The following is a 115,343-nucleotide window of genomic DNA, read 5'->3' as shown; positions in this document are numbered from 1 at the left end:
TGGCTGGCCTGCAGCGCGCGGGTAGCTGGCTGCAGCAGCGCGGCGGCGCGCTCGGGGCTCAGCGGGCCCTCGTTGCGCACGATGTCGCGCAGGTTGAGGCCCATGACTCGCTCCATGACGATGTAGGGCACGTCCACGCCTGAGGTCTCCACGGACCCGGTGTCGTAGACCGAGACGATGTTCGGGTGGTTGAGGCGGGCGGAGTTCTGGGCTTCTCTGCGGAAGCGTTCGCGGAAGCTTTCGTCCCGCGCCATGTCGAGCTTGAGCATCTTCACAGCCACCTGGCGCCCGAGGGTGACGTCGGTGGCGGCGTAGACGTCCGACATCCCGCCGGTACCGATGACGTCGCCGAGTTCGTACCGGTCCGCGATCAACATTTTTACCTGCCACCTCCGAGCAAGTTCTCAAGATTCGGCAATTCTAGCCCAGGTGCAGGCGCCGGGGTGTCTTGCGGTGCAGGAGCGGGCGCGGGTGTGCTCGGGGCAGGAGCAGGCGTATCGACGACCGAAGGTTCACCCGGCTGCTCCGGGGCAGGCGCGGGCTGGCGCTCGGGCGGCTCGACGAAGCTCACGGTGCCGGGTGCGTGCCGCTCGGTGACGGTTTCGCGCTCGCGGGCCGGCTGCTCCGGCTCAGCGTTCCCCGTCTCCGGCTCGATGACCTCGGTCTCAGTAACGGTGGTCGGGGTCTCCGACGTGGTGGTCGGAGCTGCGCCGCCTCCGCCGAAGCGGTCGAACACGCCGGCGGTGTACGCCCACGCACCGGCCATGGCCAACAACGCGAGGAACAACACCGTCGCGATGATGGGCCCGGCCTTCGCCCCGCCGCGGTCCTCCGGCGCGGGCGCGGGCCGCTCCGCAGGAACCGGGGCGGCGGCGCGTGACGGGATGGGTTGGGGGGCGGGAGCTCGTCGAGAAGCAACTGCCCGTGCGGCAGACGGCGGGTACGCGCCCTCGGGCCGGGAGGTGCGCTCGTCCGCGACTTGGGCGAGCATCTGCGTCGACGCGGTCGGCGAAGGCTCGGTGGCCACCACCTGGGTGTGCCCGCCGGGCTGTGCGGGGCGCAGGCCCTGGCGCACCTGTGCGGTGGCGAGCTGCAGCTCGTTGCCGTCGCGGAAACGGTTGGCCGGGTTCTTGCGCAGCGCGATCTCGATCAGCTCGCGCGCCGGGGCGGACACCGAAATCGGTAGGGCCGGCGGCTCTGCGGACACGTGGGCGAGGGCCACCGACACCGAGGAATCGCCGGTGAAGGGGCGCTTGCCCGAGAGCATCTCGTAGCCCACCACGCCAAGCGAGTACACGTCGGACGCGGCGGTCACCTGGAGGCCCTGCGCTTGTTCGGGGGAGACGTACTGGGCGGTGCCCACCACCATGCCGGTGCGGGTCAGGGGCACCGCGGAGGCGGCCTTCGCGATGCCGAAGTCGGTGATCTTCACCTGCCCGTTCTGCGTGATCATGAGGTTGCCCGGCTTGATGTCGCGGTGCACCAGCCCCATTCGGTGGATCACGGCGAGCCCGTGGGCGGCCTGCTCCAGCACGTCCAGCGCCAGCGGTTCCTCCAGCTGGCCTTCGCGGGCGATGAGGTCGGCGAGCGATTCGCCGCGGATGTACTCCATCACGATGAAGCACACGGTGAAGCCTGCGGGCGATTCCACCTCGCGGTAGTCGTAGGTCGCCACGACGTTGTCGGAGTTAATTCCCTGGGCGCTCAAGGCCTCGTTGCGGAAGCGCTCGAGAAACTCTTGGTTGGAGGAGAACTCGGGGCGCAGCACCTTGATGGCCACTTCGCGTTCGTTGGCCACGTCGTCGGCGAGCCACACGGTGGACATGCCTCCGTGGCCGATGATCCACTGCAGCTGGTAGGTGCCGCCGACTAGCTCCTGCAGGTCGTCGCGGTTTTCGGTGTTCATCACTCGTCTCCTTCCGGTGCGGGTGCGGCCGGGGCTGCGCGAAGGATCGCGCGGCCGATCGGGCCCGAGACTTGGCCGCCTGTTGCGGCGTCGCCCATGTTGCCGCCGTTTTTCACCACGACGGCCACAGCTACGTCTTTGCCAGGGTCGAAGGCGACGTACCAGGTGTGTGGGGCGGCGCCTTCGGCGTGCTCGGCGGTGCCGGTTTTCGAGGCGAAGCCGTTGCCGTCGTAGCCGAAGGTCCAGCGCTCGGAGCCGAACATAAGGTCGCGGATGGTGGCGGCCTCCTCGGGCGAGATCGCCTCATTGAGCTCGGTGGGGTTGGTCTCGCTGACGGTCTTGCCTTCGGCGGTGCGCACGGCGCGCACGATGTAGGGGGCCATGCGTTTCCCGTCGTTGGCCACGATGCCGGCCATCACCGCAGCTTGCAGTGCCGTCATGGTGACGTCGCGCTGGCCGATGGCGGACTGGCCCACCTCGGGCGCGCTGGGCAGCTCGCCCAGGGAACCTGCCGCGGTGGGCAGGCCGAGGTCGTAGCGCGCGCCAACCCCGAACGCGTCGGCCGCTTCGCGTAGGCCGTCTGCCCCGACGTCGAGGCCCATCTGCACGAACGCGGTGTTGCACGACAGGGCGAACGCGGTGCGCAGCGGTACTTCGCCGCCCCCGCCGCAGGCTTGTCCGCCGTAGTTGGTCAACGGGATGTCGGTGCCCGGCAGGATGATCTGCGCGTCGCCGGTGAGCATGCTGTCCGGGGTGTAGCCGGCGCGCAGGCCGGCGGCGGTGGTGATGATTTTGAAGATCGACCCCGGCGGCAGCTGGTCTTGCGCCGCGTGGTTGAGCAGCGGCTTTTGCGGGTTGTTGTTCACGTCTGCCCAGGCGCCCTCGGCGGAGGCGGGGTTGGTGATCAGGTTTGGGTCGTAGGACGGCGCGGAGGCCATCGCGAGCACTTCGCCTGACGACGGGCGCAGCGCCACTACCGCCCCCTCATAGCCCGGGCCTGCGAGCTGGTCGAACGCGAGCGCCTGCAGGTTTGGGTCCAAGGTGAGCTCGACGGTGTTGCCCTTCGGCGATTCCTCGAGCCCCGTGCGCAGGAACCGCGAGGACGTGCCGGTATCGCCGGCGAGCTGACCGTTGTAGCCCGCCTCGAGCTGCCCGGTGCCGTACTGGTCGGACACGTAGCCGAGCACAGGCGCGAACGAAAGCGGCATGTTGGGGTAGCCGCGGTGGTAGAAGCCGTCGTCGTCGCGGAAAGACTCGGCGAGCACAAGGCCACCATCCGGCCCGGCGGTGATGTTGCCGCGGTTGACCTGCTTGAGCTCGATGACGGTACGGGCGTTGCGCGGGTCCTGGGCGTACTCGTCCTCGCGCATGCCTTGGACGATGGAAAAGTTCACAAGCAGCGCCACGATAAGCAAAAGCGCCATCATGGAGCCTTGTCGGAGGGTCTTGTTCATTTACGCTGCCACCTCCGCACGCCGGGAAGGTTTGCGCAAGGCGGTCGCGTCGAACTCGGCGGGTCGGTTCGCGCTGTTGGAGATGCGCAGGAGCAGCCCGAGCAGGATGTAGTTCGCCATCACGGCGGAGCCACCCGCGGACATGAACGGTGTGGTCAGGCCGGTCATGGGCAGCATGGAGGAGATGCCACCTGCGACCACGAAGATCTGGATCGCAATGGTGAGCGCAAGGCCCGAGGCAAGCAGTTTGCCGAAGGTGTCGCGCACCTGCAGCGCGGCGCGGAAGCCGCGGGTGATGAAGATGGCGAACAGGCACAGCACGGCGGCCACGCCGATGAAACCGAGCTCCTCGCCCAGTGCGGCGAGGATGTAGTCGGAGTGCGCCACCGGCACCATCTCCGGGTGGCCGTAGCCCAGGCCTACGCCGGTCATGCCGCCCCAGGACAGGCCGAACAGCGCCTGCGAGGGCTGGTAGCCGAAGGATTCGAAGTTGGCCAACGGGTCGATGACGTTGGCAACCCGGTTCTGGATTTTGTCGCTTACCCGGTACACCCCGTAGCCGCCGACGGCGACGAGGCCGAGCCCGATGAGTAGCCAGGAGGTACGCCCGGTGGCGAAGTACACCATGCCCAGCACGGTGGCGAAGAGCAGCAGCGCGGGGCCGAAGTCGTTGGACACGGCCATGATCACGATGGCGATGCCCCACACCACCAGAATCGGCGCGAGGTCGCGCAGGCGCGGGAACGTCAGCCCCAGGAAGCGCTTACCGGCCACGGTGAACAGGGCGCGCTTCTGCGCGAGGAGCTGCGCAAAGAAGATGAGCAGCAAAATCTTGGAAAACTCGCCGGGCTGAATGGAAAACGGCCCGAGGTAGATCCAGATGCGCGCCTCGGCGTCCGGCGGCTGCGGCCACACCAGCGGCAGCGCGAGCAGCACGAGACCCAGCAGGCCCAGCAGGTACGCGTACCTGGACAGCGCCTTGTGGTCGCGCACGATGATTAGGGTGAGCACCATCAAAACCACGCCCACCAGCGACCACATCATCTGGCGTTCGGCCAGCGGGCCGTACTCGGGGCGCTCGGCCAGGTCAAGGCGGTAAATCACCACCAAGCCCAGCGCGTTGAGCAGCGCGACGACGGGCAACAACACCTGGTCGGCGTAGGGGGCGAGGTAGGCGATTGCCACGTGCGCGATCGCATATACGCCGATGAACCCGCCGACGAGGTAGAGCATTTCAGTGGTCAGGGTGCGCCCTTGGCTCATTTCCAGCCCGAAGAGCATGAGCAGCAGAAGGCCGGTGGCGCACAGCAGCAGGAACAGTTCGCGGGTGCGGGAAGTAAGTCGGCTCATCGCGCCTCCCGGCAGGCGTTTTTGTCGGGCGTTTGCTTATCGACGCACACCGGCAGCGCCTCATCCGCCAACTCGTTGAGCCGACCGAGGACTGCGTCGTACGTGCCGCGGGCGCCGTCGTCAAGCGATTGCTCGATGCTGTTGCGCTCCTCTTTTGGCAAATCCTCCAGCCCGAAGACGTGGCAGTCACCAGGGGTGTCTTCTTTCGCGATGACGCGCAGGTCGCCCTCATCCGTCAGGCATGCGTGCTGCAGCGCCTCGACCTCCGCGTCGGCGAACGGGTTCGGGCGGTGCTCGTGCTCGATGACGAACTCGCCGTCATTATCCACCGTGAGCGCGTAGGAGTCCTCGCCGCGGGATTGCATCCACATCAACCCGGAAAACACCAAGACGATGGCCAGCAGCAACGCGCCGATCACCCAGGGCCACACACCTTTAGCGCCTTTATCGGCCTTGGCGGGAGTGTGAGCCTCCTCGTCGTCGGCGGCCGGTTCCTCGGCCGTGCCTGCCGCGCCCGCGGAAGCACCGGTGTCGCGCCGGGTATTGGGCTGGATGGTCTCGGACTTGCGCAGGAGTGCGGCCGCGCGGGAGGCGGAAGAATCCGGGTGGGTCGGCTCGTAACCGGGGGCGAGCGCGCCAACCTTCGCAGGAGCCGACGATTCAGCGACAGCGCCTTCGGGCACCTCGACCACCTCGGCGATGACCACAGTGACGTTGTCCGGCCCGCCGGAGCGCAGCGCGAGCTCAACCAGGCGCTGCGCCGCGAACTCAGGCGTGCCGTCGCCAAGCGCGAGCGCAATGGTCTCAAACGTCACAGGGTCCGAAAGTCCGTCGGAGCACAGCAGCACGCGGTCGCCCGGGCGCGCCTCGATCAGCTCGAGGTACGGCTCCACCTCGCGGCCCGTGTACGCCTTCAAAATGAGCGATTTCTGCGGGTGGGTGGACACGTCCTCGGCGGCGAGACGGCCCTCGTCCACCAGCGACTGCACGAACGTGTCGTCTTTGGTGATCTGGCGCAGCTCACCGTCGCGTAGCAGGTACCCGCGCGAATCGCCGACGTGGATGAGACCGAACTGCGCGCCGTTGAACATCAGCGCGGTCAGGGTGGTGCCCATCCCGTTTTGCTCGGGGTGCGCCGCCACCGATTCGGCGATGGCGGCGTTGGCATCCTCCGCCCCGGCGCCCAGCAGCGCGAGCATATCCGCGTCGCCGGGGTCGCGGTCGAGGTGTTCGAGGTGCTCCACCATGAGCTGGGACGCGACCTCGCCGGCGGCGTGGCCTCCCATACCGTCGGCAAGCACAAGCAGGTGAGGCCCTGCGTATGCCGAATCCTCGTTGTTGCCGCGCACAAGGCCGCGGTCCGAGGCGGCGACGAAGTTCAAGCCCAACATCACGGCATCAACCTCACAATCGTGCGTCCCATCTTCATATCTGTGCCCACCGACACCCGCTCTGGCTGGTCGATGCGCACGCCGTTGACAAACGTGCCGTTGCGGGAGTCGAGGTCCTCCACGAACCACTCGCTGCCCCTGCGGAACAGGCGCGCGTGGCGCGAGGACGCGAAGTCGTCGCCCAGCTGGAAATCGTTGTCTCCTGCCCTGCCTACAGTGAAGTCCTCCAAGCTGGCAACTTCCATGTGGGAGCCTTTCAACGGCCCCTCAATTACCGCAAGGCTCCGGGCTTTTTCCCTGGCGACGGGGGCAGAAGCACTTGCTTGGCGACGCACGGCTCCCGCCGCCGCCACCACATCCTTACGCTGGGACCACAACACCAGCAGGATGAACACCCACATGAGCGCAAGCAGGCCGAAGCGCGCACTGAGAATAACCGCAGAATCCATCTCGCTCCTTCAAATACCCGGCTGGTGAATGTAGGCCCGCTAGGGGCGGAAGTACTCGGTGCTGGGGTGGGACACCGAGTCGGTGAACTGGGGCTGCGCGTCAGCCTGCGGGGCCGCGGCCTGCGGGGCGACAATACGCACCTCGATGTTGGAATGGCCGAGGGTGATCACGTCACCGTCAGCGAGCATCCAGTTATCCACCGGCTCGTCGTTCACCGTCGTGCCGTTGGTGGACTGTAGATCCACCAGCACGGCCACCTGGCCGTCCCAGGTGATCTCCGCGTGTTGGCGGGAGACCCCAGTGTCCGGCAGACGGAAATCCGAGTCGTTGGAGCGGCCCAGAATGTTGGAGCCCTCGTGCACCAGGTAGCTGCGCGAGGAACCGTCCTGGAGCAGCAGGCTCACCGTGGGCGCGCCTCCAGCCGCCGGCGGTTGTGCCGTGGGTTCGGCTGGTGCGTTCGGTTGTGGTTCGGACATTGCATCCTCCTGTGCTTGCGTGCGTGAGGCGCGGTGCTTGCCCTTGGGGCGTTTCGGCTCTGCCAAGATGGCGTCGAAGCCGCTCACCACGTCCGGCATGGTGTCGATGTAAGACGACACGCGGAGCTGGCCTGTGCGCAGCCCCGACTCTTCCGCGATACGCACTACGGCAGGACCGTCGATAAACCAGTCCTGGTTGCGTACGTAGCGCGTGAGTTGCTCGGCGAGGTCCGCGGGGAGATTCCTGTGTTGGGAGAGGTTTTCCAGGTCCTTGGAGGACACGCCGACCGCGTACACGTTCGGCGCCACGTACTCGTCCTGGTCGGTAACCACCAGCGAATCCTGGGCCTCCTGCTTGATCAATTCCTCGATCTCCGCAGGCACCACTTTGCCGCCGAACACCGCGGCCATGGAGTTATCCAGACCGCGCTGCAGGGAGCTGTCCAGCTTCGCCAGCTTGTCCATGAACGCCATCTTCTCGCGCACCTCCTTTCCTCACATGCAGATTCTATGTAGCTCAGACAGTATAAATGTCTCCCCGACGTGAACCTAGACGGATGCTGTAAAAGTCGTCTTGAACTGCCGGTTTGTGGTCTTCGCAGAGGCGGGCTTATAGTGTTCAAGTCGCCCGCCCGGGTGGCGGAATTGGCAGACGCGCTGGCTTCAGGTGCCAGTGTTCGCAAGAACGTGGGGGTTCAAGTCCCCCCCCGGGCACAACCGGAAGGCCCGTCGCACACTGTGCGGCGGGTCTTTGACTTACGTGTCGTCCCCTCGTGCTAGTTATTACTTGCAGGGTTAAACGACAAAATGTGTGTCTGACTCCGGCGTGTCGCGGGGTTAGATGTGGCCTTTTCGGATGCCGATTGAGTGTGTGTAGTTGGTGTCGATAGCGTTGTCGTAGAGGGCTGGTCGTCGAAGTTTCGTGGTCGGCTTGGTTCTCGTTGTGGGTCAGGGTGGATACTTTGGCGAGTTGGTCCTGGCCCCAGTTGGACTGCCTGGCGATCTCAACAGGATCGTCAGGCAGTTCCGTTTTCAGATACAGCCACCACTCCAGCATCCGACGCTGATGCTCCCCGGATCTGCCGCGGTGGGTGCGGGCCAGCAGTTTCAGTTGGGCGTTGATGCCGCCTTCCAGGCTGTTGGTGGTCGATTTGATCCGGCTGACATCGAGCACACTGTCGGGTGGGTCGAGGTAGACGAACAGCAGTTGGTTGCGCCAGAGGTGGTTGAGACTGTTGTAGGCCTTGCGCACGTTGGCGTGTGTCCACTCGCGTGTCCACGCGCCGGTTTTCGGGTCTTTGGTCAGCGTCTTTTGATCCATCCAGTCGCGGTAGACGTTTCCGAACTCATGTAGTTGCACACCCCATTGAGCTGCTTGATCCAAGGTGGTGATTTTGGTGAGGTTGAGCGCGAGTTGGTAGATCGCTCGTCCTGCTTCGGTGCGCGGTCGTGATGTGGTGTAGCGGCGCACGACGCGTTGGGCGTGAACGAGACAGCGTTGGATTTTGGTTGTGGGCCAACATTTCTTGATGGCGCTGGCTGCGCCTTGTCCGCCGTCGATGACAGCGATTAAGGGTGCGGGGATGCGCTCGAGGAGTTGTTGGTAGGCGTGGGTGGTTTCGTGTTTGCACCAGTGCCAGGCGATGACGTGATCCAATGTGGCGGCCACGATGAGGCACCCGCTGGCGGTGTAGGTGCCGTCGATGAAGATCTGGTCGTAGATACGCCCGTCGTGTCCGATGGTGGGATCAGGCACGTCGATAAGCCAGAACGGTTCAAACCTGCGTTGTAGGGTGCGCGGGCGGTAGCCGAGTTTATCGGCAGTGGTTTCCAAGCTTTCACCACTGGTGACGTGGGCGATGAAGGCATCAAAAGCGGTCTTGTTTGAGATGTCTGGGCGTCGTTTTGTGGTGGAGGCGCCGCCGGTTTTGCAGCGCCACCTCGCCCGGTGTGCTGTGGTGCGTCCGTTACGTTTCATTTCGCCGCCGCACACGCTGCAGCGGGGTCGGTTCTTTGGCATTGGTTAATGCCACCACCGGCCCGTAGCACATCACCGGCACCACACCGAGGATTTACGGCTCAGAGGACAGATATAAGCCCAGCAAGCATATATTTCCAGCAACGCTAGAGGTCAGGACACATAAATCGCTGATTCTAGACACACATTTTGTCGTTTAACCCTACTTGCATGGACACGCATAACGAGGCGCCCGTGCCTGCGCCGCCCGCCCGGCTCTCTCCGGGTTCGCGCAAGGCCCTGTTCGCCGCGGTGACCGGCACGGTCATTGAGTGGTACGACTACGCCCTCTACGGCGCCGCCGCCGGCCTTGTTATCGGACCACTGTTCTTCCAGGGCACCGGCGCCGGCGCGACCATTGCCGCTTTCGCCACCTTCGCCGTCGGCTTCATCGCTCGGCCCCTCGGCGGCCTGCTGGTGGGTTACTTGGGGGATAGGCACGGACGCCGCCCGGCCATGTTCGTCACGCTGGTGCTCATGGGGACCGCCACCGTCGGCATCGGCCTGTTGCCCACCGCGGAATCGGTCGGCGTGCTTGCCCCGATCCTGCTGGTGATGCTCCGACTGATGCAGGGCATGGGAGCCGGCGCGGAACTGGCCGGCGCGATGACAATCGTCGCCGAGTTCGCTCCACCGAATAAACGCGGCATCCTAACCTCCATCGTCATGTCCACCCCGCCGCTGGGCATCAGTTTGGCCACGCTCGCGTTCCTCGCAGTTTCCGCGCTTGGCGACGAAGCCTTGCTCGGCTGGGCCTGGCGCATCCCCTTCCTCCTCTCCGCAGTCCTGTTTGTGCTCGCCATCTGGATCCGCAGCAAGCTGGAGGAAACGCCGGAGTACCTGCAGGCCCAGCGGGAGGCCGAGGCGCGCGGGGAGACCAAGCGCGTGCCCATTGCCACGCTGATGAAGAACCACGGCTGGGCCGTGTTCACCGGCTTCCTCGTCATGACCGGCCACAGCGCAGTGAACTACTCGCTCGCCGTCTTCTCCATCCCGCTGATGTCTTCCGACACGGTCGGCCTGACCCGCACCGAGGCGCTCACCGCAGTCACTCTGGGCACCCTCGTGGCCGTAGTAACCACTCCGTTCGGCGGCTGGCTCTCCGACAAAATCGGCGGCGGGCGCACCATGGCGCTCGGCTGCGCGATCGGCATCATCACCATCTTCCCGATCTTGAACGCGATGACCTCGGGCAGCGCTCTTAAGGGTGGGCTCGCCGTCGCCGCTGGCTACGCCTTCATCATCACGTTTACCTCGGGTTCCCAGGGCGCGTTCTACGCCAGCCTGTTTCCGGCGAGCGAGCGCATGAGTGGCACCGCCATGGCCCGCGAACTCAACGGCGCGGTGGTCGCCGGCTTCACCCCGCTCATCATGACCTACCTGCAGGGTCTTGGCGGGGGCGCCATCACCTACCCGGCCCTGTTCATCATCGCGTGTTGCGCCGTGACCATCGTCGCCGTCGTAATTTCCCCGAAAGAAAGGTTCTAATAATGGCTCGTCTCAATCGCCGCCTGCCCGATGTCGCGGAGCTGCGGTCGCTGATGCATTTCCCGTTGCCGTCGGTGAATCGTCGTGAAGCAAGGCTCGCAAAAGCCGCCGATATCTGGGACTTGAGGGCAATTGCTAAACGACGCACACCCACCCCCGCATTCGACTACGTCGACGGCGCGGCGGGCGACGAGTCCACCGCGCGGCGCACCCGCGATGTGTTCAACCAGGTTGAACTGGTGCCGCGCGTGCTCAGCCCGAACCCGGAGGTGGACCTATCCGTAGAAATCGCCGGGCAGCGCTCCGCGCTACCGGTGGGCATCGCGCCGACCGGGTTCACCCGTTTCATGCACTCCGAGGGTGAGGACGGCGGCGCCGCGGCCGCGAAGAAAGCGGGCGTGCCGTTCGCGCTGTCCACGATGGGCACCCGCTCCGTCGAGGAGGTCGCCGCAACCGGTGCCCGACGCTGGTTCCAGCTGTACCTGTGGAAGGACCGCGACGCCTCCCTCGACCTGGTGCAGCGCGCCTGGGCGAGCGGCTACGACACGCTTTTGGTCACCGTGGACACCCCAATCGGCGGGCAGCGGCTTCGCGACGTTCGCAACGGCATGACCATCCCGCCGAAGCTGAGCCTGAAAACCGTGGTCGATGCGTCCTACCGGCCGGAATGGTGGTTCAACTTCCTCACCACCGACTCGCTGAAGTTCGCCTCGCTTTCGGATTCCGCCACCGACCTGCCCAGCCTTATCAACGGCATGTTCGACCCAAACCTATCGCTTGAGGACCTCGAGTGGATCCGCTCCATATGGCCCGGCAAGCTCTTCGTCAAAGGCGTGCTCACGCCTGACGACGCCTTGCGGATGCTCGACGCCGGCGCCGACGGCCTGGTGGTGTCCAACCACGGCGGCCGCCAGCTGGACAAGGCACCGACCTCGTTGCGAGCCCTGCCCGCGATTCGCTCGGCCGTTGGCGAGGATGTTGAGCTCATCTTGGATTCCGGCATCATGCACGGCTCCGACATCATCGCAGCGCTTGCGCTCGGCGCCGACTTCACCCTCATCGGCCGTGCCTACCTCTACGGCCTGATGGCCGGCGGTGAGGAGGGCGTTTCCCGTGTGCTCGAGCTCTTGGCTGCGGAGATGCGCGTGACCTTGCACCTCATGGGTATCGGCTCCATTGCGGAACTGAAGGCCTCCGGGCAGGTGCGCACGAAATGGGACGACTCGACTGGGTTGCAGCCCGAAGGTTCGTGGCCGCGGTCCTGATCCGCCCATTCCGCTCGGCCGAACTGTAACGCATTTCCATTACGCGTAACGGAAATGCAATGCAATTTCCGTTACGCGTAACGAACTTTCGGTTCAGGGGCCGATTTCCTGGCTTTTCACCACGGTGGCAGCATGCATCGGAGCTAGAGGTCGTCGTTACGCAAACCATGGCGATGGAGCGTAGCCGGTTTCTTGTAGATACGTTTCCATACGCGCGAGGCCGAGTGCCTCAATACGGTTCATGTCACGAGGGCTACCCCCGATTGCCTGCTCGCCCATGGTTAGTTATCGTACATACCGAGCGGGTAGCTTCCTCTTGGAACTGCCCCATCGCCGAGGCGCTGTCGCCGCGAATACCAATCCTCAGGATTGAAGCATCGCGCGGGAGCGCCTCAATTCATTCCGCGATCTACGCACAATCGGGGCATGCTTCTGGAATCGGAGGGCATCACCCTGTATCTCATGGGCATTGGCTCGATTGCGGAACTGAAGGCCTCCGGGCAGGTACGCACAAAATGGGACACGGAAGACGAGCGCAAGGCCGAGTGGTTATAACCTACCCCATACCAGTGTGACCGAGACCACGTTTTACGTGCCGGAAGGGGAACGGCGGGGTAGGACCACGCACAAGGGTCTTCCGCCCTGCCAACCCTCTCGTTTAGTGTGCGAACCAGCAGGTCACAAGGTTAGCCACCGGCACACACTAGCCAGGAGCAGACCAAAACTACCGACCGGCTATGTAAGGACACACCGAGAAGAAGGGAGCATGGATGACAGCAAGTGAAACTGCACATTCCTATCCCGTCTCGGGCGCGGCCGCACCGCGATAACGCGGCATAGCCAGAATCCGACTCCTCAACCGCCAAGTATGCGGGGAGCGGAGCGACGCGGCGCACACCCGCACCCGAGACGCCCCACCCACAACCGAAAGCACGCAACCCCCGCGCACTGATTGTTCTCCACAACACGCGGACGCGGGTACGGGTAAGCACGAACCCGGCCCGACGACACTTTCGCACACCGAACACGCCGGATGAGGTTGCTAAGGCCCAGGGAAGTGGGGGAGGGGACGGAGCACAGCATGACAGAAGCGCTCGCCTTTTCGGAGGCGGGCGCTTTCACGCCGGGAGGACGTCGATAAGCAATGTGCCCCCGATACAGTAGGCAGCCGTGACTGGTACGCAACGCTGGAGTTTCTTCGCGGTCGTGTCGCTGGGGCTGCTGATGATCAGCCTGGACAACTCGATCCTTTACACGGCTATGCCGGCGCTCAACGTCCAGCTGGGGGCAAGCCCGACGGAGTCGCTGTGGATCATCAATGCCTACCCGCTTGTGCTTTCCGGCCTGCTGCTGGGCACGGGCAGTTTGGGTGACAAGGTGGGCCACCGGCTGATGTTCGTCATCGGGCTTTGCATCTTTGGCCTGGCGTCGCTGGGCGCCGCGTATGCGCCGAGCGCTCCCGCCCTGATCGTTGCGCGTGCGTTTCTGGGCGTGGGCGCTGCGGTGATGATGCCTGCCACCCTCGCGCTGATTCGCGTGACGTTCACCAACGAGCGCGAACGCAACACAGCCATCGGCATCTGGGGCTCGGTGGCGATCATCGGTGCCGCTCTCGGGCCCGTGGTGGGCGGCGCGCTGCTTGAGGTGTTTTGGTGGGGGTCGGTGTTTTTGATCAACGTGCCCATCGTCGCCGTCGCGTTGGTGCTCACCGTGGTGTTGGCGCCGGAGAACATGCCGAATTCGCAGAAGCAGTGGGATGCCGTGTCTTCGCTGCACGCGCTGGTGGCGCTGACCGGGCTGACTCTCGCGATCAAGTCGGCGGCTGCTGGTGACACCGCGGTGCTCATCGCCGCCTGCGTGGCGTGTGTGCTTGGCGCGTGGCTGTTCGTGCGCCGACAATACCGCATCCCGGATCCGCTGCTCACCTTCGAAATTTTCCGCTCCCGCATGTTCACCGGCGGCGTCGTCGCCGCAGTGGGCAGCATGTTTCTCGCCGCCGGGGTGGAGTTGATGACAACGCAGAAGCTGCAGCTTGTCGACGATTTCACGCCCCTGCACGCCGGCGCCACCGTCATCGCGATGGCCGCCGCCGCGTTCCCCGTGTCCGCCCTGGGCGGGGCGTATCTGCACAAGGTGGGCTTCTTGCCTTTAGTGGCGGGCGGCTTCGCGGGTGCCGTGGTTGGGCTCGGTGTGCTGGCCGTCGGCGCCGCGGTGGGCAGTCTTCCCTTCGAGGTTCTTGGGCTGGCGCTTGTCGGCGTGTCGGGTGGGTCGGTGATGAGCGTGTCTTCCATCGCCATCCTCGGAGCCGCGCCCATGCACCGCTCCGGCATGGCCGCGGGTGTGGAGGAGGTCTCCTACGAGTTCGGCACGCTCATGGCAGTGGCGTTAACTGGGTCGCTGCTGCCGATGTGGATGGTGCGCAGCCTGCCGAAGGAACTGCAGTCCGTTGGCCTGGAGGCGATGTACGACCCGCAGTTGGCCCCGATCGCCGCGCCTGCGTACGTCGTGGGATACGACAATGTGCTCACGATGCTGGCGGCCATCGCCGCGGTGCTCGCCGCCGCCACTGCGTGGTGTTTCCGCGGCAACCCGAAGTCCGGCGACGCGCACGGCACGGTGGCAGCCTAAAACAACTCCAAACAACTCGAAACAACTATGGTGAGCTGGGGAAATGTATCGATTCTGCGGTCAATCCGCCCCGAGTTGTTCCCAAAGTTGTTTCAAACAACTCCCTGGGGCTTTGCTACGCTCTGATGGCATGAGTGAGCGGGAAATGGAGCTAATCTACGCCGCCCTTGCAGCAATACAGGCGGGTGCGACGGGCGACAGCCAAGAATCCGAAAGGCTCGAGTTCAAAGAAGATCCCGCAGTGCATCAGCGGAGTGGAAACCCGGATGCGCTTCTCACTGAAGTTCTGGCAAACGAGGCTGTGTGCTTGTCTAACGGTGAAGCTGGCGTTTCGTTCATTGTCGTCGGTGTGTCGGACAAGGTTGCAGGCCCCGGCGCGTTCAGTGGTACGGACCGCCAAGAAGAGTGGTTCGAGAAGAAGATCTTCGATAACACGCAACCGAATATCAATGTCGAGGCAACCGAACTGAGCTGGGAAGGGGCCCGCCTTGTCGTGCTGCGCGTGCCCCGGGGGCTGGCGCTTTATAGCCGGCCGAAAGGCCAGTCGAGTCGGCGGGAGGGGACCCGTTGCGTGCCCCTTACAGAAGAGCTGCGTCGTGATATCGCCTTTCGACGGGCGAACCCGGATTTCTCGGCGCACCCCTCCAGGCGGCCTATGTCGGATCTTGATCCGGTGGCGGTTGATCAGGCCCGTCAACTCCTAGCCAATCGGCGCGCGATATCGGGTAACACCGCACCAGTTCCGAACACCACCGAGGAGTTACTTACTGAGCTTGCCCTCCTGACTCCGGATGGGGCGCTCACATTCGCAGGTGAAGTGCTTTTCATGCCCCCACAGCAGGGCCGGGTGACGGTGCAGCATCAACTGCGTACGGTGCCGGGCGGAGAGCCAGAGATTACGCGAATCTCCGCGCCGCTGGTCACATCCTTCTTGCGGCTTACCCCTCTTATTCAGGGCAATGCCAGCAAGGAAGTTGCCAACATTCAACTACCCAGTGGGCAGGAGGTGGCCATTCCAGCTTTCCCAGATGGCGCGGTGGACGAGGTTGTCGCTAATGCGGCTGCTCACCGTGATTGGGATGCAGCAGCTTCGATCGTCGTAGATCAGTCTCCCACGGAGTTGAAGGTCTGGTCGCCTGGAGCCCTCCCGGTCGGAGTCACGGTTGATAATTTGCTCACTACACAGTCCATCCCGCGCAACCCTACTTTGATGGCGGCTTTACGCCTGTTGGGGTTGGCGGAGGAAGCATCGCGGGGGTTCGACCGCATGTGGGCATCGATGCTATCGACGGGGCGTACCCCGCCGAGTGTCACCGCTTCCCGAAACTTCGTGGAAGTGTCGCTCTCTTCCGGACGCGTGGATCGAGACTTCGTCGTAGCGCTTTCGCACCTCATCGACGTTTATGGCCGAGATCTCTTCGCTAGCGTGAACGGCCTGCTTATTGCGCGGCATCTGATGGATAACCCAATTTTGACCACGTCTACCGCAGCCCAACTGATGCAGGTTTCGTTCGATCAAGCGAGCGGCATCCTGGGTTTCTACGCAGACGCAGGGTTCTTGGAGCAGCTCAGAGACGCACCAGAGTGGATCCTGTCTCAAGCGGCACGGAAGACGATGCAACTCCCCGAAGACCGTGTGGTGGCTACCGTGACGGTCCAAGAATGGATTGAGACGCAGCTGCGGGAGGGGAAGTCGCTGTCTTCGCGCGAGGTTGCAGAGGAACTCGGTGTGGAGCGCACCGACGTCACGCGCATTCTCACGCACCTTCGGGATGTCGGCCGCGCGCGGATCGATCCGAAGGGCAAGACACGCGGCCCCGGTGTGCGTTGGATCGGCCTATAAAACAACTCCAAACAACTCGAAACAACTATGGTGAGCTGGGGAAATGTATCGATTCTGCGGTCAATCCGCCCCGAGTTGTTCCCAAAGTTGTTTCAAACAACTCCCGCTCAAGCCGAGATCACACCCGCTAACCTGTCTGCATTATTGAAAATCTGCCGGCGGGCGGTTTAGAATTGCGCGGAGCTTTACCTTGTCCCCGTCCGATTTTCCCTTTTCACGCTGGAAAGGCAGGAGCATGAAGCGCGTGAACGCCCCGCGCCCCACAGCCGAGTTGGTCACTGAGGCCGCCCGGCTGAGCGCGAAGCAGCGTGAGGTGTTCCGCGAGCTGCAGGCCAGGCCGGAGGGGATGCAGGTTTCGGAGCTGTCGGAGCTGCTGGGGATGCACGTGAATACGGTGCGTGGGCACTTAGACGAGCTCATGGGGCTGGGCGTGGTGGCGCGTCACGTGGCGGCTTCGCCGGGTAGGGGGCGCCCGTCGCACGTGTACACGGCTCGTGCCCCGCGCCCGGATCGCGCCGCCACCGCGCTCATCGCTTTGGTGGAGGTGCTCACCAGCACGCTCACGGACGACGACACGGATAAGGCGCGTGAGCTGGGTTCGCAGTGGGCCGAGCGGGCGGAATCGCTATTCGAGCTCCCGGAGGGCGATGACTTGCCCGCCGTGACCCGGGAGGCCATCGAAATGCTGGTGGATTTGGGCTTCGATCCCTGGCTGCGCAGAGAGTCCTCGGGCCCGCGGGTCTCGGAGATTGCGCTGCAAGCCTGCCCCTTCATCACCCAGGAGGGAAAGCGGCCGTCTGCGGTGGTGTGTGCGCTGCATGAAGGGTTGGTCTCCGGCGGCCTCGTGGGACACGAGGTGCAGGTGTTGCCGTTTCACCGCCAGGGCGAGTGTTCCGTACTGATCAGCAAGCGCCGGTAGTCGCGTCGGCGCGGCCGCTACACTTGCGGCCATGCTCTCGCCCGTGACTGAATACCTGCAGACGATCCTCGACACTGTCCGCGACAAGGACGGCGGTGAGGTGGCCGATTACATCGACGTGCTGAAAAACGCGGACCCCGACAAGCTGGGGTTGGCGTTGTGCACCGCCGATGGGCACATGTACTCGGTGGGCGACGACGAGTATGAGTTTTCCATCCAGTCCATCTCCAAACCGTTCGTCTACGCCCTCGCGCTGGACGTGTACGGGCCGGAGAAGGTGCACCAGCACGTCGGGGTGGAGCCCTCGGGCGAGGCGTTCAACGCGCTGTCCCTCGACGAGCGCGGCCGCCCCGCGAACCCGCTGATCAACGCCGGCGCGATCACGGTGAGTCAACTTATCGGCGGGCCCGATTTGCCGCCGAAGCAGCGCGCGGAGGAGATCCGTAAGTATCTGTCCCGCTTGGCGGGGCGCGAGTTGTCGTTCGACGATGAGGTGTACGGCTCCGAGATTGAGACCGGCGACCGCAATCAGGCCTTTGCGCACATGCTCCGCGAGGTGGGAACGGTGACCGACGGGGCACACGATGCGGTTGAGGCCTACACCGCCCAGTGCGCGGTGAAGGTGACGGTGAAGGACCTCGCGCAGATGGCGGCCACGCTGGCGAATGCGGGCGTGCAGCCGGTGACGGGGGAGAAGGTGGTCTCTCCCATGGCTGCGCGTGTTGCGCAGGCGGTGATGGTGTCCGCGGGCATGTACGATGCCTCCGGCCGCTGGATGGTGGAGGTGGGCATCCCCGCCAAGTCCGGCGTGGCCGGCGGTTTGATCGGTACGCTGCCAGGCCAGCTGGGGATTGCGTCGCTCAGCCCGCGCCTGGATAAGCAGGGCAACTCGGTGCGCGGCGTGAAGATCTTTGAGGAGTTGTCCAGCGGCCTCGGTTTGAACCTGATGTCCTCGAACTTCTACGTCGCGCCGGGTGTGAAGAGCATCGAGCGCAAGGAAGACGCCGACATCGTCGAGTTGCAGGGCATGATCAACTTCACGGCCGCGGAGAAGATCCTGCGCGAGCTGCAGCAGCGTCGCGTCGATGGCCCCAACCTCATCCTGGATGTCTCGGGCGTGACCGCGTTCAACAAGCCAGGCCGCGACCTGATCAAGGAAGGCCTGATGAACTACCGGGACGAGGGGGTGAACGTGTCCATCTACGACCCGGAGCACGCGCTGAGCGACTGGGTGTTCTCCGACGGCACGACCGCGCAGGCGATCCGCGACTTCACTGCGTCGTTTTCCGTGGACGCCACGCGCGAGGAGGTCTTCGAGGCGATCACGCGGCCGGATTCCTGGCTCGGCGACGCGGTGGAGGGCGAGGCCCGCGAACAGGGCGGCGAGTTCCACTACGAGACGGACGACCAGTACGTGGAGCTCAGCGTCGAAGAGTCCGACGACGGCAAGCGCGTGGTGTGGCACGTCGAGCCCGGCGACAAGGACAAGCGCCTGAAGGAGGACCCGGAGTGGGAGGACACCTCGCTCATCTTCGACATTGAGGAAGGTGAGGAAGGCGAAACGCAGGTCAGTTTCACCCACCGCGGTATGCGCCCGCACGATAGGGGCTACAACGAGACGGCGAAGAACTGGCGCGAGCGACTCGCGGAGGACTTGCAACCGCTTATCCGCCGCGGAAAGGAGAATAAGTAGATGTTGGATCAGACCATCTGGTGGCACGTCTACCCGCTCGCGGCGACGGGCGCCCCGATCCGCGAGCGTGGTGGCGACGATTCGGACCACCGCCTGCGCGCGCTTGAACCTTGGCTCGACTACCTGGTGGAACTCGGCTGCAACGGGCTTTTGCTCGGCCCCATCTTCGAGTCGGTGACGCATGGGTACGACACGCTGGATCACTTTAGCGTCGATAAGCGCTTGGGCGATGGGGAAGATTTCGCTTGGCTTATCGACGAATGCTCCGCCCGAGGCATCCGCGTCATGCTAGACGGCGTGTTTAACCACGTGGCGCGCACGCACCCGTGGGTGGAAGGCGGGCTCGCCGGTGACACGGATTGGGAGGGCCACGGCGAGCTGGCCACGCTGCATCACGCGGACGAGCGAGTCGTGGACGCCGTAGTGGACATCATGTGCCACTGGCTGCGCAAAGGCATCGCGGGCTGGCGCCTCGATGTGGCGTACGCGGTGCCGCCGGAGTTCTGGCGAAAGGTGCTCGCCCGGGTGCGCGAGGAGTTCCCCAACGCGATGTTTTTGGGTGAGGTGATCCACGGCGACTATGCGGAGATCGCCACCGCGGGCAACCTTGACGCCGTGACACAGTACGAACTGTGGAAGGCCACCTGGTCGTCGCTGGTAGACGTGAATTTCTGGGAGCTGGACCACGCGCTCGGGCGCCACCGCGAGATCGCGGCGCAGGTGCTGCCAAACACATTCATTGGCAACCACGACGTGGACCGCATCGCCTCCAAGGTGGGGCCGGAGAAGCTGGTGCTCGCGCTCGCCGTGCTCATGACGGTGCCCGGCATGCCTTCGATCTACTACGGCGACGAGCAGGGCTTTACCGGCGTGCGCTCCGAGGGTTGGTCCGCCGACGACGCGGTGCGCCCCGCCCTGCCCGCCTCACCCGAGGAGCTGTCCGACCTGGGGCGCTGGGTGTTCACCGAGCACCAGAAACTGATCGGTGTGCGCCGCCGCAACGCGTGGCTCACCCGCGCCGATGTCGAGGTGCTGGACAAGACGAACGAGACCATCTCGTTCCGCGCCTTCGCTGGCGACGAGCAGCTGCAGACGGACCTCTGGCTCACGCCCGCGCCGGGGGTGCGTGTGCACTCCGGCGGCGAGACGCTCTACGAGTGGGGCGGGTAGCTACGCCCCCACGAAGCGGCGGATGAGCGAGCGGTACGCCTTGGTGGTCAGCTCCACGTCCTCGATCTCCACGCACTCGTCGTGGGAGTGCAGCTCCGCGAGCACGCTGCCGAGCGTCTGGCCGTGGCGGTGCAGTGCGAAGCCGTAACCGACGCCGCCGAGGCGGCGGCCGAAGCGCAGGTCAGACCCGCCTGCAGCGATAGTGGGCACGACCGGCACGCCGGGGAAGAACTCCTCGAAGGTGTCCACGATGGCCTCGTACAGTGGGCCGGAGGTGGGGGAGACGGAGCCCGGCTCCGTGATGAGGTGCTCGATCTCAACCTCGCCCGCCAAGTCGCCGAGGCCGTCGCGCAAAACGTCGTCGATCTCTTCCTGCGTCTGGCCGGGCAGGGGGCGGATGTCGCACTCCAGCCACGCCTTCGACGGCAGCACGTTGATCGCCCCGCCGGCGCGCAGCACCGTGGGGGAGATGGTGAGGTGGCTCATGGCGTGCGAGTGCTGCTCGAGCGCACCGAAGTTTTCGTAGCCGGTGCCGGCAAGCAACGCGGCTTCCGTCTCGGAATCAAACTTCCAGGCGCGCACGTAGCCTTCCCAAATGTCGTCGGAGCGCACCGGTGTCTCAATTGCGGCGATGCGTCGCGCCACCTCCGCGATCTTGGCCACCGCGAAGTCGCGCCCGAAGGGTGCGGAGCCGTGGCCCGCGTCCCCGCGCACGGTTAAACGCCTCTGGCCTGCGCCTTTCTCTCCCACGACGACAATCAACGCGTCCGAGCCGTCGGCGGCGGGGATGTGGGAGCCGCCCTGCTCGGACAGGCAGTTGCGCCAGGGGAAGGCGTCCGGCTCATGCTCGGCGAGCCAGCCTGCGCCCAGGCCGCCGCGGGCCTCCTCGTCAGCAACCCCGACGAAGGTGAGGGTGCCGCGGGGGCGCTCCCTGGATTCGGCCACGTCGCGCAGGCACGCCGCCATCGCCGCGGTGACGTAGAGCATGTCGGTGGCGCCGCGGCCGTAGATCTTGCCGTCGCGCTCCTCGGCGCCGAAGGGGTCGACGCTCCACTGCTCCTCGTCCACCGGGACCACGTCGGTGTGGCCGAGCAGGGTGAGCGGCTCGGCGTCGGGGTCGGTGCCTTCGATGGTGAACGCGATGGAGACTCGCCCCGGGTGCGGCTCGAAGCGGCGCACCTGCACCCCGTCTACCCCCGCGAAGAATTGCTCGAGGGTGTCCGCGTTGCGCACTTCCGCGCCGGAGTCGGCGGTGAGGTCATTGACGCAGGCGTTCCTGATCAGGTCTTTCAGTAGCTGGACAGAATTTTCAGTTAGGCTCATACGCGAAGATCATAGACACAGTTAGCGACGCAAACAGCCCGTCGCAAAAGGGATGAACTGGAGACAGGGAACGATGACCCGGCCGGATGAAAGACTCGCACTCCGCTCTGAGAGCCAAGATCCGCGGGCGGTGCGCACGCGCACGCTGTTGGTGGAGGCGGCGAAAGATCATCTGCGTCAGGCTCCGGCGGCCGAGATGAGCGTCTCATCCATCGTGAAGGCGGCTGGCGTGAGCCGCCAGGTGTTTTACCAACACTTCGCAGACCTAGATGCGCTGGTGTACACCACCGGCCAGCAGGTGCTTGGTGGCGCGTACGAGAAATTCGCGGCGCGCTTCGACACGGCGGAGGATTTCGGCGAGGCGGTGAGCGTGCTCGCGCAGAACCTCAGCGGGCAGTACGAAATCCTGATCCACCTCATCGATTCGCCGGTGCACGCCCAACTCGACGCGTACGTCTACGAGATCATGACGCCCACGCTGCGCGACGCGCTCAAGGGCTTCATTGAGCAGCGCGGGCAGGAGCACTCGGAAGAAACAATCGAGCTGCTCGCCCACTTCTTTATCGCCGGCGCTCAGGAGCTGCTGGAAGATGGCGTGCGCAAAGGGTTGAAGGAAGAAGAACTCGCCGCCCGCGTGCAGAAAGTCGCGGAAATTTTGTCCATTCAGTAAGCAGCCAATAACCATTCAACTAGCTGGAGCCATGCACCATGACACAGCCAGAAGATAAGCTCGCCCACCGTGCGGATCGTGTGCACCACGCGCTTGGGCTGATTCCGGAGGTGGGCTGAGGTGGAGAGGGTTGATGGGGTCCGGCAGGCCGTCGATAAGCTGCAATTGCTTTACGACGCTTCGTGCGAACGCGCCCACGACCTCGAACACTACCGCGATGTGCTCTACCCGAAGCTGACCGTGAAGGTGACGGATTGGCACCCGATCGACCGCTCCGAGCCATTCGGCTACGTGGACGAGGCGGGCACGTACTCCGCCACGCTTTCGCGCCCCGACCTCATGGCGCCGTATCTGACCAACCAGCTCGAGGCGCTGTGCACGAATTACCCGTGCGAGCTTTACGTCGGGTACTCGGACGTTGAGATTCCGCCGCAGTACATCCGCGGCATCGGCCCTGTGGAGCAGACCCGCGACCTGCCGCGCCCCACGCTCGACGACGTGCACGACGCGATTGTCGACGGGCACTGGGACGCCTTCCACGGCGAGGAAAAGCCCCTGTTCCACTTCGGGCCGCAGCGTTTCGACCTGGCGCTGGCCCGCCTGGAGCACTACACGGGCATCGAGGTGGATTCGCTGCAGCGCTACATCCTGTTCACCAACTACGCGATGCACGTCACCGAGTTCGTGCGCTTTGGTTTGCGCCAGCTTGCCGACGAGGGCTCCCGCTACACCCGCCTGGTGCTGCCCAGCGGCGAGACCATCTCGGACACGGTGGCGCTGGAAGACCTGGAGCTGGGCTCGAAGTTCCAGATGCCGCGCTACGACCTGGTCACTGAAAACGGCGACGGCATCACCATGATCAACATCGGCGTGGGGCCCTCGAACGCGAAGACCATCACGGATTCGCTGGCGGTGCTGCGCCCGGAGGCGTGGATCATGATCGGGCACTGCGCCGGCCTGGACGCCCGCATGCGCATCGGCGACCTCATCCTGGGTAACGCGTACGAGCGCGACGACCACATCATGGACCCGTACCTGCGCCGCGACACCCCCATCCCGGCGGTGCCGGAGATCCAGCGCACCCTGGAGAAGGCGGTGACCAAGGTCTACGGCTCCGACGCCTCGCTCATGCGCACCGGTACTGTCCTTTCCACTGGCGACCGTAACTGGGAGTGGAAGACGCCGAAGGATCTGTGGGAGTGGCTGCGCGGCTCGACTGCTGCGGCGGTGGACATGGAGTCGTGCACCATCGCCGCGAACGGTTACCGCTATCGCGTGCCCTACGGCACGCTGCTCGCGGTTTCCGACCTGCCGCTGCACGCGGTGCCGAAGCTGCCGGCTGGTGCGCAGGCGTTTTACTCCAACTCGAAGGAGGCGCACGTGATGTGTGCGGTGCGCGCGATGGAGAAGCTGGCGAAGCACCCGGAGCGACTGCGCACCCGCAAGTTGCGCCGCGCGATTGGTGAGGTGCCGTTCAGGTAGGTCCGCGCGCCCCGTGGAAATCGTCGATGTCGATACCTCGATGGGCATACCGCCAGGTCACGACGTTTCAGGACGGGTGTCGCCGAAATTTCCTAAACCGCTCTGACCTGCGACTATCGACATTGAGATATCGACATCGAGGTTTACGGCCCCACTACCACCCCCGCTCGTGCCGCGCCCGCACCTGCGCGATGAACTTCTCCGGCTGGCGCTCCAGGAAGCTCGGCGGGAACCGGAGGATGGGGTAGCCGGCGTTGTTGAGGCGGTCGGCGCGGCGTTTCTCGGCGAGGAGCGCTTTGTCGGCGGGGCCGTAGGTGGTGCCGTCGTATTTGACGAGGCCGTCGATTTCGATGATGAGCCAGCCGTCGATGAGCAGGTCCACCCGGTAGCCGAGGCCGGGGATCTGCACGTTCGCTTCGACGCGGGTGAATCCGGCGGCGATGAGGAGGCCGCGGGCGAAGGATTCGGGGGCGGAGTCGGTTTCGCGGAGGGCGTGGCGGGCGGCTTCCCGGGCGACGGGTTTACCGGGTACGCGGGGGAGCCCTTCGACGGCGCTGCGGAGTGCGGCGGGTGTGTAGCCGCCGTATTTGACTAGCCAGTCGGCGGCGACGAGTGCGTGGGCGAGGCCGTCAAAGCGGGCGATGTCGGTGAAGGTGCGGAATGCGGTTGTAGTGGACATGGCGGCGCCACGGGTGATGGCGGATTCGTCGAGGGTGGCGCGGACGTAGGTGATGCCTGCGGGCCATTGCCGGCGGGGCGGGACGCTGGGGAGTATGAGGTGGGTGGTGTGTAGCGGGGTGTTGGCGGTCCACATGCCGTTGAGGTACGCGGATGCCCGGCCGGTGATTACGGCTGCGCGCACGGAGAGGCCGGCGCAGTAGGCCTGGGCCCAGTGTTGTTGGTGGGTGCGCAGTGCGTGGAAGCTGCGGGCGTCGATGGCGTGGGATGTGGAGAGGCGGTGGAGGTTTGGGCGGGTGGGTTGCCCGCGAACGTCGATGAGCTGCGCGCGAATGTCGTCTTTCCAATCCCCCATAACCGGCTACTGTAGTCAAGCGATGGACCGCACGAGCTTCGAAGACCCCGCGATCGCGATGGCGCACAAAAGCGCCGTCCGCTCGATCGAGCGGGTGGTTCGCGAAACCGCGGCGCCCACCAACCCCGAGGAGGCGAAGGCCCGCATCCTCGAGCAACTGCGCAACCCGAAAACCCTGGTAATCACGGGTGCCGGCGTGTCCACGGATTCGGGCATCCCGGATTACCGCAGCAAGAACGGGCGCCTGACCAAGGGCCGCCCGATGACGTTCCAGGAGTTCGCGCACGCCCCCGAGCAGGTGCGGCGGTATTGGGCGCGCGCGTTTGTGGGCATGCGGTTTATGCGCGCGGCGGCGCCGAACCGGACGCATTTTGCGCTGGTTGAACTCGAGCGGGCCGGGCTGTTGCGCGGCATCGTCACCCAAAACGTCGACGGCCTGCACACGGAGGCCGGCAACGCGAACCTCATCGCGTTGCACGGGGACATGGAGCACGTGGTGTGCCTCGATTGCGGCGCGATGCATGAGCGCATGCTTATCGACGAGCTCTTGGACGCCGCCAACCCCACCTACTTCTCCTCCGTGGAGGTGACGGGCTCCATGATGAACCCTGACGGCGACGTGGAGCTGCGCGATGAAGACGTGGAGCGCTTCCACATGATTTCCTGCCCGGCGTGTGGCGGGCAGCGCCTCAAGCCGAACGTGGTGTACTTCGGGGAGAACGTGCCGCGGGCACGGCGTGAGGAGGCGGACAGGTGGCTGGCGGAATCTTCGGGCGTGCTGGCGATCGGCACCTCGCTCGCGGTGATGAGCGGCTACAAGTTCGCCCTCGACGCGTTGAGGCAGGGCAAGCCGGTCAGCGTGATCAACGGCGGGCCGGGGCGCGCGGACGCGAAGGCGACCACGGTGTGGCGCACACGCGTGGGCGGGGCGATGGACGAGATCCTCGACGGGCTGGGCTTGTGAACCCGCTGATTCTTGCGGTGGTAATCGCGTTTGCGATATGGCGGTATTTCGAAAGCCCGCTCAATCACGCGTTCACCCCCGACATCCCCTCGGATCTGCAGGTGTACTTGCTGGGCGGCCAGCGGGTGGCCAACGACTTGCCGCTCTACGACGGTGACCTGCTTCCCGGCCTGCCCTTTACCTATCCGCCGTTCGCGGGCGTGGTGTTTTCTTGGTTCGGCGAGCCGACGCAGGCGTTGGGTATCGCGTGGACTGTGTTGTCGGTTGCGGTGTTGGGGTGGGTTGTGTGGGCGTCGTCGACAAGCATGCGTGCCCACTTCCTCCTGCTCACCGCCTTCTTTGTGCTGTGCACGGAGCCGGTGCACGCGACGCTGTACTTCGGGCAGGTGAACCTCTTCCTCATGGCGCTGGTGTGCCTGGATTTCCTGCCGAAGCACCGGCTGCCCGGCATCGGCATCGGCCTGGCGGCGGGGTTGAAGCTCACGCCTGCGTATTTCGTGCTGCTGCTGGTGGTGCAGCGCCGCTTCGGCTCGGTGTTCCTCGCGGGTTTTACGTTTCTGTGCACGGTGGCCACGGGGTTCGCGGAGGTGCCGGACGCGCGCCGCTTCTGGACGGAGTCCATGTTCGATTCCTCCCGCGTGGGCCTCGCCGACAACCCCGGCGCGCAGGCGATCCGGCAGGTGTTGCACCGCCTGGGCACCGATTCGACCGCGCTGTGGCTCGCGCTCGCGGTAGCCGTTACGGTGCTTGCGGCGTATGCGGGGCACATTGCTTGTCGACGAAGCCACGTCCCCCTCGCCGTCTCCTTCATCGGCTTGGCCGCGTGTTTGGTCAGCCCGTTTTCGTGGCACCACCACTGGGTGTGGATCGTCCCGTTCGGGGTGGCGGTCTATGAGGCTTTCGGGGCGCTCGCGCTCATTGCCGCGATGGCGCCCTACGCGGCGGTGAACGTGGTGGGGGTGGTGTCCGGCCCTGTGCACGACCTGCTCTTCCTCGGCGTCCCCGTCGTTTCTATGCTTGTGTATGCATTTGTGCTGCCTGAGAGTAGGATCAACGGCTATGAAGCGCACCCGAACCCTCGCCGCCACGCTGGCGGCAACGACAGCACTCGTCCTCGCACCGGCCGCCTCCGCTGATCGGGCCCCTGGAACCGGCGTCGAGCTGAACCAGCCCGCCGACCAGGTAGTCGCAGTGGAAGCGAAGTTCGATTGGGGCAAAGACCAAAGGGAAGGCATGGAGGCGCTGCGCGAACTACGCGGCCGGGTCTGGGACCAGAACGTGCCGTTCCGCCATGAGCGCTACCCGGGTGTGACCACCATCCGTGATGCCGCTGCCGCCGAGGGTTTCCACTCCCGCGAGGCGTACGTCAACGGGGTGGAGAACGACTACGGCTATTCCATGGTCGCGCTGCAGCGCTCGATTGAGGAGCAGCACTTCTACGGCATCGGCATGGACCACACCCGCCCGTACAACTCCACCTGCTACGGAAACTGCGGCGATGCGTTCACTGCGACCATCAATGGGCGCTCCCCGTCGGCGGAGAACATTCACTCGGTAGCTGATATCTCGGTGGCGATGCGCGGCTGGGGTGTGAAGGAACTGCCAGCGCTGCAGCTCGCCCGCGGTGGGTGGAACACCTCGAACGGGCACGTGCACAGCCTGATCAACCCGGCGAACCGCTACGTCGGATTCGCCGCTGCGTTCACCCGCACCGGCGAGTCTTCCGTGGCCATCCTGGGTACCGAATTCTCCGGTGGAGCGGGTAACAAGCTGGACCGTCCCCAGGTTGAAGTGCTCTACCGCCCCGCTGACGGCCGCGAGACCCCGAGTATGGACCCGCAGACACTCGGTGCGATCGGCTCCAGCGACGTCTCCCCGCAGTACGTGCTGAAGATTGTCACCACGATTCTGTCGGTGATCTCGGCGCTCGGCTTCGTGTACAACAACGTCAAGCCGTACCTGCCGTTCTAACCCGTCTTCGTTAGGGCCTCGGCCACGGCGTCGAGGGCGTCCATGGTGTCGTCGTAGCTGCCTGCCTCCGAGCGGGCGCCGACGGCCACCCCGTAGCGCACCCCGCCAATCTCCAGCCAGCCGAATTGGCGGGTGTGCCAGGACCCGTCCGGCTCGAAGTCTGACCAGCCGCCCTTGAACGGCACGCCCTTGATGCGGCCGAGCCCGTAGGACTGGTCTTCGGCGATGTGGTGCATGGCGGCCACTACCGCGTTGTCCTCGTCAACCTGGCTCAGGTAGTGCGCGTAGCGCGCCTGCCCCGCGAACGACCAGCGCGTGGTGCCAAAGGCCCCGCGCACCGCCACCCTCGTTCCGGCCTTGGCCACCTCGGCGGCCACGAGGGCGGAGGCTTCGTCGTCGGTGCCCATGCAGTCCCACAGGGCGCGCGCGGCGTCGTTGTCGCTCCACTCGATCGCGGCTGTCGTGAGCTGCTCGATGGTGTCATCGTCGTACGCCTCGCAGTGTTCAGCGGCGGCCATCGCGATGGGCACCTTCATCGTGGACCAGGCGGGTAGCCATGAAAGGGAGCCGGCTTGGGTGACCGTGAGGCCGTCGTAAAGCGCGATGCCCACCTCGGTATCGGAATCCTGCTCGATTTCGCCCACCGCCGCGTCGAGGCCGTGGAGCGGGCTCACGTCGCGCACCGTGGTCAACTCGGTGACGGTCACGGTGTCGCTTTCGCCGGGCGCGCAGCCGGCCAGCAGCGCCGCCAGCGCGATCGGCCACGCCCGGCGCATCACCGTCCCGCTACCGCCAGGGGTTCGCGCAGCACCTCGTCGAGCGCCACCGCGCGCGCGATGTCGCGCACCACCTCGCGGTGGGTGGGGATCATGCGCAGCTGCGGGGCGTTCTCGGTCTGTCCGCGCACGGTGCGGGCGAAGGGGGCGGGGGCCAAGGGATCGTCGATAAACGCGCTGCCTGCCACCACCACCGTGCTGGGGCTGTGGTCGGCGCACAAGTCCGCCACGAGCGAACCCAACCCGCGCGCGCGGCCGTCCAACGCTGCGCGGGTGCGCTCGCGGAACTGCGTGTCGGTCACCGCGTCGCGCAAGGTGCGGATGCCGGGCTCGCCGATCTGGTCCAGCAGCCCCTGGGTGGTCAGCTCGCCCTGCTCCACCTCGATCGGCTCCACGCCGTCGGGGCCGGAGATGGCGCACGCAATCGAGTCGTCGGCGAACAGCGCCATCACGCTGGGGGTGTCCAGCTCGGCGGTGGACTGCATCTCGGAGCCCACGATCGCGCTGCTAATCGACGTCACCTCCACCGGCACCGCGAACTGCTCGCGCAGCTGCTGGCCCAGGTTTACCTTGTCCCACCCCAGGTTGGGGGCGTAGACATCCCCGGTCTCCGTCACCGTGCCGGAGGTGGTCACGCCCACGGTGCACAGCGGGCGGTTCAACCCCGCGGACAGGCGGTTCAGGCCCGCCATGAGGTGCTGGATGAAATCGTCCTCGCTCACCCGCGCCACCGGAATATCCAAATCCACGCTGCGCAGGCAGCGACCCTTCAGGTCGAACAGGGCGATATAGGTGGACTCGGTACCCACCGACACCCCGGCGTGCAGCCCCTTCGTTTCCGCCAGCTCAAGGGGGATGGTGGGGCGGCCGCGGCCGCTGGATTGCGTGAGGTCGTTGCGCTCGCACACATATCCCGCATCCACGAGCGCGGAGATGGCGCGGGTGACGGTGGGTTGGGACAACCCGGTGGCTTGCACCAGCTCGCTTCGCGACGTCAGCTCCTGCAGGCGGATCAGGTGGAGGCACTTCGCCGCCGGGGTGCGGGGGCGCGAAAACGCCGACCAGGTTGAACTCATGATGAATATATTTACTCCGAGCGCGAACGAATTGTCCATTTGGGCAGCTCGGATAGAATCGCTGCCCATGACAACTGTTCCTGTGAACGATCCTTCCGAAAACCTCGTGCTCGGAGGGATGGGGGGCCGCGTGCCTTCGCTCCTCGACGCGACCTGCGAGGACTTCGTCTACGACATGGCTGCCATCTCGCCGACGCTGGCCACCCAGATTGGCATCGACGGCTACGACGGCGAGCTGCAGGACTTTTCCCCCGAGTACTGGGATGCGCTGGCAGACCGCATGCGCGACCTGGTGGCGGACGTGGACGCGCTGAACGATTCGACCGACCAGTCGGACGACGAGGACGACTTCGACGAGGTGGACCACTTGACCGCCGCGATTCTGCGCGACCGGATGAGCACCCAGCTGGAGTTCCACCACCGCGGCGAGCAGCTGCGCAGCCTGAACAACATCGATTCGCCGATTCAGACCATCCGGGATTCCTTCGCGCTCATGCCGAAGGTGACGGAGGAGGACTTCGACCACATCGCGTCGCGCATGTCGAAGATCCCGGCGGCGCTGGAGGGCTACCGCGAATCCCTCGCTGAGGCCGCCAGCACGGGCGACATCGCGTCCCACCGCCAGATCGATGCGGTGATTAGCCAGTGCGAGATGCTTGGCGACGATAACTCGCAGCTGGACACCCTCGGCCTTTCCCCCGACTCCGAGGTGGTGGCAGAGGCGAAGACCGCGTTTTTGCGCATGGCGGATTGGCTATCGACGGAGCTTTCGCCGAAGGCCTCCCACGAAGACGGGGTGGGCCGGGACCGCTACGAGATGTTCGCGGAGTTTTTCCTCGGCCGCGAAGTGGATTTCGACGCCGGCTACGCCTGGGCGCAGGAGGAGCTGCGGAAAACCGTCGAAGAGCAGCAGAAGGTGGCCGAGGAGCTCTACGGCTCGGACATCGACGTCACCTCCGCGTACCGCCGCCTGAACCAGGACGAGCGCTACATGGTGCACGGCACCGACGCGCTTTTGGAGTGGATGGGCGGCGTCAACGAGCAAGTGATGCGGGAACTGGGCGCCAGCGAGATCCACATCCCGGAGGAGCTGCACGTGCCGGAGTGCGGCATCGACCGCGCGGGCTCCGGCGGCATCTTCTACACCCCGCCCACCGACGACATGATCCGCCCGGGCACCATGTGGTGGTCCGTGCCGGAGGGCCAGGAGACCTTCCACACCTGGCAGGAGCTGGCCACCGTGTTCCACGAGGGCGTGCCGGGCCACCACCTGCAGATGGGCTACGCCATGCTCAACCGCAGCGAGCTGAACATGTGGCGTCGCTCCGTGTGCTGGAACGCCGCGCACGGGGAGGGTTGGGCGCTCTACGCCGAGCACCTCATGGATTCCTGCGGATACTTCGACGACCCGGGGTATCGCATGGGCCTGCTGGATTCCAAGCGCCTGCGCCTCGCGCGCGTGATGGTGGACATCGGCGTGCACCTGCGCAAAACCACCCCGGAGGGCTCAGGCACCTGGGACGCGCAGTACGCGAAGGCCTTCCTGCGCGACAACACCGCGATGCCGGAGGCGAACCTCACCTTCGAGCTGGACCGCTACATGGGATGGCCGGGCCAGGCGCCGTCGTACGCGCTGGGCTACCGTGACTGGGTGCACCTGCGCGAGCAGGCGCTTGCCCAGGGCATGACGCCGGTTCAGTTCCACACGAAGGCGCTGAAGTTGGGATCCATGCCGATGGACATGCTCACCCACGAGGTGCTCAACCACTAGAGCCCACTAGCGTTTGAGCAGCCGCGGCAGGTAGGCGGCGAACAGCAACACACAAATGAGGCGGATGAGCTGCAGCGCAACCACAGCCGGGCCTGCGCCGCCTTCCGCCGACAGCGCCAGCACGGTTTCCAGCGCGCCGGGGCTGGTGGCCAGGTAGCCCTCGTAGTAGGTCACCCCGAGCCACTTCGTAACGACCCAGCCCATCGCGGCGCAGGCGGCCATGAGCCCCGCAATGTAGGTCAGGGTGGCTGGCAGCAACCTCGAGAACTGCTTCAGCGCAGGCACGGACAGGCCGCCGCCGCACATGAAGCCGAGTGCCAGGAACGCTGCGACGGTGAGTGGTGCCGGCGGCACGATGGTGAAGTCCACGAGGCTGCCCACCACCGCGGTGGCGATCATGGGCCCGAACACGCTCGGGTTCGGCAGGTGCAGTAAGCGCCCGGCCGGGATGCCAACACAGATCAGGGCTGGAACGAGCAGCCACATCCACCAGTACGGTTCCAAATGTTGGACTTCGGAAGCAGCCTTTGGCGCGTCGAGAAGCGATGCGACAAGCGGTAACGTGACGGAAACCGCAAGCAGGCGCAGGTACTGCGAAAGCGCGACGTAGCGCATGTCCGCGCCCAAATCCTTCGCGATGGCGGGCATGAGCGACGCCCCGCCCGGCAGCAGCGACAAGATGCCCGTTTCCCGTGAAACACTCGAGCCGCTGTGCCGCGCCAGCCACGTGCCACCGCTGAACGCGAGCGCCAGCACCGCCGCCGCGACGATCAGCCCCGGCACGAGGAACGGCAGCAGCTCGCGCGGCGGGATGCCCACCAGCGGCAGCGCCGCGATCACCCCGATGGTGCCGCGTGCGAAAGTGAAAACGTGCTCGTTGATCGGCAGGTCGCGCCCGGAGATCAGCGCCACGGCCCCGGAGCCGAAGATGCCGGCGAGGATCCACGCGGCCGGCACGTGCGCCCACGCGAACAGGAAGCCGAGCGCCACCGACAGGGGCAGTGCGATCAGCCAACGGTTCATGGGCGGAAAACTTTCTGTCGACTTACTCCAGCACCAGTGATCCGTTGACCAGGCCAACGAGTGCCGCCACGGCGCCGAGGCACACAATCGCCACCACGACCCACTCGAAGGTGTTGAAGAGTTTCTCGTTGTTGCGCTTGCGCGTCCAGATGTACGGGACGAGGCCCGGCACGACCGCGAGCGCGCCGAAGAGCACGTACACCGGGTCGGCGGCGTAGATGAGCCACAGCGAGTACACCGACGCCACCAGCCCCACCACGAGGTGGCGCTGGTTCTCGGCGCGGGGCACGGCGGGCCCGGAGTCGTCGAAACGCGTGCCTGCGTGCGGGTGGGTGAGCCCCTTGCCGCGCACCGCCAACAGCACGAGGTACAGCGAGGAGAAGATGTACGGCAGCAGGTACATGATGGTGGCCAGCTGCACCATGGCGTTGTAGGACGTCTCGTTGAAGAAGAACACCACCACGAAGAACTGGATCACCAGCGTGGACAGCAGCTGTGCGCGTACCGGGGCGCCGTTCGCGTTCGTCTTGCCCATCGCGTGCGGCAGGAGGCCGTCCTGGCTCATCAGCACGATCGGCTCGGCGCACAGCATCTGCCAGGACACGTACGCGCCCAGCACGCTCAGGCACAGCCCGATCGAGATGAGCACGCCGCCCCACGGGCCCACCACGGCCTCGAGCACCGCGCCCATGGAGTTCTCCGGCAGTGCCGCGAGCTCTTCTTGGCCCATCACGCCGTAGGAAAGCGTCGACACCGCGACCAGCAGGAGCAGCACGCTCAAGAACCCGATGATGGTGGCTTTGCCCACGTCGCTACGCGTGCGCGCCTGCTTCGAATACACCGACGCGCCTTCGATGCCGATGAACACCCACACCGTGTACAGCATGATGCCCTTCAGCTGCTCGCCGAACGGGATGCCGGGGTGCACCGCCCCGGTGAAGTCCATGGTGAAGCGGTCCCAGGAGAAGCCCAGGAACGCGACCAGCACTATGAAGCACAAGATGGGCACAAGCTTTGCGACGGTGGTGATCACGTTCATCACCGCCGCCTGCCGCACACCACGGGTGAGCGCATAGAAGATCAGCCAGCTCAGCGCCGACACGCTCAGCGCCAGCACCCAGGGGTTGGAAAACAACGGCACGTAGTAGCCGATGGTGCTGAAGAACAGCGTGGCGTAGCCCACCTGCGCCATCACGGAGCCGAGCCAGTAGCCCAAGCCGCTGGTGAATCCGATGAAGTCGCCCAGGCCCGCGCGCACGTAGGAGTACACTCCGGAATCCAAATTGGGTTTGCGGCGCGCAAGGATCTGGAACACGAACGCGATGGAGAGCATGCCCACGCCCGCAATCGCCCAGCCGACGAGCATCGCGCCGGGGCTGGCCACTGAGCCGATGTTTTGGGGGAGCGCGAAGATGCCGGACCCGATGGTGGAGCCGATGATGAGCGAAACCAGTGTCCACATGGACACGGTGCGTGCGGTAGAGCTCGACATGGCGAGTAACACTACAGCAGGGGTTGTGCACTACAATCATCAATCGAAACAAACAAGCATAGTTCTCAAAACAACTGAGGGAGGCCCGCTGTGGGCAGAAGGATCGTCGCCGCGGCGCTGACCGCCGCTCTAGCTGGCGCGACGCTCCAGCCTGCCTACGCTCAGGAAACGCCCCCTGAGCTGGATGTCGTCACCACCGAGCACGGCTACGAACTCACGGCGGTGCACCCCGGTTTCGACGCCGTCGTCCCGGCCCCGCTGCCGCGCGGCGCGGCATGGTTCGACGCCACCTCGCTCCCAGAGTGGGCGGAGCTGAACACCGCCGACGGCTCTATCCGCCTCAACCCGGGGGCAGACGTTACCCCCGGTACCTACGAGTTCCCGGTGAAGGCCACTTTCAGCGACGAGACCACCGAGATCCTCCCGGCCCGCATCCTCGTGGGCCGCGAGGCAGCCCCGGCGAGCGAGCAGGGCGCCGTGATCGACGCGTTTGTCAATTACGCCCCGGAGGTCTCCGCCCGCTGCACCGCCACCGCCCTCGGCGTGGGGTTGCCGCTTCTGGTGCTGTTGCCTTTGGGGTTTGCGTCGCAGTTGAGCCTGCCTGTCGTCGCTAAGCAAAATGCCCTGAACGTGCAGGTGGAAAACCTCAACATCGACCTGCGCCTGCGCGATTTGAACTCCCGCAATGTGGACATGGGCATCGCGGCCGGGCTCACGCTCGCGGGGGTTGCGGGCGCGGGCCTGATTATTTCGCAGTGCGTGTAGTGCGCAGCGTCGGCTCCGCGCTCAGCGGGTCCTCCGGCCAGGGGTGCTTCGGGTAGCGCCCCCGCATTTCCTTGCGAACCTGCTGGTAGGGGCCGTTCCAGAAGCTTTCCAGGTCCTCGGTAACCGCCAGTTCGCGCCCCGCGGGCGAGAGCAGGTGGTACACCACGTTCACGCCCGCCACCTGCGCGGTCTGCCGCTGCCCGAACAGCCCCTGCAGCTTCACGCGCACCACGGGCCGGCCGCTGGAGTACTCCACCTTCCCCGGCCCAATTTTCTCCGGCGCCAGCTCGTCGAGCCTGCCCACCACGTCCCACGGCAGTTGCCGCAGCATCGCTTGGCGCATGTCGCATTTGCTTATCGACGCCCCACCTGCCACCTGCGCCACCTCCACCGAGTAGTCGCCCTCCTCCACGTCCGGCGTGCCGATGGCGTGGTGGAGGAAGTCGAGCCGCTCCTTTAACCGCTGCTCGTCTTCCGAAAGTTCAAACGCGGTGAAGTCCAACCCTTGCAGCGCCTCCGCCGCCTCTTCGGGGCTGAGCTGCACCGGCGTGGAGTTCAGCTCGATCGCGCCTATCCGCGCCACCTTCCGCCCGCGCACCTTGCCACCCTCAATAAACGCGCGGGTTTCCTCGCGTACGCGCTCGGCCGGAAACGCAATCGGCTCCGCCTCACGGATCACCGCCCGTGACCCGGTGCGCTGCACCTCGGCGGCCGCGATCCACTCTGCCCGTCCCTCGTAGCGCGCCCGGGTGCCGGAGGCCAGCAGGTATTCGCTCTCGCCGACCTTCTTCGCCACCCACTGGGGGAATGCGAACGCGATTACCGAGCCCGGGTTAACCGGCCCCTTGTCCGGCACCATCCGCGCCAGCCTGCGGGCGTCCGTGTCGCCGCCGAGGCGCGCCACCGTCGGCGCCGCCTGCGCACCGTGGCGGATGAGCGCCGCGCCGAGCCGCGGGTCCAGTGGCAGCCGCACGAGCTCCTCGCCGAACTCCGTGATCTTCTCGTCCTTCAGAGCTCCGAGTTCAGTGAGCGTCTCCCTTGCTTGAGCGCGGGTGTGCGCCGGGGGCTCGTCGAGAAGCGGCAAGTCCGGCGAGCCCCACGCGGCGATGGTCAGCTCTGCGCCGGTGAGGTCCGAGGACATGATCTCGGGCGTCGCCTCGGGCGAGAAGTTCGCGTACTCGGCCTGCGAAAACGCCCGCACCACCGTGCCGGGCCCCTCGCGCCCCGCACGTCCGGCGCGCTGGTCGGCGCTGGCCTTCGACTCGGACACCGTGACCAGGCCCTGCATCCCGCGCGCGTCGCGTTTCGGCGTGCGCGACAGCCCCGCGTCCACCACCTTGCGCACCCCGGGCACGGTGATCGAGGATTCCGCCACGCTGGTTGCCACCACTACCCGCGCCGTCCCGTTCAGCGCCTCGTCCTGCTGCTCGCTGCTCAGCCGTCCGTGCAGCGGCGACCCACCCGTCAGGGACGCCACCAGGTCCACCTCGCGTGCCCCCGGCACAAACACCAGCGTGCGTTCCTCGCCGTCCGCCAGCCGGGCCACGTGCGCGTAGAACTCCCGCGTACCTTCAATGCGCCCCGGGTGTGGTGCGTATGTAATATCCAGCGGATAGATATCCGCCTGCGTCGAGAGAATCTCCGCCCCCATGTGCTCGGCGAACTTGCGCGCGTCCAGCGTCGCCGACATCGCCGCGAGGTAGAGGTCGTCGCGAAGGAACGCCACCTCCATGCACATCGCCAGCACCAGATCGGTGTCCAGCTGGCGCTCGTGCACCTCGTCGATCACCACCGCGCCGACCCCCGTCAGCTCCGGGTCGCGCAGCAGACGATTGCGTAACACGCCTGGGGTCACGAACTCCACCTCCGCGCCGTCGAAGTGTTCGCCGCGGATGGAATAGCCGACTTTGGTGCCCAACGCGGAGCCGTCGAGAAGCGCAAGCCTCTTTGCCGCCGCGCGAACCGCAACCCTGCGCGGCGCCACCACCACCGTCTTGCCGGCGATGTTGGCCACCGCCGGCGGCACCAGCGTCGTCTTACCCGTGCCGGGCGGTGCCTCCACCACGAGCGGGCCGCATTGAGGCAGGTCGCCGATCACGCGCGACACGGGAAGGCCTTCGCCGATTCTTGCAAGGTCAAACATCGCATTCCAGGGTAGCGTTACGGCCATGAGACGCCTCTTCGCAGCGATCGTCCCACCGGTCGAAGTTCGCGAGCACCTCATCACCGCCCTGCGGCCCATCCGCGACTTCTCCGGCACCGAAGCCAGATGGTCCGACCCCGACAACTGGCACATCACGGTGGCGTTCTACGGATCGCAGCCCAACGACGCCGCGGCTGTCACCGACCACCTCTCACAAGCCACCGCCTTCACCCGGCCGCTTCGACTTCACCTCCGAGGCGCCGGGTGTTTTGATCGGCGCACCCTCTGGATCGGCGTCGGCGGGGACAAAGCGCCGCTGAAAGACCTCATGGCGGACTGCCAACTCGACCCGGAGACGCGCCGACGCCAGCGCGCGCACCTCACCGTGGCGCGCACCGGCACCCGCACGAGGGATCACATGCTTCTCGACGATCACGCCCACGCCCTCGCCGTCTACACCGGACCCGAATGGGCCGCCGACGAAGTGCTCCTTTTAGAGTCCCACCTTGGCAAAGGGCGCTCCGGCGGCCCGAAGTACGAGGTCGCCGACCGGTTCTACTTGCGGTAATCGATCTGGTCGTACAGCGATGCGTCGTGGCCGTAGAACGCGGCCCAGCGCTGGTCGCCGTAAGAGAAGTGCCACCACTCGCTGGCTAGCGGCGCGAACCCGGCTTCCAACATCGCGTGGCTGAGCAGCCGCCGCAGGTCGCGGTCGAGTTCCTGCTTGGCCGTAAGGTCCACCTTGCGCTCGAGGTACATCGCGCCGGCGGTGGCGTCGAACTGGTCGAAGTCGCTGCCCAGTGGCAGACCCTTGCCCTCAAACGCCAGCGTGAGGTCCACCGCCGCGCCGAGCGTGTGCGGGGCGATGAGCTCCGTGTCGTCCGGGTCGGCGACGAAGGTTGCGTCCAGGTCCGGGTACGTCTCGCGGTAAATCCTGCCGAGTTCGCGCTGCGCCTCCCTCGAGCGCCACGTGTCCAGCACCAGCAGGGTGAACGGCGCGGGGATCAACGTCTGCGCTGTACGGATGCGCTCGATCACCTCGTCGCGGGCCAGCATCTTCTGCGGGAACTTCGGCGACCCGAACTCCAGGTACGCGTGGTAGGTGGCGATGTCGCCAGGTACTTCCACCAGCGGCGCGCCAGTTTCACGCACGGCGGCAGCGCGGGCACCCTCCTCGGTGGGCGGCTCCGGAAGCGGCGGCAGGTCTGTCGGCGTGGCGGCTCGCAGCGCCTCAAATGTTTCTGGGCCGTACGGTTCCAACCAGTGGCGCGGCATTTAAACCTCCTCCTTCAGCTGCTTCGGCAGCGTCTCCTTGTGTTCGCCGAGGAGCTGCTCGAGCGCTACCTCGCGGTTGATCGGTTTGCTGACGAAGTAGAACACCGCACCGATTGCCACCCACGCGATGAGCACCACGTACTCCAGCGGCCACACCAGGCTCATGCTGGTGCCCGGCCACAGCGCCAGGATGATGGTCAGCGCCGCGCCAGCCGCACCGATGACCGGGATGAAGCCGGCCTTCAGCTTCGACTTGGCGTAGAGCTCCGGGTACTTCGTCTTCAGGCGCAGCTGGCACGCCACCACCAGCACCCACACCAGGCCGAGGTAGATGCCGCCGGTGTCCAGGAACGAGGTCATCGCGCCGCGGCCGAGGAGACCGAGCGCGATGGTGATGATGGTGACCAAAATCAGCGCGTTTTTCGGTGTGCCGTACTTCGGGTCAATCTCCGCAAAGCGCGCCGGCAGCAGGTTCACGCGGGCGAGCGCCACCACGATGCGGCTGGTGGCCATGAACAGACCGAGGAAGGACGTGAGCAGGCCCAGGATCGCAATCGAGAACGCCAGCGCACCCAGCACCGGGAAGCCCGCTTCGGTGAACGCGGTAATCGTGCCCTGCTCCATGCCGGCGACTTCCTCCCACGGCATGATGAACGCCGAAGAAGCCAGCACGATGCAGTAGAAGCTTCCCGCGATGAGCACCGTAGCCACCACCAGGCGGCCGATCTTCTTCGCCGGCAGGTTCGCGTCCTCCGCCAGGGTGGCAATCAAGCCGAAGCCAGCCATGTACGTCATGCCGGGCACCACGAAACGCATGATGCTCATCGCGGGGTTCTGGTCCTCGCGGAACGGCGGCCAGAAGTTGTCCCAGCTTCCGGCGCTAAAGCCCACCACGGCGAGGGTCAGGCCGATACCGATCAGCGCGATGAACAAAATCACCTGCAGCTGGCCGCCGAGGCTTGCCCCGCGGACGTTGAGGAAGAAGAACAGCAGGGTGAGCAGCAGGCCGGAGAGCAGCACCGGCAGGGTCACCGTTGAGCCCGCGAGCGAGTAGACGGGAATCTCTGTCATTGCGGGGATGTAGAACTCCAGCAACACGCCAAACGACGTGAAGTAGAACGCCAACGAGGACACATACGCTCCGATGAGCAGCCAGCCGGTAACGAAGCCCCAGGTGCGTCCCAAGATGGTGAAGCTAAACACCACCTCGCCGCCCGCGCGGGGGAACAGCCCGGTCAGTTGCGCGTACGACAGCGCCACGCATGCGGCTAGCAACGTGCCCACGGCCAGGCCGAAGATCATTCCGCCAGCACCGTAGTCGTCGAAAAATGCTCCGTTTGTGTAGATCCAGCTCGATCCCACCACGCCCGAAACGCCGAGCGCGATGAGGGTGAACGTGCCGAGCTCCTTGTTCAATTGTTGATTCGCCATGCCGCTCCTCCGCAGGTACCCAGGACAAGATTGTTATGGGTTATATCACATCGGTGGAACGTTGAGCCATGGGTTACACCGCTTCGTCTTCGTCGTCTTCTTCCCAAACGCGGAATCCGTACAACTTTGACAGGGCCTGCATTCCCTCGGCGAAGTCGTCGAAGCCCAACTGCTCGATCTTTTCCTCGAAGGACATCATTCCGGCGACATCTTCGTCGGTGCCGAAGCCCTCGCTGTAATCCCAGAGCACCTTCGGCTCGTGGAAGGGGTTGTCGCCCGGTGGAAGGTCGTCGTCTTCCGGGAAGGGCGCCTCGACGGGTTCGACCAAGTTCGGCGGGATCTTTTCCGCCCTCTCCGCCTCTTCGTCGAGCCACGGCTCGGGTATCGGCATCTCCGGCATCTCGAACTTGATGGGGAAGAACAGGCCGTACTTCTCTTCGAGCTCCGCGATCTCCCTCCGCGCCCGGTCAAAGTTGAGGTCGATGTCGAACCGGTCCAGAATGGCGTGGCACTTCGCGTTGAAAGCTGCAGTGTCTGCCCGCAGTGCGCGCACGCTTTGCAGGCTCACCTGCCAGCGGGGCGCAGTTGGGGTGAGCTGGCGGTGCAACAGCCCGTCCGATTCCACGACGGTGTACGTGCCGTCGGGGAACAGCCAAATGATGTCTCCGGTGGCCGGGTCGGGGACGTAGAACGCACGACGATCGGTTTTCGCATTGTGATGCCGAGCACACAGGGAAAACAGGTTGCTGGGGGTGGTGGCCCCGCCTTCGTCGTAAGGAATGCGGTGGTCGAGCTGGCAACGGTCGGCGCGGATGCTGCAGCCCGGGTAGACGCATGTGCCGTCGCGCGCGAAAGCGTAGGCGCGCATGGCGGCGGTGGGCTTGTACCCGTCCACCTCGTGTTCCGCGGCAACGTCGAGGTCGATGGTTTTCGCCGCGCCGCCTTTCAGCCATTCCTCCACGGTGGCGGTGGCTTCCGGGTCGGTCCAGCCGCGGCCGGGGATGTACACCGGGTCGCCTTCTACGCGATCTTTCGGGGCGTACAGATGCATAACGACGTTCGCCTGCGGGGAAATCTCGCCCATGAGAAGCTTGCATGCGGCATCCGACATACTCGTGCCGTGCTCTCGCGCGACCGCAAGTACCGATTCGTGGATCAGTTCACCCTTGGCGGTGTCGGTGAGTAGCTGGATAAGGAAGCGTTCGCGCCCGCCGTCCATAAATGCGGCAGAGGTGTAGGTGTCGGCGTCATCTTCACGGCGCTTACGCGCTTTCGGGTCGTACGCGTTGGCAGGGGCGACGCCACGGACCAGGTCGCGGATGCGCCGGGTTACGGCCGAGACCTGCGGTAATTCCTGGTTTGCGCGTTTCGGGGTGAAGGTGCGCACCAAGAGCTCGTCGATAAGCTCAAGCACTTCCTGCTCCACATCGGCGCCAAGCTCCTCCACCGCCTTGTTTACGGCCGTGAGGTGCGCCATGTCCAGCACGCGCGTTTCTGCCTGTAGCGCGCGCAGGAGGGGGAGTTGTTGCAGTTGGGCGTGAGCGAGGATCGCCTTGCGCACGAACGCGGGTTGAAAGCCGGTGAGGGTGCGGAGGCGGGTAACGGTGGCGTCGAAATCTTCCTCCTCGTGCCCCGGCACCGAAAAGAGGCCGAAGAGATTCCAATGCGCGTCGCGGATGGCTTGCGCGTTGATGCAGTCCGGGTCGCCGGGGCGCTGGCTGGCGAAGAACTTTGGGCGGGGTGGGGCGGCAGTGGTCATGGGCACCTCCTTTCGGGTTCTCAATGGCCTAAATTATAGTCGAACACAAAGACGTATGGCAAGAGCTAAACCAGCAAAAACAAGAAAATGTCCACTAAAGTGTACGAACCATAAATCGCGCGCCATGTGAAGTTTCTAAAAACCTTATATGACGCCAAGACGCGAACCCCCGCTACATTGAGCACATGCTTATCGACGCCAACCTCATCCCACGCGAACCCTCCCGCGTGATGGAAGGCATCGTCCACCTACCCGCGTTTCTCACGCTGGAGGAACAGCACGCGCTCGTGGATCAAGCGCGTGAGCTCGCGCGCGGGGTAGCCGGAACCCCGGTGGCCATGCGCAGGCCCATGGTCGGCGCGGGACAGATGAAAGCGTGGCTGCTCTCGCTCGGCTGGTTCTGGGCGACGAACCCGTACCGTCTGGTGCAGGAGGTCGACGGGGTGAAGGTTCCTTCAGTGCCTGCGAACTATCAAGGGATCGCGGAGCGCGTGATGGACGCGGCGCGCGCCGTCGACCCGCTCGTGGGGCCAACCCCGCACATCGAGACGGCGCTGGTGAACTTCTACCCGCCCGGCGCCGGAATGGGCGCACACGTGGACAAGGAAGAGGCGTCGGAGGCCGCCGTGGTGAGCCTTTCCGTGGGGGAGGAGACAGTCTTTCGCATCGAAGGCCGGGACGTGCTGCTCATGTCGGGCGATGCGGTAGTGTTCGGCGGACCGGCGCGCCGCGCGAGCCACGGGGTCCTCGGAGCGAAGCCCGGCACGGGGCCGGAAGGTACCGGGTTGGCTGAGGGGCGCATCAACATCACGATGAGGCAGGTGCACCCATGACGACGTTGCTCGTCGCCTGGATCGCGGCGATCGCAAGCCCCGGCCCAGACCTGTTCCAGATCATCCGCATCGGCACGAAGGACCGCCGCGCCGGGGTGCTGTGTGCGCTCGGCATCATGGTGGGAAACACGGTGTGGATCACGGCGTCCATACTCGGCCTTTCCGCACTCATGCAGGCGCAGCCCGGAATCCTCGCAGTGCTGCAGATCGTCGGCGGGGCGTACCTGCTGTACATGGGCATCGGCGCGATCCGGGCAGGGCTCAACGCCCGCACCACCGAAGTGGGAGAGGCGCAAAGGGTGAAAAACCCGTTCCTCACCGGGGTGCTAACTAACCTGTCCAACCCCAAAGCCGTGCTGTTCTTCGGCGCCATCTTCGCGCAGTTCCTCACCCCCGGCGCGGGACTGGGCACGGCGGTGATGCTGGTGGTCACTGGGGTGGTGTGGTTCGTGGGGTTCGCGGTAGCCGTCGATAAGCTCAAAGCCCCTGTGCAGCGCTATGGGCACGTGGTGGATTTGATTACGGGCTGCATCTTCGCCGCGATCGCCGTGTGGATGATCGCGCAGGGGCTAGCATCGGCGCTATGAGCAAGAAAGTAGCGGTAATCACGGGCGGATCTGCGGGCATCGGGGAGGCGAGCGCGCGGGCGCTGGCGCGCGACGGGTGGCACGTGGTCGTCGCGGCGCGGCGGCTGGAGAAGTGCCAGGCTATTGCCAGCGAGATCGGCGGCGACGCGGTGGAGTTGGACGTGACGGACGCGGGGAGCGTCGAGAAGCTTGCGTCCAAGCTTGAACGCTGCGACCTGCTGGTAAACAACGCCGGCGGCGCCAAGGGACTCGATTACCTGCGCGACGCCTCCGACGCGGACTGGGAGTGGATGTTCGCCACCAACGTGATGGGCACCATGCGCGTCACCCGCGCCCTATACCCGCAGCTCAAGGCGGCAAACGGGCTGGTGATAAACATCGGTTCCGTCGCCGCCACCGACGCCTACAAGGGCGGCTCCGGGTACAACGCATCGAAGTACGGCCTGCGGGGCATCACACGCGCGTTCCGACGCGAGGAGGCCGAAAATCAGATCCGCGTCACCGAAATCGACCCCGGGCGCGTGAAAACCGACTTCTCCCTCAACCGCTTCGAAGGCGACACCCAGCGCGCGGACGCGGTGTACGAGGGCAAAGTGAACCTCACCGCCGAGGACATCGCGGAGGCGGTGCGGTGGGTGGCCAGCCTGCCGCCGCACGTGAACATCGACACCATGAGCGTGATGCCCGTCGACCAGGCGGAACGCTAACTAGAGGTAGTTCACAACCTCCACGTTCAAGCGGGCGTTGAGTTCGTCCATCCACCCGGCGACATCGAGGTAGTCCTGCGCCTGCACCAGCGGGATCACGTGATGGTCGTAGGAAATCGGCGGGCCCACCGTGTACGTCGGCATGTAGCGCACCCGGTCCACGTGCAGCGAGCCGTCGCCGCGCCGGGTGAACGTGAACTCGCCCACGCCCCCGACCTTGGTCTCCTCCTCCCACTGGCCGTGGAGGAAGTTGCCGTGCGACCACCACACGGCGTGGTCGTCCGCCACTTCAAACGGCTGCACCACGTGCGGGTGTCCGCCGAGGATGAGGTCGGCGCCGGCGTCGATAGCAACCTGCGCCGTCTCACGCTGAAAGTCAACGGGAAGCGGCGCGTACTCCTCACCCATGTGCAGCATGGTCACCACGATGTCCACCTGTTTTTCCAGCGCGGAGATCTCCTCGCGCATCACGTCGTGGTCGATGAGGGAAACCAGGTGCTCCTGCGGGATCGGCAGCCCGTTCGTGCCGTAGGTGTAGGCGAGGAAACCCACTTTCAGGCCGTTTTCCTCGATGATGCGCGGCGTCGCCTTATCCTCCGGCGAGGCGTACCCGCCCACATACGGCATGCCGCGGGAGCGCATATTGCTTGTCGACGCCTCCATACCCTCCCCGTCACGATCCATCGCGTGGTTGGTCGCGTTGTTCACGATGTCCACTCCCGCCCCCTGCAGCGCATCGATGATCTCGGGCGGAGCGTTGAACATGGGGTAGCCCGACAGTTCGAACTCCGGCCCGGCCACCGGCACCTCCATGTTCGCCGTGGTGATGTCCGCCCCCTCGAGGTAGGGGCGCATCTCGTCGAACATGCCGGAGAAGTCGAAGCCCTCGCCGCTGGAGGCGGTGGTGTACACGTCGGAGTGGATGAGCATGTCGCCGACGGCGCGGATGGTCACCGTGGCGTTGGGTGGCGTTGCCTCGGCCACTTCCACTTCCTCAACCACTTCTGCTTCCGGAGCGCACCCAGCAAGCAGGCCCGCAGCCAGAATCGCTGCGAAGGCGCCTTTTACGCGCCCTGATGTGTGCATAGCCAGGTATTCAACCATAAACTGTCACCCATGCATTTCGACGTGCCCATCACCGGGGACTCCATCAAGCTCGGCCAGTTTGTGAAGCTGGCGAACCTCGCCGAATCCGGCGGCATGGCAAAGGAAGCGATCGCGGGCGGCGAGGTCCGCGTCAACGGGGAGGTGGTCACAGCCAGGGGGCATAAGCTTATCGACGGCGACCGCGTCCAACTCGGCGATTCCACCGCAACCGTCTCCGCAGGCGTGGAGGACGACTTCTTCGACGAGGCAACCGCCAACGACGACTTCGACCCGGAAAAGTGGAGGAACCTGTAAATGCCCGCATTCGAGGCGCAGCCCGGCATGCCCTACTGGCAGGACCTGGGCACCAACCAACCGCTGAAATCCACACGTTTCTACTCCGGCCTGCTCGGCTGGGAGATCTCGGACGAGGCCTACCGCATCGCCCGCAAGGAGGGCCTGCCGGTGGCTGGTTTCCTGCCGGACATGCCGGACATGTGGCTCACCTACTTCCTCGGCGGCGATGGCGATGAGGTGGAGCGCCTCGGCGGGAAGGTATTGAGTTCTGCAGAGCTCACGCTGGGCACCATGACGATTTGCGAGGACCCGGTGGGCGGCCTGTTCGGCCTGCTCGACCCGGCGGGGGGGGACCAGTTCGTCGCGGCCGGCGAGCCGGGCGTACCGGTCTGGTACGAGTACCTGTGCGAGGATGCCTCGGCGATCGACTTCTACGGCGAACTGTTTGACTGGGAGATCCGCGAAGAGGACGGCTACTACGTCGCGCTCGCAGATGGGGCGCCCTTCCTCGGCATGCGCGTCGGCCCGAAGGCGGGCGGCGTGTGGTTCAGCTACTTCGGCGTGGAGGACATTGAGGACGCATGTCGGAAGGCGTTTGAGTTAGGCGGGAACGTGGACATGGGGCCGTCGATAAGCAATTTTGGCCCCCTGGCAGGCATCCGCGACGCGAACGGCGCCCCCCTTTTCCTTGTTGAGGTGCCGAAACCCACCTTCGAGGAGATCAACGAGGCGGACTCGGTGCTATGAAAAAGCGAATCGTAGCGGCGCTCACCGCGTGCGCCGTGCTGGCCGGGGTTGGGGCGCCGAACGCGGCCGCGTACCACGTGGACCCCTCCTACAACCGGGAACGCACCGCTCTGGCAGTGGTGCACCCCGACGGGCGGATCTCCATCTCGCCGCAGGCGGAGGAGGCGCGCCCGGCGCTCAGCCTGGCCAAGCTGTACCTGGGCTACTGGGTGCTGTACCACGGCACCAAACAGGAGAAGGCGCAGGTAAAAGAGATGGTGGCGAAGTCCGACGACGGCATCGCGGGGCGGCTGGACGCGAAGTACCCGCACGCCATCGACGAAATCGCCGACGACTTCGACCTGAAAACCACGAGGCGCGGCAGCCACTGGGGCAACACGCAGACCTCGGCGCGCGACATGGCCACGTTCATCGCCGAAATCATCTGGGACCCCACCGCGAAACCCATGTTCCAGGGCATGGAAGCCCAATCCGCGGTGGCGGCCGACGGGTTCATCCAGGGCTTCGGCACCGCCCGGCTCGGCGACGTGAAGGGATCCAAGATGGGCTGGTCCGACGACCGCTCCGGCGCGACCGGCTCCGTGTCCTACGGCAAGGTTGGCCAAGACACCTTCGCCGTCGCCGCGCTGACCTTAGGCTCGGCGTACCAGAACACCGTCGATACGCGGCTCGGCATCGAGCAGGTGGACGATTCGCCGAAGAAGTCCTCTAAGAAAGAGTCTTAAGGAATTCCGCGGCGTCCTGCACCCGCCGCCGCGCCTCCGCCGGGGTGGAGACGTAGTGGGTGGAGTGGTACAGCTCGCCCTCGAAACGCGGCGCCACCTCGTCTTTCGTGGCTACCTGGATGAGATGAGGGGCGCTTAATTTCGGCAGCTCCGTGGGGAACGTGAGGATGTAGGAGTCCGCCGGTGCGAGCGGCGCGCTGCCGAATACCCACGCCGTGACGTGCTCCGCACCCTGCGCGCGGGCGTACTCGATGGCCCGCGCCATGTTTTCCGGGTTTTCGGGGCTATTGAGGTCAAGGATGGAAACGCCGGACAGGTTCGCCGCCCCTGCCACCTCGGGGCGCCACATGTGCTCGCGGCCCGCCTCCGGGCCGTCGAAGCTGCTCACGCACCAGTGGCTCGAAGGTGCGCCGAAGATCGGGCCCCACTCGCACTGCGAAACCGCGGCATCTTTCGTGAACGCCACGCCCGGCATCGCGTGGTCCACCGCCGAGCCGAGCATGAGCATCGATGCGTGCGTGAGACGGTCCGGCAGGAGCGCGAGGTAGTTTTCGGAAGGCTCGTAGGTTGCCTGAACGTAGCTCAGCAGCTGCTCCAACTGCTCCTCGGGTGGCAGCTCGCGGTCCACGCCGCCGACGTGAAAGTTCGGGTCGCCCTGCTCGTTGAGGGGGAACTGCTCTACCAAATTGTCACCCTGTCTTCCGGCGCAAGCCACATCACGGAGCCCTCTTCAACGTCGAAGACCTCGTGGAACTCGTCGATGTTCGCGGCGATGATGTTGCAGCGGAACTCGTTCGGCGCGTGCGGGTCGATGGCCAAAAGCTGCGCCGCCATCTCCTTGCGCGCCTTGGAGCGCCACACGCGAGCCCACGCGAGGAAGAGACGCTGGAAGCCGGTGAACTCGCCCTCGAGCTCGCCGAAGGGCTGCGCCTTCTGGTCGTCCAGCCCCTTGTCCTCCAGGTACATCTTGTACGCCACGACGGCGATGCCTAGTCCGCCCAGGTCGCCGATATTCTCGCCGAGGGTGAACTCGCCTTTCACGCCCTTCGTGTCGGTGCCCTCGAGCACAGATGGGACCAGGCCGTCGAACTGCTCCACCAATTTCGCAGTGAGGTTTTCGAAGTTCTCCCGGTCTTCGTCGGTCCACCAGGAGTTGAGGTTGCCCAGCCCGTCGTAACGCGAGCCCTGATCGTCGAAGCCGTGCCCGATCTCGTGGCCGATCACCGCGCCGATCGCGCCGAAGTTCTCCGCCGCGTCGGCCTCCGGGTCATAGAACGGCGGCTGCAGGATCGCGGCTGGGAACGTGATGTCGTTGACCACCGGGTTGTAGAACGCGTTGACGGTCTGCGGGCTGGACACCCACTCGGTGCGGTCGGCCGGCTCACCGATCTTGGCCAGCTGGTAGTCGTGCTCGAAGGCCGCGCCCCGGCGCACGTTTTCCACCAGATCCGCGCCGCGCTGCGAAAACTCCAGGCCCTCGAAGCTGCGCCAATTGTCCGGGTAGCCAATCTTCGCCGTGAACTGGGCGAGCTTCTCCTCCGCCTTCTCCTTCGTCGGTTCGCTCATCCAATCCAGCTTCGCAATCCGCGCGCGGTAGGCGCGGAGGAGGTAGTCCACCAGCTCCAGCATTTCGGTTTTGGAGGAGGGCGGGAAGTGCTTATCGACGTAAGCCTTACCGATATCCTCACCCACCAGCGATTCAGCCAACCCCACGCCGCGTTTCCACCTGTCGCGCTGCTGCGTGGCGCCGGAGAGGCGCTTGCCGTAGAACTCGAAGTTGGCCTGCCCAATCTCCTCGGTGAGCACGCCGGCGCGCGAGCGCAGCACGTTCCACGCTGCCCAGAGCTGCCAATCGGCGAGCGTTTCGCGGCGCAGCATCTTCTCCAAGTCGGCGGTGTAGGAGGGCATCATGTCGATGACCTTGCCCTCCGGCAGGCGCGATCCCTGTAGCAGCGTCTGGATCAGCGGGGGGAGGTCTGCCAGCTGCTTCGGGTTGTATGTGGCCATGGCGTCGCGCGACTTCACCACGTCCCAGTGGCTGGCCGCCAGGTGGGTCTCTAGGTTGACGATGCGCTCCGCCGCGATCTCCGGGCTCAAACCGAGCAGGTACTTCGGCTCCAAGAACTCGAGCATGCGGGCGACGTGCTCACGGTACTGCGCGAGCGTTTCGGCGTGCTCCTCATCGCGGTAGTACGCCTCGTCCGGCAGGCCCAGGCCGGACTGCACGAGGTAGGGCACGGCCTCCTCGCCCTGGGAGTCTTTCTCCACCCAGTAGGTCAGCGGGCCGCCGATGCCGTCGCGCTCCAGCTCGCCCAAGTTGCGCACAAACTCCTCGACGCTAGCCACCTCGAGCTTCTGCAGGTCGGGAGCCAGCGCCTCGATGCCGGCGGCGTTGACGCCGTCGGTGTCCATGAAAGAGAGGAAGAGGTCGCCGCCGCGGCCTTCGCCGTCTTCCAGGATGGCGCGCACGTCCGCCTCGGATTTGTCGCGCAGGACGTAAAACGCGCCGTCGATACCGCGGTCAGCGGGGATTTCGTGGGTGCGTGCCCACTCGCCGTTTACCAGTTCAAAGAGGTCATGCATGCCCCAAGGTTACAGGGGCAGTTCCTCCGGGACGGGCGGAACCGGAATCTGCACAGGGGTCTTTGAGCGTTCAATAATCCAGTTGGAAGCCTCGCGCTGCTGCGCCAGCGAGTAGCCGCCGTGTGCGTCGAAGCCGCCCCAGAGTCGGATGAAGGAATCCAGCCCCAGCTGGCGGTACAGCATGCGGAACTCGTTGAGCGGCACCTGGCCGTGGAGCATGTCTGTGCGCATCGCCGGGTCCACCACGCCTCGGTGCTCCGAGCGCATGGAGCACACCATGTCGTCCGGGCGGCAGATCTCAAGCACCCGCGGGCCGAGCACGCCGTAGCCGCCGGGCAGGGAGCCGAGCGAGCCGCGCGAGTGCGGGGAGGTGCCGTACGAAAGCACTGCGCCGTTGCCGCCCTGGTACGGGTTTGCAAACAGCGCAACGCCGGAAACGCGCTCCGGCGGGATGGGGCCGCGGCCAGCGGCGATGTCGCCGGTGAGACGCGCCGCGATATCGGCGCCGAGGGAGTAGCCGGTGAGGGAGAACTTCGCGTTGGGGCAAGAGCGAGCAAGCTTAGCGACGGTTGCCCGCGCCGTATTCAACCCACCCTGCGAAGCCTTCGGGTATTCCATGGTGGCGAACGGGAAAGACGGGTAGGACACGTACACCGGCTTGATGGCGCCGGCGGTGTTCGTGGAGGTGAGGATGCCCGTCATGAACACGTTGCCGCCGTGCGGCACGAAGTCCGGGATGCCCGGGACGGTGTTTCCGCCGCCCGGCATGGCAATCAGGTAGTGCGGGGAGCAGCCCTGCTGCTGCAGGAGAGCCCGCGGGTTCGGCACGACGGGCTGGGCCGAGGCGGCGGGTGCGGCTACGGCGGAGGTGGCAAGCGCGAGGGCGGCCCCGACAGCCGCCGCGATCTTCTTCAGTTTCATGGCAGCTGCCAGACTACTACTATTCGTCTGGATTTCTCACCTTCATGGGGCCGGGGGTGTAGAGGCCCCAGCGCGGCACGACGGTTTCCTCCACCTCGGCGAGCTTCGGAGCCTCGCCCACGGAGTTGGTGCGGCGCTCGTACTTCGCGATGGAACCCCAGTCGCGCTGCCAGTCATCCCGCAGGTAGCCGGGGATTTCATAGGAGTAGTTCACCGCCTCAGCCGGGGCGAGAGCGCCGCCGCCGAGGAAGTCCATGAAGCCGGAAAGCTGCTGCTTGCCCGGGGCATCCGGCATGATGCGGAACTCCGGGATTTCCGTCACACCCGCGTGGTGCAGGAACGGGCGCTGGCAGGGGTACTGGAACGCCACCGTCCAGTCCAGCAGACCCGGGGTGTCGGAGGAGAAGCGTGCGCCCAGCGGAATGAGCGTCGGGTTGCGCAGTGGGGTGACCGCCAGCCAGTCTTCCTCCGCCAGCGAAGTATCCTCCGCCGCGATGCGCACCACATCCGCGTCGTCGGGCAGCTCGGCGAGCGGGTAGCGCAGGTTGCGCCACAGCGGGGTCGGGCCCTGGTCCAGCATCTCTACTGAGCCGAGCTTTTCCACACTGCCGCCTTCGGACTTGCCGTACTCCAGCTTGAGCTCGCCGCCCTCTTGCTCGATGCCGTTGATGTCGTGGTGCGCGATGCGGCCGGCCACCGAAGTGACCAAAAGTGGCGCGTCTTCGCGGCGCTCCGGCAGCTCGAACCACACGGTTTCAAGGCGCGCGGACTGCGTCGGGGAGTCCTCGAACGTGCCCAGTACCGGCACCCGGTTGTAGTCCAGGTTGAACGGCAGGCGCACCGTCGAGCCGTTGACGCCGCGCATGGACGGCGGGCGGTTGCCCTGGGTGTTCACGCGGGAGGTGGACTGCGCTTCATCTGTGGTCGGATCCACCGCGTCCGCCTGCTCGTCGAGCATGTCGGGGGTGGACGAACCGTCGATGTTCAGCGAGTTCTCGGACGCGATGTACGCCGGCACACCGTCCGGGGTGAACCCGGAGTTCTCGCCGGCGTTCAGCGACTTGCCTAGCGGCACTCCGCCGACAGGGGTGAGGAAGGAATCGTTCGTGTCGGACTCCAGCAGAATCTCGCCGCCGAGCGCGCAGCTGTCGCCCTTGAAGGTCTTCACGTTGCCCATCCCCACCGAGTACGCAGGTGCCTGATCCACGAAAGACTTGACGAAGGTCAGGCAGCTAAACGCCACAATCAGCGCGGCGAAAACGGCGATGGGGGCGCTGGTCACGCCGGCCCACCGGGAGGCGTCGATAGGCTTCGGCCCCCGCAAGGACTGCACCACACCCACGAGGAACACCACCAGCGTGATGGCCAGCATGACCGTGTTCGCCTCAACACCGTTGAGCTGCACCGTGCGATCCCACCACGGCACCGCGAAGGAGGACACGTACCACCACGCGTTCCAGCCCGCGAGCGTGAGCGACATGAGGAAGCACACCGCGGCGAGTGCGAAGGTGCGGTTGCGGTTCGAGCGCAGCGCAACCTCCGAGAGCACCACCGAGCCCACGGCTGCGATCGCCGCGCCGAGGCCCGCGTAGATGCCGAAGTGGTGCGTCCACTTCGTCGGCGTGAACATAAGGAACAGCGACGCCAGGCCGAAGATGAGCATCATTCGGCGCAGCGTGCCGGTCGTGCGGCCCTGCTTCGCCATCGCCCACAGAATCAGGCCCACGCACATGAACACCACGAACATGGGGAAGCGGCGCGTCATCGAACCGTCCACCGTTTGCTCGAACAGCGTCGCGTAGCGCGACCACTCTTCGAACCAGTGCAGCGCCGGGCCGACTTCGGAGCGCACCGCGGTAGCTTCCAGAACCGTGGCCAGCGTCTGGTCCTTGAACACAGGAACCATCACGGCCATGCCCGCGCCGAGGAAGGGCGCGATGGAGGCGGCCATAGGGGCAATTGCTTGTCGACGCCGCGCGATCCCTAACACCGCAGGCAACGAGATTAAGAACACACCAACCGCGGCTAGGCCCGTCGGGCCGCACGCCAGGGTGAACGCCGCCGACAGGGTTCCCCACGCGGCAGGAGCAAGGCGGCCGGTGGCGATGGCGCGCTCGAACAGCGCCCAGGTCAGCGTGAGCCCGAGCGCGATGATCGGCTCCGGGCGGGTGCCGTTGTTGTACGGCAGCCAGAACGCCAAAAACACCAGTGCCGCCGTCCAGTACGCCACCCTGCGGCCGGCCACCGCGGGACCCAGCTTCGGCAGGATCTCGCGCGACAGGATCCACCAGGTCAAGATGCCTGCCAGAAGCGCCGGGATACGCATCCACATCGAAGCGGTGGACACGTGCGACAACAACGCCAGCACGTCGTAGAACGGGGAGCCGAAGGGCGCTTCCGGCACGCCGTACCAGCGGTAGTAGTTCGCCATGTAGTCCGTGTCCGCGGCCACGCGTGCCATGGTGAGCAGGAAGCCGTCGTCGGACGTGTTCGCGCCGAAGACGTGCCAGAACCCGAGCGTGACAAGCACCGCGAGATCAACGCCGGTAAAGGTGCGCCAGCGGTCGTTAAACGCCTTGAACTGGCGGCCGTCCAGCCGGTCCATACGCCGCAGCGCCCACAGGGAGATCAGGGCGAATATGAGCCCGGCCACCATCGCCAGCGTCTTCCAGATGGTCGGCGTGGAGGTAAACCGCGAGTTGATGGTGATGTCGGCGTGCAGGCCTTCGTCGATAAGCTCCTGCGATGCTTCCGGCTCAAGCTCGGTGTAGATGCCCGTGACCTGAGGGCGGTAGTCGTCCTCGCTGGTCTCGGAGTGCGAGGAGCCCGGGATAGCCACCGTCGTGCCCTCGTCGGTGAGCTTGATGCGCACCTTCGCCGTGTCGGGCAGCGCGCGCACCTCGGCGGCGGTGAGGTCAAGGAAGACCTCGTTGAGCGAGCTGACCACCAAGCCGCCGTCGGGCGAGGTGACGAACAGGCCGCGGTCCGTCGCCTCCGTCGAGGACTCCGGCAGCGTGGACATGACGAGCGTTTGGCCCTGGCGGACGCTGTCCACCGCGCGCACCGGCACCGTCACGTCGAGCTCCTGCGGCGCCAGGGAAATCAGCGGCGCATTCACTGAGTCCAGCGTGCCGCCCTGCGGCCACTGCACGCGCGATTCAGTCTGGTTCACCGGCAAAAACGGCACCAGCATGAGCAGGATGAAGCTGATAAGGCCCGCCATGATAGCGGTGGCCTGCAAGTTGCTCGGGGCGGTCCGGTTGTTACGTACTGCAGTTGTCACGGGCGATACCTTACTTCCCAGGCTTCCCGGATTCCGCAACGCGAACGGCGACAGCGAACGGGCCGATCTGCTTCACGTCCCACTCGGGGCCTTCGAAACCGGCCGGGTTGAACTCCACCGCTTCGTAGCGCACGTTCGGCTGGCTCGGGTAGATGTCGTGCGCAACGTGGGTCTTGTACATGCCGTCGCCGCCCACTTCGCCGCGGAAGATAAACGCTGCCGGGGCCTCCCACTTCGCCTCGTCCATGGCTCGAGTCATCGCCTTGCCCTTGTCTTTTTCGCCGCTGAGCTGCGCCCAGTGCACCAGTTCGTCGTTGCGCGGCTCGAACTCGCCCAACGGGTTCGCGTAGTGGCTGGTAAACGCGTTGTAGCCGTAGAAGGGGTTGTACGCCATGAAGTTAATCTCGTCGGTGTACACCACCGCCTCACCGCGCAGGTGGCCGTGCGACTCGATGTACTCGGTGACCTCGCCGTAGTACTGCGCCGCGTCCGGCGGGAAGCGGTCCGCGCGCTCGCCCGAGCCGTCTGTGTCACCGTAGGCCTGGTCGATGTACTTCTCGTTTTCCACCGGGATCTGCTGCACCATGTGCAGCGCACCCGCGCCCACAATGACCGCCATGGTCGTGGTCAGGATCTGATTGGTGCGCTCGCTGAAGCGCTCCGGGTAGAGGGACTCGATGCCCGCCAGGCGGAAATCCGCCACCGCAATCACACCGAGGGTGGCAAAGAGCAGCCCCACCAGCACCTCCAGGCGGAAACCGAGCAGCGAGGTGCCCAGCAGCGTTGCCGCCATGGACGCCATCGCCCATAGGTAGCACACCGCAATAGCCACACCCAGGGACGCGATCTCCGGCTCACGGAAGCGGGCGACGAGCTGGATCAAACCGAAGAGGCAGATAAGGCCAAGCAGTGAGAAAGAAAAGAACGGCATTGGCAGGTACGTGCCCTCGATGGGCAGGAAGTGGTTCGCGGCGGAGCTCGCCTCTTCGTCGCCCGTCAGCAGGCGGAAAATGTACGGGCCCCACGACACCGCTGCGATAGCTAGCGAGGTGAACCCAACCACCAACAGGTGGATCAGCGGCGTATGGGAGTGCTCGTGCACGAAGAACAGCACCACGGCGATCACCACTACCGTCAGTGCGGCGATGGCGGTGAACAGCGTGTAAAAACTCGCCGAGACGCCCAGGTACGCAGCGAGCGCCCACGTCGCGGCCCAGGAGCCGTTCAAGGCGTGGTACGCGCCAACTGCGGCCGCCGGAACGAACATGGCCACCACCGCGGCATACGGCTCCTCGGGGCACTCCATGAGCACGATCGTTGTGGTGACCACCGCGATAGCCGCGGCGGTGGGAAGTGAGCCGGTGAGTTTGCGCCAGATCGGAGTGAGCATCGCCGCAGCCGCGGCCAGGGTGACAAGCGCCCACGGCTGGTACACCTCCCAGCCCTGCATGCCCAGCACGTTCGCCATGCGACCGCCGAGCCAGAACCAGCCCATGGGGTAGAAAGTGGGCAGCCCCTTGTAGCTCATGTCCGCGTGGCTGGCCGTCTCCGTCATGCGGGAGAGGAACTGGGTGCGAAAGCCCTGATCCACCTGGATGCCGTCGAGCCACAGCCGGGTTGCGGCCAGTGGGATGCCCAGCGACGTGACCACCAACCCGGCTGGAACAAGGGCGAGCACAGCGGCGTTAAGCCAGCTTCGCCGCCCACGCGTCCACAGCACCGCCACCACCACGGCGAGAACGAGCAGGCCGCAGGAGAAGGCTGTCGCCAAAGCACGCGTGACCATAGAGGTGTTGAAGGCGGGCAGCGACACCGATTTCAGGATGAAGAAAGCCGCGAGCGCAAGAATGCCGCCGGCGAGACCGGCGGCAAGGGTGCGCCCGGCCACCGACGCGGCCGGGAGGTCGTCCGGGCGGTACTCGGTGGAGCGCACATCAACAGCAGTTGTCATGCGTCCTAGTCAAGCACACGCCCCGACGCGGGCGCCTAGAAGTTCAGCTTGCGCATGATCGGAGCCGGGATGCACTGCAACACCAGCGAGATGGGGGCGAACAGCTTGTGCACGAATACGGTGCGGTTGCCGTTCAAGGCGGCGTCGACAGCAGCCTGTGCAACCTCTTCCTTGTCCACCGTCAGCGGCGCCTCGTCGAGGCCCTCGGTCATCTTGGTGCGCACCTGGCCCGGGCGCACCACGGTGACGTGCACGCCGTCTTCTCGCAGCGCCTCGCCGAGCTGGAGGTAGAACCCGTCGATACCCGCCTTCGCGGCGCCGTAGACTAAGTTGGAGCGGCGCACGCGCATACCCGCCACAGAAGACAGGCCGATGATCGTGCCATGGCCCTGGCGCTTCATCTCCTGGCCCACCAGGACGGCAACAGACATCGGGGCGGTGAAGTTCATCTGCGCGGACTCGACCGCGGCGGCCTGGTCCTGCCAGAGCTGCTCCTGGTCGCCGAGGGTGCCGAAGGCGATCACGGCCACGTCGACGTCGCCGTCGGCAAACGCTGCTTCGATCACCGCAGGGTGGTCCGCGAAGTCGGTGGCGTCGAAGTCCACCAACCGCACGTGTCCTGCGCCGGCGCGCTGCACTGCGGCGATGGCGCCGTCGAGACGCGGCGAGTCCCCACGCGCGGCAAGAGTGACGGTGGGGTTGCCGCCGCGGGAGGCGAACTCCTCCACGATTGCCAACCCGATCTCAGAGGTGCCGCCGAGAAGCAGGATGTGCTGTGCTTGGCCTACTGCGTTGAGCATGTCGTTTCCTTAGTTCAGTTCGAGTCGACGGGACAGGTCAGAGGCGAACACCCCGGTGGGGTCGATCGCGCGGCGGGTTTCCAGCCATGCCGGAAGCTCCGGGTACATCTTGTGGAACTTCTCCGCCGACGTACGCGATTCTTTCGCCAGGTAGAGGCGGCCCCCGAACTCCATGACCTGGTCATCGAGGTGGTCGAGGAACTCGTTCAGGCCCGGGCGGATGGGGAAGTCCACGCACACGTTCCAGCCCTTCATCGGGTAGGAAAGCGGCGCGCGGTTGCCCTCGCCGAACAGCTTGAACACGTTCAGGGCGGAGTAGTGGCCGGACGCCTGAATGTCGTAAATGATGTCCTTGAACGGCTCAACGGCGTCGGTGGGCACCACGAACTGGTACTGCAAGAAGCCCTTGGAGCCGTAGCCGCGGTTCCACTCGCCGATGAGGTCCAGCGGCTGGTAGAACTGCGTGAGGTTCTTAATGTCGTTGCGGCTCGGCGCGCCCATCAGGTAGTACGCCTCGCCGATCGCCATGAGCGTGAGCTTGTTCATCGTCCAGGACGGGAAGACGTCCGGCACGGTGAGCAGCTGCGGGGCGTTGAACTTCAGCGGATCCTTCGCCAGCTTCGGCGCGTACTCCTTCAGCTGGTCCAGGGTGGCCAGGGAGCCGCGGGAGATGGTGGATCGCCCCGTCTTCGGGGGGCCGGAGATGGCGTCGAACCAGGCCGAAGAATAGGTGTAGTTCTTCTCGCTGCCGTCGGAGTGCGCCGCGATCGTCTCGTCGAGCGTGTCGGTGCGGTCGGTGTCCGAGATGAAGTAGGCCGTCTCCGTGAACGTCATCTGGATCCGGGCGCGCAGGATGATGCCGGTCAGGCCCATGCCGCCGACGGTGGCCCAGAACAAGGACCCGTCCGGGTCGTCGGAAGAACCATTCGGCTCGAGGTGAAGCACGCGCCCGTCGGCAACAAGCAGCTCCATGGACAACACGTGGTCGCCGAAGGAACCCGCGGAGTGGTGGTTCTTGCCGTGGATGTCGGGGCCGATCGCGCCGCCGATGGTCACCTGGCGCGTGCCGGGTAGCACCGGCACCCACAGGCCGTAGGGCAGCGCGGCCTTCATCAGCTGGTCCAGCGTCACGCCCGCATCAACGTCGACAATGCCCGTGTCCGGGTCGATTGCGTGGATGCGGTTCAGCGGCGTCATGTCGATAACCAGGCCGCCGCCGTTTTGCGCCGGGTCGCCGTAGGAGCGGCCCATGCCGCGGGCGATGACGCCGCGGCCGCCTTCAGCCGCCTGCGCTACGGCCGCGGCGATCTGCTCCACGTCCGGGGTAGAAAGCACGTCTGCAGTGGACGGGGCGGTGCGGCCCCACCCGTAGAGGGATTTCTTTTCAGTGCGTATAGGCATGCCCTCAACCCTAGTCAACCTAAAGGTCCATGATCGTACGAATCTCCGCGGGCAGCTCTTCTTGGCTGGAAATCACAGGACCGTCGTACTCGCGCAGCAGCTCGTAGATGCGCGTGCGGTCTTTGGAGTCCACGAACGGCATTTCCTCGGCCATGACGCGCACCATCCAGTCGGACAGGGGAGCGTCGACACGCTGCGCCGCTTCGTGGATCGCGTGCGGGTCGTCGCCTTTGTAATGCTTCCTCATGGCAATCAAGCCTATATTGGGCGCCATGTCCAGCACCCTTTACCAAGCAGACCACCTCGCGCCGGTGATCCGCCTCGTCGAGCGCCGCGCTGGCGCGACGTTGATGGTGCGCGTGAGCGTGGTCTCGGACGAGGTGGTGTACCGCTGGGTGGGCATCAACGAAACGGCCACCATCGGTGAGTGTTGCGAGGTGGTCGCCGCGGTTTTCGGCATCGACGGAAAGGTCGGGGCAGATGCGGGAAGAGAGCAATTGCTTATCGACGTCCTGACGGCCCCAGGCAGCGCCACCCACTTTTCCTACGGTCTTTGGTCCTTCGAGATGCAGCTGGCGGATACGTACCCGCGCGACGAATCCACCCCGCCTTCCGTCTGCGTCGCCGGCTCCGGGTCGTTTGGCAATACCCCGTTCAACCTGCGCGAAGTGAACGTCCGCCTCATCGGCGCCGACTACGTGGAAGGGGTGCGCGCCATGGTGCGCCCGGAGCTGCGCACGCTGGCGGCACGGGCACGCAACCACGACTTCTTCCCGCTGCTTCGCGCACTGGACATCGGCCGCGTCAGTCGAGTTGAGGGCGTGGATCGCGGCCGCCTGTCCGAACTGCCGGTGGAAACGGAGCTGCGCCAGCGCGACGCGTTCTGGTCCGTGGTGCTCGCCGAATCCTGCTGCGCCTCCGACCCGGAGGAGACAGCGCGCATCGCAGAGAGCATCATGGCGGGCCTGGGCTGGGAGGGTTTACGCGGCGCCGACATCCGCGCCCTTGCGAACACCTCCCTCACCGAGCTCGACGACATCGCAGGTGACCGGCCGCCCCTGGAGATGTTGGATGTCTTCCGGGAGCTCATCCGCGGGTAAGGTATCTGCCCGTGGCTTCTTCCCCTTTGATGAAACAGCTCGTGCCGTTCGTCATGATCGGTGTCGGCTGCGCCATCCTCGACTTCGGCATCACCTACCCGCTGCACGAGTACGCCGGCATGCAGCGCGAGGTATCTAAGGCCGTGGGCTGGGTATTCGGCACCACCGCCGCCTACCTGCTCAACTCGCGCTTCGCCTTCAAAGCACAGGTTGACGCGAAGAAGGCCTCCGCCGTCTTCCTCCTCTACGCGGTCACCTTCGCCGTGCAGATCGGCCTGTACCGCATCACCGACTCACCGCTTGCGGCGATGGGGCTTGAGAATCCGTGGAAGGACGCCGTCTCCTTCGTCATCGCTCAAGGCGTGGCCACGGTGACCAACTTTGAGCTGCAGAGGCATTGGATTTTTAGGCGGGAAACGAAGATCGTCGATAAGCAAATGCCCACTAGGGGCGACGAAAATCCTCCCGCGCCCCCCGCCGCAGTAACCTCAACCAGCGAATAAACTCGCGCGGATCCTTCCGCTCCACCAAGAAAAACCAGCCGAAACGCACCAGCTCCTGGGCCTGCATTTTCTTCATGCCGCGCTGATTAATGATGTAGCCGCGATTGCGGTACGTGAAAAACCGCTTCGACGGATTATCCGGAAACTGCGCGTGCGCGCGGCCGCCCATGATCGGGTGGAACTCCGCACTACCGTCCGGGTGCAGGTAAAACGTGGTCAGCGCCGTGCCGTAGTTCAGGCCGGATTGGGCCAGGCGACGGTGGTACTCCACCTCGTCGCCGCGGATGAACAGGCGGTAATCCGGCACGCCGATACGCTCCATCGCCTGCGCGCTGATCAGCGCCCCGTTGAACAAGCTGGCGTAGCGGGGCAGGAAATCGCCCTCCAACTCGTCCACGCGGCGGTGCCACACCGTGCCCTGGCGCAACGGGAACGCGAGGCGCTCCGGATCGTCGATGTTCGCCACCACCGGCGAGACCTCCGCCAGCTCGTGCTGCGCCGCGGTGCGGTAGAGGGTTTCCAGGACGTGCTCGTCGGCCGGGCGCCCGTCGTCGTCCGCGCACCAAATCGCGTCCGCCCCAAGCGCCAGCGCGTGCAAGAACCCGTACGCGAAACCGCCCGCCCCACCCAGGTTGGTCTTTGACTCCAGGTACACGCCGTTATCCAGCGCCTCGACCATCCCCCGGACCTCGTTCTCAGCGCCGTTATCCACCACAATCACCCAATCCACTGGGTGCGTCTGGCCCACCACTTGGGCCAGCGAATGCTTCAGCAGCTCCGCGCGCTTATGGGTGACAATCACCGCGGCCGTCGTCCCGTTCGGGTCCAGCTTCGTCATGGCTCTCATTGTGCCCTGCCGCGCCTACGAGGATGGAACCGGCGCGGGCCCCGCAGCGTCTAATCAGGCATGAGAGCGAAACCGCGCAACCTTTACAACGGCATGACGGTGGGCCCGGCAAACACCCTCTGGCTCGCCCACGAAATCCCCGCCGGGCTAAGCACCGTCCCCGTCAGCGACGCAGTGCACATGCTGGCCAGGGACACACCTACCGACGCCCAAGTAGCCGCCTGCGCCCGCCACCACCCCCACGGCATCCGCTATCGGGCGTCTGCCTTGTGCCGGGCCGCCGCCTTCGGCATCGAGCACCCCGAGATGGTCGTCCTCGGCTTCGGCGCCCTGGCCCTGTACGGCCTGCCATTCTTCGCCGACGGCACCGACACCGTGCTCATGGACCCCTCCTGCCGCCAGCACCAACCTGCCGGGCCCCGCACACCCGCCATTGTCCGCCGCGGCTGCGAACCGCGCCAAGCGTGGGACCTCACCCACGCCGGGATGCCGCTGCGCGCCGCCGCACCCGCCACCGCTTTGGTGCAGGCCCTGAAACTGGTGCACGCCAACCAGGTGACCTGGCCCGTCATCCAGCTCGACGACTACGACGCCCGCACCATCCGCGGCATCCAGCTCCTCGACAGCGCCCGCCGGTTCCTGGGCGTCGACCTCTCCGAAGTGCTGCGATGCGCCGAACAGGTGCTCAGCGTGCGCTGGATCTCCCACGTCATCGCCCGCTCCAGCCACCTCGCCGACTCACCGCGCGAGACCGAGATGCGCCTCATGCTCGGCTCGGTCGCGGACAAGCACGGCGTTACCCTGCACTGCCAAGTCCCGGTGCGCAAAGGCGACAAGATAATCACCACCTGGGACTTCGCCATTATCGAGGCCCGCATCGGCATCATGTACGACGGCGGCCACCACGGCGACCCGAAGCAGTGGGAGAGCGATAGCGCCATCACCCTGGCGCTCACCTCCATGGACTGGTGCCCTCTGCGGTTCACCCGGCAGACCTACCACACCGCGCCGGGGCTTGTAGACGAGAAGCTCCTGCGGTGGCGGGGTTAGGCTGGCTGGGCGGGCGGCTGGCTGGACAGATTTTGTTTTTGTTGTCACGGTGCTGGGGAAACGCGGCGTTTTGGACAGATTTTGTCCTCGGTGTCCAAACCATCCAAACCAACACCCCTAGAACGCCTGCTCGCTGCCGTCCCCATGGAACCGCTCCACCAAATCCGCGACGTAGGCGCCCGCTTCCGGGCCTTCGTAGGCTTCGACCACCTCGTGCACCAGCCCGGCCTCCCGGATTTCGCCCTTGTCCACCCACAGGGCGGTGTTGCACAGCTGGGCGAGGAAGTCGTTGGAGTGCGAGGCGAACACCAGGATGCCGGAGCGCTCCACCATCTCGGCCAGCCTTACGCGGGCTTTGGCCATGAAGGCGGCGTCGACAGCACCGATGCCCTCGTCCAGCAGCAGGATCTCCGGTTCGATGGAGGTGACCACACCCAGAGCCAAGCGCACGCGCATGCCGGTAGAGTACGTGCGCAGCGGCATGGAGAGGTAGTCGCCCAGCTCGGAGAACTCGGCGATCTCGTCCATTTTCGCCTTCATCTGCTTGCGGGTCTGGCCGAGGAACAGCCCGCGGATGATGATGTTTTCGTAGCCCGAGATCTCCGGGTCCATGCCCACGCCCAGGTCAAACACCGGGGCGACGCGGCCGCGCACGTCGGCGACGCCGCGGGTGGGCTCGTAGATGCCGGACAGCAGCCGCAGCAACGTCGATTTGCCTGCGCCGTTGTGGCCCACCAGGCCGACGCGGTCGCCCTCGCGCAGGTGCAGGTTAATGTCGCGTAGCGCCTCCACCACCACGGTGTTCGCGGCGTTTCTGCCGATGCGCCCGCCGGCGGAGGACATGACGGCCTTCTTCAGCGACCGCGACTTGGCGTCGAAGATGGGGAAGTCGACGCAGGCGTTGTAGGTGTCGATGGAGACCATAAGCCAACCTTAAACCCAGTAGGGAACGCGGAAGCGCATCTGCTTCATGGCGAACAGCGTGACTAGAAGGCCAATCACGGTGCACACGAGGACCACCAGCCAGTGGTAGCCGGCGACCTCTTGGCCGATCAGCGGGGCGCGAACGATTTCCAAATAGTGGTACAGCGGGTTGATCTCGGCCAGCAGGGCGCGCTGGGCCACCTCGCCGCCCTGTTCCTTAAGGGTTTGGGTGGTCCAGACGATGGGGGTGACATAGAACAGCAGCTGCACTAGAGCTTCGAGCAGCGGCGCGACGTCGCGGAAGCGGGTGGCGATGATGCCGAACAGCATGGTCACCCACACCCCGTTCACCACAAGCAGCAGCAGCCCGGGTATCGCCCACAGAACATTGAAGCCCAGGTGGATGCGGAAGATCAGCACAAGTAGCAACCAGATCACCATGTTGTGGGCGAGGAACAGCAGCTGGCGCCACACCAGGCGGTACACGTGCACAGACAACGCGGAGGGCAGTTGTTTGATCAGGCCTTCGTTTTCAATGAATACGTTGGCGCCGTCTTTGATGCACCCGGAGATGAACCCCCACACGATGAAGCCGACGGTGACGTGGGGCAGGAATTCCGCCACGTCGATTTGGAACAGCATGGAGTACAAAAGGCCCAGCGCAAGCGACATGACGCCGGTGGCGATGGTGATCCACAGCGGCCCGAGTGTCGAGCGCCTATAGCGCTGCTTGATGTCTTGCCATCCGAGTTGGAGCCAGAGTTCGTGTTGGCGCCATCCGTTGACAAGGTCGGCGAAGGCCCTCCGCAGCGTCTTGGACTGCGAAGCTGGGGTGTTTTCGCCGGCTTCGGAGGTCATCCGGGCGACGTCGGCGCGCAGCTGTTCCACATTGTGCACGGCCCTTACCCTAGCGCCCGGGGCCTGGTTTTCCGTGATTCGCGCCCGGAGCTGGTGGTGTGCGCGCTTGAGAGGGGCCGTGCATAATTGGGCGGGTAGAGCGGGAAGGAGGTTGGCCGTGGCGTTTGATGTGTGGGGTGTGCGGGGGTTGTACACATCGCTTGGCGACGGTTGGACCTACCTGAACGCCAACGCCCACCCTCAGGTTCCTGAGAAGGTGGTCAGCGCGGTGGCCCGCAGTTTCCGCACCGCGAATGTGGTGGCGCCGCCGGAGCCGGTGGGTAGCCACGTGCGGCAAGCCCCTGGGGAGACGGAGGGCGCGGCCTGTATTACTGCGGCGAGGGCTGCCGTGGCGGATTTGGCTGGTGTGCGCCCGGCGCAGGTGGTGCTGGGCCCGAGCTTAAGTGTGTTGTACGCGGCGTTGGCGCAGGCGATGCGGCCGATGTTGCGCCGTGCGTCGTCGATAGTGTTAAGCCCTCTGGAGCGCCCGGAGCTTGCCGCGCAGCTGGAGCGCATCCCGGCTGAGGCGCGCCGGGTGCACGCAGACTTGGCCACGGGCGATGTGCCGGCGTGGCAGTACCGCGAGGTGGCGGACGGTTCGACGCGCCTGGTGTCGCTGCCTGCAGTACACGCTGAGCTGGGCAATGTGCTTGCGGTAGCTGAGATCGCGGAGGCGGTGCGTGATGTGTCGAGGGCATGGTTGCTTATCGACGCCTCCGGGTACCTCCCTTACCGCTCCCTCGACCTGGAGAAGCTTGGCGCCGATATCGCCGCGGTGGATCTCGCGCAGCTGGGTGGCCCGGACGTCTCCGCCTTGATCTTCCGCGATGAGGCGATGTTCAACCGGCTCGATATGTCCGCACTCGAGCTTGCGGTGTCGCCGGGACTTGCCGGTGGCGTACCGGCCGTGGTGGACCATTATGCGGGGTTGGTGGAATGGGGTGCCGGGAGGGCGTCGAGAAGCAAAAAGCTCAAAGCCTCCATGGGTGAGCTGGAGGCCTACCTCAACGGGCTGCGCGACGACCTGCACTTTTACCTCGGCACCTTGCCGGCCGTGCACATCGTCGGTGTGACCGGCGAGGCGGCGGCGGACGCGAAGGTGGACCGCGTGGCGCGGCTCGCGTTCGGCGTGGTGGGCGTGCCCGCGGACACCGTGCAGCGCCGCCTGCTCGCCAACGGGATCGTGGCCACGCGCACGCCCGAAAGCCCGCTGCTGGAGGAGATGGGCGTGGCCGAAATGGGCGGCGCGGTGACGGTCGCGCTCGCGCCGTTTAATACGCACGGCGACATTGAGCAGCTCGTGCGCACGGTGGCGTCGCTGGCCTAACCCGCGGGCTCGGGCAGGTTAGAACGGTGGCCCGTCTGGGCCGAGGGGAAAGCTCGGGGGAAACAGGGGAGGATCGCTCGCAGCACCCACGGGTGCCTTGCGCTCGCGGTGTCGAAGTTTGTAGCCGGGGGAGTCGGTGTGGCCTTGGGTCATGTTGATGTGGGGGCGCGTGCCTGGGCGATGTTGCACGCCCACTTCCCCGGTGTCGGGGTCGCGCTCGAGGTGGCGGCGGTTGTCGCTGCCGTCGCGGGCGTCATTGTTTGCCCGGTGGTGGGTCCGGCACACCCCGATGAGGTTGTGCAGGTGAGTGTCGCCTCCTTGGGCGTGGGCGAGGATGTGGTGGATCTCCAGCTCTCCCATTGGTTTGGTGCAACCCTCCCAGGCGCACACACCTTGCAGGGCCAAGAGTGCGATGCGCTGGTGCACCGACGCGAGCCGGGTGCGTCCCAGCGAGATGGGCAGTCCCGTGACCCGGTCGAGTTGGAGCACGAAGTCTTCCGCGCCGCCTACCCCGAGACGCATCAGTTCCGTCGCATCGAGGGAGATGCCGGTGTTGGTGAGGAACTTGGTGGTGTGGTCTGCGTCCGCGAGGTCATCCATGGTGAGGGCCAGCACCAGCGATGCGGCACCCCGGCGCTGGCTGGTCTTGTGCTTGTCCCAGTTCTGCAGGATGTTGATCAGCTCGTCGTGGCGACGCTGGCTGGGGCTGCGGTAATCGCGGGCCCCTGCCTCGTCCAGCTCATCCTTGTTCGGGAGGTTGCTGTTCGCGGCGAGGCCGTGGTTAAGAAGGGCGAGCATGAGCGCCCCGAACCCGCTGGTCGTGCGGATGTGGATGTCGCAGGCACCTGTGGATTCGTCGTCCTTGACGGTGACGCCACGCTGGTCCCATGCGGCGTTCGGGTCGGAGGTCTTGTGTTTGCGGTTCGCGTTGGCGACCAACCGGTTGACGTACTTCCGCAGGTCTTCCGGGGTGCGCACCTGTGCTTGCTCGGTGGCTTTCTCCAGGATCTCAGCGCGTTCGCCTTGTGCGCAGGCGAGCAGGTCTTTCAGGGCGCGATCGATGATCTTCATCTTCTCTTCGTTGAGGCGCTTCGCGTGGTTGCGCGCCCGGCGTTGCCTCTCGGCGGCTTCCTCCGCATCTGCGTCGCGGTCATCCTGGTCGAAGTTGAACCCCGGTTCCTCGTCTGCGTTTCCAGGGTCGTCGGGGCGCGGGGGAGGCGGTGGCGCGTACAGGTCGCGGCCCCGCGAGATGCGCGAGTACGCCTCGGCTGCCGAGATTCCGAGGCACTCTCTCAAGTACTCCGATGCGTAGGGGGAACCGACCTCGCGCCCAGCATCGTCGCGCTCGCAAACAAAAGCGAACAATGCGTCCAACATCGACTTCTGGGCGACAATCTTTTCGAGTCGTTCGAAGGCATCCCTCAAGCCGTGGAAGTCGACGAGCGAAGGGTCCTCGCACACCGCAAGCAGTGCGCTGATGCCGGACTCAATCGAGTCGACGTGCGCCGAGACTTCGGTAGCCATGAGAACCCCCCCTTCGCGTGAACTAAATCAAATGATACCCAACGCTTGTTCGACCGTCAAGAGTTTTTTCGAAAAAAGTTCCTACACCGTCAGGACGATCTTCCCGGTGTTGTCGCCGGAGTCCATCAGGTCATGCGCCTTCGCAACCTCGGCCAACGGGAACGTTGCCGTGATATTGGGCGTGATTTGACCGTTTTCGATCAACGGCCACACGTTTTCTACCGTGCTGCGAACAATCGCCGCCTTCATCGGGCGGGGGCGGGCGCGCAGTGTGGTGGCGGTGACGGAGAGACGCCGCGGCATCATGCGGCCGAGCGAAAGCGTGCCCTTCGGCCCGCCCTGCACCGCGATGACGATGAGGCGGCCGTCGGTGTTGAGCGTCTTGATGTTCTGCTCTAGGTACGGCCCGCCGACCACATCCAGGATGATGTCCGCCCATCCCTTGAGCTCCTCCGCGAAGTCCTGCTCCTTGTAGTTGATCAGGATGTCCGCGCCGAGCTCGCGGCAATACTCGAGCTTTTCGACGCTTCCGGCAGTGACCGCAACCTCGCAGCCCAGGGCCTTGCACAGCTGGATGGCGAAGCTGCCGATGCCGCCCGAGCCACCGTGGATAAGCACCTTGTCGCCCGCCTGCATCCCGGCCGTCATGCCCAGGTTCGACCAGACGGTGCAGGCGACCTCTACTACGCCGGCGGTTTCCTCGACGGTGAGGTTCTTCGGGATCGGCGTGAGCTGACCTTCGGGGACCGCGACGTACTCGGCGTAGCCGCCGCCGGCGAGCAGGCAGCCGACCTCTTCGCCTTTCTCCCGACCGGTGGTGCCCGGGTCCTCGATCACGCCCGCGCACTCCAGACCGATGATCTCGGACTCGCCCTTCGGTGGCGGGTACTTCCCCTCCGCCTGCACGAGGTCACCGCGGTTCACACCGGCGGCGGAAATTTTGACGAGCACCTCGCCGTCGTTAATCGTGGGCTCTGGGACTTCAGTGAGCGCGAGCGAGCGGGGGTTGTCTGCATCTGTGACTGTGATTGCCTTCATGCCTGTTTAGGGTAGTGGGGTTTTGGCTTGTACAGTGTGAATGTCGCTGCCAAGCAGTGGCACGGAGACGTGGCAGAGCGGCCGAATGCACCGGTCTTGAAAACCGGCGAGGTTCATCCCTCCGCGGGTTCAAATCCCGCCGTCTCCGCTTTTTCTTTTGGGGGCTTTTGCTTATCGACGACTACCTACGCCTGCACAATGTGAAAGTTCCTTAATACCAGGCCAGCGCCACGACAGCGAGATTCTAAGTAATTCTGCAACACTGGTCAGCTTGAGTTTACGGTGACAGTAATCGCCGCAATTGTTACCGTGTCACCTGTCATTCATAGTGGGCAATTTATATTCCAAGAAGGGAAGGAACTGATTCTTTTTATGTCGTCCCGTCAGACACGCAGGAGCTTCACCGCACTTGTCAGCGCCGTGGCCATCGCCTGCGGCAGCGCCGTCGTAGCGACGCCGTCGGCGAATGCTGTCGAGTTGCCAGAGCAAACCCAGGGGGGAGGTACGGCGCAATCCCAAGGCAACACCGAGGGTTATTTCACTTTCCGTAACGGTGCCTACGAAGTGCAGGCGAAAGTAGTGCCGGCTCCTGGCGTGACTACTGGTAATGGGCTACCCAACCTATACCTGCAGAGTGGGAATGAGAACGCTGACACTGCCCAGCACGCAGGTTCTTCCGCGGAGAACTCAATGTTCGACCCCGGGATGGCAATCGACGATGTGGCCTCGTTCGGATTGCGCGCAGGAGGTGGGGTGTGCGGGGATCTGAACTTCAGCGGTTTATGCGATCAACCGCTTGGCACGCTCACGTTGATCTTCCCGCACACCGTGGCTGATCCCGTTCTGGATATTTCAGCGCTCGGCGGCTACGGGATGTACTACTTCCGTAACCCCCGGTTGGAATACAACAACGAAATTGACGTTCGAGGTAGCTACCTCGCCCAGGTTTGGGACATCACCTCGGATGGGATCACCTTCTCGAAACCATCCGATAAGTCCACCAACCTGGTTGTCTCCGAAGATGGTAAGCGCCTGCAAACTAAGGAAATCCGTGCAACGGGTCAATGCGACCTATCGAACCCTGGGCCGTTTGACACCTCCACGGGCCAAATGATCACCGACAGCCAAGCCCCTGCCGGCTGTGGCTCTGTCAAACTCAATGGCACCTTCAAGGAAGTCACGTTTGAGATCCGGGAGCAGGTCCAACCGATGGTGTTCGCGCACGAGCGCATTCCGGTTCCGTTCAGTGCGGGCTGGAATAGGAACCAGGATTGGCGCCCCGGAACGGTTGAGCGGCCTCAGGATCGAGATCTGATTGATCTCAGCAGGTTCTCCGTGCGCGTGCAGGGGGACATGGGTGACGCCCCATCGACCTACGATGAGGAAGGTGGCCCGATCCATGTTGTGGGAGATCTGAGCATTGGAGCCGGTGTCACTGCAGACGCGACCAGCGAAGTGTCCCCCAAGGTTTCTCCGAACCAAAGCGAAAACGCAGATGGCGACACGGACGACGGTCTCACGCAGGTTCCAACTCTCCAGGTTACGCGGTCGAACGGGGTATCCACTCGCGAGGATTACACGATCTCGTTCCCGGTAACGGGAGTGGGCCAAGGTGCTGCTGTAAGCGCGTGGCTTGATTTGAACGGTGACGGAAAGTTTAATGCCGCCGAGGTTCAGCAAGCCACTGTTTCACAGGATGGGGATGTCAAACTGACATGGCCTGCAGCCACCTCGCAGTTCCCCGACTCGGTGCCTTCGAACACTTTCCTTCGCATCCGAGTAGCGCACGACGCTGATCAGATCGATACCCCGAACAGCTTCGCTGCGTCGGGCGAGGTGGAGGACTACCCGGTTACGGTTTCGGTCAAGGATGCCCCGACCACTCCGCCTGCTCCCCCGACAAGCGACAGCACTCCTACCAGCCCGGCAGGATCCACCACACCTCCCGCAACCCCGTCAGAAACCATCACAGTCACCTCGACCACAACGGAGACAGAGGACTGCGGTTGCATCCCGACGACGGTCACCGAAGAGGCGACCAAAACTCAAACCGTGACCGAAAAGGCCACCGTTACCGAAATCCCAAACCCGGGCACGGTCACGGAGACGGTCACCAAGACCACCACCCTGAAGCCCGCCGAGCCCCCCACCCCCGCCGAGCCCACCAAGACCGTTACTATCGGCGACCGCGTCTGGGAGGACGCCAACAGCGATGGTGAGCAGGGCGAGGATGAAGGCATCTCCAACGCCATCGTCCGCATCACGGATCCGGAGGGCAAGACCTTCACCACTGCCACCGACGAGAACGGCTACTGGACCATCGACCGCCTCACCCCGGGCGTCGAGTACACGGTCGAGTACCTCACTCCTGGCGGATTCAAGCCGGCAGACCTGCCGGAGGGCTGGACTGTCACAAAGGAAGGCAACGTCACCACCAAGGTCACGTTGGAAGAGGACGACTACGATTACGACCTCAAGGTCACCCCGGTCAAGCCCAGCACCGTAGGCGACCGTGTCTTCATCGACACCAACAACAACGGCATCGACGACAACGAGCCGGCTGTGCCGAACGCCGTCGTCCGCATCTCGCGCGAGGGCGAGCCGACTCGCACCACCGCTACGGATGAGAACGGCGTGTGGTCCATCGAGGGCCTCACGCCAGGCGTTGATTACGAGGTCACCTACATCATCCCGGAGGGCTTCGAAGCGTCCACGCTCATCGACGGCTTCACGCACCCCGAGGGCTCCAACCAGGTCAACGCCACCGTCACGCTCAAGGAGGGCGAGACGAACAACGACTACGACCTCGGCCTGAAGCCGGTAACTCCGGTCACCCCACCGGAGCAGCCGGGCTCCATCGGCGGCTACATCTGGATCGATGCAAACGATAACGGCAAACAGGATGAAGGCGAGGAGGGCCGCGAGGGCCTCGTCGTCCGCGTGATCCCGCCAACTGGCGTGGAGGAGCCGGTACGCCGCACAGTTACGGATAACGACGGACGCTGGAACGTCACCGGTCTCACTCCGGGCGTGGAGTACATCGTCGAGTACGTGCTCCCCGGTGAAGAAGAGCCGGCTCGCACCCCAGTAAAGATCGATCCCAAAAACCCGAACTTCGAGTTCGAGAATGGATTCGGGTGGAATGAGGGCTCTTCTCAGCCAACGGTGACCACCACTGTCAAGGAGACGGAAACCAAGGTCGCCCCCACCACCATCGCAACGGAACCTGGCGGGTCGGACTTCCTGGAGAAGTGCGTGGCCAACGCCACCAAATCCCCGTTCCTCTACCTGGTACCGGTGGCATTCCTCGGTGTGATCGGCGGGGAATTCGCCCGCCCGTACTTCGCTGCGATCAACGAGCAGCTCGCGCGCGCAAATGCAGAATTCCAGGCTGCCATCAACCGCAATACCCCGGATTGGGGCCACGGCGGTCGCGGCGTGGACCGCGAGGATCCGTTCGCGGAACTGCGCGCTCAGATCGCTGCCGCCAACCGCGAAATCCAAGGCATCGCCGCGGACCCGAACATCCAGCGCCTCGGTACCGCGGCCGCAGGAATCTTCGGTCTCATCGCTGCTGGCACCATCATCTACGACTGGTGCTCCAACGAACCCGGTGAAGCAAAAACCGCCATCGGCAGCTCCGAGGCAGGCGATAAGCCCGGCACCACCACCGCCACTTCCTCCACTGAGCCGACCGTGGCCAACGCTACGAGGCGCTCCTAACCTTTAGCTCTCCACCCCGCCGCCGCATCCAGCGGTCGGCGGGGTTTCGCTTTGGGCCATTGCTTCTCGACGCCTCCAGCTCCACCCTTTCCCCACGGGGGAACTAACGGGGGTGCTGGTTCTTAAGCTTGCCCAGCATCTTTATTGGTCACATGTAGGCGATTGCCTGGGGGGATTGAGAAGTGCATGGCATAGCTGAGAAAAGGCTGCTCACAGGCTGGATCGCACTTGTGTAGGGGCGCGTTGACGCTGGCAAACGGGACTACCCTCGGGGCCATCCCCGCGGTTGCGGTTTGGCCACGGGACCTCTCTGTCCATCGCTCTGCAAACATCTGGAGGTTCTTCATGAGCGAAAACATGAAATCCCGGCAGAACCGGGTCCGCCGAAGCATCACAGCCCTAGTGAGTGCGGTGGCGCTGGCGTGCGGCACGACGGCGGTTGTGGCGCCGCAGGTCGTCTCAGTGGCAAATGCTGCTGACACGGACCAAATCTGGGACGACATTGACGCTCCGTCTTTCCAGATGGAAGTAACGCTTGATGTTGACAACCCACAACCCACGGATACGTTTAACTTCGTCATTAAAACGAAGACTCAGCCGCCGGCACCTGCAGGAGCTACCCCGGCTCCAGGTGAGTCGAATCTTCGCAATTTAACCTTCTGGTTTAAGACCAATGGTCCCGCGCAACTGACACGTGAGCCAATCGCAGAGGATTTCACTTGGGCAAACGGTGCCACTCGGGAAATTCGAAAAATTGAACGGTTTGGTGATTCAAGCAACCCGGAATGGAAAGTAACTTTCGGAACTGTTGTCGGTCGCGATGGCCAGGGGCAAGAGATTCTTGAAATCCCGCAGGGAGATTATCTAACCGGAGCGAAACTGCCGGGCAAATTGTCCGAAGGGAAGGCCGAGCCGTTCACTGCCTTTTCGGTAGTGACTGCAGAGCTCTCTCCCCGGGTTGGATGGGAACCCGCTAAGGAAAGTCTCCCATGGTGGCACGAGGACGAGGGCTTGCTTTTCCACACGACACCGAACAATTGCCGAGCTGAATACTGGAGCAAATACACTCTCGCAGGCGGAGGGTACGGGCAGTACCTTTTTCAGCTGTTCTTAGGTACCGACGCAGCGGACATCAGACTTGCAGAGGGTTTTGACATCAAGATTACCGATCCCGATGGGAAAGACATCACCCCGGAGGTCATGCGTAAAGGACAGCCTGTCGATGTCAACACCGGCTATCTAGGCAATCAAACTCCCAACTTCTCCGCCACTCCCCACTGGCTTAAGGTTTGGCAGTGGCCGATCGATCAGGGTGAGGACGATAATGTATCGCCGGAAGACCAAGTGTGGCTTCGTTCGGGAACGACGATTGAGATGCATCAATTGGTCGAAACCCCTCGCTGTGACTTTGTGATTTACGGAAATGAGGCGAACCCGAGGCCACAACCCCGGAACCCGCTGCCGCAAGCGCTCACGCACTTTGTCAGTGGCAGGGGCTCTGCGTTTGCTCGGGCTGCAGACGACATCACCTTCATCGGCGACCGTATATGGGTCGACGAGAATGCGAACGGAATCCAAGACCCGGAGGAGTCTACGCCAGTCCCCGGAGTCACCGTGACGGTCTCCCGCGAAGGGGAGGAAGACAGGGTTGTAACCTCTGACGAGGCAGGACGCTGGTTCGCCAACGGTTTGACCCCTGGGGCAACCTACCAAGTTTCCTTCGACCTATCCACTTCGAAGGGATTCGAGGACTATCTTCCGACTCGCGAGAAGGCAAGCGGTCGAGAACAAGATTCCAATGGCCTCGATTTTGTAACTGAAGAGATCCCGTTCGATGGCGACCTAAGCTACGATCTTGGAATCTTTAAGCCAGCTTCGGTCGGCGACTTCGTGTGGGATGACGGCGTCGAAGGTCAAAACGATGGTATCCAGGGTGCCGGTGAAGCAGGTGTCGCAGATGTGACGGTGACCCTGACAGACAAGACTGGCAGCCCAGTTACCGATGTCAACGGGAAACAGGTCGAGCCGAGAAAAACGGACGCAGACGGCAAGTACTTGTTTGAGAACTTGTTCCCAGGCGAGTACAAGGTGGTCTTTTCCGATTTGCCCGTGGGCTTCACTGGGGTTACCAAGTCTGGTGAGGGCAGTGTAGACAAGGATTCGAATGGTCTTGAGTCCGAGGTAACCCTCACTTCGGGCCAGAAGGACCTCACGGTTGATCTTGGACTTGTAAAACCGGAGCCGACGCCGCCGACGACCCCGACTGCCACCATCGGCGATCGCGTGTGGATCGACAAGAACGGCAATGGCATCCAGGATGAGGGCGAGCCGGGTGTTCCAAACGTAAAGGTTTCCGTCAGGGAACAGGGTCGCGGTGCTGGTCCGGCCGTGGAAACTACTACGGACGGTAACGGCAACTGGAAGGTTGAGGGTCTGACCCCCGGCAAGCAATACAACGTTCGTTTTGAGCTGCCGAACGGTTACTACGAAACCGTATCCACCGCAGGTGAGGATCTTGAGAAGGACTCTAATGGGCTGACCTTCTCTACCAAGACCTTGACCGAAGGGTCCGGCGGCTTCAACCTCTCTTACGACCTGGGCTTGGTACAGCCGGCCACCATTGGCGACTTCGTCTGGGACGACGGCGAGTACACCGTCACGAGCGACGGCTCCAAGGCCGGTATAAAGGACACCGACTACAACGGTGTCCAGGACTCCGAGAAGGGAATCGCGAACGTACGCGTGACGCTTACCGACGCCTCCGGTAACTCCGTCAAGGACCTCAACGGCAAGACCGTTGCTGCTGTTACCACCGACGCGGACGGCAAGTACCTCTTCGAGAACCTCCGTCCGGGTACCTACACCGTGAACTTCTCCTACCCGCAGGGCTACGAGGAAACGAAGTCCGGACAGGGCAATGCGGATAAGGATTCCAATGGCTTGACCACTGAGGTCACTCTAGAGTCTGGCCAGTCCGATCTGACCGTTGACCTTGGCTTAGTTCGTCGCAACGCAACCCAGACCACAACCACGATCACCACCCCGCCCAACTGCACAACCTGCACCCCGACCACGGTCACTTCGAACATCCCGACCACGGTGAAGGAGACGGAGACGAAGGTGGTTGTCACCACCGTCGAGGGCGAGCCGACGACACTGACCAGGACCACTGAAGTGGAGGTGACCAAGGAGGTCCCCACCACCGTCGTCAAGACGACCACCAACAAGGTCGTGGTCACCGATGAGAACTCCGCGATCATCGGCGACAAGGTATTCGTCGACACCAACGGCGACGGCGAGCAGGACCCGGACGAAAACGAGGGCGTGCCGGGCGTGTCCGTCATCGTCACGGGTAAGGACGGCCAGGAGCAGCGCACTGTCACGGACAAGGACGGCAACTGGCACGTCGTTGTCCAGCCGGGTGAGTACACCGTCAAGTACGAGACGGACCGCGTGCCCAGCGATCCGGAGCAGCTCGAGCGCACCGTCACCGTCAAGCCGGGTGAGAAGCGCGACGACATCGACCTGCCGGTGCTGCCGGAAGGTTCCGTCGGCGACCGCGTCTGGAACGACGTCAACGGCGACGGCAAGCAGGACGACAACGAGCAGGGTGTGCCGAACGTCGTGGTCAAGGTGTCCCGCGAGGGTGAGCCGGTGCGCTACGCAGTGTCCGACGACAAGGGCAACTGGAGCATTGAGGGCCTGACCCCGAACGCCGACTACACCGTGACCTACATCCAGCCGGAGGGTTGGAACGTCACCGGCAAGGTGCCGAACGCCGACGCCAGTGGCCTGACCACCACGGTCACCCTGGAGCCGGGCCAAGCGAACAACGACATCGACCTCGGCATCCAGCGCGACAACAACGTGCCGGATCCGAAGCCGGGCACCCTCACCGGCACCATCTGGCTGGACGGGAACCGCAACGGTGACAACGACGGTGGCGAGAAGGGCTACGAGGGCATCGAGGTCCGCATCTACGAGCCGGGTAAGAACGAGCCGTTCAAGACCACCTCGACCGACAAGGACGGCGCGTGGTTCTTCACCGGTCTAACCCCGGGTGTGGACTACCGCGTGGAGTACAACATCCCGGAGGGCTACGAGGTCACGACGCAGCCGAATAAGTCCACGGTCGTGAACAACACGATCCAGGTCACGGTCAACCTCGACGGCAACAAGCCGTTCGAGCTGGACCTGGACTACGGCCTGGGTAAATCCTCCACCGTGGTGGTGAAGGAAACCGAGACGGTTAACAACACCGTCACCGAAACCACCACGGTGCAGGCACCTAGGGAGGGCTCGTCGACAGACGTGCTCGGCCGCTGTTGGGCGAACGCGAAGGCGTCGCCGCTGCTGTACCTCACCCCGATCGCGCTGCTCGGCGTTGTCGGCGGCAAGCTGGCGGAGCCGTACCTCGGCGCGGTAAATGAGCAGCTCGCGCAGTTCAACGCTGAGATTCAGGCCACCATCCGCCGCAACACGCCGGACTGGGGTACTGGTGAGCAGAGCCGCCACAACGACCCCTTCGCCGAGTTCCGCGCGCAGATCGACGCGGCCAACCGCGAGGCGGCACGCATCGCGAACGACCCGAACGTGCAGCGTCTCGGCCAGATCGCGGTGGGCATCATCGGCCTCATCGCGGCGGGTGCTGTGGTGTACGACTGGTGCTCGTCGGAGGAGGGGAAGGCGGTGACGGCGTCGTCGATAGGCGATCGCTCCACCACCGCGCCGACCCAACCCACTGAGCCGGCACCGGCGCAGTAACGCTCCCAACTAGGGCCAGGCAGGCGAACCGTCTGCCTGGCCTTTTTGCGTGCATCGAATGGTGTTCGAGGGTCCCAAGGTTTATGCTCAATTGGGTTGATAATTATGGCAAGGGGACTGGTATGGCATTGAGGATGGTTCGGAAAACTTTAGCGTCGATAAGCGTGCTTGCCCTGGGCTGCGTGGCGGTGGTCGTGCCGAGCGCGCAGGCCTACGAACCCTGGACCGCTGGCGAAGTGCGCACCGGCACCCCAGACGGCGCCAAACCGGGCGTCGGGGTCGAGGTGCGCATCAGCGATGTCGAGGTGAAAGCTGGGCAGAAATTCGAGTACAAGGTCACATACCAGGCCAACTCGGAGCAAGGGCTTATCGACGGCACGCGGGCCGTCACATTCACCGCCCAAGAAGGCACCATCATCGACTGGCAGAACATCCGCGTCGAAGGGGCGTCGACGCCGCGGGTAGAGGTGGCCGGGAACGCCTCCGCCGGCCGCACCGGCACCTTCAACCTCCCCGTGGTGGACACGCCGATCACGCTTACCATCCCCGCAACGATGCCGAACCAGGCCTACCTGGACCAGCACCCCGAGTACGTCGCGCGTGGCAGAGCCGATGCTGTTGCCGAGGGGCAACCGCAGGGGAAGATGGAGCGGGTGGACACAGAGAGTTACCGCTACTCCGAGCAGGTTGACCCGTGCACTCTGCGCACAACACACGCTTTCCGCTACGACGGGGGCGGCTACGGCACGTGGCTGGCGGAGCTGGACTTCGGGTTCGGACAGGAGCTCGCCGGCGAGAACCGCACTGTCAAAGAACCGACGTTCCAGTTCTACGACCGTAACCCGATCAACCCAGATCGCAGCCGCAACACCGCGGCGAAGCGTCTCACCGAAATCGAGGACAACGTTCGCGGCTACAACGCGAATTTCGACGTGCCGCTGCAGGTCCGCCAGTCCAACACTTCCCTCAAGCAGTGGAACGCCGACAACAAGATGGTGCTCGACGCCTCCCATGGATGGAACTTCGACGCCAAAGCTGGCGTTGGCGACACCTGGATTCCGGACGGAACCTACATTCTTGCGCAGCACACGGTCGCGAACACCAAGTGCGAATCCAACCCTGCTGCATATGAGGACGGCAACGTTTCAATCCAGTCCCGTGTGCACATCGGCCACCAGACCCCGGTGCGCACCGCGAAAGCCATGGGTTCCGACGAGCTGGTTCGCGCGTCGCAACCCGCGCCCCAGCCGCCGCGCCAGGACCCGGCCCGGACCGGCAACGCGTGGCTCAGCGGCACCGCCCGGTACGACAAGGACCTCGACGGAACGCTTAGCGAAGGCGATCCCGGCGTGCCGAACCTCGTCGTGCTGGTCTCCCACCCGGGCGAGTTGACCCGCATGACCACCACGGACGAGAAGGGCAATTGGCGTGTCGACGGTCTGAGCCCGTATGCGAACTACCAGGTCCGCTACGTTGTGCCGGATGGCTGGTTTGCTTCCTCCAAGGTGGACGGTGCAACGGATGAGGCTGGACTCACCGCACGCGTTACCGCGACTCCGGAGGGCACCACCGGCAATCTGGACGTGGGTCTCGTCTCAGCGGGCGAGATCTCTGAGCGCGTCGGCGCCACTGGCGGTAACGTTTGGGCGCCGTCGGCTGACGGTAAGCGCGTGGGCATCCCCGGCGTGACGGTCACGGTGATGGCCTTCGAGGGCCTCGGTGAGGAGGACCGCGTGACCACCACCGACGCGAACGGCGCCTGGTACGTCACCGGCCTGACCCCGGGCGTTGATTACCGCGTGGAGTTCGAGCTGCCGGACGGCTACTACGCCACGTCGCTGCCCCAGGGCGCCACGCTTGACGACGGCAAAGTCTCCCGCACCGTCCCCATCCGCAACGAAGCACCTGCGGTGCTCGACGGCGACCTCGGCGTGGTGCAGCCCGGCGGTGTGAACCAGGGCGGGGGCGATGGCGCTGATGCGTCTGCGTCATCTCAGTCTTCTGGCTCTTCTGATAAGGCTCGAGGGGATGTTGGCCGCTGCTGGGAGAACGCGAAGCGCTCGCCGTTGTTCTACCTGCTCCCGGTTGGCCTGCTCGGTGTCGTGGCCGCGCCGTTCGCGCAGCCGTACATCGACGACGCGCTGGCGCAGCTGGCGGCGACCAACCCGCAGGCGCACCGCACACTGACGGACCCGAACACGCAGATGGCTGCCGGTGCCGTGGCTGCGGTCGCGGCCCTGGGCATCGCAGGTGGGCTGCTCTACGACTGATGCTCCAACGAGCCCGGTGAAGCAGTGACCGCGTCCTCCGTGCGGTAGGACCCGCGGCGCCGCAGCAGCCCCAGCGGAGCGTGAGTCAGGCGAGCGTTACGCCAGCTCGTCCGGGAACAGCTCCGGCATGGTGTGGAACTGGCGCTCGCCGTCAAAGTCGCTCTCCACGCCCTTGAAGATCTCGATGGCACGCTTCGTCGCCGGGCGGTTCTGGCCCGCGACCACCTGCACCTGCTCGATGGGGAATTCGCCGCGCAGCTGCACCACCGCAGAACCGTCGCTGCGGTACGCGAAGTTGTTGTCCAGAAGGCCAGCGATGTCTTCGACCTTTTCGGCGGAGCGGCCGTCGGTGGTGGCGCCGGCGCGGTCGTCGAAGCGCCAGGAACCGGTGAGGTCGCCAAGCGGGACGCCGAGGAGTACCACGTTCTCCGCGGCGTCGCGCAGCGCGGAGGTCTTCGGGGTGAGGTAGAACGGCACCGATTCGCTGTCGCCCACCAGCGGGCCAGCGGTCAGCGTGTCCACGTCGGCGGGGAACCAAACGAGGTAGTCAGCGGGGTTGTTGGAGTTGTCGCGGGCGGCGAGGCCGGAGGTGAGCCAGGTGTGGATTTTCATACGCCCCACTATACGGACACCTGGGCGTCAAGTGCGGCGATGATTTCAGGGTTCCCGAACGCGTAGTGCACGTGGACGCCGCTTAGCCCGTACGTTTTCTCGTAGGTGCGGAGCGTGACCAAGTTCGGGAAGCGTCGGATGGCTTCCAGGCTGACTACCGCGGTGGAGTCGGCGGTGTCGGGGTACTCGAGGTATGCCTCGTCCAGCACGACTGTCACCGCCTGCGGTACGGCGCCCATGAAATCCGCGAACACGCTGCCCGCCAGGGGGACGCCCGAAGGGGTTTCGGGGGAGGGGACGAGGATGAGGGACGTGGAGGCGTCGATAAGCAATGCAAGCTCCTGCAACGTTGGCGCAGACGTTGCGCGCAACCCCTCCAGAATGCGCGGTCGGGGCTCGCTTTGCTTTGCGACGAACAACACGCCGCCGGGCGCAAGCGCCAAAATACGGCGGAACAGTGACGGCGTGCTGTCGCCCACCGTCACCTCCTCCGGTGCAACACCGAGGTGGGCGGCGAGCGTTTCGCGGAGTTCCTGGGTGAACTCGTCAGGGCTGGCCATGCGCAACAGTGTATTTGGTTCGGCTGGGTGGTACCGGGTAGGGTGTAACGAGCGCTGGAGATGTGCCAGAGTGGCCGAATGGGGCTCCCTGCTAAGGAGTTGCCCCCTCGCAGGGGCCGCAGGTTCAAATCCTGTCATCTCCGCCACGCGCCCGTAGCTCAACGGATAGAGCATCTGACTACGGATCAGAAGGTTGGGGGTTCGAATCCCTCCGGGCGCACCAATTGTTGTGAACCCCCAAGTGTTTCGGTGTGAAGCTTGGGGGTTTCGCGGGAGGGGGCCTTGGGGCGGGCGGATTTTGGGTGGTGTGCCGCGATTTTGAAAGCCGAATATAGTTTCGCGATTGTGGTTGCGTGCCCTAAATAGTGCGATTGAGCTGCGTTTTTGTGGTGTGGTGCTGCTAGGGGGAATCGGAAAATAATTTCGTAGCTGTTTGAGGGCATGAAGAATGCCCCCGCCGAGGCCTGGTATGAACTAGGCGGCGGGGGCAGTGTGTGGCTGTTAGCTACGGGCGACTGGCTCGCTGTTGTTAGACGGGGCCACTACCGTCGAGAGGCGGGAGGTGTCTCGCGTCGAGGAGGGGCGAGAGGTGGCACCGGCGGTCGTAGTAACCGTGGTGCGGCCGCCGATATTCACATCAATCGAGGTTGGGCGGGGTATACAGGTCGCTGCAGCCGCAACCGCAATGAGCGCGATCGTCGCACCAACCACGCCGCCGCCGAGTGCTGTCAGTTCGGCGGGCTCCATGCCGACTCGCCGAGCGGCGTCGTCAAAGACCTTTGCCGCCTGAACCGACACGCGGTTGAGCTCTGGGACGTTGGTTGCCTGGGCTAGAGCAATCGGGATGAGGGAGAGCAACGGAACGCCCAGGCCTACGAGGGAGGCGATGCAGCGGGGATCCTCGATACCTCCGCGGGTTTTGATGTCGCCACCGATAAGGCGGGAACCGTCCTTGCTGTCCTTACCTTCTTCGCCCTTCTTATCGTTGTCCTTACCACCGCGGCGCGAGGAGCCGCCGGAGCTTCCGACCTGGGGGTTCGCGTTATCGGAGACAATCGGGTTGGCGTTGTCTTTGACCTCGACGTTCGGGTTGGCGTTGCCGGTGACCACGATGGACGGGTTGCCGATGTTGGATGGGTTGGCGTTGCCGGTGACGACCGGGTTGGCGTTGTCCTTGACCTCAACGTTCGGGTTGGCGTTGCCGGTGATCATCGGGTTGGCGTTGTCCTTGACCTCGACGTTCGGGTTCGCGTTGCCCGTGACGACCACGGTCGGGTTGCCGATGTTGGACGGGTTGGCGTTGTCCTTGACCTCGACGTTCGGATTCGCGTTGCCGGTGATTACCGGGTTGGCGTTGTCCTTGACCTCGACGTTCGGGTTGGCGTTGCCGGTGATGACCGGGTTGCCGTTGTTGGACAGGTTGTCCTTGATCTCCACCGTCGGGTTCGCATTGCCCGTGATGATCGGATTGGCGTTGCCGGTGACCACCGGGTTGCCGTTGTTGGAGAAGTTGTCCTTCGGGTTGACGTTGTCGGTGATCACAACGGATGGGTTGCCGTTGTTGGAGAAGTTGTCCTTCGGGTTGACGTTGTCGGTGATCACAACGGATGGGTTGCCGTTGTTGGAGAAGTTGTCCTTCGGGTTGACGTTGTCGGTGATCACAACGGATGGGTTGCCGTTGTTGGAGAAGTTGTCCTTCGGGTTGACGTTGTCGGTGATCACAACGGATGGGTTGCCGTTGTTGGAGAAGTTGTCCTTCGGGTTCGCGTTGTTGGTGATCACCGGGCTGCCGTTGTTGTTGCCCGAGTTGTTGGCCTCCACGCGCACCAGGCCGTCGAGAATGCTCTTGCCGGTGCCAGCGGTGCCGAAGATGCTGCCGACGATGTTACCCACGACGCGGCCGACTTTGCTGCTCTCGTCCTCCGGGGTGGACTGCGGGTTGCGGGCGTTGAGCTTGAGCACAGCGTCGTACTCCTCAGTGCCGTCGTTAACCTTCACGGGAAGGCGGAGGTACCCCTCGTCGAAAGTCTTCGGCGGGGCGACGTTGACAGCGCCCTCCTCGGTGAACACTTCCCACACCAGCGGAGTGACCGCAGAACCCTTGGACAGGGTCACGCCCGCGGGAAGCTCAAGCTCTTCGATGGCCTTCGGCACGTTGCTGTTGCCAAAATCAACCTCGTAGACCTTGGTGAACTGCTTCTCCCACTCCTGGGCGACGCGCTCGTCAATAACGTTGATCTTCAACTCTTCGACGTACGTGCGACCGCTCGCTGTGGTGACGGTTACGTCGATCTCGTTCTTGCCCGTCCTGTACCCACTGTTGGGGCGGGTGACGGTCACGTTGCCCTGATCGTCCACGGAAACGCCCCAGCGATTGATGGGAAGGCCGCCGGTGGCTGCGATCTTGTCGCCCGGGCTGAGCTTCAGGCCCTCCACAGCCGCGCTCTGCTTGTTCCAGAAGTTCTCGGTGTCGTAGCGGTTGGCAAACTGGTCCTTCTGCGTCTGCTCTTCCTCGCTGAGCGGCGGCTCTTCGTCAACCACGGTGACCTTGAGGGTGGTGTTGAAGGTCGTGCCGCCTTGTGGGGTCACTTTCACCGGAATCTCCACTTCGCCCGTCTTGAAAGCGGCTGCAGACTGCGGGCGGATGAGCACCAGACTGCCGCCGTCGTTGCGGAAGCGCCAGTTGAAGATGGTGTTCGTGGTCGGCTCCACCTTCGTGCCTGGTTCGAGTGTGAGGCCCTGCACGAGTGCCTCATTCTCGCCCCAGAAATTGTTGGTGGTGTAGTGGGTGTTGAAGGTGTCGGCGGTTTGCGCCGCGGCGGTAACGGCGAACGGGGAAGTCGGGGCCGCAATAAGCGGGGCAACGAGTGCGAGGGAGAGGGCGCCAGCCGCAATCGAGATGCGGCGGGAGCGGACGGTGTTTGCCATAACGGAGGCTCCTAGAATCTGGTGGCCGAGGCCAAATAATGAGGCTGTGCGCTGGCGTTATGACGCGCACGCGTGCGTCGTCTCGCCAAACAGCCAAAAGTTTTACACAATTTCTGCCAAACCGCTGCCTAATTGATGAAAAACTCCCCCCGCGCGGGTACCCTCGCCGGGGACCTATCGGCAAGAAAGGCGCGGCCCATGCAGTTGACTAATGAGGAAGCCATCATTGAGCTGGAGCGGCACCTCAACCGCCGCAACGTGGAATCGGACGACCTCACCGAAATCCAGGAGCTGCTCGAGCACACGCCGATGCGCGACGTGATCCACCTGGTGGAGCGCCAACCGTCGAAACGCGGTGCTGTGCTCGTGCGCCTGCTGCCCCCGGAACGCGCCGCGCGCACCTTCGATGCGCTCGACCCGGCGCACCAGGCGGAGATTGTCGCGGCGCTTGGCGACGAAGACGTCTCCGGGCTTTTCGACGAACTGGGCACCGAAGACCGCGTCGCCCTGCTGGACAACCTGCCGGCGGAGATCGCGGATCGGTTCATGCACGACCTTGACGAGGAGGAGCGAGCGAACACCAACGCCATCCTGGGCTACGAGAAGGGCTCGGTCGGCCGCGCCATGAGCCCGGATGTGGCGGTGGTGACTGGGGATATGGGGGTGCAGGATGTCGTCGACAAGCTGCGTGCTGATGCCGACAGCCTGGAGACGATCTACACCATCCCCGTGGTGGACGACGACCGTGTGCTCACCGGCGTGGTGGGGTTAAAAGACCTGTTCAAGGCGCATGCCAGGCAAACCATCGACGACGTGATGGGGGAGTCCAGCTGGGCGCAAGCCACCGATGATGCGGAGGACACCGCGCGTTGGTTGCTTTCCTCCGGCCTGCTCGCGCTGCCGATTGTGGACGACGACCACCGCTTAGTGGGCATCTTCACCTACGACGAAGCCCAGGACATCGTCGAGGACGCCGACAGCGAGGACCACGCACGCCAAGGTGGTTCGGAGGCGCTGCGCAAGCCCTACCTGTCCACGCCCGTGATGCAGCTGGTGCGCTCGCGCATCGTGTGGCTGCTGGTGCTGGCCGTCTCCGCGATCCTCACCGTGCAGGTACTGGGGCTTTTCGAGGATGCGCTCGCCGAAGTCACGGTCCTGTCCTTGTTCATTCCGCTGCTCACCGGCACCGGCGGCAACACGGGCAACCAGGCGGCCACCACCGTTACGCGTGCGCTTGCACTTAACGACGTGCGCAAGCGCGACGTCCTCAAAGTCATGTGGCGCGAACTGCGCGTCGGCATGACCCTCGGCGCGGTGCTGGGCGTGCTGGGCCTCGGGCTGGCGTGGGTGGTGTTCGGCCAGGAGATCGGCATCATCATCGGCGCCACCCTGTTCTGCATCTGCACCATGTCCGCGACAGTGGGCGGCCTCATGCCGATCATCGCGAAAACCGTCGGCGCGGACCCGGCGGTGTTCTCCAACCCGTTCATCTCCACGTTCTGCGACGCCACCGGCCTGATCATTTACTTCATGATCGCGAAAGCAGTACTCGGGTTGTAAAGGGGCAATTGCTTATCGACGAGCTCCCGCCCACCAGGCGTTTTGTCCTTCAGCAGGGGGCGGGTGTAATGTTTCACCTCGTTGCACAGCAACTTGCGCCCGTAGCTCAACGGATAGAGCATCTGACTACGGATCAGAAGGTTGGGGGTTCGAATCCCTCCGGGCGCACCAATTATTTGGATGCCCCAAGTGTTTCGGAGTGAAGCGCTTGGGGCGTTTCGCGTACGCGTCACCTTGTTGGTGCGGGGTGGTGGGCGTTAACGTCGATAAGCAAGTGCCCAACTTCCGTTACAACTGTGAATATAACCTTTGGAACCACCCGAAATGGTGACGAACATCGCGTGGGGGCGACCTTGCCCCGGGTTGTACGGGCGAACAGAAATTGGTATTTTTGTTGCCAGTCTCTCGGGAGAAGTGTGTGTTCTCTATATTTCTTTCCCGAATTTCTCCCACAAATTTTCGAACAACCTTTGGAGCTATCTTGAAGAACGCTTCCTCTTCTTCCGAGTCCAACCGCGGCAAGAACCCCTCGCGCCGCTTCTCCGCGCGCCGTACCACCGTCGCCGGCATGACGGCGGCCTCGCTGGCGATCGCCGGGCTGACCGTGCCGGCGGTGGGGAATGTGTCTGGGTTTTCTAATGTGGCGGAGGCTGAGGTATCGGCTTCGGGAACTCCCGTTGCGGTTTCCTCGGTGCAAAGCGGCCGAGACCTTAAAATTACAATCACGCCACATCCGGGATCGACTGGGCCGGTAAAGTTCGAGACGCTCATTTTTACTATGGATGTAGAGGGGTCCTTCAAGGGCTCTCTGCGAACCGCCGATCGGGAGTATCCCAAGGATAAGTCCGGAAACTTCGTGAGTGTGCCGGTTGATTCTGTAACTGTGACCGAGTACAAGCCCGATAAGAGAAATCGCCTCGTAGAGACGGTGGAACTTAGGGACGATATTACGGCAACGATCAGGGGTATTGATAGTCGCGGGAAACTCAAGGGGCCCGCAGCCGAAATTGATTTTAGTCGACTCGTGCAAGTTGAGCCGGACAACAAGAGCGTCTCGAAAATCGAGCTCGTGGTCAAAGACGCTTTCAAAAGGGGTGAGTACGCCAAGTCTTGGCCTGTTAGTGGACCTAATGCTGGAACTCGCTATTCCTACTCCTGGGTCACTAAACAAGAACGATTCGGTTTTGTGTCGGGTCGGGTGACGGATCCGTCTAGTGCTGGTGTTGGGGGTGTGGAGGTCCAGGCTGGGGAGAGGACCGCGCGTACGAATGCCAACGGTGATTACACGATTGTTGATGTGCCCACGGGGCTGACCACGATCAAGGTTGTTGGTGGTGTGCCGGGTGGGTACTCGGTGTTTGGTGAGCAGTCGAAGAATGTGACCACCGCTGGTGTGTCTGGGGTGAATTTCACGACGACGCGTGATGCGGGTGTGGTTGCTGGTTTTGTGGATGGCCTTCCTGAGGGCGCGTCGGTGACGGTGTCGGTGGTCAACGCCGCTGGCGATGTGGTTGGCAAACAGGATGGGGTGCGCGGTACCTATCGGATTCCGGGTGTGCCCACTGGTGATCACACGGTGCGTGTGTCGGGGTGGAAGGGTTATTCGTCTTCGCCGGTTGAGGGTGTGTCGGTGAGTGTGAAGAAGGATGCGCAGGAGACGGCGAACTTTGACTTCTCGCGTGATGCGGGTGTGGTTGCTGGTTTTGTGGATGGTCTTCCTGAGGGTGCCACGGTGACGGTGTCAGTGGTCAACGCCGCTGGCGATGTGGTTGATAAGCGAGATGGGGTACGTGGCGTCTATGAGATTGATGGGCTAGACCCTGGCGACTACACGGTGCGTGTGTCGGGGTGGAAGGGTTATTCGGCTTCGCCGGTTGATGGCGTGCCGGTGAGTGTGAAGAAGGATGCGCAGGAGACGGCAAACTTTAACTTCTCGCGTGATGCGGGTGTGGTTGCTGGTTCTGTGGATGGCCTTCCTGAGGGTGCCACGGTGACGGTGTCAGTGGTCAACGCCGCTGGCGATGTGGTTGATAAGCGAGATGGGGTGCGCGGTACCTATCGGATTCCGGGTGTGCCCACTGGTGATCACACGGTGCGTGTGTCGGGGTGGAAGGGTTATTCGTCTTCGCCGGTCAATGGTGTGACTGTGAGCGTAAAGAAGAATGCGCAGGAGACGGCGAACTTTGACTTCTCGCGTGATGCGGGTGTGGTTGCTGGTTTTGTGGATGGTCTTCCTGAGGGCGCGTCGGTGACGGTGTCGGTGGTCAACGCCGCTGGCGATGTGGTTGGCAAGCAGGATGGGGTGCGCGGTACCTATCGGATTCCGGGTGTGCCCACTGGTGATCACACGGTGCGTGTGTCGGGGTGGAAGGGTTATTCGTCTTCGCCGGTTGAGGGTGTGTCGGTGAGTGTGAAGAAGGATGCGCAGGAGACGGCAAACTTTAACTTCTCGCGTTTGAAAGGTTGGATTGAAGGCACGGTCCGTGGGGAGGAGGGCAACATTCCGCGCAAGCTGACCTTGTTGGACCAAAACCGAGAGCCGGTTGAAGGCGTAGACGTACGCGTTGGCGACGATGGCAAGATCAACTCCGGTGAGGTGCCCACAGGTACATACACCTTGCGCGTCGAATCGAGCGACGAATGGTTTGCGCTTGGGCTTCAAGTTGAAGTTGAAAACAATCGGCCCGCGCAGGTGAAAGATATCCCACTTGCGTACAAGCCTGGAACGATCACCGGCACCGTTGTCGGCCCCAGCAACAAGGCGTTAACCGGGGTGAAGGCCGACCTACTGGATTCCGATGGGAACTTGGTTGAGAATGCCAACTTGAAGATCGGCGAAAAGGGCAACTTAACGTCGGGGAAAATCCCCCATGGCGAGTATGAAATTCGTATCACCGCGTCGGATGACTTCCAGGTTAAGAAACAACCGGTCAGCGTTAAACCAGGCAAGGAAGTCTCGGTAGGGGTTATCGAGCTGGAAGAGAAGCAGCCCCCAGTTACGACGAAGACAGTCACGTCGACGACGTCTCCAACGACGGCGAAGGCCACCACGTCGACGACGTCTCCAACGACGGCGAAGGCCACCACGTCGACGACGTCTCCAAAGTCGGCACCAACGACGGCGAAGGCCACCACGTCGACCACGTCTACGACGGTTGTGTCCTCGGCTACTTCGACGGTGGCGACTACGGCGGATAAGCCCTCGACGACTGTGGCCGCTAAGCCGACCACATCGGCAGTGCAGCCGACGACCACCAACGAGACCGTCCCGCCCAAGGAGACCGGCGGCACCATTACGGTCCCGCTGCCTAAGGACGACGGCGAGCTGATCCCGGGCACCACGGTGATCATTCGTGACTCCGAGGGCAACGAGCACCAGGTCACCGTGGATCAGGACGGCGACTACACCGTGGAGATCCCGGGTGAAGGCAACCAAGAAGTGATCGTTCGCGACCCCAACGGTGGCGAGAAGTCGGTTGAGAAGAACCCTGACGGCAACTTCGTCGCTGAGATCCCGGGCGATGGCAACTCCACGATCATCATCCGCGATTCCGAGAACAAGGAGCGCGAGATAAAGGTCGACCCCGAAGGCAACTTCGTGGTTCCGGTTCCGGAGGATGACACCTACCGGGTAATCGTTGAGTTCCCGGAGGACTCCCCGTTCCGCAACCCGGAGCCGGTCGTGGTTGAGGTCAAGGAAGGGCAAAACCAGCCCATCCCGCCGATCGAGGTGGAGAAGAAGGAGCGGCCTCGAGAAGAGAAAGCTGCCCAGGGCCCACGCACCATCAGTGGCTGGGTCACCGACCAGCACGGCAACCCCATCGAAGGTGCCAAGGTTGAGATCGAGGGCAAATTCCGCGACCGGAGAACCGAGGATGTCTACCGTGACCCCAGGAAGGACAAGGAGCTGATCTACAGCCCGGTGATCAACGGTGATCCGGACGGCTACTTCATCACCGACCCGATCGACTTCTCGAATTACCCGGAAGCGGATTTTGAATTCCGTTACCGCGTGCAGTTGCCGGAAGGCTGGCCTGCAGACGTGACGGAGAAGGATGGCAAGGGCTACACCGAATGGTTCACCTCGGATAAGCCCTTGACGGTGGATGAGCCGGTCTCCATCGGTGATATCCGCATCGATTCTCCGCTCGGTCGGGCAGAGGGCACGCTTCTCGACGACGATGGCAACCCGGTTGAGGGCGCCACAGTTGTGGTGAAGGACGCGAACGGCAACTACCACACCGCTGAAACTGACGCGGACGGCAAGTTTGTCGTGGAAAAGCTGCTGCCCGGTGAGGCCACAGTAAAGATCATCACCAAGGACGGCGACCGTCCGGTTGACCCATTCTCTGTCGCGGTCCGACCGGGTGAGGCCGTCGAGATTCCGACTATCAGCCTGACTAAGGAACAGCGCGAAGGCAACACGGTAACGAAGCTTTCGCTGGAGAAGAAGGTCTGGGGCTACAACGCGGATTCGGGCGCCGAGGGCGAAGTGCTCAATATGGTGAAAGGCGATCCGAAGGGCTTGATGTACACCTTCGTTATCACAAACGAAGGAAATGAGCCGGTTTCTAACATTGTGATCGATGATCCAGTGCTCAAGGAGAATGGCGTTGAGCTCCTGATGCCGGACGGCTGGACGGCCCAGTCTTCGCTGGCTGCTGGCGAAACTAAGATCTTCACCGCGCACCTCGCGGAGACCCCTGACGGGCTACACTTCAGCAACACCGCCGTAGCAACCGGAAAGTCGGGGAAGCACAACGTCGCCTCCGATCCGGACACGGCTTACGTGAAGTTCATGAACATGACCACGGAGAAGAAGGTCAACGCCCGCTTCGCCACTAACCCGGATGAACCGGTGAGGATGGTGGCCGACGATACCGCCTTCTTCACATACGAGGTGGTTAACACCGGTGCCACACCGATGGAAAACGTCAGCGTTTCCGATACGGTTTACGAAGGCAAGATTGAAGAGTTTGATCCGAACAACCCGGGCGAAGGGACAGCTCTCAAGGTCACACCGGAGAAGGTCACCCTGCTCCCCGGTCAGCGCGCGGTGTTCAAGGCGGAAGTCAAGGGGCTGAAGTCGGGCATCCGACACCACAACGCCGCACAAGCCACCGGTCACGTCCCTGAGCGTCCGCAGCGCGGCGGCACTCTTGCCGACGGTACTGAATACGAAGACCCGTCATCGGTGCTGATCATTCGACCGCGTGAGAACATCAAGGGTAATGCGCACATTATCGTCGAGGGCGACGATATTGACAGTGGTACAGCCCAAACCGACATCAAAGCAGTCACTTGGGTAGATGCCAACGGGAACGGCGTCCAGGACCCCGGCGAGGGAGTTGAGGGCGTAGGCATTAGCCTGCGGAAAACTCGTACCAATGCGGGGCCGAGTGCTGTCTCTGGTGAGGAGGGGAACCTCCTTTGGGAAAAGGTTCCCTCCGGCGAGTACTACTTCGTACTCCCTGACGATGCGGGTTACGTTTTCGCGGATTACGACACGAGTAAGGGGTCTCGCTACAGCAAGACCTTTACGGCCGCGGGGCGGGAATCGGTCCAAGACCTCCAACTGGTCGCGATTGATGCAGGTGCGCCCCCAGAGGCAGAAGGCAGCTCGCTGGGCAAGTGCTTGTCGACGGCGTCCTCCGCGTCCAACCCAGTCGCGTGGCTCGTGCCGATCGGACTACTCACGCTCACGCTCGGCGGCATCGGCGTGCTCTTCGAAGATGAGCTGAACGCCGCCGCGGCGAACGTGAACCGGATGATCAACGACGCTATGCCGGGTGTGAACATCAACATCCAGACGCCGGAGTGGGTGAACCAGATCCAAGCGCAGATTGACCAGGTCAACCGCCAGCTGGCGGAGATCAACCCAGCAGCCCCGGCCGCTGTGGCCGGCGCGGCGATCCTCGCCCTGGCTGGCCTGGTGACGGCGCTGTACTGGCTGAGCTGTGAGGCCGGCTGGGCGGATCCGCAGCCGGAGGCTGGTTCGTCGGGTTCCTCGGAGGAATAGGTGTGGGGCGGGAGCTCGTCGTAAAGCAAATGCGACAAGCTCCCGCCTTTCTTTGAACAAATATTGAGAAGCCCTACGATGGCGTATACATTCGTAGGTGGTTTTCGTGGGCGCTGGGCGCGCTCTTTTCAATTTTCGAGAGGTAAAAATGGCAGGAAAGAAGAAGGTCACCCGGGCTGCGGGCCTGACACTGGCGATTGCGTTGGGGAGCGCGTCCACGATGTCGCCGGTCGCGCACGCGCAGGAAGGTGGGCCGTCGTCTCCTGCTACGTCTCCTTCCTCGGCCACTGGGGCGCCGTCTGGGTCGGCATCAGCGATCACTAGCACCGCAACGGTGACTACGACGACGACGGCTCCGGTCGTGACGACGGATACGTCTACGGAAAACAAACCAGAGTCTAAGCCAGCTGCGGGCGATGCAGCCCCGGTCCTCAAGGCGCTTGCCGAGCTTGGCGATGCGAAAAACACCGGTGGATCCGGCACTGCGCGGGTGGAATACAACAACGGGGAGTGGACCTTTACCGCCCTCGCTAAGCACCCGGACGACGGGTTCCTCTACGCCATCTCGAAGGACGACAACGGTAAGCCCGCGGGTCGACTTCTGCAGATTAACCCTGAGGACAATTCTGTTGTGGATCGCGGTGCCATCAAGCTCGCGGGCGGTAACGTCGCGGACATTGATGCTGCCTCCTTCACTGGTGATGGCACCTTGGTTCTGTTCGAAGAAGACGGTGATCGGATTTTCGCTCGGAGCCTGAACGATGTGTCCTCCCTTAAGGGCACTGTGAACTTCGGTAAGCCAATCGAGCGCACTGGCTCTGACCCGAAGAAGGGTAGCCCGATCGCATGGGTTTCAGATCCGAACAATGATGAGGCACTGCTGGCCATTGCACGCGGAGGCAACACACTGTACATCTGGACGTTGGACCCGAGCACGGGTACAGCCGAGTCGCGTCCAGCAGCTATCGAAGACAGCCTGAAGTCGGACCTTGGAAAGGTAAAGGCCTTCGAGTACGCCTACGGCAATGCGAATGGTGAGAAGGTTTTCGCGGATGCATTTGGTCGTACGGTCACGTTGAAGGGCGATTCGATCACAGCCGTTGCGCCCGATACAAAAGAAGGCAGGAGTATCGCTGGCGTTATCGGTGGCAATGCTGGCACCAACATTGTCACCAGCACGGTGAAGGCAGAGCCGAAACCCCCTCAGGAAAATCAAGATACCCAGGTCGACCCGCAGGAGAACAACCAGCCGGCTACTGGCGAGTGGCTTCACGAGATGACCATCACGGTAAAAACCGCTGACGGTAAGTACGTAGAGGGCGCTGAATTCCAGGTGGTCGGAAACGATGGGAAGAGCGTCGGCAGCGTTGCTGAGGATGCTTACCTGGGTGAGGGCGTGTACCGCGTGCAGGTGCAACTGCCGAATGCTCCGCAACAGAACAAGATTCTGAAGCTCGAGGTTACGGACGCTCCCGTTGGCTACGAGACTCGAACTGCATCGTTTAGGCCAGAGGACACCTCTGTCACCATCACGCTGCCGCGCGACCCGAGCGTTTCCACCACCAACGTGCCGAACCGCATCCTCGCTGGTGTGAAGGAAGCGCAGCCGGTCGTGTCCTCGGCGTTGAAGCCGATCGCGGCGATCGCTGGCCTGAATGCGGCCACCGGCAGGAACACGACCACGCGCACCACGTCCACGAACACCACCAGCTACACCGCGACCCGCAACACGGGTGGTATGTCCACCGGCCGCACCACCCGCGCGACCAGCACGTCTGTTCGTAGCAACAGCACCTCTGCCCGCGTGGTGGCGAACCAGACCGCCACCTCCGCGGCGGTGTACACGGACAGTGATGACGACGGTTACTTGGCAGATACCGGTACCCCGATGCGCGCCGTGATCTCGCTCGGCATCATTTCGCTTCTCATCGGTGCGGCGTACTTGGCGCTGGGACGCCGTCGTGAGGCGTAGGCTCCCCAAAACCACATGAACCCGGGCCGAACAGCCCGGGTTCATTCATCTGTGCAGCACATGCGGCAAGTTAAGCGCAGCAAGCCCGCCGCGCCATAAGAATCCGCTAGAACACGTCCACGCGCCCGCCCAGCGACTCGATCTGCTCCAGCTGGCGCACCCAACCCGGGGCACCGGGGTGCACGCGCATCACGGGGCGGGAGGAAACCTTCACCGGCGAGACGGACTCGCGCCGCGCACCCTTGCGCGCGGCCATTCGGGTGTGGGCGCGGTGGCCAGCCTCCGCGAGCGCCTGCATCGAAGGCTGTTGCGCGTCGAGGGAATCGCGGGCGCTCTGCAGCAGCTCGATGTACTCGTCCAACACCGGGACGAGTGATTCGGCGTTCGTCTCGCACATGTTGCGCACCAGCGACGGGTCGGTGCCGGCCACGCGGGTGGCGGAACGGAACGAGCCGGCGGAGAGCGACTGGGCGAGGGTGCGTCCCCGGTCGCCCACCAGCGCGAGCGCCTCGGCAATCACGTGGGGGAGGTGGGACACGCGCGCGACGGCTTCGTCGTGGTGGGCGACGCGCACCGGCACCGCCTCAGCCCCCGTCGCGCGCGCAAGTAGACACACCTGGGTAAACAACGCTGCCCATTCCGCGGAGGCGCCGGTTTCGCGCGCATAGTCGTAGGTCACGGCCCACGCGGCACCGGTGAACAGGCCCTCGCTCGAAGCGTTCCAGCCGGAGAACTCCGTGCCGCTCATGGGGTGCCCGCCCACGTAGCGCTCGGCCATGTCGCGCTGAACAATCAGGTCGTAGACGGGTTTCTTCACGCTCACCACGTCGGTAATGCCGCAGGTGGGGGCGTAGCGCACGATCTCGTCCAGCACGTCGGCCACCGCGTTCATGGGCACAGCGATCACGATCAAGGCACCGTCGACCTCCGCGCGAGTGAGCACTTCCTCCGCGGAATCGGACACGTCGAACCCGTCGCGGCGTGCGGCACGGGCACCCTGGTGGGTGTATCCGTACACCGTCTGTCCACGTGCGGCGAGGTCGCGCATGATGGAGCCGCCGATGAGGCCAAGGCCGATGACACAGACGGGGCGAAGCGCTAGTGGAGTAATCACCGTCACAAGCATAATCGTTGCACCGACGCATATCTCCCAGGCCGTGAAACGCCCGTGACACGTCTGCGCGCGGGGGACTACGCTGTGGCAGCATGAGCCAGGATTATTCGGACGGTTTCGCCGTCACCGTGCAGCGCAGCGAGGGCGGCTGGGTCGTGCGCGAGTTCGCGGACGATTTCACCGATATCTCCACCGCGGTTGGCGCGGTGCGGGGGTTGCGCAGCGAAGGTGCGGCGTTTGCAATCCTGAATGTTGAGGATGATTACTTGGTGATTGTGCGGCCGGGGCCGACGTCGATAAGCATGCTGCTTTCCGACGCAACCATGGCCGTGGACGACGATTTCGCCGCGGACCTACTCGCCGAGGCGGACATCGAGGTGCCCGACATCGACCCGGACGAGCTGGACATGGTCGATGCGTGGGCGGACGGCGACTTCGCCATCCTGGCGGACTTGGGGTTGAGCGAGGAGCAGATGAGCATTTTGCTTGACGACGATGCCGATCCCGCCGATCTTGCCTTCACCATCGCCGACGAGCTGGGCTTCGCCGACGAACTCGCGGACGCTGTGGAGTAGGCCGCCGGCGTGAGTGAACGGTTGCGCCGGGGCGAGGCGCGCATGCGTGAGGCGCTGAAGCTGGCGCGCACCACCCCGGCTGGCGATGTGCCTGTCGGCGCGCTGGTGTACGGACCCGATGGCGCCGTGGTGGGGCGCGGGGTGAACCGCAGGGAAGCGGACGGCGACCCCACCGCGCATGCCGAGGTGGAAGCGATCCGCGACGCGGCGCGCACTCTGGGCACCTGGCGCCTGGACGGCTGCGAGCTGGTGGTCACGCTGGAGCCGTGCACGATGTGCGCAGGCGCCGTGCTGGGCGCGCGCGTTTCCTCGCTGGTGTTTGGCGCGTTCGAGACGAAGACGGGCGCGGTGGGGTCAGTGCTGGACGCGGTGCGCGAACCGCGGCACCTGTTCGTACCAGAAGTCATGGGCGGGGTGCTGGAGGAAGAGAACGCGGAGCTGCTGGGCGAGTTCTTTCAGGGCTTGCGGGCAGGTAACTGTGAATGAATTGTTATCCGGGTCACGCGTAAAAGGGCGTACACTGGCCGATACAAACGTTCACTTAGACGAAAAGGAGTTTCATCATGGCTTTTGAAGGCAAGGGCGACCAGCTGAAGGGCGACGCAAAGGAAGCACTCGGCGAGGTGACCGGCAACGAGACCCTGAAGAACGAGGGCAAGGCCGACAACCTCATCGGCAACGTGAAGGAGAAGCTGTCCGAGGCTGGCGACGCGGTGAAGGACAAGGCCAACGAGGTCGCCGCGAAGGTTGAGGACAAGCGCGAGGAGCGCGAGGCTGAGAACGCAGCGGAGAACCCGAACAACTAATTTGGTTTCTCGGCCCCGCTGCCGTTAATCTAATCGGCGGTAGCGTGTCCGAGCGGCCGAAGGTACTCGCCTCGAAAGCGAGTGTGGGTAAAACCACCGCGGGTTCAAATCCCGCCGCTACCGCCAAGCACAACCCCCGACCAATACGGTCGGGGGTTCGTTGCGTTCGGGGCACATCTTTAGGCCCGATAGAATAGGCCGGGTTACTCGCAAAGTAAGGGAAGGACCCCTGTGGCGAAACTGCTCTTCAAGCTGGGGCGCTGGTCGTATACGAACAAGTGGCGCGTCATCGTGGCGTGGGTGCTGCTGCTCGGCGGCGCGCTCGCCGGCGCGTTCACGCTGATGAAGCCGTTCACGTCCGAATTCGCTATTGAGGGCACGCCGGCTATCGACGCGCTGGACACCCTCGACCAGAACTTCCCGGGCCAGGGCGACGTGGCCACCGCCCCGGGCGTGAACCTCGTGTTCGCCGCGCCTCCGGGGGAGCGCATCGACGCGCCACAGTACATGGCGGCGATGGATGAGACGGTCGGTCACATCCGCGAGCACCTCGGTGACATCGAGGGCACGGAGCGCTTCGGCAACCCGGTGCACGTGAACAACGAGTTGTCGCGCACCATCGTCGGCGAGATGACCCAGATGGGCATGCCGGAGGAGCGCGCGAAGGCGGACGCCTACAACGTGCGCATGGTCTCGGACGACGGTCGCATCGGCTACACCACCTTCGAGTTCGCGGCGGAATCCTCCCTGGCGGTGGACCAGGCCGACCGCGATGTGGTCAACGAGGCGATGGAGATCGGCCGCGCCGCCGGCCTGCAGGTGGAAGCTGGCGGGCCCGGCTTCGGCGACCCGATCGAGATCAAGACCACCTCGGAACTCATCGGCCTAGGCATCGCGTTCGTGGTGCTGATTGTCACGTTTGGCTCGCTTGCGGCGTCGATAATGCCGCTCATCTCCGCAGTTGTGGGGGTGGGCATCGGGGCGCTGCTGGTGCTGATCGCGACGCACTGGGTGGAGCTCAACGACGTCACCCCGGTGCTTGCCGTGATGATCGGCCTGGCCGTGGGCATCGATTACGCGCTGTTCATCCTGTCGCGCTTCAGGCAGGAGGCGAAGCACATGCCGCCTGCCGACGCCGCCGGGATGGCCGTGGGCACCGCCGGCTCCTCTGTCGTCTTCGCAGGCACGACCGTGTTCACTGCGCTGGTGGCGCTGGCGCTCGCGCGCATCGAGTTCCTCACGTGGATGGGCCTGGCCGCGGCCGTCACCGTGGCCATCGCGGTGCTGGTGGCGCTCACGCTGCTGCCGGCCGTGCTCGGCGCGTTCGGCAACAAGGCGTTCGCGGGCCAGGTGCCGGGCGTGGCGGGCAACCCCGGCCCGGGCGCCCGCGAGGCGAAGGATTTGGATGAGAACTCTCTAGGCCGGCGCTGGGTGCGTTTCGTGCGCAAGGCTCCCGGCCTGGTGATGGCCGTGGTGGTGCTGGGCCTGGGTGCTTTGAGTGTGCCGGTGCTCAACCTGGAGATGGCGCTGCCCTCCGACGCGACGTCGAACACCGACACCACGCAGCGCAAGTCAGCCGACCTCATGGCGGAAGGCTTCGGCCCGGGCGTCAACGCGCCGCTGCTGCTGGTGGTGGACGCGCACAACGTGAACCCGAACGCGGAGATCCTGCGGCCGTACATGGCTGCCATCCCCGACGGAGAGGACGGCGATGAGGGCCCCGGCGAAGAAAGCCCTGGCGACGCTGAGAAGGCGGCGCTGTCGTCCTTCCTCTACGCCGTTGGCGAGGTTGGTTCCGTGCAGGGCATCGAGCACGCCCAGATCGTCGCGGTGAACGACGATCTCACCGCCGCCCAGATCCTGGCTACCCCATCCAGCGGGCCGGAGGAGGAGTACACCCTCGAGGTGGCGCACGGGGTGCGCGAAACCAACCGCCAGGTGGAAGACGCCACCGGCGTGAGCATCGGCCTAACAGGGCTTACCGCCGTGCAGATGGACATCACCGAAGAGCTTGCGGGCGCGATGCCGCTCTACCTCACCATCGTGGTGGGGCTCGCGATCGTGCTGCTGATGATCGTGTTCCGCTCCATCCTCGTGCCGCTCGTCGCCGGCCTCGGCTTCCTGCTTTCGGTGGGCGCGGCGTTCGGCGTGACGGTGCTGGTGTTCCAGCAGGGCTTTACCGGTTTGGTGCACACCCCGGGTCCGATCTTGAGCTTCCTGCCCATCTTCATGATCGGCGTGACCTTCGGCCTGGCCATGGACTACCAGGTCTTTCTGGTCACCCGCATCCGCGAGGCGTACCTGAAGCGCCGCCCCGCCGACGGCGGCGCGGAAGCCGAGGTGCGGGCCGTGCACGAATCCACCATCGAGGGCTTCGCTCAGGGCGCGCGCGTGGTCACAGCGGCGGCCATCATCATGATCGCGGTGTTCGTGGCGTTCTTGGACCAGCCGCTGCCGTTCATCCAGATCTTCGGCTTCGCCCTCGGCGTGGCGGTGTTTTTCGACGCGTTTTTCACCCGCATGGCGCTTGTGCCCGCCACAATGTTTATCCTGGGGCGTTCCACCTGGTGGATGCCTGCATGGCTCGACCGCGTGCTGCCTGAGGTAGACGTGGAGGGCACCGAACTGGAAAAGGAGTACGAGGCGGCGCGATGAGTTTCTTCGACATCACCACCCAGCACGACAACGGCAAGGCACGCACGGGCGTGATCCACACCCCGCACGGCGACATCGCCACGCCCGCGTTCATCCCGGTTGCCACCAAGGCGACGGTGAAAACACTCACCCCGGAGCAGATTCGCCAGGTTGGCGCGCAGGCGATCTTGTCCAACGCGTACCACCTCTACCTGCAGCCCGGCCCTGACATCGTGGACGAGGCAGGGGGCGTGGCGGCCTTCGAGAATTGGCACGGCCCCACCTACACGGATTCAGGCGGCTTCCAGGTCATGAGCTTGGGCGTGGGCTTTAAAAAGATCCTCGCCATGGACGTCGCGGGGCTCACGGATGCCGATATCCGCGCCGCGAACAAGGACCGCATGGCACGCGTGGACGACGACGGTGTGGACTTCAAGTCCGTCATCGACGGCTCCTGGCACCGCTTCACGCCCGAAGTGTCGATGCAGATCCAGCACCAGCTGGGCGCGGACATCATGTTCGCGTTCGACGAGCTCACCACCCTCGTGGACACCCGCGATTACCAGGAGCATTCGGTCGAGCGCACGCGCCGCTGGGCCCGCAGGTGTTTGGAGGAGCACAATCGCTTATCGACGTTGCGCAGCGACCGCCCGTCGCAAAGCTTGTGGGGCGTGGTGCAGGGCGCAAACTACGAAGATTTGCGGCGCACCGCCACCCGCGGCCTCCTTGACATGGACCGCGAGTTCACTGAGCGCGGCGAGCGGGGCTTCGGCGGCATCGGTATCGGTGGTGCACTGCAGAAGAACATCCTCGGCGACATCGTCGGCTGGATCACCGACGAACTGCCCGCAGAGAAGCCGCGCCACCTATTGGGCATCTCCGAGCCTGACGATATTTTCGTGTGCATCGAGAACGGCGGCGACACCTTCGACTGCGTTGCCCCGACCCGCCTCGGCCGCCGCGGCGGGGTGTACACCCTCGACGGGCGCATGAACCTTGCCGCCGCACGCTTCAAGCGGGACTTTTCCAGTATCGACGAGGAGTTCGGCGGCTACGTCTCCGAGAACTACTCTCGCGCCTACATCCACCACCTGCTCAAAGCGAAGGAGTTCCTCGCGGGCACGCTGTGCACCATGCATAACCTGGAGTTCATGCTGCGGCTGGTGGATAACGTGCGCGCGGCCATCGACGGCGGGTATTACGAGGCGTACCGCGACGAGTTCCTCGGCCGCTACTACGCCGGCAGCGCGCGGTAGGGGCGGCTATGTCGCTCAGTGCCGCTGTGGCCCGGTATCGGTCGCCGCTGCGGCTCTCGACCAGCAGTTTCCCCGCCCCTTCCGTCATCTGGTGCCCACGTCTCGCCAAACTCGGCTACAAGGAATCAGCTACCCGTGATTTTTCTGCGATTAGCTAGTTCTGGGTAGCTGAATTCTCCGGGGAATGCCGAGCTAGGGTGCGGCCGCGCTCGTGCTCCAGCCGCGCTGGGCCAGCCCCGCGCCCGTGCTACCACCCTCTCCGTGGGCCACTCGGGCGCTGGCGTGATGGTTCGATGCGGGTGGCGGGGCGGGCGTCGGCAAGCTGCTTAGCTGCTCTGATCCGGGCGATGCAGCCCTCGGGGTCGCGGAGGATCTCCACGGGGAACAAACGGATCACCTCGAACCCTTTCTCCTTGATCCAGTTCTCGCGTTCGAGTTGGTTAATCAGGGCCTCATGAGGCTTGAGGTCGAACTTGGCGTACCCGTCCACCTCGATGACCAGCGTGCCCCACAGAAAATCGACGCGGTAATCGCGGCCGATCCACATCTGTTCGTCGACCTTGATCTCGTGCTCGATGAGAATGATGCGCAGCAGCGACTCGTACGGCGACCCGGACACCGGCGAGCTCAGGGTGAACGCCTCACGCGCCACCGCGATGTGTCGCTTGCCTGCAAGGCGCTGGAGCATCAACTCGACCTCGGCACGAAGCACCTGCATTTCGTGGGGTTTGCGCCCGTGAAAAACGCTGTCCATCGCGACGACGCCGTGGCGTAGTCCGTGGAAGCGGGCGATATCCACGGCAGTGCGGGGAAGTGTGGTGAGCCGAACCGCGGGCTCGGGGCCAGCGCCACGCAGCGCATCGACGGTGCGGACGTCGATGTCGGGGATCTCCCCGTGCCGGTACACCACGCCTACGGGCCATTGGCTTTTCGACGGAGCGCTGCGCCCCCGCGCCCCCAACTCCACAAGCTCTTCATTCGTCGGGATCACCCACATCCCACCTACGCGCGCCGCCGAGCGTCCCACCAGCACAGCTTTGTTGGCGGACAGCGCGGCGGCGTAGCAGCGCAGGTACTCTTTCTCGTGGCGGGGAAGCTTTTGCCACGCGTCCGCGGGTACGAATCGCGTGGTGGATACGCCGTGGCACACCTGCAGTGCGGCGTTGCTGCGGCGAATTAATAGCCCGACGAGTTCTGCGTGGTTCATGATTCCCCCCTTGAATGTGCCATTCCCCCGAATGACGCTTTCACTTTAGCGGGTGCGAGGCGTTGGTGGGCGGGGTGGTTTGCTCCCCGGAGGCGTCGATAAGCTTTGTGCGCCTAAACCCAGCTAGTTGGACTGGCAACTTCACCGAAAAACAACGAAGTTGCCAGCCCAACTAGCTGAATTCGCGGCAAGAACCACACGCGCCCTACGCCGTTTGCGCGCTCACCCGCTCCTCCGCGCGGCGCACCGCGGCGATGGTCGGGTACGTAATTGGCAGCAACACGATCTCCATGACGGTCTTCCAGATGAAGCCGACCAACACGTAGTTCACGAAATCCCCAGCGGTGGCAATGCCGATGACACCTGCGGCGATGGAGCAGAACAGCAGCGTGTCCGCGAATTCGCCGACGATGGTGGAGCCGATGAGGCGCGCCCACAGGTTGTCGTGGCCGAAGCGGTCCTTCATCTTCTGCAGCGTCCATGCGTTGAGCAGCTGCCCCACGACGTAGCCGGCGAGCGATGCGATCACGATGCGCGGCAGGAGGCCGAGTACGGCGGCGAAGGTGTCCTGCATGTCGTAGAACTCGGCGGCCGGCAGCCAGATCGCGATGTAGAACGACAGCACGGCGATGACGGCGATGCCGAAGCCAGTGAACACGGCGCGCCGGGCGGCTTTGAATCCGTAGACCTCGGCGATGACGTCGCCGATGACGTATGAGATGGGGAAGAGGAAGAAGGCGCCGTCTGTGATCAGCGGGCCGAGCTCGACGCCCTTTTGCGCGGTGATGTTGGAGATGAGGAACACTGCGCAGAACACGGCGACCAGGTACGGAAACGGTGAGCGGGATACGGGATGATTCACGCGCAATATCATGGCACGTATGGCTGTTTTCGACACACCGGCGGGGCGTTACGCGCCGAGCCCGAGCGGTGATCTGCATTTTGGCAATCTGCGTACGGCGGTGTTGGCGTGGCTTTTCGCGCGTCAGAGCGGCCGGAAGTTTTATCTGCGGGTGGAGGATATTGATTCGGAGCGTTCCAGCGCGGAGTCGGCGAAGCGCCAGCTTGAGGATCTCGCGGCGATTGGCATTGAGTGGGATGAGCCGGTGGTGTATCAGTCGGATCGTTCCGCCGCCTACGCTGAGGCGCTGAGCAGGCTTGACACGTACGAGTGTTTTTGCACTCGCCGCGATATCCGCGAGGCGGCTTCGGCGCCCCACGCGCAGCCAGGGATGTATCCAGGCACGTGCAGGGAGCTTTCGGAAAAGCAGCGCGCTTATCGACGCTCCGAGCTCGCCGACCAAGGCCGCCTCCCCGCCATTCGCCTCCGCGCGGCGGCCAAAGAGTGGACGGTGCGCGACTTCTATCACGGCGAATACACGGGCCCGGTGGATGACGTGATTCTGAAACGCGGCGGGAACGTGAACCAGGCGCAAGCGGGGGACTGGGCGTACAACCTCGCCGTAGTGGTCGACGACGGTGCGATGGGTGTCGACCAAGTGGTGCGCGGCGACGACTTGCTGTTCTCCGCCCCGGCACAGGCCTACCTCGCGCACAAGCTGGGGTACGCCCAGCCGGAGTATGTGCACGTGCCGTTGGTGGTTACGGGGGAGGGCAGGCGCCTGGCTAAGCGTGATGGGGCGGTCACGCTTCGCGAGATGGCTGAGCAGGTTGGTGTCGAGGGAGTCGTAAGGCAAATCTCAGCTTCGCTTGGATGTTCCGACGCTGATACCTTGCGTGAGCTGCTGGAACGTTTTGACGCCACTGCGTTGTCCCGTGATCCGTTCACGTGGTCTTCTCGGTAGACCATCTGCGCCCCGTTTCTGTGACTGAAAGTCACGGAGGCGGGGTGTTGTGCTTATTTATCGCGCCGGATCAGGAGTTGTGGGGAGCTGGCAGGGAAACGTCGACAAGCTAGCAATATACCCATCCACGCATATGTTGATATGTGTTCTACCTGGGTATTGCCTATGTGCTCACTGAATGTATTTAGGACAAAACCTTGCGCATACACACATTTTCCTGAACGCTAGATGGAGTTTCGCTTAAACGGCGAACATGTGTCCCTCGTAAGTCTTTTTCAAGGACTCCTCTCATGAATTTCTCCAAGAAGATCACTGCCGGCGCTGTGGCGTTGGCGCTCGGTGCGTCCGCAATGGTCGCCCCGCAGGCACGCGCGCTGCCGACCGAGTTTGTGAGCCCGCCCAACTACAACCTGCCCCGTGTGAGCGGATGTGCTGTCGGTTTCGGCGATGAGCTTGGCTCAACCGCTGCCGAGTCGATCCGTGGTACTCGCATCGCTGGAGCCGAGGTTGGTGTTTCGCGCACCATCGATGGCAACGACATCCGTTTTACCCCGTGGGTGACGCTGTCCGGGGAGGACCAGCGTATTTTCACCGAGGCGAAGGTTGACCTGGGCGTCATTTATCGAAATGGCGCTCCGGGTTCGACGCAGTCCTACACCGTTAACCCTGTGCCGAAGGGTGCCCAGGTGGACACGAAGAACCAGGATGGCACGCAGTCGCGCAAGGTGACAGACACCGTTGTGCTGGGCGACAAGAACCTCCAGCTGACCTTGGATGCGTCGGCGAAGTATGAGGCAGGTGTGGTCGCCGACGGTTCGACGCAGACATGGGCATGGACCGTGGATACCACTTCGGTGCAGGCGAACAGCAGGTCTGCCGTGTACCCGTCGGTTGAGGCGCTTGTGGCGCCGTGGCCGTTTGAGAACGATTCGTGCGAGCCGCTCGTCCCCAACGCCGACAAGACAAACCCGGTCATTGCCGATGGCACTGAGTACGACACGGGCATCACCGTCACCAACGGCAGCAAGTCCGACTTCGCCCGTCTTGGTGGTCAGGTTTTTGAGGGCACAAAGCTTATCGACGATGCGCAGGTGCGTATCGACGCCTCCGGCAAGGTCTACGTCACCCTGCCCAAGCGCGATGATGCCGGTGCGGATGACGCGAAGCCCGAGTCTGTTACCGTGAAGCTTGTGGCCGCGCCCCGTGTAGCCACTGCGGAATCTGACCTGGACGCCTACAACGCGGAGCAGACGCTGCGCGTCACCGGTGAAAAGGGTGAGGTGACCAACGCTTCTGAGACCTTCCAGGCGGTCGTTCCGCTGGCGAAGTTCGCACCGGAGTACCAGGCGACGAAGCCGGTGCTGCCTGGCGATTCTGCGACCGCAGACATCGATGCCGCGACGTTCGCTGACGTGCTGCGCGACGACAAGGGCGAGGTGCGTGAGGGCTCGACCTTTGCCATAACTCAGGCCTCTGTAGAGGGGTGGAACCCGCAGATCGACGCCAAGACCGGCCAGGTCACCGTCACCGCGCCGCAGGACGCGAAGGAAGGCGACAAGGTAACCGTCGATGTGGCCGTGACGTACCCAGACAACACCACGGATACGCTGCGGGTCACCTTTACGGTGACCAACAACAAGGACGCTTTCGACCCGAAGTATGGCGAAACACGGGGCACGCCGGGCACGAAGGTGACGCTCGAGCAGCGCACCGAGGGGCTGCCGGCGGGCACGACCTACGTGATCTCTGGGAACCAGGAGCTGGGCGAGTGGAAGCCGGTCGTCGGTGCCGACGGCACGATCAGCGTCACCATTCCGGAGGGCGCGCAGCCGGGCGATGAGCAGACGATTTTGGTGGACGTGACGTACCCGGACGGTAGCGTCGATAAGCAAGTGCCCGCGAAGGTCATCGTGCTGAACGTGCCGGGTTACGGCGAGGAAACCGGCAAGCCGGGCGAGGAAGTCACGCTGCCGCAGACCGGCAAGGTGACTGAGGGCTCGACCTTCGAGCTCACCCCGGAGCAGAACCTCGGCGAGTGGGATCCGAAGGTGGACCCGACGACCGGCGTGATTACTGTCGTGATCCCGGGGGGGCGCGAAGGACGGCGACCGCAAGGACATCAAGGTGACGGTCACCGACCCGAATAACCCGGACAGCCCGGATGTGGTCACCGCGACCGTGATCGTGCGCGAGGACAAGCCGGCGACCCCGGGCGAGGACAAGGATAAGACGCCGGGCACCCCGGTAACCCCGGGTGCAGGCAACACCATCATCGTGGTCTTCCCGGGCACCACCATCGAGCTGAACCCGTCGTTCAACCTGAACCCGGACGGCACGAACAAGGACCCGGAGGGAACGAAGTATGAGATCAAGCCGGGCTGGCAGGCGCCGGGCGGCTGGAACATCACGATCAACCCGGACACCGGCAAGCTGACCATCACCCCGCCGGCGGACGCGAAGCCAGGCGACAAGGTGACGGTGCCGGTCCAGGTGACCCTGCCGAACGGTGAGACTGTTATCCGCGAGGTGCCGGTTGTGGTCCCGGGCCAGGGCGGCATCACCCTGCCGGAGGGCTGGACGTTCAACCCGCAGGCCCCGACTGTGGTGTACGTGCCCGTGCCGGCAGGCACCCCGGACAGCAAGATTCAGCTGCCGGAAGGTTGGACCTACACGCGCGACGGCAACACCATCGTGATCAACCCGGGCGGCGGCTTCGAAGGCGGCAACATCAAGCTGCCGGGCGGCAACGGGGATGTGGACGTGCGCGTAGAGGTCGACAACGCAGGAAAGCTGGGTGAAGAGAACGGCTCGTCCGAGGAGGCGAAGCGGTGCTTCACGAAGCTGTCGACGGAGCCGAACTCGCCGCTGTTGTGGCTGCTGCCGGGTGCGATCCTGCTTGCCGTGGGTGCCCCGTTGGTGGGGCCGATTGGCCAGGAGATCGGTAAGGCGATTGCGAACGTATCTGCTCAGATCAACATCGATCTGCCGAACCCGTGGGGCAATGGTGGTGAGCGCCGGGAGAACCCGGTGGTGGCCACGTTTAACGCGGAGATGGCGCGTTTGAACAACATGTTCGGCCCGCAGGTGGCGCAGGCTGGTGTCGCTGCGCTGGCGCTACTGTCGCTGGCTGCGATGGCTGGTTTGATGGCGTGGTACTGCCAGGACGACAACTCGGAGAAGCTCTCCTCCGGCATGTGGGGCAACCTGCCGGAGCGCGAAGGTAGCTCGGATAACTAGCCCTTACGAAGGCTTCAGCTTGGCACTTACCCAGGTTCTCTTACCTGGGTAAGGGCTTTGACGTTCTGGGCGTTTCTAGAGCGACCACAAATTGTTTACTGGTGGCAACCTGAAGTTCACCTTAGGGGTTTAGAGTAGATCTGTCATTGCCAGCTCGACCTTTTCAGGAGAACCGAATGAAGCGTTTCACTAGCGCTCTTGCCGCCGCGGTGATGCTCGCTGGGGCAGCCCCCGCAGTCGCGCCACTTGCCCAGGCGCAGCCCCTCGCCCCGCCACAGAACATGCAACTGCCGGACCAGGTTCCGCTGAGTCTGCCGAACGTGCAGAGCCACGTCACCGGATCGTCTACCGGCAACGTCATTAAGCAGCACCCGGGTGCCCCGGTGCCCCAGCCGTTCTCCACTGACTGGCTCGCGGGCTACGTATCCGACATCTCCGCCTACAAGTACGGCGTGTACCTGGAGATCAACCGCCTGTTCCCATATCTGAAAAACCAGCGCCCTGATGTAATGCGCGCCAACATGGACATCGTGTCGCGTGTGAACAACGAGGCGGCAAGCAACCCGGCCCTGATCAAGACCGCACAGCGCGACGCTGTGGCCTCCGGGGAGGAGCTGTTGGCGGAGCTTTCGCCGGCGCTGGGTAAGGAATTCGGCAAGGCGTTCCGTGACGCGCTTGCGGAGAACCGTCTGCCGAAGACGCAGTACCTGCTGGGCAATGGCTACCTCGCTCGTGCGGGCGGAGTTGCAAGCTCGACCAGTATCGAGAAGCTGGTGTACGACTACCCGCGCCCGTTCGTGGCCCAGCCGCAGCGCATCAAGCGCTACGAGATCCCTGGGCGTAAGGATTCGATCTACCCGTCTTCCAAGTCGTTCCCGTCCGGCCACACCAACCAGGCCACCTGGGTGACTGCACTGTTGGCCTACATGGTGCCTGAGGTTGCTCCGCAGCTGCACTACCGCGGCGCTGAGGCTGGCTACAGCCGCATGGTGCTCGGCGTGCACTACCCGCTCGACGTGATCGGTGGGCGCATGTCTGGTCAGGCTGCCGCCGCGGACCGTCTTAACGACCCGAAGATGAAGCACGCACTGAACCAGGCTCGCGACGAGCTCCGCCGTGAGATCGAGTGGCGCACGGGCAAGCCGATCCGCCAGCTGGTGCAGCAGGATACCCCGTACGTGTCTACTCAGTTCGCGGTTGACCAGTACACCCGTTGGATGGAGCACGACCTGCCGCGCATCTACCGCCTGAACGCACCGATGATCACGCCTAAGGCTGCGCCGGTACTGCTGGAGTCGTCCTACCCCAACCTGAACTGGGGTCAGCGCTCTGAGGTGATTCGCCGCACCGCGGGTGCTGCTGGAAACCCGCTCGACTGGCAGGGTCCGGAGGGGTCCTGGCAGCGCATCAACCTGGCGAAGGCTGCCGCCGAGTCGCCGACCGTCGTGCGTAAGTAACGCATATACGACATCTCCAAGCCGCCCTAGTCGCCTCGTGGAAGAGGGGACTGGGGCGGTTTCTCGTCGATTGCGCCTTCACAGCCGAACCGAGATGCAATGCATACCCGGGGCTTGAGGTTCTTCCGGGAGGACACGAAAAGCGGGCGCAAAGTTGGTCTGAAAACCTACTTCGCGCCCGTCGGCAGTGGGGTGGGCTGGGTTAGCTGGTGAAACCCTTACCCTTGCGCCATGTCAGTGCGACCTTAGAGCGGACTGGAGAGACCGGGGCGAGGATGTTGTCCACGCGCATCCACTCCATGTCCACCTCTTCCGGCCGGATGGTCACCACGGCGTACCCGTGGGTATCCAGTGCCACGTGGCGCAGCTTCGGGTTCGCCGCGTGGAGGTAGTGGCGAGCTACGTTGTACACCTGGCTACCTGCCGGAATCCCAACCGATTCGGCAGCGTTCGGTGCCGTGATGGAGGAACAAACGACCTCACAACCGATCTTCTTGCCGTCGTGTTCAACGTTGTGGGCCCACTCGGTGTGGATGTCGCCGGTGAGGAAGATCGGGTTCTTCTTGTGGCTGCCGAGCAGGTTGATCAGGCTGCGACGCTCTCGGTCGTAGCCGTCCCACTGGTCGCCATTGAGCGGGAACTCGTACAACGGGGCGTTGATCACCGGGATGTTAGAAGACAATGCCTCGGCGATCGGCCTAGTCTGCGGATCGGCGTACACCGCACCGAGGTAAAGCGGCGAGAACATGACCGAATTGCCCAGCGCGTTCCACTTCGTATTCGATTCTTGAATGGTGCGCTCGACCCACTTGTACTGCTCAGAGCCGAGCATGGTGCGGTTCGGATCCGTGCGCGGGTTTGTGGCAAAGCTGTACTCGATGTCGCGGTATGTGCGCAGGTCCATGATGGTCAGCTCAACCAAGTCACCGAAGGTGAAGTTTCGGTACAGGCGGCCCTTCTCGGACGTCTCGGTGGGGCGCACGGGCATCCATTCGAAGTACGCCTTCATTGCGGCATCGCGACGAACGGTGAAGTTACCTTCGTTCGGCTGGTGGTTATAAGCACCCTCACGCCAGTTGTTGTCCGCAACCTCGTGGTCATCCCACACCACGATCCACGGCATGGACGCGTGCGCGTTCGCTAGGGCGGGGTCGGTGCGGTGGTGGCCATAGCGGGTGCGGTAGTCAGCCAAGGTGACCGTCTCGTGCGGCGGCTCGTGCAGGCGCACAGGGCCGTTTCCAGCGTATTCGTAACGCTTGTACTCGTAAATGTAGTCGCCGAGGAAGACCGTCAAATCGATGTCGTTCTTCCAGCCGCGCTCTGCCAAATCCGCGTACGCGGAGAAGAAGCCAGACTCCCAGTTCGCGCAGGAAGCGATTGCCCAACGCTGGCGGTCGGTCTTTGCTCCGGCCTTCGGGGCAGTCTTGGTGCGCCCAACTGGGGAAACCGCGTCTTTGAACTGGCCGGCTACAACAGTGAACCGGTAGTAGTACACGGCCGAAGAGTCGAGGCCCTGCACATCGACGTGGATGGTGTGGTCATCCTTTGCGTCGGAGGTGACCTCGCCCTGTTTCACGATGTTCTTGAAGTCGAAGTCCGTCGCAACTTCCCACTTCAAGCGCGTGGGCGCACCCTTGCCCGAGCCAGGCTTGGCGTCAGGTTCCGGGGTCACGCGGGTCCAAATCACCACTGCGGTCGGCAGCGGGTCACCGGAAGCGACACCGTGCACGAATGGCAGGGGGCGAGGCTTCATTTCTACGGGCTTCGGCTTGCCGCGCAGGGAAGACTGGGCCTGGGATGTGTTGGTGCTGGCCAGTTGGGCGGCGCCAGCTGCGCCGGTAGCTACTGCGGTGGTACGGAGGAAACTGCGGCGGGAGAAACCGCGCTTAGGCTGCTGTTCATGCGAAGATTCGGTCATGGACCTAAGCTTCGCTGAAACAGGCGTGCAGCGCGCGCTGACTGAGCTTCGCAGCGCGTAAATTCAGCTACCGTTACGCCGTCGTTCGCCCGTTGTTTACCTGCTGATACGACGCCCCCTTTTCGGGCGCGACGCTACCTGCGCGGCTCTCGCAAGAGCTCGCGTTTACTCGGCGCTGGCATCGGAGCGGCCTGCTAGGCGAGCGTCGATACGCAACAGCCCCGAGCCGTCGTCGCCGACGAGCGCAAGCTGGTCCAAAATCTCGCCGACGGCGGCTTCCTCCTCGATCTGCTCGGTGAGGAACCAGTTGAGCAGGCCGCGGGATTCGAGGTCGCCCACTTCGTCGGCAAGCCGCGTGATCTGGCGGATCTGCTCGGAGACCTTCTTCTCGTGCTCGAGCGCTGCCTCGAACGCCTGCTTCGGCGAGGTGATCTCGGCGCCTTCGAAGATGATGTTTTTCGGCACGACGTGCTCGCCGCGGTCGATGAGGTGCTTGGCGAACTTGTAGGCGTGCTCGCATTCCTCCTCGGCCTGGGCAGCGAACCACTGGCACATGCCCGGCAGGGACAGCGCGTCCATCTCGTTCGCCAGGTGGCGGTAGATGTAGGCGGCGGTGTATTCCTCGGTGACTTGCTGGTTGATGGCTGCTTTTAAGCGGTCGTTAATCATGTAGGTGAGCGTACCCTAACTTCACGGTGACGGGCTGCAATGTAGGGTTAAACGACAAAATGTGTGTCTAGAATCAGCGATTTATGTGTCCTGACCTCTAGCGTTGCTGGAAATATATGCTTGCTGGGCTTATATCTGTCCTCTGAGCCGTAAATCCTCGGTGTGGTGCCGGTGATGTGCTACGGGCCGGTGGTGGCATTAACCAATGCCAAAGAACCGACCCCGCTGCAGCGTGTGCGGCGGCGAAATGAAACGTAACGGACGCACCACAGCACACCGGGCGAGGTGGCGCTGCAAAACCTGCGGCGCCTCCACCACAAAACGACGCCCAGACATCTCAAACAAGACCGCTTTTGATGCCTTCATCGCCCACGTCACCAGTGGTGAAAGCTTGGAAACCACTGCCGATAAACTCGGCTACCGCCCGCGCACCCTACAACGCAGGTTTGAACCGTTCTGGCTTATCGACGTGCCTGATCCCACCATCGGCCACGCCGGGCGTATCTACGCCCAGATCTTCATCGACGGCACCTACACCGCCAGCGGGTGCCTCATCGTGGCCGCCACATTGGATCACGTCATCGCCTGGCACTGGTGCAAACACGAAACCACCCACGCCTACCAACAACTCCTCGAGCGCATCCCCGCACCCTTAATCGCTGTCATCGACGGCGGACAAGGCGCAGCCAGCGCCATCAAGAAATGTTGGCCCACAACCAAAATCCAACGCTGTCTCGTTCACGCCCAACGCGTCGTGCGCCGCTACACCACATCACGACCGCGCACCGAAGCAGGACGAGCGATCTACCAACTCGCGCTCAACCTCACCAAAATCACCACCTTGGATCAAGCAGCTCAATGGGGTGTGCAACTACATGAGTTCGGAAACGTCTACCGCGACTGGATGGATCAAAAGACGCTGACCAAAGACCCGAAAACCGGCGCGTGGACACGCGAGTGGACACACGCCAACGTGCGCAAGGCCTACAACAGTCTCAGCCACCTCTGGCGCAACCAACTGCTGTTCGTCTACCTCGACCCACCCGACAGTGTGCTCGATGTCAGCCGGATCAAATCGACCACCAACAGCCTGGAAGGCGGCATCAACGCCCAACTGAAACTGCTGGCCCGCACCCACCGCGGCAGATCCGGGGAGCATCAGCGTCGGATGCTGGAGTGGTGGCTGTATCTGAAAACGGAACTGCCTGACGATCCTGTTGAGATCGCCAGGCAGTCCAACTGGGGCCAGGACCAACTCGCCAAAGTATCCACCCTGACCCACAACGAGAACCAAGCCGACCACGAAACTTCGACGACCAGCCCTCTACGACAACGCTATCGACACCAACTACACACACTCAATCGGCATCCGAAAAGGCCACATCTAACCCCGCGACACGCCGGAGTCAGACACACATTTTGTCGTTTAACCCGCAATGTAAAAGGCGCCAACGCGAAAACCGGCACCCGCGCTCGCGGATGCCGGTATCGGATATTGCGGAGGATGTGGGATTTGAACCCACGAGGGTCGTGAAACCCGCACGCGTTCCAGGCGTGTGACATAGGCCGCTAGTCGAATCCTCCATCACCGACGCTTCGAAAAGCATCTCCGGATACTGTAATGCACACCCCCGCGCCCGACAAAACCGCAGCGCACCCATGCGGCTTGTGCCTTGGCGGCGACCCCGGCTACAGTGTCGGGCAGGATCCCACGCGGTGTTATCTTGTGAACTCCCCCAGGGCGGGAACGCAGCAAGGGTCAGCGAGCTCTGGCAGGTGCGTGGGGTCCCTTTTTTGTGGCTACCATGGGGCGCATGTCTCTGAAGAACTTGGATCAAGCCCAATTCGATCAGCTCGCACGCGAGACCCGAGAGCAGTACCAGGAGCTTAAGGCCCGCGGCCTGAACCTAGACCTCACGCGCGGTAAGCCGTCGAGTGAGCAGCTCGATTTCTCCAACGCGCTCCTTGCGCTTCCCGGCGAGGGAGATTACACCGATAAGACCGGCACGGACGTGCGCAATTACGGCAACCTGAAGGGTATCGCCGATATCCGCGACCTGTGGGCGGAGGCGCTCGGGATCAGCGCGGAGAACGTTTACGCGGGTGATTCCTCCAGCTTGAACATCATGTTCGACCTGATTTCCTACGCCTACATCTGGGGCACGAACGATTCTTCCAAGCCCTGGAAGGACGAGGAGGTAGTGAAGTGGATCTGCCCGGTGCCGGGCTACGACCGCCACTTCGCCATCACGGAGCACTTCGGCTTCGAGATGATTACCGTCCCCATGACGCCGGAAGGCCCGGACATGGACCAGGTGGAGGAGCTGGCGAAGGACCCGCAGGTGAAGGGCATGTGGTCGGTGCCGATCTTCGGTAACCCCACCGGCATCACCTACTCGCCGGAGACTGTGGAGCGCCTGGCGAAGATGAAAACTGCCGCGCCCGATTTCCGCATCGTGTGGGACAACGCGTACGCGATACACACGCTGAGCGAGAAGTTCCCGGAGAACGGCAACGTCATCGACATCGCCGCGGCGAACGGCAACCCAAACCGTTTCTGGTACATGTCGTCCACGTCGAAGATCACGCTCGCGGGCTCGGGCGTGGCGTTCTTCGCGTCTTCGACGGAGAACCTGGAGTGGTATGCCAGCCATGCCTCGATCCGCGGTATTGGCCCGAACAAGGTGAACCAGCTCGCGCACGCCCGCTTCTTCGGTGATGTGGAGGGCCTGAAGGCGCACATGAACAAGCACGCGCAGTCGCTCGCGCCGAAGTTCGAGGCTGTCGTGGGCATCCTGCAGGACCGCCTCGGAGAGTACGGGGTGGCGCAGTGGACGGAGCCTGAGGGTGGCTACTTCATCTCGCTGGACGTGCTGGAAGGTTCGGCAACGCGCGTGTGGGAGCTGGCGAAGGAGGCTGGCATCACGCTGACGAAGGCGGGCTCGTCCTTCCCGCACGGCGAGGATCCGCAGGACCAGAACATCCGCCTCGCGCCGTCGCTGCCTCCGTTGGAGGAGGTCCGCACCGCGATGGACGGTGTGGCCACCTGCGTGCTGCTGGCCTGTATCGAGAACCTTGAACGGTGATCAGATAGCCGCGTGGCTCAACTCGGTCACGCCGATCGAGCTTGTGCTTATCGACGGCCTGCCGGTGGCCACCTCCACCCACCAGGGCCGCCCGCTCGCGGCGACCGTGGGATTTTCCACCGTTGACACCGGCCTTTCGCTCGCCGAGGACGGGGGAACTTCGGTGAGGAGTGAGTTGGTGACGCGCGGTGGCGTCGATAAGCAATTGCTCGGACATGCCGTGAACGCTGCGGCGCACCTCGTGCAAACCCTGGGCGTGCCCGCGCAACCTGGCGTGTTGCTGGAGGATCTGCTGGACCGCGTGGAGTTGCCGGAGGGCATCACGGTGCGGCATGGGTGGCTGCGCGAGCCCGAGCTTTTCGACGAAGGCACGCCCCTTGTGCGCGAACCCGGCCAACTGACGCTTCTGCTAGAGCTGGTGTGCCTGACCGACGAGGAGTTTGCCATCGCGCGAGACCAGGGCGTGGAGACGTGTTCGCGCAGGTTGAGACGCCGCGGAACCGATGTGGGGGACTGGCGTCGGGAGGGGTGAGTAGACTTCCCGGCGTGGCTTTGTACAGGAAATACCGCCCCGCAACATTCGGCGAAGTAGTTGGCCAAGAGCAGGTGACCCGGCCGTTATCCACCGCCCTGGACAACGGGCGGATTTCGCACGCCTACCTGTTCTCTGGGCCACGCGGCTGCGGCAAGACATCATCTGCGCGCATCCTGGCGCGCAGCCTGAACTGCGTGAACGGGCCGACGTCGAACCCGTGCGGCGTGTGCGCCTCGTGTGTCTCGCTCGCGCCGGGCGGCTCCGGCAACCTGGATGTGATGGAGCTCGACGCGGCCTCGAACGGCGGCGTGGACGACATGCGCGAGCTGCGCGAACGTGCGATGTTCGCGCCGGCGGAGTCGCGCTACCGCGTGTTCATCATCGATGAGGCGCACATGATTTCCAAGGAGGGCAACAACGCCCTGCTGAAGATTGTGGAGGAGCCGCCGGAGCACCTCATCTTCATCTTCGCCACCACCGAGCCGGAGCGGATGCTGAACACCATCCGCTCGCGCACCCACAACTACCCGTTCCGCCTGCTCGCGCCGGCCGCGATGCGGGAGCTGCTCGAGCGCGTGGTGGCCGAAGAGGGCATGCACGTCGACGAGAACGTCTACCCGCTGGTCATCCGCGCCGGTGGCGGCTCCCCGCGCGACACGCTTTCGATCCTGGACCAGCTGCTTGCCGGCTCCGGGGAGGAGGGGCTGACCTACGAGCTGGCGCTGCCGCTGCTCGGTGTGACGGACCTGACGCTGCTCGACGGGGCGGTCGACGCGCTTGCGGATGGCGACGGCTCCGCGATGTTCGGCACCATCGACGAAGTGATCGAGTCGGGCCACGAGCCGCGCCGCTTCGCCCTCGACCTGCTCGACCGGCTGCGCGATCTGCTGCTCATCCGCACCGTGCCGGATGCGTTTGGGCAGGGGCTTGTCGACGCGCCAGCGGAGCGCGCCGACATCCTTTCCCAGGAGGCCGCCCGCTTTAGCTCTGCGCAACTCGCTGCACTGGCCACCGAGGTCAACGACCGGCTCCCGGACCTGCGCGGGGCAACGTCGCCGCGTTTGCTGCTCGAGGTGATGATGGCGCACCTGCTCACCCTCGGTGCTTCTGCTTCCGCCGCTCCTGCTGCGCCCGCGGCTCCTGCGGCGCCTGCACTCGCTGTACCCGCTGCACCCGCTGCACCCGCTGCCCAGCCGGCGCAGCCTGCTGCGTCACCTCAGTCTGACCCCCAGCCGGAGCAATCCACCGCCCCGCCGCAGACCGCGCCGTCTTCCGGTGGGTCGGCGGCGGCCGCCGCGGCAGCAGCTGCGGCCGCGGCGCGTTCGGGCTCGGGGCGGGAGCAGCGCGCGCCACAGCCAGCACCCGAGCAACAACAGCCGGCACAACCGGAACCTGCGGCGCAGCCTGCCGGTGACCCTGAGCCTTCCAATCGATCAGAAAGCGCCGATGACGGTGCGCTTTTCGACCGCATCTACTCCGACTGGACGCGCCTGCGCCAGTCGGTTGGCGAGCGCAACAAGGTCGCGGAAATCATGCTCACCGAGGCCAAGCCGCTGGATGTCAAGGACGGCACGCTGGTGCTCGGCCACAACACCGGCGCGCTGGCGGAGCGAATTAATTCGGAGAAGAACAACGCCGATATCGCCGCGGTGTTCACGGAAAAGCTTGGCCAAACAGTGAAGGTGCACTGTGTGGTGGGCACCTCGCAGGAGAACGCACGCGTACCGCAGGACCGCAAGCAGGACGTGTGGAACCCGGGCGCCGAGGAGGATTCATCTGAGCCTGCGCCGGAGGACCCCGCACCCGCCGAGCCAGCCCATCAGGCACCGCCGGCACAGCCGGCACAGCCCGCTCAACCGGCCCAGCCAGCGCAGCCTGTTCAGCCAGCCCAGCCCGCTCAACCTTCTCAACCGGCGCAGCCCGCTCAACCGCCGAAGAACGATTGGCGCTCTGCCGCAGCGGCGGCCAGCCAGCAGGCCGCCGCGCGGGCGCAGCGCGAACGCGATGAGATCCCGCTTCCGCCGGAGCCGTACGACCCGGATGAGCCTCCGCCGTTGGTGGAGGATGAGGGGGAGCAAGGGGCGTCGATAAGCAATGTGCCATACTCGCGCGAGGACGAGGAACGCGACATGGCCGAGCAAGCCCGCGACGAGGAAGGCACCGCCGACCGGCGCGACGCAACCGAAGTTGCGATGGAACTGCTGCAGTCGGAGCTGGGCGCGAAGCCACTGTGACGCAGCAGGTACACTGGCACCCGGACTTTAGAAACGACAGAAAGGCAACGAAATGACTCAGCCGAACGATATGCAGGAACTCATCCGCCAGGCCGCCGAGGTGCAGGCGCAGCTGCAGCAGGCACAGCTTGAGCTGCTGCAGACCGAGGTTACCGGCACCGCCGGCGGCGAGCTGGTTACCGTCACCATGACCGGTGGCGCGGAGATCACCGACCTGACGATTAAGCCGGAGGCAGTGGACCCGGAGGACATCGAGACCCTTCAGGACCTCATCCTCGCCGCGTACCGCGACGCGCACAACAAGGCTGGCGAGCTGGCCCAGGAGAAGATCGCCCCGCTGACCGGCGGCGCATTGGGTGGCGGCGCTCCGCAGGGTGGCAACCCGTTCGGTGGCGCTCCGCAGGGCGGCAACGGCGAGATCCCGTTTGGCGGCATCATCTAACTTCCGCCGCAGGCGCCTGGCCCTTCGAGGGGCTGGGCGCTTTTTCCTGTCCGCCACCCACCCCGTTAGGAGTTCGCACATGTTCGAAGGCCCGCTGCAGGACCTTATCGACGAATTCTCCCGCCTCCCCGGCGTCGGCCCCAAGTCAGCGCAGCGCATTGCGTTTTATTTGCTGAAGCAGGACCCGGACGACATCGATAGGCTGCGTTCCGCACTCGCGGCGGTGCGCGACGGGGTGACGTTTTGCCGCATCTGCAACAACGTCTCGCGCGAGGAAGTGTGCCGCATCTGCGCGGACTCCGGCCGCGACAAGACGCTGGTGTGCGTGGTGGAGGACGCGAAAGACATCCAGGTCATCGAGCGCACCGGCGAGTACTCGGGGCGCTACCACGTGTTAGGTGGGGCGCTGGACCCGCTGGCCAACGTGGGGCCGAAAGACCTCGCCATCGCCTCGCTGCTGCAGCGTATTGGCGGCGTGCAGCCCGACCTTGACGGCGAGGAGACGCCGGTGATCGGCGAGGTCATCCTGGCCACCGACCCCGACACTGAAGGCGAGGCCACCGCCTCCTATCTGGTGCGCTTGTTGAAGGACTTTCCGGAACTTACGGTGTCGCGGCTCGCGTCCGGCATGCCGCTCGGAGGGGACTTGGAGTTTGTCGACGAGCTCACGCTGTCCCGCGCTCTCACCGGCCGCCTCACGCTTTAAAGTTTGCCCGCTTTAGGGCTCGTCTTCGGCGACCGGCTCCGGGGCGGCGGCCGAGTCTACGGTGCCGTCGAAGCTCGCCTCATCGAGTTCGTCCGCATCGTCGAGGAAGTCCATGTCGTTGAGGAACGCGGTGACCGACACCTGGGATGAATCGATGCCCTTTACGCGCAGCGGGCCGAGGGTGATGAAATCGATCCACTTATCGCCAACCGGTGCGAGCGAGAGATCCTCGATGGCCGTGATGAAGTTCTCGCGGTAGTAGCCGAGTAGCTGGCGGTGCGCCTCGGTGCCGAGGTCGTTCCACGGCGCGCCGACGGAGATCCAGTCCATCCCAACGCACTGCACCCGGGTTTCGGTGGCGAGCCACTTGCACAGGTCCGGGTCCAAACACGGGCCCTCGGACTGGTAGACCTCCGGGTCCGAATCGCGGAAGCGCTCAAAGCCGGTGCGGATGAGCAGGAGACGAATCCCGGCGAAATCCTCGAGGTACGGCTCCACATCGGCGATGGTGAGCACGGATTTCGGCTCGCCTTTCTCCGGGATGTCGAGCAGGAGGATCTCGTCGCCGTCGAAATTGAACCGCTCTGCGGGAAGCTCTGCGAAAGTAGTTCCGTTTTCCACGAAGTGGCGCGGCGCATCCATGTGGGTGCCGAAGTGGTTAGGTAAATGGCTGATGACGTCGTTGGAGTCGCTGCCCTGGCCGATCACAGCGTTGCGGTCAATGGTCAGCTCAGGGGAACCGGGGTAGGAGGGGCCTTCAGGGTCGAGTACGTGGCTAAGAAGAACGAACATGGCCCCCCAGGGTAGAGGAGAATCAAAACGAGGTGCTTCCGGTGGACGCTATGCAGCTGCATACACCATTGGCCCGATAAATAGGATCACCGGATAAGTGGTGTCAAGTGACAATGCAGCTGCATAGTTGCGTTCAGCGGTGACCTGGAATCTTGCGTTCGCGACACTTCCAGCATTCGCAGCAGCCCCACTCGATCCGGCTAACTCGCGACTGAGATTGCCTGGTCGAGCCAAACGCCGAGATCGGCACCCCGATTTCGGGTGTTAGTGATGGTGGACTCGGCGTGGTGAACTCGGCGTGGTGGACTCGGCGTGGTGGACTCGGCG

86 protein-coding genes, 7 tRNA genes, 1 other RNA gene and 3 pseudogenes (1 of these 97 cut by a window edge) are annotated in these 115,343 nt (G+C 64.2%); 55 read left to right on the top strand and 42 right to left on the bottom strand.

What is annotated here, in order from left to right; genetic code table 11:
• The 7 genes in view from pknB to HWX32_RS10720 are tightly spaced (at most 39 nt apart) and all read right to left on the bottom strand, a layout consistent with a single transcriptional unit that may run on beyond the window.
• Positions 1 to 377, bottom strand: partial view of a Stk1 family PASTA domain-containing Ser/Thr kinase gene (gene pknB / locus HWX32_RS10750; protein WP_175935840.1) — the 5' portion only. Its footprint begins 1,699 nt before the window's first position; the window shows 377 of its 2,076 coding nt (coding positions 1-377); the start codon lies at positions 375 to 377; its stop codon lies beyond the left edge, outside the window.
• 2 nt (positions 378 to 379) lie between these two features.
• On the bottom strand, positions 380 to 1,906 hold the full coding sequence (locus HWX32_RS10745; protein WP_175935839.1) for a serine/threonine-protein kinase: 1,527 nt from the start codon (positions 1,904 to 1,906) through the stop codon (positions 380 to 382).
• Entirely contained in the window at positions 1,906 to 3,360 is a 1,455-nt protein-coding gene (locus tag HWX32_RS10740) for a penicillin-binding transpeptidase domain-containing protein (protein ID WP_175935838.1), read from the bottom strand. Before HWX32_RS10740 ends, HWX32_RS10745 begins: the two co-directional genes overlap by 1 nt.
• Positions 3,361 to 4,710 carry an FtsW/RodA/SpoVE family cell cycle protein gene (locus HWX32_RS10735; protein WP_175935837.1) on the bottom strand — a complete coding sequence of 450 codons (1,350 nt, stop codon included), beginning with the start codon at positions 4,708 to 4,710 and terminating at the stop codon, positions 3,361 to 3,363.
• Positions 4,707 to 6,101 carry a PP2C family serine/threonine-protein phosphatase gene (locus tag HWX32_RS11330; RefSeq protein WP_175935880.1) on the bottom strand — a complete coding sequence of 465 codons (1,395 nt, stop codon included), beginning with the start codon at positions 6,099 to 6,101 and terminating at the stop codon, positions 4,707 to 4,709. The genes HWX32_RS10735 and HWX32_RS11330 overlap by 4 nt, the downstream gene beginning before the upstream one ends.
• The gene (locus HWX32_RS10725; protein ID WP_075469279.1) at positions 6,101 to 6,550 is read right to left on the bottom strand and encodes an FHA domain-containing protein; all 450 of its coding nucleotides are present in this window, start codon (positions 6,548 to 6,550) and stop codon (positions 6,101 to 6,103) included. The genes HWX32_RS11330 and HWX32_RS10725 overlap by 1 nt, the downstream gene beginning before the upstream one ends.
• Before the next feature lie 39 nt (positions 6,551 to 6,589).
• Positions 6,590 to 7,501, bottom strand: a complete 912-nt coding sequence (locus tag HWX32_RS10720) for a DUF3662 and FHA domain-containing protein (protein WP_075469284.1) — start codon at positions 7,499 to 7,501, stop codon at positions 6,590 to 6,592.
• Between the two features lie 156 nt (positions 7,502 to 7,657).
• Between HWX32_RS10720 and HWX32_RS10715 the strand changes: the two genes are divergently transcribed.
• Positions 7,658 to 7,741, top strand: a tRNA-Leu gene (locus tag HWX32_RS10715).
• 123 nt (positions 7,742 to 7,864) lie between these two features.
• Here HWX32_RS10715 and HWX32_RS10710 read toward each other — a convergent pair.
• Positions 7,865 to 9,047: pseudogene (locus HWX32_RS10710) on the bottom strand (IS1249 family transposase).
• Positions 9,048 to 9,215: 168 nt separating this feature from the next.
• Between HWX32_RS10710 and HWX32_RS10705 the strand changes: the two are divergent.
• The 9 genes and pseudogenes from HWX32_RS10705 (at position 9,216) to HWX32_RS10675 (ending at position 20,050) form a co-directional block, all read left to right on the top strand.
• Positions 9,216 to 10,532: an MFS transporter gene (locus HWX32_RS10705; protein WP_175935836.1), complete on the top strand. Its 1,317-nt coding sequence runs from the start codon at positions 9,216 to 9,218 to the stop codon at positions 10,530 to 10,532.
• Positions 10,533 to 10,534: 2 nt separating this feature from the next.
• On the top strand, positions 10,535 to 11,797 hold the full coding sequence (locus HWX32_RS10700; RefSeq protein WP_175935835.1) for an alpha-hydroxy acid oxidase: 1,263 nt from the start codon (positions 10,535 to 10,537) through the stop codon (positions 11,795 to 11,797).
• A gap of 426 nt (positions 11,798 to 12,223) precedes the next feature.
• Positions 12,224 to 12,352: a hypothetical protein gene (locus tag HWX32_RS11325; protein WP_303049153.1), complete on the top strand. Its 129-nt coding sequence runs from the start codon at positions 12,224 to 12,226 to the stop codon at positions 12,350 to 12,352.
• Positions 12,353 to 12,967: 615 nt separating this feature from the next.
• Positions 12,968 to 14,425, top strand: coding sequence for an MFS transporter (locus HWX32_RS10695; RefSeq protein WP_303049152.1), 1,458 nt, complete (start codon positions 12,968 to 12,970; stop codon positions 14,423 to 14,425).
• A 130-nt stretch (positions 14,426 to 14,555) separates the two neighbouring features.
• A complete protein-coding gene (locus HWX32_RS10690) occupies positions 14,556 to 16,268 on the top strand; it encodes an ATP-binding protein (protein WP_175935834.1) in 1,713 nt (570 codons plus the stop codon).
• A gap of 235 nt (positions 16,269 to 16,503) precedes the next feature.
• Complete coding sequence (locus HWX32_RS10685) at positions 16,504 to 17,187, top strand: helix-turn-helix domain-containing protein (protein ID WP_175935833.1); 684 nt, start codon at positions 16,504 to 16,506, stop codon at positions 17,185 to 17,187.
• A gap of 31 nt (positions 17,188 to 17,218) precedes the next feature.
• Positions 17,219 to 18,457: pseudogene (locus HWX32_RS10680) on the top strand (glutaminase); the annotation flags it as partial.
• An 18-nt stretch (positions 18,458 to 18,475) separates the two neighbouring features.
• A complete protein-coding gene (locus HWX32_RS11425; RefSeq protein WP_368485910.1) occupies positions 18,476 to 18,880 on the top strand; it encodes an SRPBCC domain-containing protein in 405 nt (134 codons plus the stop codon).
• Entirely contained in the window at positions 18,881 to 20,050 is a 1,170-nt protein-coding gene (locus tag HWX32_RS10675; protein WP_175935831.1) for an alpha-amylase family protein, read from the top strand. It begins immediately after the preceding gene.
• On the opposite strand, the gene HWX32_RS10670 is transcribed toward HWX32_RS10675, so the two are convergent.
• On the bottom strand, positions 20,051 to 21,373 hold the full coding sequence (locus tag HWX32_RS10670; RefSeq protein WP_175935830.1) for a M20/M25/M40 family metallo-hydrolase: 1,323 nt from the start codon (positions 21,371 to 21,373) through the stop codon (positions 20,051 to 20,053). It abuts the gene before it with no gap.
• Between the two features lie 73 nt (positions 21,374 to 21,446).
• Between HWX32_RS10670 and HWX32_RS10665 the strand changes: the two genes are divergently transcribed.
• Positions 21,447 to 22,043: a TetR/AcrR family transcriptional regulator gene (locus HWX32_RS10665; RefSeq protein ID WP_075468461.1), complete on the top strand. Its 597-nt coding sequence runs from the start codon at positions 21,447 to 21,449 to the stop codon at positions 22,041 to 22,043.
• Between the two features lie 120 nt (positions 22,044 to 22,163).
• Positions 22,164 to 23,525, top strand: coding sequence for an AMP nucleosidase (gene amn / locus HWX32_RS10660; RefSeq protein WP_175935829.1), 1,362 nt, complete (start codon positions 22,164 to 22,166; stop codon positions 23,523 to 23,525).
• Between the two features lie 154 nt (positions 23,526 to 23,679).
• On the opposite strand, the gene HWX32_RS10655 is transcribed toward amn, so the two are convergent.
• On the bottom strand, positions 23,680 to 24,558 hold the full coding sequence (locus HWX32_RS10655) for a hypothetical protein (protein WP_175935828.1): 879 nt from the start codon (positions 24,556 to 24,558) through the stop codon (positions 23,680 to 23,682).
• A gap of 22 nt (positions 24,559 to 24,580) precedes the next feature.
• Between HWX32_RS10655 and HWX32_RS10650 the strand changes: the two genes are divergently transcribed.
• Genes HWX32_RS10650 through HWX32_RS10640 form a run of 3 tightly spaced genes read left to right on the top strand, consistent with a single transcriptional unit; the run spans position 24,581 to position 27,493 of the window.
• A complete protein-coding gene (locus HWX32_RS10650) occupies positions 24,581 to 25,522 on the top strand; it encodes a Sir2 family NAD-dependent protein deacetylase (protein ID WP_175935827.1) in 942 nt (313 codons plus the stop codon).
• The gene (locus HWX32_RS10645; protein WP_175935826.1) at positions 25,519 to 26,658 is read left to right on the top strand and encodes a glycosyltransferase 87 family protein; all 1,140 of its coding nucleotides are present in this window, start codon (positions 25,519 to 25,521) and stop codon (positions 26,656 to 26,658) included. The genes HWX32_RS10650 and HWX32_RS10645 overlap by 4 nt, the downstream gene beginning before the upstream one ends.
• On the top strand, positions 26,582 to 27,493 hold the full coding sequence (locus tag HWX32_RS10640; protein ID WP_175935825.1) for a hypothetical protein: 912 nt from the start codon (positions 26,582 to 26,584) through the stop codon (positions 27,491 to 27,493). The genes HWX32_RS10645 and HWX32_RS10640 overlap by 77 nt, the downstream gene beginning before the upstream one ends.
• Here the strand turns inward: HWX32_RS10640 and HWX32_RS10635 are convergent.
• Positions 27,490 to 28,269 carry a hypothetical protein gene (locus HWX32_RS10635; RefSeq protein ID WP_175935824.1) on the bottom strand — a complete coding sequence of 260 codons (780 nt, stop codon included), beginning with the start codon at positions 28,267 to 28,269 and terminating at the stop codon, positions 27,490 to 27,492. The genes HWX32_RS10640 and HWX32_RS10635 overlap by 4 nt on opposite strands.
• Positions 28,269 to 29,345 carry an ROK family transcriptional regulator gene (locus HWX32_RS10630; protein WP_075468472.1) on the bottom strand — a complete coding sequence of 359 codons (1,077 nt, stop codon included), beginning with the start codon at positions 29,343 to 29,345 and terminating at the stop codon, positions 28,269 to 28,271. The genes HWX32_RS10635 and HWX32_RS10630 overlap by 1 nt, the downstream gene beginning before the upstream one ends.
• A gap of 67 nt (positions 29,346 to 29,412) precedes the next feature.
• On the opposite strand from HWX32_RS10630, the gene HWX32_RS10625 reads away from it, so the two are divergent.
• Positions 29,413 to 31,116: a DUF885 domain-containing protein gene (locus HWX32_RS10625; RefSeq protein ID WP_254868406.1), complete on the top strand. Its 1,704-nt coding sequence runs from the start codon at positions 29,413 to 29,415 to the stop codon at positions 31,114 to 31,116.
• Between the two features lie 6 nt (positions 31,117 to 31,122).
• Here HWX32_RS10625 and HWX32_RS10620 read toward each other — a convergent pair whose 3' ends face one another.
• Both HWX32_RS10620 and HWX32_RS10615 read right to left on the bottom strand, forming a co-directional pair.
• The gene (locus tag HWX32_RS10620) at positions 31,123 to 32,139 is read right to left on the bottom strand and encodes an AbrB family transcriptional regulator (RefSeq protein WP_175935823.1); all 1,017 of its coding nucleotides are present in this window, start codon (positions 32,137 to 32,139) and stop codon (positions 31,123 to 31,125) included.
• Positions 32,140 to 32,161: 22 nt separating this feature from the next.
• Positions 32,162 to 33,631 carry an amino acid permease gene (locus HWX32_RS10615; RefSeq protein WP_175935822.1) on the bottom strand — a complete coding sequence of 490 codons (1,470 nt, stop codon included), beginning with the start codon at positions 33,629 to 33,631 and terminating at the stop codon, positions 32,162 to 32,164.
• A 90-nt stretch (positions 33,632 to 33,721) separates the two neighbouring features.
• Between HWX32_RS10615 and HWX32_RS10610 the strand changes: the two genes are divergently transcribed.
• The gene (locus tag HWX32_RS10610) at positions 33,722 to 34,396 is read left to right on the top strand and encodes a Rib/alpha-like domain-containing protein (RefSeq protein WP_175935821.1); all 675 of its coding nucleotides are present in this window, start codon (positions 33,722 to 33,724) and stop codon (positions 34,394 to 34,396) included.
• On the opposite strand, the gene HWX32_RS10605 is transcribed toward HWX32_RS10610, so the two are convergent.
• Positions 34,377 to 36,539: an ATP-dependent helicase C-terminal domain-containing protein gene (locus tag HWX32_RS10605; protein ID WP_175935820.1), complete on the bottom strand. Its 2,163-nt coding sequence runs from the start codon at positions 36,537 to 36,539 to the stop codon at positions 34,377 to 34,379. The genes HWX32_RS10610 and HWX32_RS10605 overlap by 20 nt on opposite strands.
• A gap of 25 nt (positions 36,540 to 36,564) precedes the next feature.
• Here HWX32_RS10605 and thpR point away from each other — a divergent pair, with 25 nt between their 5' ends.
• Positions 36,565 to 37,107, top strand: coding sequence for an RNA 2',3'-cyclic phosphodiesterase (gene thpR / locus HWX32_RS10600; protein WP_175935819.1), 543 nt, complete (start codon positions 36,565 to 36,567; stop codon positions 37,105 to 37,107).
• On the opposite strand, the gene HWX32_RS10595 is transcribed toward thpR, so the two are convergent.
• From HWX32_RS10595 to HWX32_RS10585, 3 genes are all read right to left on the bottom strand, one after another.
• The gene (locus tag HWX32_RS10595; RefSeq protein WP_175935818.1) at positions 37,095 to 37,814 is read right to left on the bottom strand and encodes a M15 family metallopeptidase; all 720 of its coding nucleotides are present in this window, start codon (positions 37,812 to 37,814) and stop codon (positions 37,095 to 37,097) included. The genes thpR and HWX32_RS10595 overlap by 13 nt on opposite strands.
• On the bottom strand, positions 37,815 to 39,245 hold the full coding sequence (locus tag HWX32_RS10590; RefSeq protein WP_175935817.1) for an APC family permease: 1,431 nt from the start codon (positions 39,243 to 39,245) through the stop codon (positions 37,815 to 37,817).
• 73 nt (positions 39,246 to 39,318) lie between these two features.
• Entirely contained in the window at positions 39,319 to 41,004 is a 1,686-nt protein-coding gene (locus tag HWX32_RS10585; RefSeq protein ID WP_175935816.1) for an HNH endonuclease, read from the bottom strand.
• A gap of 185 nt (positions 41,005 to 41,189) precedes the next feature.
• Here HWX32_RS10585 and HWX32_RS10580 point away from each other — a divergent pair, with 185 nt between their 5' ends.
• From HWX32_RS10580 to HWX32_RS10570, 3 genes are read left to right on the top strand one after another with little or no spacing between them, the layout of a single operon-like run.
• Positions 41,190 to 41,837, top strand: a complete 648-nt coding sequence (locus HWX32_RS10580; protein ID WP_075468431.1) for an alpha-ketoglutarate-dependent dioxygenase AlkB — start codon at positions 41,190 to 41,192, stop codon at positions 41,835 to 41,837.
• Entirely contained in the window at positions 41,834 to 42,424 is a 591-nt protein-coding gene (locus tag HWX32_RS10575) for a LysE family translocator (RefSeq protein ID WP_075468429.1), read from the top strand. Before HWX32_RS10580 ends, HWX32_RS10575 begins: the two co-directional genes overlap by 4 nt.
• Positions 42,421 to 43,131, top strand: a complete 711-nt coding sequence (locus HWX32_RS10570) for an SDR family oxidoreductase (protein WP_175935815.1) — start codon at positions 42,421 to 42,423, stop codon at positions 43,129 to 43,131. Before HWX32_RS10575 ends, HWX32_RS10570 begins: the two co-directional genes overlap by 4 nt.
• Here the strand turns inward: HWX32_RS10570 and HWX32_RS10565 are convergent, their stop codons facing one another.
• Positions 43,132 to 44,217, bottom strand: coding sequence for a CapA family protein (locus tag HWX32_RS10565; RefSeq protein ID WP_175935814.1), 1,086 nt, complete (start codon positions 44,215 to 44,217; stop codon positions 43,132 to 43,134).
• Between the two features lie 30 nt (positions 44,218 to 44,247).
• Between HWX32_RS10565 and HWX32_RS10560 the strand changes: the two genes are divergently transcribed.
• From HWX32_RS10560 to HWX32_RS10550, 3 genes are read left to right on the top strand one after another with little or no spacing between them, the layout of a single operon-like run.
• Positions 44,248 to 44,532 (top strand): RNA-binding S4 domain-containing protein, encoded by a 285-nt coding sequence (locus HWX32_RS10560; RefSeq protein WP_075468423.1) that lies wholly within the window; start codon positions 44,248 to 44,250, stop codon positions 44,530 to 44,532.
• Positions 44,533 to 45,261, top strand: coding sequence for a VOC family protein (locus tag HWX32_RS10555; protein ID WP_175935813.1), 729 nt, complete (start codon positions 44,533 to 44,535; stop codon positions 45,259 to 45,261).
• Complete coding sequence (locus HWX32_RS10550) at positions 45,258 to 45,986, top strand: hypothetical protein (protein ID WP_175935812.1); 729 nt, start codon at positions 45,258 to 45,260, stop codon at positions 45,984 to 45,986. Before HWX32_RS10555 ends, HWX32_RS10550 begins: the two co-directional genes overlap by 4 nt.
• Here the strand turns inward: HWX32_RS10550 and HWX32_RS10545 are convergent.
• The 8 genes from HWX32_RS10545 to HWX32_RS10510 are packed head-to-tail and all read right to left on the bottom strand — an operon-like array spanning position 45,970 to position 57,172.
• Entirely contained in the window at positions 45,970 to 46,671 is a 702-nt protein-coding gene (locus HWX32_RS10545) for an alpha/beta hydrolase (RefSeq protein ID WP_175935811.1), read from the bottom strand. The two genes, HWX32_RS10550 and HWX32_RS10545, sit on opposite strands and share 17 nt — an antisense overlap.
• Positions 46,665 to 48,569 carry a M13 family metallopeptidase gene (locus HWX32_RS10540; protein ID WP_175935810.1) on the bottom strand — a complete coding sequence of 635 codons (1,905 nt, stop codon included), beginning with the start codon at positions 48,567 to 48,569 and terminating at the stop codon, positions 46,665 to 46,667. Before HWX32_RS10540 ends, HWX32_RS10545 begins: the two co-directional genes overlap by 7 nt.
• Positions 48,570 to 48,578: 9 nt before the next feature.
• Positions 48,579 to 49,490, bottom strand: coding sequence for a cutinase family protein (locus HWX32_RS10535; RefSeq protein WP_175935809.1), 912 nt, complete (start codon positions 49,488 to 49,490; stop codon positions 48,579 to 48,581).
• Between the two features lie 19 nt (positions 49,491 to 49,509).
• Positions 49,510 to 52,773, bottom strand: a complete 3,264-nt coding sequence (locus HWX32_RS10530) for an arabinosyltransferase domain-containing protein (protein WP_368485909.1) — start codon at positions 52,771 to 52,773, stop codon at positions 49,510 to 49,512.
• Between the two features lie 10 nt (positions 52,774 to 52,783).
• Entirely contained in the window at positions 52,784 to 54,724 is a 1,941-nt protein-coding gene (locus HWX32_RS10525) for a galactan 5-O-arabinofuranosyltransferase (RefSeq protein ID WP_175935808.1), read from the bottom strand.
• 35 nt (positions 54,725 to 54,759) lie between these two features.
• Positions 54,760 to 55,524 carry a decaprenylphospho-beta-D-erythro-pentofuranosid-2-ulose 2-reductase gene (locus tag HWX32_RS10520; protein ID WP_175935807.1) on the bottom strand — a complete coding sequence of 255 codons (765 nt, stop codon included), beginning with the start codon at positions 55,522 to 55,524 and terminating at the stop codon, positions 54,760 to 54,762.
• Between the two features lie 9 nt (positions 55,525 to 55,533).
• Entirely contained in the window at positions 55,534 to 56,925 is a 1,392-nt protein-coding gene (locus HWX32_RS10515; RefSeq protein WP_075468394.1) for an FAD-binding oxidoreductase, read from the bottom strand.
• A 19-nt stretch (positions 56,926 to 56,944) separates the two neighbouring features.
• On the bottom strand, positions 56,945 to 57,172 hold the full coding sequence (locus HWX32_RS10510) for a hypothetical protein (protein ID WP_175935806.1): 228 nt from the start codon (positions 57,170 to 57,172) through the stop codon (positions 56,945 to 56,947).
• Positions 57,173 to 57,197: 25 nt separating this feature from the next.
• Here HWX32_RS10510 and HWX32_RS10505 point away from each other — a divergent pair, with 25 nt between their 5' ends.
• Positions 57,198 to 58,025, top strand: coding sequence for a hypothetical protein (locus tag HWX32_RS10505; RefSeq protein ID WP_175935805.1), 828 nt, complete (start codon positions 57,198 to 57,200; stop codon positions 58,023 to 58,025).
• 11 nt (positions 58,026 to 58,036) lie between these two features.
• Positions 58,037 to 58,528 carry a GtrA family protein gene (locus tag HWX32_RS10500; RefSeq protein ID WP_242648284.1) on the top strand — a complete coding sequence of 164 codons (492 nt, stop codon included), beginning with the start codon at positions 58,037 to 58,039 and terminating at the stop codon, positions 58,526 to 58,528.
• Here HWX32_RS10500 and HWX32_RS10495 read toward each other — a convergent pair.
• A complete protein-coding gene (locus HWX32_RS10495; RefSeq protein ID WP_175935804.1) occupies positions 58,470 to 59,375 on the bottom strand; it encodes a glycosyltransferase in 906 nt (301 codons plus the stop codon). The two genes, HWX32_RS10500 and HWX32_RS10495, sit on opposite strands and share 59 nt — an antisense overlap.
• A gap of 60 nt (positions 59,376 to 59,435) precedes the next feature.
• Here HWX32_RS10495 and HWX32_RS10490 point away from each other — a divergent pair, with 60 nt between their 5' ends.
• Positions 59,436 to 60,425, top strand: a complete 990-nt coding sequence (locus HWX32_RS10490; RefSeq protein ID WP_175935803.1) for an endonuclease domain-containing protein — start codon at positions 59,436 to 59,438, stop codon at positions 60,423 to 60,425.
• Positions 60,426 to 60,542: 117 nt separating this feature from the next.
• Here HWX32_RS10490 and HWX32_RS10485 read toward each other — a convergent pair whose 3' ends face one another.
• A complete protein-coding gene (locus HWX32_RS10485; RefSeq protein WP_175935802.1) occupies positions 60,543 to 61,349 on the bottom strand; it encodes an ABC transporter ATP-binding protein in 807 nt (268 codons plus the stop codon).
• 9 nt (positions 61,350 to 61,358) lie between these two features.
• Entirely contained in the window at positions 61,359 to 62,246 is an 888-nt protein-coding gene (locus HWX32_RS10480) for an ABC transporter permease (protein ID WP_254868405.1), read from the bottom strand.
• 118 nt (positions 62,247 to 62,364) lie between these two features.
• Here HWX32_RS10480 and HWX32_RS10475 point away from each other — a divergent pair, with 118 nt between their 5' ends.
• On the top strand, positions 62,365 to 63,573 hold the full coding sequence (locus HWX32_RS10475; RefSeq protein WP_175935801.1) for an aminotransferase class V-fold PLP-dependent enzyme: 1,209 nt from the start codon (positions 62,365 to 62,367) through the stop codon (positions 63,571 to 63,573).
• A gap of 18 nt (positions 63,574 to 63,591) precedes the next feature.
• Here the strand turns inward: HWX32_RS10475 and HWX32_RS10470 are convergent, their stop codons facing one another.
• Positions 63,592 to 65,097 carry an HNH endonuclease signature motif containing protein gene (locus tag HWX32_RS10470; protein ID WP_175935800.1) on the bottom strand — a complete coding sequence of 502 codons (1,506 nt, stop codon included), beginning with the start codon at positions 65,095 to 65,097 and terminating at the stop codon, positions 63,592 to 63,594.
• A gap of 81 nt (positions 65,098 to 65,178) precedes the next feature.
• Positions 65,179 to 66,135: an NAD(P)H-quinone oxidoreductase gene (locus HWX32_RS10465; RefSeq protein WP_175935799.1), complete on the bottom strand. Its 957-nt coding sequence runs from the start codon at positions 66,133 to 66,135 to the stop codon at positions 65,179 to 65,181.
• A 63-nt stretch (positions 66,136 to 66,198) separates the two neighbouring features.
• Between HWX32_RS10465 and HWX32_RS10460 the strand changes: the two genes are divergently transcribed.
• From HWX32_RS10460 to HWX32_RS10445, 4 genes are all read left to right on the top strand, one after another.
• Positions 66,199 to 66,283: transfer RNA gene (locus HWX32_RS10460), tRNA-Ser, on the top strand.
• A gap of 224 nt (positions 66,284 to 66,507) precedes the next feature.
• Positions 66,508 to 69,858, top strand: coding sequence for an SdrD B-like domain-containing protein (locus HWX32_RS10455; protein WP_175935798.1), 3,351 nt, complete (start codon positions 66,508 to 66,510; stop codon positions 69,856 to 69,858).
• A 1,410-nt stretch (positions 69,859 to 71,268) separates the two neighbouring features.
• On the top strand, positions 71,269 to 74,622 hold the full coding sequence (locus tag HWX32_RS10450; protein ID WP_175935797.1) for an SdrD B-like domain-containing protein: 3,354 nt from the start codon (positions 71,269 to 71,271) through the stop codon (positions 74,620 to 74,622).
• Positions 74,623 to 74,744: 122 nt separating this feature from the next.
• Positions 74,745 to 76,892 carry an SdrD B-like domain-containing protein gene (locus tag HWX32_RS10445; protein ID WP_175935796.1) on the top strand — a complete coding sequence of 716 codons (2,148 nt, stop codon included), beginning with the start codon at positions 74,745 to 74,747 and terminating at the stop codon, positions 76,890 to 76,892.
• Between the two features lie 96 nt (positions 76,893 to 76,988).
• Here the strand turns inward: HWX32_RS10445 and HWX32_RS10440 are convergent, their stop codons facing one another.
• Together HWX32_RS10440 and HWX32_RS10435 are read right to left on the bottom strand one after the other, a co-directional pair.
• Positions 76,989 to 77,504 (bottom strand): hypothetical protein, encoded by a 516-nt coding sequence (locus tag HWX32_RS10440; protein ID WP_175935795.1) that lies wholly within the window; start codon positions 77,502 to 77,504, stop codon positions 76,989 to 76,991.
• A gap of 8 nt (positions 77,505 to 77,512) precedes the next feature.
• The gene (locus HWX32_RS10435; RefSeq protein ID WP_175935794.1) at positions 77,513 to 78,064 is read right to left on the bottom strand and encodes an aminotransferase class I/II-fold pyridoxal phosphate-dependent enzyme; all 552 of its coding nucleotides are present in this window, start codon (positions 78,062 to 78,064) and stop codon (positions 77,513 to 77,515) included.
• Positions 78,065 to 78,120: 56 nt separating this feature from the next.
• On the opposite strand from HWX32_RS10435, the gene HWX32_RS10430 reads away from it, so the two are divergent.
• Positions 78,121 to 78,210 (top strand) — tRNA-Ser (locus HWX32_RS10430).
• A 1-nt stretch (position 78,211) separates the two neighbouring features.
• Positions 78,212 to 78,287 (top strand) — tRNA-Arg (locus HWX32_RS10425).
• A 278-nt stretch (positions 78,288 to 78,565) separates the two neighbouring features.
• Here HWX32_RS10425 and HWX32_RS10420 read toward each other — a convergent pair.
• Positions 78,566 to 80,992, bottom strand: coding sequence for a hypothetical protein (locus HWX32_RS10420; RefSeq protein ID WP_175935793.1), 2,427 nt, complete (start codon positions 80,990 to 80,992; stop codon positions 78,566 to 78,568).
• A 198-nt stretch (positions 80,993 to 81,190) separates the two neighbouring features.
• Here HWX32_RS10420 and mgtE point away from each other — a divergent pair, with 198 nt between their 5' ends.
• The 4 genes from mgtE to HWX32_RS10400 all read left to right on the top strand — a co-directional run bounded on the left by mgtE (position 81,191) and on the right by HWX32_RS10400 (position 90,543).
• Entirely contained in the window at positions 81,191 to 82,552 is a 1,362-nt protein-coding gene (gene mgtE / locus HWX32_RS10415; RefSeq protein WP_175935792.1) for a magnesium transporter, read from the top strand.
• Between the two features lie 95 nt (positions 82,553 to 82,647).
• Positions 82,648 to 82,723, top strand: a tRNA-Arg gene (locus tag HWX32_RS10410).
• 1,126 nt (positions 82,724 to 83,849) lie between these two features.
• Positions 83,850 to 88,571, top strand: coding sequence for a carboxypeptidase regulatory-like domain-containing protein (locus HWX32_RS10405; RefSeq protein WP_217702907.1), 4,722 nt, complete (start codon positions 83,850 to 83,852; stop codon positions 88,569 to 88,571).
• Positions 88,572 to 88,719: 148 nt separating this feature from the next.
• Positions 88,720 to 90,543: a hypothetical protein gene (locus HWX32_RS10400; protein WP_175935790.1), complete on the top strand. Its 1,824-nt coding sequence runs from the start codon at positions 88,720 to 88,722 to the stop codon at positions 90,541 to 90,543.
• Between the two features lie 106 nt (positions 90,544 to 90,649).
• On the opposite strand, the gene HWX32_RS10395 is transcribed toward HWX32_RS10400, so the two are convergent.
• Positions 90,650 to 91,669 (bottom strand): prephenate dehydrogenase, encoded by a 1,020-nt coding sequence (locus HWX32_RS10395; RefSeq protein ID WP_175935789.1) that lies wholly within the window; start codon positions 91,667 to 91,669, stop codon positions 90,650 to 90,652.
• Between the two features lie 80 nt (positions 91,670 to 91,749).
• Here HWX32_RS10395 and HWX32_RS10390 point away from each other — a divergent pair, with 80 nt between their 5' ends.
• The 6 genes from HWX32_RS10390 to tgt all read left to right on the top strand — a co-directional run bounded on the left by HWX32_RS10390 (position 91,750) and on the right by tgt (position 96,928).
• A complete protein-coding gene (locus HWX32_RS10390) occupies positions 91,750 to 92,232 on the top strand; it encodes a tRNA adenosine deaminase-associated protein (RefSeq protein WP_175935788.1) in 483 nt (160 codons plus the stop codon).
• 42 nt (positions 92,233 to 92,274) lie between these two features.
• A complete protein-coding gene (locus tag HWX32_RS10385) occupies positions 92,275 to 92,718 on the top strand; it encodes a nucleoside deaminase (protein WP_175935875.1) in 444 nt (147 codons plus the stop codon).
• Positions 92,719 to 92,795: 77 nt separating this feature from the next.
• Positions 92,796 to 93,038 (top strand): CsbD family protein, encoded by a 243-nt coding sequence (locus HWX32_RS10380; protein WP_075469449.1) that lies wholly within the window; start codon positions 92,796 to 92,798, stop codon positions 93,036 to 93,038.
• A gap of 38 nt (positions 93,039 to 93,076) precedes the next feature.
• Positions 93,077 to 93,164, top strand: a tRNA-Ser gene (locus tag HWX32_RS10375).
• 105 nt (positions 93,165 to 93,269) lie between these two features.
• Positions 93,270 to 95,693 (top strand): MMPL family transporter, encoded by a 2,424-nt coding sequence (locus tag HWX32_RS10370; RefSeq protein WP_175935787.1) that lies wholly within the window; start codon positions 93,270 to 93,272, stop codon positions 95,691 to 95,693.
• Positions 95,690 to 96,928: a tRNA guanosine(34) transglycosylase Tgt gene (gene tgt / locus HWX32_RS10365; protein ID WP_175935786.1), complete on the top strand. Its 1,239-nt coding sequence runs from the start codon at positions 95,690 to 95,692 to the stop codon at positions 96,926 to 96,928. Before HWX32_RS10370 ends, tgt begins: the two co-directional genes overlap by 4 nt.
• 247 nt (positions 96,929 to 97,175) lie before the next feature.
• Here tgt and HWX32_RS10360 read toward each other — a convergent pair whose 3' ends face one another.
• Positions 97,176 to 98,135, bottom strand: coding sequence for an endonuclease domain-containing protein (locus HWX32_RS10360; protein WP_175935785.1), 960 nt, complete (start codon positions 98,133 to 98,135; stop codon positions 97,176 to 97,178).
• A 205-nt stretch (positions 98,136 to 98,340) separates the two neighbouring features.
• A complete protein-coding gene (locus tag HWX32_RS10355) occupies positions 98,341 to 99,009 on the bottom strand; it encodes a queuosine precursor transporter (protein ID WP_175935784.1) in 669 nt (222 codons plus the stop codon).
• 7 nt (positions 99,010 to 99,016) lie between these two features.
• Here HWX32_RS10355 and gluQRS point away from each other — a divergent pair, with 7 nt between their 5' ends.
• From gluQRS to HWX32_RS10335, 4 genes are all read left to right on the top strand, one after another.
• Positions 99,017 to 99,940 carry a tRNA glutamyl-Q(34) synthetase GluQRS gene (gene gluQRS, locus HWX32_RS10350; RefSeq protein ID WP_175935783.1) on the top strand — a complete coding sequence of 308 codons (924 nt, stop codon included), beginning with the start codon at positions 99,017 to 99,019 and terminating at the stop codon, positions 99,938 to 99,940.
• A 290-nt stretch (positions 99,941 to 100,230) separates the two neighbouring features.
• Positions 100,231 to 102,087, top strand: coding sequence for a YPDG domain-containing protein (locus tag HWX32_RS10345; RefSeq protein ID WP_175935782.1), 1,857 nt, complete (start codon positions 100,231 to 100,233; stop codon positions 102,085 to 102,087).
• Positions 102,065 to 103,177, top strand: a complete 1,113-nt coding sequence (locus tag HWX32_RS10340) for a YPDG domain-containing protein (RefSeq protein WP_175935781.1) — start codon at positions 102,065 to 102,067, stop codon at positions 103,175 to 103,177. The genes HWX32_RS10345 and HWX32_RS10340 overlap by 23 nt, the downstream gene beginning before the upstream one ends.
• Positions 103,178 to 103,353: 176 nt before the next feature.
• Positions 103,354 to 104,634, top strand: a complete 1,281-nt coding sequence (locus tag HWX32_RS10335) for a phosphatase PAP2 family protein (RefSeq protein WP_175935780.1) — start codon at positions 103,354 to 103,356, stop codon at positions 104,632 to 104,634.
• A 202-nt stretch (positions 104,635 to 104,836) separates the two neighbouring features.
• On the opposite strand, the gene HWX32_RS10330 is transcribed toward HWX32_RS10335, so the two are convergent.
• Positions 104,837 to 106,552, bottom strand: coding sequence for an alkaline phosphatase (locus HWX32_RS10330; RefSeq protein ID WP_175935779.1), 1,716 nt, complete (start codon positions 106,550 to 106,552; stop codon positions 104,837 to 104,839).
• 165 nt (positions 106,553 to 106,717) lie between these two features.
• A complete protein-coding gene (locus tag HWX32_RS10325; RefSeq protein WP_175935874.1) occupies positions 106,718 to 107,218 on the bottom strand; it encodes a ferritin in 501 nt (166 codons plus the stop codon).
• A gap of 208 nt (positions 107,219 to 107,426) precedes the next feature.
• Here HWX32_RS10325 and HWX32_RS10320 point away from each other — a divergent pair.
• A pseudogene (locus HWX32_RS10320) lies at positions 107,427 to 108,609 on the top strand (IS1249 family transposase).
• A 110-nt stretch (positions 108,610 to 108,719) separates the two neighbouring features.
• Here HWX32_RS10320 and HWX32_RS10315 read toward each other — a convergent pair.
• Positions 108,720 to 108,805, bottom strand: a tRNA-Ser gene (locus HWX32_RS10315).
• A gap of 116 nt (positions 108,806 to 108,921) precedes the next feature.
• Between HWX32_RS10315 and ffs the strand changes: the two genes are divergently transcribed.
• From ffs to recR, 6 genes are all read left to right on the top strand, one after another.
• An RNA gene (ffs, locus tag HWX32_RS10310) (signal recognition particle sRNA small type) lies at positions 108,922 to 109,017 on the top strand.
• Between the two features lie 18 nt (positions 109,018 to 109,035).
• Positions 109,036 to 110,307, top strand: coding sequence for an aminotransferase class I/II-fold pyridoxal phosphate-dependent enzyme (locus tag HWX32_RS10305; RefSeq protein WP_175935778.1), 1,272 nt, complete (start codon positions 109,036 to 109,038; stop codon positions 110,305 to 110,307).
• The gene (locus HWX32_RS10300; RefSeq protein ID WP_075465953.1) at positions 110,297 to 110,839 is read left to right on the top strand and encodes a suppressor of fused domain protein; all 543 of its coding nucleotides are present in this window, start codon (positions 110,297 to 110,299) and stop codon (positions 110,837 to 110,839) included. Before HWX32_RS10305 ends, HWX32_RS10300 begins: the two co-directional genes overlap by 11 nt.
• Positions 110,840 to 110,853: 14 nt before the next feature.
• Positions 110,854 to 113,076, top strand: coding sequence for a DNA polymerase III subunit gamma and tau (locus HWX32_RS10295; RefSeq protein WP_175935777.1), 2,223 nt, complete (start codon positions 110,854 to 110,856; stop codon positions 113,074 to 113,076).
• Between the two features lie 52 nt (positions 113,077 to 113,128).
• Positions 113,129 to 113,518 carry a YbaB/EbfC family nucleoid-associated protein gene (locus HWX32_RS10290; protein ID WP_075465949.1) on the top strand — a complete coding sequence of 130 codons (390 nt, stop codon included), beginning with the start codon at positions 113,129 to 113,131 and terminating at the stop codon, positions 113,516 to 113,518.
• Between the two features lie 79 nt (positions 113,519 to 113,597).
• Positions 113,598 to 114,224, top strand: coding sequence for a recombination mediator RecR (gene recR, locus HWX32_RS10285; RefSeq protein WP_175935776.1), 627 nt, complete (start codon positions 113,598 to 113,600; stop codon positions 114,222 to 114,224).
• Positions 114,225 to 114,236: 12 nt separating this feature from the next.
• On the opposite strand, the gene HWX32_RS10280 is transcribed toward recR, so the two are convergent.
• Positions 114,237 to 115,016 carry a cyclase family protein gene (locus HWX32_RS10280; RefSeq protein WP_175935775.1) on the bottom strand — a complete coding sequence of 260 codons (780 nt, stop codon included), beginning with the start codon at positions 115,014 to 115,016 and terminating at the stop codon, positions 114,237 to 114,239.
• Positions 115,017 to 115,343: the final 327 nt, after the last annotated feature.

It is taken from the genome of Corynebacterium sp. Marseille-P4321, assembly GCF_903645305.1.
Taxonomy (GTDB): domain Bacteria; phylum Actinomycetota; class Actinomycetes; order Mycobacteriales; family Mycobacteriaceae; genus Corynebacterium.
This window is presented reverse-complemented; position numbering and strand designations above follow the sequence as displayed.

Bases quoted from the DNA above. Each gene is read 5' to 3' on its own strand.
- HWX32_RS10515 (WP_075468394.1), bottom strand. From the start codon at position 56,925: ATGCCTATACGCACTGAAAAGAAATCCCTCTACGGGTGGGGCCGCACC.
- HWX32_RS10735 (WP_175935837.1), bottom strand. From the start codon at position 4,710: ATGAGCCGACTTACTTCCCGCACCCGCGAACTGTTCCTGCTGCTGTGC.
- HWX32_RS10655 (WP_175935828.1), bottom strand. From the start codon at position 24,558: ATGGGGGATTGGAAAGACGACATTCGCGCGCAGCTCATCGACGTTCGC.
- HWX32_RS10605 (WP_175935820.1), bottom strand. From the start codon at position 36,539: ATGTTTGACCTTGCAAGAATCGGCGAAGGCCTTCCCGTGTCGCGCGTG.
- HWX32_RS10590 (WP_175935817.1), bottom strand. From the start codon at position 39,245: ATGGCGAATCAACAATTGAACAAGGAGCTCGGCACGTTCACCCTCATC.
- HWX32_RS10685 (WP_175935833.1), top strand. From the start codon at position 16,504: ATGAAGCGCGTGAACGCCCCGCGCCCCACAGCCGAGTTGGTCACTGAG.
- HWX32_RS10630 (WP_075468472.1), bottom strand. From the start codon at position 29,345: ATGAGTTCAACCTGGTCGGCGTTTTCGCGCCCCCGCACCCCGGCGGCG.
- HWX32_RS11330 (WP_175935880.1), bottom strand. From the start codon at position 6,101: ATGTTGGGCTTGAACTTCGTCGCCGCCTCGGACCGCGGCCTTGTGCGC.
- HWX32_RS10570 (WP_175935815.1), top strand. From the start codon at position 42,421: ATGAGCAAGAAAGTAGCGGTAATCACGGGCGGATCTGCGGGCATCGGG.
- HWX32_RS10550 (WP_175935812.1), top strand. From the start codon at position 45,258: ATGAAAAAGCGAATCGTAGCGGCGCTCACCGCGTGCGCCGTGCTGGCC.
- HWX32_RS10705 (WP_175935836.1), top strand. From the start codon at position 9,216: ATGGACACGCATAACGAGGCGCCCGTGCCTGCGCCGCCCGCCCGGCTC.
- HWX32_RS10360 (WP_175935785.1), bottom strand. From the start codon at position 98,135: ATGAACCACGCAGAACTCGTCGGGCTATTAATTCGCCGCAGCAACGCC.
- HWX32_RS10620 (WP_175935823.1), bottom strand. From the start codon at position 32,139: ATGAACCGTTGGCTGATCGCACTGCCCCTGTCGGTGGCGCTCGGCTTC.
- HWX32_RS10725 (WP_075469279.1), bottom strand. From the start codon at position 6,550: ATGGATTCTGCGGTTATTCTCAGTGCGCGCTTCGGCCTGCTTGCGCTC.
- HWX32_RS10745 (WP_175935839.1), bottom strand. From the start codon at position 1,906: ATGAACACCGAAAACCGCGACGACCTGCAGGAGCTAGTCGGCGGCACC.
- HWX32_RS10690 (WP_175935834.1), top strand. From the start codon at position 14,556: ATGAGTGAGCGGGAAATGGAGCTAATCTACGCCGCCCTTGCAGCAATA.
- HWX32_RS10625 (WP_254868406.1), top strand. From the start codon at position 29,413: ATGACAACTGTTCCTGTGAACGATCCTTCCGAAAACCTCGTGCTCGGA.
- HWX32_RS10665 (WP_075468461.1), top strand. From the start codon at position 21,447: ATGACCCGGCCGGATGAAAGACTCGCACTCCGCTCTGAGAGCCAAGAT.
- HWX32_RS10385 (WP_175935875.1), top strand. From the start codon at position 92,275: ATGCGTGAGGCGCTGAAGCTGGCGCGCACCACCCCGGCTGGCGATGTG.
- HWX32_RS10445 (WP_175935796.1), top strand. From the start codon at position 74,745: ATGGCATTGAGGATGGTTCGGAAAACTTTAGCGTCGATAAGCGTGCTT.
- HWX32_RS10740 (WP_175935838.1), bottom strand. From the start codon at position 3,360: ATGAACAAGACCCTCCGACAAGGCTCCATGATGGCGCTTTTGCTTATC.
- HWX32_RS10565 (WP_175935814.1), bottom strand. From the start codon at position 44,217: ATGCACACATCAGGGCGCGTAAAAGGCGCCTTCGCAGCGATTCTGGCT.
- HWX32_RS10440 (WP_175935795.1), bottom strand. From the start codon at position 77,504: ATGAAAATCCACACCTGGCTCACCTCCGGCCTCGCCGCCCGCGACAAC.
- mgtE (WP_175935792.1), top strand. From the start codon at position 81,191: ATGCAGTTGACTAATGAGGAAGCCATCATTGAGCTGGAGCGGCACCTC.
- HWX32_RS10305 (WP_175935778.1), top strand. From the start codon at position 109,036: ATGTCTCTGAAGAACTTGGATCAAGCCCAATTCGATCAGCTCGCACGC.
- HWX32_RS10290 (WP_075465949.1), top strand. From the start codon at position 113,129: ATGACTCAGCCGAACGATATGCAGGAACTCATCCGCCAGGCCGCCGAG.
- gluQRS (WP_175935783.1), top strand. From the start codon at position 99,017: ATGGCTGTTTTCGACACACCGGCGGGGCGTTACGCGCCGAGCCCGAGC.
- HWX32_RS10585 (WP_175935816.1), bottom strand. From the start codon at position 41,004: ATGACCACTGCCGCCCCACCCCGCCCAAAGTTCTTCGCCAGCCAGCGC.
- HWX32_RS10615 (WP_175935822.1), bottom strand. From the start codon at position 33,631: ATGTCGAGCTCTACCGCACGCACCGTGTCCATGTGGACACTGGTTTCG.
- HWX32_RS10390 (WP_175935788.1), top strand. From the start codon at position 91,750: ATGAGCCAGGATTATTCGGACGGTTTCGCCGTCACCGTGCAGCGCAGC.
- HWX32_RS10485 (WP_175935802.1), bottom strand. From the start codon at position 61,349: ATGGTCTCCATCGACACCTACAACGCCTGCGTCGACTTCCCCATCTTC.
- HWX32_RS10640 (WP_175935825.1), top strand. From the start codon at position 26,582: ATGAAGCGCACCCGAACCCTCGCCGCCACGCTGGCGGCAACGACAGCA.
- HWX32_RS10455 (WP_175935798.1), top strand. From the start codon at position 66,508: ATGTCGTCCCGTCAGACACGCAGGAGCTTCACCGCACTTGTCAGCGCC.
- HWX32_RS10420 (WP_175935793.1), bottom strand. From the start codon at position 80,992: ATGGCAAACACCGTCCGCTCCCGCCGCATCTCGATTGCGGCTGGCGCC.
- HWX32_RS10535 (WP_175935809.1), bottom strand. From the start codon at position 49,490: ATGAAACTGAAGAAGATCGCGGCGGCTGTCGGGGCCGCCCTCGCGCTT.
- HWX32_RS10470 (WP_175935800.1), bottom strand. From the start codon at position 65,097: ATGGCTACCGAAGTCTCGGCGCACGTCGACTCGATTGAGTCCGGCATC.
- HWX32_RS10490 (WP_175935803.1), top strand. From the start codon at position 59,436: ATGAGAGCGAAACCGCGCAACCTTTACAACGGCATGACGGTGGGCCCG.
- tgt (WP_175935786.1), top strand. From the start codon at position 95,690: ATGAGTTTCTTCGACATCACCACCCAGCACGACAACGGCAAGGCACGC.
- HWX32_RS10435 (WP_175935794.1), bottom strand. From the start codon at position 78,064: ATGGCCAGCCCTGACGAGTTCACCCAGGAACTCCGCGAAACGCTCGCC.
- HWX32_RS10555 (WP_175935813.1), top strand. From the start codon at position 44,533: ATGCCCGCATTCGAGGCGCAGCCCGGCATGCCCTACTGGCAGGACCTG.
- HWX32_RS10505 (WP_175935805.1), top strand. From the start codon at position 57,198: ATGTCCAGCACCCTTTACCAAGCAGACCACCTCGCGCCGGTGATCCGC.
- HWX32_RS10580 (WP_075468431.1), top strand. From the start codon at position 41,190: ATGCTTATCGACGCCAACCTCATCCCACGCGAACCCTCCCGCGTGATG.
- HWX32_RS10380 (WP_075469449.1), top strand. From the start codon at position 92,796: ATGGCTTTTGAAGGCAAGGGCGACCAGCTGAAGGGCGACGCAAAGGAA.
- HWX32_RS10525 (WP_175935808.1), bottom strand. From the start codon at position 54,724: ATGACAACTGCTGTTGATGTGCGCTCCACCGAGTACCGCCCGGACGAC.
- HWX32_RS10595 (WP_175935818.1), bottom strand. From the start codon at position 37,814: ATGCCGCGCCACTGGTTGGAACCGTACGGCCCAGAAACATTTGAGGCG.
- HWX32_RS10465 (WP_175935799.1), bottom strand. From the start codon at position 66,135: ATGAAGGCAATCACAGTCACAGATGCAGACAACCCCCGCTCGCTCGCG.
- HWX32_RS10670 (WP_175935830.1), bottom strand. From the start codon at position 21,373: ATGAGCCTAACTGAAAATTCTGTCCAGCTACTGAAAGACCTGATCAGG.
- HWX32_RS10280 (WP_175935775.1), bottom strand. From the start codon at position 115,016: ATGTTCGTTCTTCTTAGCCACGTACTCGACCCTGAAGGCCCCTCCTAC.
- HWX32_RS10520 (WP_175935807.1), bottom strand. From the start codon at position 55,524: ATGCTCAACGCAGTAGGCCAAGCACAGCACATCCTGCTTCTCGGCGGC.
- recR (WP_175935776.1), top strand. From the start codon at position 113,598: ATGTTCGAAGGCCCGCTGCAGGACCTTATCGACGAATTCTCCCGCCTC.
- HWX32_RS11325 (WP_303049153.1), top strand. From the start codon at position 12,224: ATGCTTCTGGAATCGGAGGGCATCACCCTGTATCTCATGGGCATTGGC.
- HWX32_RS10575 (WP_075468429.1), top strand. From the start codon at position 41,834: ATGACGACGTTGCTCGTCGCCTGGATCGCGGCGATCGCAAGCCCCGGC.
- HWX32_RS10700 (WP_175935835.1), top strand. From the start codon at position 10,535: ATGGCTCGTCTCAATCGCCGCCTGCCCGATGTCGCGGAGCTGCGGTCG.
- thpR (WP_175935819.1), top strand. From the start codon at position 36,565: ATGAGACGCCTCTTCGCAGCGATCGTCCCACCGGTCGAAGTTCGCGAG.
- HWX32_RS10495 (WP_175935804.1), bottom strand. From the start codon at position 59,375: ATGAGAGCCATGACGAAGCTGGACCCGAACGGGACGACGGCCGCGGTG.
- HWX32_RS10675 (WP_175935831.1), top strand. From the start codon at position 18,881: ATGTTGGATCAGACCATCTGGTGGCACGTCTACCCGCTCGCGGCGACG.
- HWX32_RS10345 (WP_175935782.1), top strand. From the start codon at position 100,231: ATGAATTTCTCCAAGAAGATCACTGCCGGCGCTGTGGCGTTGGCGCTC.
- HWX32_RS10355 (WP_175935784.1), bottom strand. From the start codon at position 99,009: ATGATATTGCGCGTGAATCATCCCGTATCCCGCTCACCGTTTCCGTAC.
- HWX32_RS10635 (WP_175935824.1), bottom strand. From the start codon at position 28,269: ATGCGCCGGGCGTGGCCGATCGCGCTGGCGGCGCTGCTGGCCGGCTGC.
- HWX32_RS10395 (WP_175935789.1), bottom strand. From the start codon at position 91,669: ATGCTTGTGACGGTGATTACTCCACTAGCGCTTCGCCCCGTCTGTGTC.
- HWX32_RS10650 (WP_175935827.1), top strand. From the start codon at position 24,581: ATGGACCGCACGAGCTTCGAAGACCCCGCGATCGCGATGGCGCACAAA.
- HWX32_RS10335 (WP_175935780.1), top strand. From the start codon at position 103,354: ATGAAGCGTTTCACTAGCGCTCTTGCCGCCGCGGTGATGCTCGCTGGG.
- HWX32_RS10510 (WP_175935806.1), bottom strand. From the start codon at position 57,172: ATGAGGAAGCATTACAAAGGCGACGACCCGCACGCGATCCACGAAGCG.
- HWX32_RS10720 (WP_075469284.1), bottom strand. From the start codon at position 7,501: ATGGCGTTCATGGACAAGCTGGCGAAGCTGGACAGCTCCCTGCAGCGC.
- HWX32_RS10330 (WP_175935779.1), bottom strand. From the start codon at position 106,552: ATGACCGAATCTTCGCATGAACAGCAGCCTAAGCGCGGTTTCTCCCGC.
- HWX32_RS10400 (WP_175935790.1), top strand. From the start codon at position 88,720: ATGGCAGGAAAGAAGAAGGTCACCCGGGCTGCGGGCCTGACACTGGCG.
- HWX32_RS10540 (WP_175935810.1), bottom strand. From the start codon at position 48,569: ATGCATGACCTCTTTGAACTGGTAAACGGCGAGTGGGCACGCACCCAC.
- HWX32_RS10560 (WP_075468423.1), top strand. From the start codon at position 44,248: ATGCATTTCGACGTGCCCATCACCGGGGACTCCATCAAGCTCGGCCAG.